91 protein-coding genes, 1 tRNA gene and 1 pseudogene (1 of these 93 only partly in view) are annotated in these 115343 nt (G+C 46.3%); 61 read left to right on the forward strand and 32 right to left on the reverse strand.

Annotation, left to right across the window (positions count from 1 at the left end; all coding sequences use genetic code 11):
* Window positions 1–105: 105 nt before the first annotated feature.
* Window positions 106–1164, forward strand: a complete 1059-nt coding sequence (locus tag ACFW2W_RS25310) for a zinc-dependent dehydrogenase (protein ID WP_378184532.1) — start codon at window positions 106–108, stop codon at window positions 1162–1164.
* A 127-nt stretch (window positions 1165–1291) separates the two neighbouring features.
* Window positions 1292–1660, forward strand: coding sequence for a DUF2294 domain-containing protein (locus ACFW2W_RS25315; protein ID WP_378184533.1), 369 nt, complete (start codon window positions 1292–1294; stop codon window positions 1658–1660).
* A gap of 151 nt (window positions 1661–1811) precedes the next feature.
* Here the strand turns inward: ACFW2W_RS25315 and ACFW2W_RS25320 are convergent, their stop codons facing one another.
* Window positions 1812–2276, reverse strand: coding sequence for a response regulator (locus ACFW2W_RS25320; protein WP_378184534.1), 465 nt, complete (start codon window positions 2274–2276; stop codon window positions 1812–1814).
* A gap of 683 nt (window positions 2277–2959) precedes the next feature.
* Between ACFW2W_RS25320 and ACFW2W_RS25325 the strand changes: the two genes are divergently transcribed.
* Window positions 2960–3385 carry a DUF2294 domain-containing protein gene (locus ACFW2W_RS25325; protein WP_378184535.1) on the forward strand — a complete coding sequence of 142 codons (426 nt, stop codon included), beginning with the start codon at window positions 2960–2962 and terminating at the stop codon, window positions 3383–3385.
* Here the strand turns inward: ACFW2W_RS25325 and ACFW2W_RS25330 are convergent.
* A complete protein-coding gene (locus tag ACFW2W_RS25330) occupies window positions 3315–3800 on the reverse strand; it encodes a response regulator (RefSeq protein WP_378184536.1) in 486 nt (161 codons plus the stop codon). The two genes, ACFW2W_RS25325 and ACFW2W_RS25330, sit on opposite strands and share 71 nt — an antisense overlap.
* Before the next feature lie 563 nt (window positions 3801–4363).
* Between ACFW2W_RS25330 and ACFW2W_RS25335 the strand changes: the two genes are divergently transcribed.
* From ACFW2W_RS25335 to ACFW2W_RS25355, 5 genes are all read left to right on the forward strand, one after another.
* Window positions 4364–5731 carry an NAD-dependent succinate-semialdehyde dehydrogenase gene (locus ACFW2W_RS25335; protein WP_378184537.1) on the forward strand — a complete coding sequence of 456 codons (1368 nt, stop codon included), beginning with the start codon at window positions 4364–4366 and terminating at the stop codon, window positions 5729–5731.
* An 18-nt stretch (window positions 5732–5749) separates the two neighbouring features.
* Window positions 5750–5899, forward strand: a complete 150-nt coding sequence (locus ACFW2W_RS25340) for a hypothetical protein (RefSeq protein ID WP_378184538.1) — start codon at window positions 5750–5752, stop codon at window positions 5897–5899.
* Window positions 5896–7539, forward strand: a complete 1644-nt coding sequence (locus ACFW2W_RS25345) for an acetolactate synthase large subunit (protein WP_378184540.1) — start codon at window positions 5896–5898, stop codon at window positions 7537–7539. The genes ACFW2W_RS25340 and ACFW2W_RS25345 overlap by 4 nt, the downstream gene beginning before the upstream one ends.
* Window positions 7540–7633: 94 nt before the next feature.
* Window positions 7634–8413 carry an exodeoxyribonuclease III gene (gene xth, locus ACFW2W_RS25350; RefSeq protein WP_378184541.1) on the forward strand — a complete coding sequence of 260 codons (780 nt, stop codon included), beginning with the start codon at window positions 7634–7636 and terminating at the stop codon, window positions 8411–8413.
* Window positions 8414–8462: 49 nt separating this feature from the next.
* A complete protein-coding gene (locus tag ACFW2W_RS25355; protein WP_378184542.1) occupies window positions 8463–9338 on the forward strand; it encodes an SDR family oxidoreductase in 876 nt (291 codons plus the stop codon).
* A 52-nt stretch (window positions 9339–9390) separates the two neighbouring features.
* Here ACFW2W_RS25355 and ACFW2W_RS25360 read toward each other — a convergent pair whose 3' ends face one another.
* Window positions 9391–9975: a hypothetical protein gene (locus ACFW2W_RS25360; protein ID WP_378184544.1), complete on the reverse strand. Its 585-nt coding sequence runs from the start codon at window positions 9973–9975 to the stop codon at window positions 9391–9393.
* Window positions 9976–10441: 466 nt separating this feature from the next.
* Entirely contained in the window at window positions 10442–12442 is a 2001-nt protein-coding gene (locus ACFW2W_RS25365) for a hypothetical protein (protein ID WP_378184545.1), read from the reverse strand.
* Window positions 12443–12535: 93 nt separating this feature from the next.
* Between ACFW2W_RS25365 and ACFW2W_RS25370 the strand changes: the two genes are divergently transcribed.
* From ACFW2W_RS25370 to ACFW2W_RS25400, 7 genes are all read left to right on the forward strand, one after another.
* On the forward strand, window positions 12536–14035 hold the full coding sequence (locus ACFW2W_RS25370) for an HlyD family efflux transporter periplasmic adaptor subunit (RefSeq protein ID WP_378184546.1): 1500 nt from the start codon (window positions 12536–12538) through the stop codon (window positions 14033–14035).
* 250 nt (window positions 14036–14285) lie between these two features.
* On the forward strand, window positions 14286–15050 hold the full coding sequence (locus ACFW2W_RS25375) for a Uma2 family endonuclease (protein ID WP_378184547.1): 765 nt from the start codon (window positions 14286–14288) through the stop codon (window positions 15048–15050).
* 159 nt (window positions 15051–15209) lie between these two features.
* Window positions 15210–17837, forward strand: a complete 2628-nt coding sequence (gene clpB / locus ACFW2W_RS25380) for an ATP-dependent chaperone ClpB (protein WP_378184548.1) — start codon at window positions 15210–15212, stop codon at window positions 17835–17837.
* Window positions 17838–18082: 245 nt separating this feature from the next.
* Entirely contained in the window at window positions 18083–21439 is a 3357-nt protein-coding gene (locus ACFW2W_RS25385) for an ATP-binding protein (RefSeq protein ID WP_378184549.1), read from the forward strand.
* Between the two features lie 113 nt (window positions 21440–21552).
* Window positions 21553–21915: a hypothetical protein gene (locus ACFW2W_RS25390; protein WP_378184550.1), complete on the forward strand. Its 363-nt coding sequence runs from the start codon at window positions 21553–21555 to the stop codon at window positions 21913–21915.
* Window positions 21912–22334, forward strand: a complete 423-nt coding sequence (locus ACFW2W_RS25395; RefSeq protein WP_378184551.1) for an HNH endonuclease — start codon at window positions 21912–21914, stop codon at window positions 22332–22334. Before ACFW2W_RS25390 ends, ACFW2W_RS25395 begins: the two co-directional genes overlap by 4 nt.
* Before the next feature lie 158 nt (window positions 22335–22492).
* Window positions 22493–23080, forward strand: coding sequence for a Uma2 family endonuclease (locus ACFW2W_RS25400; RefSeq protein ID WP_378184552.1), 588 nt, complete (start codon window positions 22493–22495; stop codon window positions 23078–23080).
* An 85-nt stretch (window positions 23081–23165) separates the two neighbouring features.
* Here the strand turns inward: ACFW2W_RS25400 and ACFW2W_RS25405 are convergent, their stop codons facing one another.
* Window positions 23166–23999: a rhodanese-related sulfurtransferase gene (locus ACFW2W_RS25405; protein WP_378184553.1), complete on the reverse strand. Its 834-nt coding sequence runs from the start codon at window positions 23997–23999 to the stop codon at window positions 23166–23168.
* 171 nt (window positions 24000–24170) lie between these two features.
* Here ACFW2W_RS25405 and ACFW2W_RS25410 point away from each other — a divergent pair.
* Window positions 24171–24243, forward strand: a tRNA-Ala gene (locus ACFW2W_RS25410).
* 16 nt (window positions 24244–24259) lie between these two features.
* Here the strand turns inward: ACFW2W_RS25410 and ACFW2W_RS25415 are convergent.
* Entirely contained in the window at window positions 24260–24427 is a 168-nt protein-coding gene (locus ACFW2W_RS25415) for a hypothetical protein (RefSeq protein WP_378184554.1), read from the reverse strand.
* 383 nt (window positions 24428–24810) lie between these two features.
* Here ACFW2W_RS25415 and ACFW2W_RS25420 point away from each other — a divergent pair, with 383 nt between their 5' ends.
* The gene (locus tag ACFW2W_RS25420) at window positions 24811–25221 is read left to right on the forward strand and encodes a hypothetical protein (RefSeq protein ID WP_378184555.1); all 411 of its coding nucleotides are present in this window, start codon (window positions 24811–24813) and stop codon (window positions 25219–25221) included.
* A gap of 23 nt (window positions 25222–25244) precedes the next feature.
* Here the strand turns inward: ACFW2W_RS25420 and ACFW2W_RS25425 are convergent, their stop codons facing one another.
* The gene (locus ACFW2W_RS25425; protein WP_378184556.1) at window positions 25245–25388 is read right to left on the reverse strand and encodes a hypothetical protein; all 144 of its coding nucleotides are present in this window, start codon (window positions 25386–25388) and stop codon (window positions 25245–25247) included.
* 101 nt (window positions 25389–25489) lie between these two features.
* Between ACFW2W_RS25425 and ACFW2W_RS25430 the strand changes: the two genes are divergently transcribed.
* Both ACFW2W_RS25430 and ACFW2W_RS25435 read left to right on the forward strand, forming a co-directional pair.
* Window positions 25490–26248, forward strand: a complete 759-nt coding sequence (locus ACFW2W_RS25430) for an EcsC family protein (protein ID WP_378184557.1) — start codon at window positions 25490–25492, stop codon at window positions 26246–26248.
* A gap of 412 nt (window positions 26249–26660) precedes the next feature.
* Window positions 26661–27395 (forward strand): glutathione peroxidase, encoded by a 735-nt coding sequence (locus ACFW2W_RS25435; RefSeq protein ID WP_378184559.1) that lies wholly within the window; start codon window positions 26661–26663, stop codon window positions 27393–27395.
* On the opposite strand, the gene ACFW2W_RS25440 is transcribed toward ACFW2W_RS25435, so the two are convergent.
* Window positions 27377–27505 (reverse strand): hypothetical protein, encoded by a 129-nt coding sequence (locus ACFW2W_RS25440; RefSeq protein WP_378184560.1) that lies wholly within the window; start codon window positions 27503–27505, stop codon window positions 27377–27379. The genes ACFW2W_RS25435 and ACFW2W_RS25440 overlap by 19 nt on opposite strands.
* A 71-nt stretch (window positions 27506–27576) precedes the next feature.
* On the opposite strand from ACFW2W_RS25440, the gene ACFW2W_RS25445 reads away from it, so the two are divergent.
* The 3 genes from ACFW2W_RS25445 to ACFW2W_RS25455 all read left to right on the forward strand — a co-directional run bounded on the left by ACFW2W_RS25445 (window position 27577) and on the right by ACFW2W_RS25455 (window position 29641).
* Window positions 27577–28719: a class I SAM-dependent methyltransferase gene (locus ACFW2W_RS25445; protein ID WP_378184561.1), complete on the forward strand. Its 1143-nt coding sequence runs from the start codon at window positions 27577–27579 to the stop codon at window positions 28717–28719.
* 224 nt (window positions 28720–28943) lie between these two features.
* Window positions 28944–29228, forward strand: a complete 285-nt coding sequence (locus ACFW2W_RS25450; RefSeq protein WP_378184562.1) for a hypothetical protein — start codon at window positions 28944–28946, stop codon at window positions 29226–29228.
* Window positions 29229–29299: 71 nt separating this feature from the next.
* Entirely contained in the window at window positions 29300–29641 is a 342-nt protein-coding gene (locus ACFW2W_RS25455) for a hypothetical protein (RefSeq protein ID WP_378184673.1), read from the forward strand.
* Window positions 29642–29839: 198 nt separating this feature from the next.
* Here ACFW2W_RS25455 and ACFW2W_RS25460 read toward each other — a convergent pair whose 3' ends face one another.
* Window positions 29840–30466: a D-Ala-D-Ala carboxypeptidase family metallohydrolase gene (locus ACFW2W_RS25460; protein ID WP_378184563.1), complete on the reverse strand. Its 627-nt coding sequence runs from the start codon at window positions 30464–30466 to the stop codon at window positions 29840–29842.
* 112 nt (window positions 30467–30578) lie between these two features.
* Complete coding sequence (locus ACFW2W_RS25465) at window positions 30579–32018, reverse strand: B12-binding domain-containing radical SAM protein (RefSeq protein ID WP_378184564.1); 1440 nt, start codon at window positions 32016–32018, stop codon at window positions 30579–30581.
* Between the two features lie 110 nt (window positions 32019–32128).
* On the opposite strand from ACFW2W_RS25465, the gene ACFW2W_RS25470 reads away from it, so the two are divergent.
* From ACFW2W_RS25470 to ACFW2W_RS25515, 10 genes are all read left to right on the forward strand, one after another.
* Window positions 32129–32599, forward strand: a complete 471-nt coding sequence (locus ACFW2W_RS25470; protein ID WP_378184565.1) for an ABA4-like family protein — start codon at window positions 32129–32131, stop codon at window positions 32597–32599.
* Window positions 32600–32733: 134 nt separating this feature from the next.
* A complete protein-coding gene (locus tag ACFW2W_RS25475; RefSeq protein ID WP_378184566.1) occupies window positions 32734–33420 on the forward strand; it encodes an ROK family protein in 687 nt (228 codons plus the stop codon).
* Window positions 33421–33498: 78 nt separating this feature from the next.
* Window positions 33499–35007: a TldD/PmbA family protein gene (locus ACFW2W_RS25480; RefSeq protein WP_378184567.1), complete on the forward strand. Its 1509-nt coding sequence runs from the start codon at window positions 33499–33501 to the stop codon at window positions 35005–35007.
* 123 nt (window positions 35008–35130) lie between these two features.
* Window positions 35131–35862: a Uma2 family endonuclease gene (locus ACFW2W_RS25485; RefSeq protein ID WP_378184568.1), complete on the forward strand. Its 732-nt coding sequence runs from the start codon at window positions 35131–35133 to the stop codon at window positions 35860–35862.
* A 77-nt stretch (window positions 35863–35939) separates the two neighbouring features.
* Window positions 35940–37286: a TldD/PmbA family protein gene (locus ACFW2W_RS25490; RefSeq protein ID WP_378184569.1), complete on the forward strand. Its 1347-nt coding sequence runs from the start codon at window positions 35940–35942 to the stop codon at window positions 37284–37286.
* Window positions 37287–37491: 205 nt separating this feature from the next.
* The gene (locus ACFW2W_RS25495) at window positions 37492–39141 is read left to right on the forward strand and encodes an alkaline phosphatase D family protein (protein WP_378184570.1); all 1650 of its coding nucleotides are present in this window, start codon (window positions 37492–37494) and stop codon (window positions 39139–39141) included.
* Between the two features lie 576 nt (window positions 39142–39717).
* Complete coding sequence (locus ACFW2W_RS25500; RefSeq protein ID WP_378184675.1) at window positions 39718–40713, forward strand: L-lactate dehydrogenase; 996 nt, start codon at window positions 39718–39720, stop codon at window positions 40711–40713.
* Between the two features lie 228 nt (window positions 40714–40941).
* Window positions 40942–41139, forward strand: a complete 198-nt coding sequence (locus tag ACFW2W_RS25505; RefSeq protein ID WP_378184571.1) for a hypothetical protein — start codon at window positions 40942–40944, stop codon at window positions 41137–41139.
* Window positions 41140–41414: 275 nt separating this feature from the next.
* On the forward strand, window positions 41415–41609 hold the full coding sequence (locus ACFW2W_RS25510; RefSeq protein ID WP_190412666.1) for an NblA/ycf18 family protein: 195 nt from the start codon (window positions 41415–41417) through the stop codon (window positions 41607–41609).
* A 296-nt stretch (window positions 41610–41905) separates the two neighbouring features.
* Window positions 41906–42232 carry a hypothetical protein gene (locus ACFW2W_RS25515; RefSeq protein ID WP_378184572.1) on the forward strand — a complete coding sequence of 109 codons (327 nt, stop codon included), beginning with the start codon at window positions 41906–41908 and terminating at the stop codon, window positions 42230–42232.
* Here the strand turns inward: ACFW2W_RS25515 and ACFW2W_RS25520 are convergent.
* The 8 genes from ACFW2W_RS25520 to patD form a co-directional block, all read right to left on the reverse strand.
* Window positions 42229–43767 (reverse strand): serine/threonine protein kinase, encoded by a 1539-nt coding sequence (locus tag ACFW2W_RS25520; RefSeq protein WP_378184573.1) that lies wholly within the window; start codon window positions 43765–43767, stop codon window positions 42229–42231. The genes ACFW2W_RS25515 and ACFW2W_RS25520 overlap by 4 nt on opposite strands.
* 253 nt (window positions 43768–44020) lie before the next feature.
* Window positions 44021–44476: a hypothetical protein gene (locus tag ACFW2W_RS25525; RefSeq protein WP_378184575.1), complete on the reverse strand. Its 456-nt coding sequence runs from the start codon at window positions 44474–44476 to the stop codon at window positions 44021–44023.
* 315 nt (window positions 44477–44791) lie between these two features.
* The gene (locus ACFW2W_RS25530) at window positions 44792–45223 is read right to left on the reverse strand and encodes a hypothetical protein (RefSeq protein WP_378184576.1); all 432 of its coding nucleotides are present in this window, start codon (window positions 45221–45223) and stop codon (window positions 44792–44794) included.
* A 373-nt stretch (window positions 45224–45596) separates the two neighbouring features.
* On the reverse strand, window positions 45597–45779 hold the full coding sequence (rpsU, locus tag ACFW2W_RS25535) for a 30S ribosomal protein S21 (protein WP_190412664.1): 183 nt from the start codon (window positions 45777–45779) through the stop codon (window positions 45597–45599).
* 33 nt (window positions 45780–45812) lie between these two features.
* Window positions 45813–46169, reverse strand: coding sequence for an RNA recognition motif domain-containing protein (locus ACFW2W_RS25540; protein ID WP_378184577.1), 357 nt, complete (start codon window positions 46167–46169; stop codon window positions 45813–45815).
* A gap of 176 nt (window positions 46170–46345) precedes the next feature.
* A complete protein-coding gene (locus ACFW2W_RS25545; protein ID WP_378184578.1) occupies window positions 46346–48013 on the reverse strand; it encodes a dipeptide ABC transporter ATP-binding protein in 1668 nt (555 codons plus the stop codon).
* A 69-nt stretch (window positions 48014–48082) separates the two neighbouring features.
* Window positions 48083–48652, reverse strand: coding sequence for a zf-TFIIB domain-containing protein (locus tag ACFW2W_RS25550; RefSeq protein ID WP_378184579.1), 570 nt, complete (start codon window positions 48650–48652; stop codon window positions 48083–48085).
* A 175-nt stretch (window positions 48653–48827) separates the two neighbouring features.
* The gene (gene patD, locus ACFW2W_RS25555) at window positions 48828–49217 is read right to left on the reverse strand and encodes a heterocyst frequency control protein PatD (RefSeq protein WP_378184580.1); all 390 of its coding nucleotides are present in this window, start codon (window positions 49215–49217) and stop codon (window positions 48828–48830) included.
* Between the two features lie 374 nt (window positions 49218–49591).
* On the opposite strand from patD, the gene ACFW2W_RS25560 reads away from it, so the two are divergent.
* The 16 genes and pseudogenes from ACFW2W_RS25560 to ACFW2W_RS25635 all read left to right on the forward strand — a co-directional run bounded on the left by ACFW2W_RS25560 (window position 49592) and on the right by ACFW2W_RS25635 (window position 73925).
* A complete protein-coding gene (locus ACFW2W_RS25560) occupies window positions 49592–51901 on the forward strand; it encodes a RelA/SpoT family protein (protein ID WP_378184581.1) in 2310 nt (769 codons plus the stop codon).
* A 108-nt stretch (window positions 51902–52009) separates the two neighbouring features.
* Entirely contained in the window at window positions 52010–52993 is a 984-nt protein-coding gene (locus ACFW2W_RS25565) for a YegS/Rv2252/BmrU family lipid kinase (RefSeq protein WP_378184677.1), read from the forward strand.
* Between the two features lie 282 nt (window positions 52994–53275).
* Window positions 53276–57583, forward strand: a complete 4308-nt coding sequence (locus tag ACFW2W_RS25570; protein ID WP_378184582.1) for a response regulator — start codon at window positions 53276–53278, stop codon at window positions 57581–57583.
* Window positions 57584–57810: 227 nt separating this feature from the next.
* The gene (locus tag ACFW2W_RS25575) at window positions 57811–58266 is read left to right on the forward strand and encodes a FecR domain-containing protein (RefSeq protein WP_378184583.1); all 456 of its coding nucleotides are present in this window, start codon (window positions 57811–57813) and stop codon (window positions 58264–58266) included.
* Window positions 58267–58341: 75 nt separating this feature from the next.
* Entirely contained in the window at window positions 58342–58623 is a 282-nt protein-coding gene (locus ACFW2W_RS25580; RefSeq protein WP_378184584.1) for a hypothetical protein, read from the forward strand.
* A gap of 215 nt (window positions 58624–58838) precedes the next feature.
* Window positions 58839–59351 (forward strand): hypothetical protein, encoded by a 513-nt coding sequence (locus ACFW2W_RS25585; protein ID WP_378184585.1) that lies wholly within the window; start codon window positions 58839–58841, stop codon window positions 59349–59351.
* Window positions 59348–61183: a diguanylate cyclase domain-containing protein gene (locus ACFW2W_RS25590; RefSeq protein ID WP_378184586.1), complete on the forward strand. Its 1836-nt coding sequence runs from the start codon at window positions 59348–59350 to the stop codon at window positions 61181–61183. The genes ACFW2W_RS25585 and ACFW2W_RS25590 overlap by 4 nt, the downstream gene beginning before the upstream one ends.
* Before the next feature lie 595 nt (window positions 61184–61778).
* A pseudogene (locus ACFW2W_RS25595) lies at window positions 61779–62267 on the forward strand (PAS domain-containing protein); the annotation flags it as partial.
* Between the two features lie 33 nt (window positions 62268–62300).
* A complete protein-coding gene (locus ACFW2W_RS25600; protein ID WP_378184679.1) occupies window positions 62301–64439 on the forward strand; it encodes a PAS domain S-box protein in 2139 nt (712 codons plus the stop codon).
* A 20-nt stretch (window positions 64440–64459) separates the two neighbouring features.
* Window positions 64460–66673, forward strand: coding sequence for a diguanylate cyclase domain-containing protein (locus tag ACFW2W_RS25605; RefSeq protein ID WP_378184587.1), 2214 nt, complete (start codon window positions 64460–64462; stop codon window positions 66671–66673).
* Window positions 66674–67217: 544 nt separating this feature from the next.
* A complete protein-coding gene (locus ACFW2W_RS25610; RefSeq protein WP_378184589.1) occupies window positions 67218–67748 on the forward strand; it encodes a hypothetical protein in 531 nt (176 codons plus the stop codon).
* Between the two features lie 451 nt (window positions 67749–68199).
* The gene (gene sir, locus ACFW2W_RS25615; protein ID WP_378184590.1) at window positions 68200–70182 is read left to right on the forward strand and encodes a sulfite reductase, ferredoxin dependent; all 1983 of its coding nucleotides are present in this window, start codon (window positions 68200–68202) and stop codon (window positions 70180–70182) included.
* A gap of 979 nt (window positions 70183–71161) precedes the next feature.
* Window positions 71162–71341, forward strand: a complete 180-nt coding sequence (locus ACFW2W_RS25620; RefSeq protein WP_378184591.1) for a hypothetical protein — start codon at window positions 71162–71164, stop codon at window positions 71339–71341.
* A 162-nt stretch (window positions 71342–71503) separates the two neighbouring features.
* Window positions 71504–72538, forward strand: coding sequence for a zinc-binding dehydrogenase (locus ACFW2W_RS25625; RefSeq protein WP_378184592.1), 1035 nt, complete (start codon window positions 71504–71506; stop codon window positions 72536–72538).
* A 63-nt stretch (window positions 72539–72601) separates the two neighbouring features.
* The gene (locus ACFW2W_RS25630) at window positions 72602–73195 is read left to right on the forward strand and encodes a hypothetical protein (protein ID WP_378184593.1); all 594 of its coding nucleotides are present in this window, start codon (window positions 72602–72604) and stop codon (window positions 73193–73195) included.
* 250 nt (window positions 73196–73445) lie between these two features.
* Complete coding sequence (locus tag ACFW2W_RS25635) at window positions 73446–73925, forward strand: hypothetical protein (protein WP_378184594.1); 480 nt, start codon at window positions 73446–73448, stop codon at window positions 73923–73925.
* A 12-nt stretch (window positions 73926–73937) separates the two neighbouring features.
* Here ACFW2W_RS25635 and ACFW2W_RS25640 read toward each other — a convergent pair whose 3' ends face one another.
* From ACFW2W_RS25640 to ACFW2W_RS25655, 4 genes are all read right to left on the reverse strand, one after another.
* Window positions 73938–74273 carry a DUF5615 family PIN-like protein gene (locus tag ACFW2W_RS25640; RefSeq protein WP_378184595.1) on the reverse strand — a complete coding sequence of 112 codons (336 nt, stop codon included), beginning with the start codon at window positions 74271–74273 and terminating at the stop codon, window positions 73938–73940.
* Window positions 74240–75303 (reverse strand): ISKra4 family transposase gene (locus ACFW2W_RS25645; protein WP_378184596.1). Its coding sequence is split into 2 segments (ribosomal slippage): window positions 74240–75147 and window positions 75147–75303, totalling 1065 coding nucleotides; the frame shifts between segments, so codons are not numbered across the junction. The genes ACFW2W_RS25640 and ACFW2W_RS25645 overlap by 34 nt, the downstream gene beginning before the upstream one ends.
* A 28-nt stretch (window positions 75304–75331) precedes the next feature.
* Window positions 75332–75460 (reverse strand): hypothetical protein, encoded by a 129-nt coding sequence (locus ACFW2W_RS25650; RefSeq protein ID WP_378184597.1) that lies wholly within the window; start codon window positions 75458–75460, stop codon window positions 75332–75334.
* A complete protein-coding gene (locus tag ACFW2W_RS25655) occupies window positions 75460–75792 on the reverse strand; it encodes a DUF433 domain-containing protein (RefSeq protein ID WP_378184598.1) in 333 nt (110 codons plus the stop codon). The genes ACFW2W_RS25650 and ACFW2W_RS25655 overlap by 1 nt, the downstream gene beginning before the upstream one ends.
* Before the next feature lie 397 nt (window positions 75793–76189).
* Between ACFW2W_RS25655 and ACFW2W_RS25660 the strand changes: the two genes are divergently transcribed.
* On the forward strand, window positions 76190–76657 hold the full coding sequence (locus tag ACFW2W_RS25660) for an excisionase family DNA-binding protein (protein WP_378184599.1): 468 nt from the start codon (window positions 76190–76192) through the stop codon (window positions 76655–76657).
* A 3-nt stretch (window positions 76658–76660) separates the two neighbouring features.
* On the forward strand, window positions 76661–77230 hold the full coding sequence (locus ACFW2W_RS25665) for a PIN domain-containing protein (protein ID WP_378184600.1): 570 nt from the start codon (window positions 76661–76663) through the stop codon (window positions 77228–77230).
* A 44-nt stretch (window positions 77231–77274) separates the two neighbouring features.
* Here ACFW2W_RS25665 and bchH read toward each other — a convergent pair whose 3' ends face one another.
* On the reverse strand, window positions 77275–81066 hold the full coding sequence (bchH, locus tag ACFW2W_RS25670; protein WP_378184601.1) for a magnesium chelatase subunit H: 3792 nt from the start codon (window positions 81064–81066) through the stop codon (window positions 77275–77277).
* A gap of 90 nt (window positions 81067–81156) precedes the next feature.
* Window positions 81157–82794, reverse strand: coding sequence for a hypothetical protein (locus ACFW2W_RS25675; RefSeq protein ID WP_378184602.1), 1638 nt, complete (start codon window positions 82792–82794; stop codon window positions 81157–81159).
* A gap of 574 nt (window positions 82795–83368) precedes the next feature.
* Here ACFW2W_RS25675 and ACFW2W_RS25680 point away from each other — a divergent pair.
* Window positions 83369–84442, forward strand: coding sequence for a peptidoglycan-binding protein (locus ACFW2W_RS25680; RefSeq protein ID WP_378184603.1), 1074 nt, complete (start codon window positions 83369–83371; stop codon window positions 84440–84442).
* 403 nt (window positions 84443–84845) lie between these two features.
* Window positions 84846–85292, forward strand: a complete 447-nt coding sequence (locus ACFW2W_RS25685; RefSeq protein WP_378184604.1) for a hypothetical protein — start codon at window positions 84846–84848, stop codon at window positions 85290–85292.
* A 160-nt stretch (window positions 85293–85452) separates the two neighbouring features.
* Here the strand turns inward: ACFW2W_RS25685 and ACFW2W_RS25690 are convergent, their stop codons facing one another.
* Complete coding sequence (locus tag ACFW2W_RS25690; protein WP_378184605.1) at window positions 85453–86448, reverse strand: S-layer homology domain-containing protein; 996 nt, start codon at window positions 86446–86448, stop codon at window positions 85453–85455.
* A 96-nt stretch (window positions 86449–86544) separates the two neighbouring features.
* Between ACFW2W_RS25690 and topA the strand changes: the two genes are divergently transcribed.
* The 5 genes from topA (at window position 86545) to ACFW2W_RS25715 (ending at window position 105804) form a co-directional block, all read left to right on the forward strand.
* Window positions 86545–88731 carry a type I DNA topoisomerase gene (gene topA / locus ACFW2W_RS25695; protein WP_378184606.1) on the forward strand — a complete coding sequence of 729 codons (2187 nt, stop codon included), beginning with the start codon at window positions 86545–86547 and terminating at the stop codon, window positions 88729–88731.
* Between the two features lie 1010 nt (window positions 88732–89741).
* Window positions 89742–93956, forward strand: a complete 4215-nt coding sequence (locus ACFW2W_RS25700) for a beta-ketoacyl synthase N-terminal-like domain-containing protein (protein ID WP_378184607.1) — start codon at window positions 89742–89744, stop codon at window positions 93954–93956.
* A gap of 80 nt (window positions 93957–94036) precedes the next feature.
* Window positions 94037–96451 carry an SDR family NAD(P)-dependent oxidoreductase gene (locus ACFW2W_RS25705; RefSeq protein ID WP_378184608.1) on the forward strand — a complete coding sequence of 805 codons (2415 nt, stop codon included), beginning with the start codon at window positions 94037–94039 and terminating at the stop codon, window positions 96449–96451.
* Window positions 96452–96986: 535 nt separating this feature from the next.
* Window positions 96987–103883 carry a PfaB family protein gene (locus ACFW2W_RS25710; protein WP_378184609.1) on the forward strand — a complete coding sequence of 2299 codons (6897 nt, stop codon included), beginning with the start codon at window positions 96987–96989 and terminating at the stop codon, window positions 103881–103883.
* Between the two features lie 265 nt (window positions 103884–104148).
* Window positions 104149–105804, forward strand: a complete 1656-nt coding sequence (locus tag ACFW2W_RS25715; protein ID WP_378184610.1) for a PfaD family polyunsaturated fatty acid/polyketide biosynthesis protein — start codon at window positions 104149–104151, stop codon at window positions 105802–105804.
* Between the two features lie 123 nt (window positions 105805–105927).
* Here the strand turns inward: ACFW2W_RS25715 and ACFW2W_RS25720 are convergent, their stop codons facing one another.
* The 3 genes from ACFW2W_RS25720 to ACFW2W_RS25730 form a co-directional block, all read right to left on the reverse strand.
* Window positions 105928–106155: a LysR substrate-binding domain-containing protein gene (locus tag ACFW2W_RS25720; RefSeq protein WP_378184611.1), complete on the reverse strand. Its 228-nt coding sequence runs from the start codon at window positions 106153–106155 to the stop codon at window positions 105928–105930.
* A gap of 40 nt (window positions 106156–106195) precedes the next feature.
* Window positions 106196–106801 carry a thioredoxin family protein gene (locus ACFW2W_RS25725; protein ID WP_378184612.1) on the reverse strand — a complete coding sequence of 202 codons (606 nt, stop codon included), beginning with the start codon at window positions 106799–106801 and terminating at the stop codon, window positions 106196–106198.
* A 238-nt stretch (window positions 106802–107039) separates the two neighbouring features.
* Window positions 107040–107186, reverse strand: coding sequence for a hypothetical protein (locus ACFW2W_RS25730; protein ID WP_378184613.1), 147 nt, complete (start codon window positions 107184–107186; stop codon window positions 107040–107042).
* A 150-nt stretch (window positions 107187–107336) separates the two neighbouring features.
* Between ACFW2W_RS25730 and ACFW2W_RS25735 the strand changes: the two genes are divergently transcribed.
* Window positions 107337–107741, forward strand: coding sequence for an NIL domain-containing protein (locus ACFW2W_RS25735; protein WP_378184614.1), 405 nt, complete (start codon window positions 107337–107339; stop codon window positions 107739–107741).
* Between the two features lie 50 nt (window positions 107742–107791).
* Here the strand turns inward: ACFW2W_RS25735 and ACFW2W_RS25740 are convergent, their stop codons facing one another.
* A complete protein-coding gene (locus ACFW2W_RS25740; protein WP_378184615.1) occupies window positions 107792–109945 on the reverse strand; it encodes a HEAT repeat domain-containing protein in 2154 nt (717 codons plus the stop codon).
* Window positions 109946–110022: 77 nt separating this feature from the next.
* Here ACFW2W_RS25740 and surE point away from each other — a divergent pair, with 77 nt between their 5' ends.
* From surE to ACFW2W_RS25755, 3 genes are all read left to right on the forward strand, one after another.
* The gene (gene surE / locus ACFW2W_RS25745; protein WP_378184616.1) at window positions 110023–110700 is read left to right on the forward strand and encodes a 5'/3'-nucleotidase SurE; all 678 of its coding nucleotides are present in this window, start codon (window positions 110023–110025) and stop codon (window positions 110698–110700) included.
* A 215-nt stretch (window positions 110701–110915) separates the two neighbouring features.
* Complete coding sequence (locus ACFW2W_RS25750; protein WP_378184617.1) at window positions 110916–111203, forward strand: hypothetical protein; 288 nt, start codon at window positions 110916–110918, stop codon at window positions 111201–111203.
* A gap of 34 nt (window positions 111204–111237) precedes the next feature.
* The gene (locus ACFW2W_RS25755) at window positions 111238–112173 is read left to right on the forward strand and encodes an NAD-dependent epimerase/dehydratase family protein (protein WP_378184618.1); all 936 of its coding nucleotides are present in this window, start codon (window positions 111238–111240) and stop codon (window positions 112171–112173) included.
* Between the two features lie 70 nt (window positions 112174–112243).
* On the opposite strand, the gene pgsA is transcribed toward ACFW2W_RS25755, so the two are convergent.
* The 3 genes from pgsA to ACFW2W_RS25770 form a co-directional block, all read right to left on the reverse strand.
* Window positions 112244–112771 carry a CDP-diacylglycerol--glycerol-3-phosphate 3-phosphatidyltransferase gene (pgsA, locus tag ACFW2W_RS25760; RefSeq protein WP_378184619.1) on the reverse strand — a complete coding sequence of 176 codons (528 nt, stop codon included), beginning with the start codon at window positions 112769–112771 and terminating at the stop codon, window positions 112244–112246.
* Window positions 112772–112885: 114 nt separating this feature from the next.
* Entirely contained in the window at window positions 112886–113587 is a 702-nt protein-coding gene (locus ACFW2W_RS25765; protein ID WP_378184620.1) for a sugar transferase, read from the reverse strand.
* Window positions 113588–113816: 229 nt separating this feature from the next.
* On the reverse strand, window positions 113817–115343 hold the 3' portion of the coding sequence (locus ACFW2W_RS25770; RefSeq protein ID WP_378184621.1) for a hypothetical protein. It continues 390 nt past the right edge of the window; the window shows 1527 of its 1917 coding nt (coding positions 391–1917); its start codon lies beyond the right edge, outside the window — the gene reads right to left on this strand; it ends in the stop codon at window positions 113817–113819.

The raw sequence follows: 115343 nt of genomic DNA on the forward strand, positions 1-115343 counted from the left end.
TGCGTACTAAACAGGCACCTAACAACAGACAAAAATCTGAAACTTGATAGCTAAATGCTCACTGCTAATGTTACATATAGTAACGTTGAGCAGTGAGAAATCAGCATGAAAGCACAAGTATTCAGAGGCGTCAATCAGCTCAGTTACGAAGAAGTGCCGACGCCGGAAATTGCACCCGATGAAGTACTGGTACAAGTAAAGGTTGTGGGATTGTGTCAGTCTGACATCAAGAAAATTCGCTATCCTCTCTACCAGCCACCGCGCATCTTTGGTCATGAAACTGCTGGGGTGATTACTTCTATCGGAAGTGAAGTGACTGGCTGGCAAATTGGGCAGCGAGTTGTGGTCATGCACCATATTCCTTGTATGCGCTGCGATTATTGCCTTAACGACAACTTCTCGATGTGCGATGTTTACAAAAACATCACTACCACGGCTGGATTTACTCCCAGCGGCGGCGGTTTTGCAGATTATGTGAAAGTGCCCGGTCACATTGTCCGCAGCGGCGGATTGATTCCGATTCCCGATAATGTGAGTTTTGAGCAAGCGAGTTTTGTGGAGCCGACTAACTGCTGTCTAAAAGCAGTTAAAAAAGCCCAGGTTGCTCCCGGTCAAACGGTTTTGATTACGGGTGCTGGTCCAATTGGGCTAATGTTTATCATGCTAGTGAAGTATTTCGGTGCTAGAGCGATCGCAACTGACTTGATTCCTTCTCGGATAGAGAAAGCTTTGAGTGTGGGGGCAGAAGCTGCATTCGATCCCCGCGACCCTGATTTATCAACTAAAATTAAAGCTCTTACCAGCGGCTTGGGAGTGGATACGACTTTGCTTGCAGTTCCCAGTGACAAAGCTTTTTTCCAAGCGCTCGATTGTACTCGCCGGGGCGGTAAAATTTTGTTTTTTGCTGAGTTTCCCGATGAAGTGGAAATCCCGATTAATCCAAATATTCTCTATCGACGAGAAATTGATTTAATGGGTAGCTATAGTTCTTCTTACCGAATACAAAATCTGGCAGCAGATATTGTATTCAACCAGCGAATTGATGTGGAAACATTAATTAGCGATCGCTATCCCTTGCAACATTTAGCCGCTGCGGTGGAACAAGCGATCGCTCCCACCCCCGAAACTTACAAAATTCTCATCTATCCCCAAACAGCCGAGTGATTTTAGTAACAGTCTGTCTTCATTTAACTCTCTTTTAGGGAGTCTTTTTTTAAATATTTTGACATGGCAACCGGATAGATTTATCATCTATCTGATGATATAATTTTTTTTTAAAAATCTTTAAACTATGAACACCTCCTCTCCTACGCGCGGGCAACTAGAAAGAACTCTATCGCAACGCATCCAAGCTTTATACCGGGATCAACTGGGGCATCAACCAAGTCAAATTACCTGTCAAATTTTTGATGAAAAAATCGCCATTATTCTAGAAAATGCCATCACGCCACCAGAGCAACTTTTAGCAAATAGCGGTCAAGAAGAGTTGGCTGAGCAAGTAAGAACAGATTTAGAAAAAGCGCTTGAGCCACAACTGAGAGCGCTAATTGAGGAAGTGGTTGGCGTATCTGTGATTGACCTGCTCAGCGATGCCAAACTAGAAACAGGTCGTACTGGTAAGATTGCTGTCTTAGCAAACGCACCTAAAGTTCGCAATTAATCCCCCATTCTCGGCTAGACATCTAACACAGCATATATTTATATTTATGGTTTGCACTCAGCAGCTTTTTGTCGGTTTTTAGGGTGTATCTGACCCTTGTGCGATCGCGGCATCCCGTCTCTATAACAAGTGACAAACAACAATTGATGACTCAATCTGTAAATCTAGAATTATCAATTTTAAATTGATTGAGATAGCGGTCGATGAGGGCTTCCAACTCATCAATGAGATAAGGCTTGCTAATGTAGTCATTGCAGCCTGCAAACAGAAGACCTTCCCTGTCTTCTGCTCTTGCCAAAGCCGTCACAGCAACGATGGGGATCGTCATCGTTTGAGGGTTCTGTTTGAGGCAACGCACAACTTCTACGCCGTGGATGTCAGGCAGGAGGATATCCAACAATATCAGCTTTGGCTGGTAATGTTGCGCCATAAATAAAGCTGCCCGACCCTCCTTAGTCGTGATGAATGAGCAGTCAAGAGCGAGTAGCACTTCGCTCATAAGCAGCAAGTTGTCTTCATTGTCTTCTACAACCAAAATGAGAGGCGATTCGACATCTGCCTCAGAGGCAGGGTTTGAGAAAGAGTGCAAATTTAGGCTTTGTTCGGGGGAACTCATCAAAATACGAAGCTATCCTCTCCAGAAATGGACAACCGAAGGGTTGCCCAAGTTATACCCATTCACTTAATTGACGCTACACTGGTGATTCCCTCGTTGCCCGTTGTTTTAAGGGGGTTAGGGGATCGGCTGCGGGCAAAGTGAAACGGTATTACGAGGCATTCCCCAAGCGGCATTTTTTGGCACTTGGAATCGATTGGCTCGTAGTTGCCCCACTAGGTTGATATTCCTAAGTTCACCTTTGCAAGAGAACAAAACAAGCTAGTGGTGGTATTGCTTGTCCCCTGATTTTATATAAAGTTAGTTAAAAAATTGCACAATTTAAACATTAACATTCATTGTGCCTTTTAGCACTAGATATCTTTACACTCATGTGATACAAGACACTGAAACACCAAATGTTTGTATACGTTTGGTGTTTCAGTGTAAGTTGCAAAGAGTCATAAATAAATCGAAAACTGCTTCGGATAGTTGAGAGGCTCGAACGCTATTCCCCTAAGCAGACTTGGCATCCACCCTACTATAGGATTTAGCTCCTAAAGACTAACCTTGTCAAGATACTAACTATTAAAATTTTAGGATGTTGGGGATATCTATCTTTGGGAGATGTCCGGGAAATTGTTCGCGCTGTTACAGTCAAATTAAAAAGGTGAGAAAATTTACCTTTCCTGAGAGCGATCGCTATGCAGGACACAATCCAACCCACTCGTGGTGAATTAGAAGGAACCCTATCACAGGAAATTCGGTCTTTTTACCACACTCAGCTAGGGCACCAGCCCAGTCAAGTGACTTGCCAATTTATGGGGGACAAAATTGCGATTATTATCGAAAATTCCATTACTCAACCCGAACAACTTCTGGCACAGAGGGGTCAGCAAAAGCTGGCTGAGCAAGTTCGATCGAATATAAACCACGCCCTACAACTGCAACTGAAACAGCTGATTGAGGAAGTGGTGAAAGTCCCTGTCATCGATCTGATGATCGACTCCACGCTGAAAACCAGTCGTACCAGTACCGTTGCGGTTTTAGCCGCAACCCCTAATACGCGCAATCCATCCTCAATTTCGCCGCAACCAGAGACGGATTCCACCTCAGGTTGCGCCGGATAACAGCTTCTATATCTTCCAGCAAGTAAGGCTTGCTAATGTAATCATTGCAGCCTGCTGTGAGGATACGCTCTCTGTCTTCGGGTCTGGCGAGTGCGGTGACGGCGATAACTGGAATTGTACTCGTCTGGGGATTTTGCCTGAGTTGACGGACAACGTGAAGACCATCTAAGTCAGGTAACATAATATCCAGCAAAATTAGATTTGGCTGTTCAGTTTGTGCCTTCTCAAAAGCAGTATGACCGTCAACCGCAGTGATGATTAAGCAATTTAGCGGCTCTAAAACGTAAGCGAGCAACAGTAAGTTGTCTTCATCATCATCGACTGCCAAAATCACGGGAGAATCAGCAATAAAGCACTGGTTACTGCTGCTCAAAAAATCATCACTGCAACGGTGGGAAAGTTCCAAATCATCCATCCTCTATTTCCAGCTAATTCCTAGACTGGCAGTCACCCTCACCAGAAGAGTAGACGAGGCACTCCTTAAGCGGCTGCAAAGCGCTTGCAATGGACTGGCTCGCGTGTAACCTACTAAGTTGGAGAGCCGATGCTCGATCTGGAGGAAAAGACGAGCCAAGTTAGTAGGAGCCTTTATATCCTTGACATTGTTATTGTACACATTGTTATTGTACATAAAATTTACAAAAGCCTAAAAATTTTGTTAAGAAAATACAATTGTAAGTACGCTTAGCACTTACTAAACTTAGACCGGGGGGCAACCTAGAATAGAAATCTTCGGGAGTAGCAAGATAGCAGACTGGTAGTGGTACTACACCATCCGGAGTTAGCCCGCCATTAACCGAGCCATAAAGAGGCGCTGGATTGCGTCTGGAAACTAACTTTAAGACAGGTGCGATCGCTCAAGCAGATGCGGCTAGTGGTTCGCGTTTGAGACAAGCGCGGGTTGATGAATGGGGTTAATCAGCCGAGTTCACGATTTGAGGGCTACCCCGATCTAATTAGGCATTGGAGGTTGAAGCAATGGGTATAGCCACGATTAACCCAACAACTGGGGAAACGCTTCAAACGTTTGAGGCACTGACAGATACAGAGATTGAAACGAAGCTAGCGCTAGCGCAATCAAGTTTTAAACAGTATCGACAGACGCCAATCCAAAAAAGGGCAGAATGGCTCAATGCCGCTGCTGAGATTTTAGAGAGCGATCGCCAACGCTTGGGCAAAATCATCACCCTAGAAATGGGGAAAACTTTAATTTCAGCGATCGCAGAAGTGGAAAAATGCGCCGCCGTCTGTCGCTTCTACGCCGAACGCGCCGCCGAATTCCTCGCGGATGTGCCAGCACAAACAGATGCCAGTCAAAGCTTTGTGCGCTACCAGCCTTTAGGTGTCATCTTGGCAGTCATGCCTTGGAATTTCCCCTTCTGGCAAGTGTTTCGGTTTGCTGCACCGGCGCTGATGGCGGGAAATGTCGGTTTACTCAAGCACGCCTCCAACGTGCCTCAGTGTGCTTTGGCACTGGAGGAGATTTTCCACAAAGCGGGATTCCCAGAGGGTGTCTTTCAAAGCTTACTGGTGGGGGCAGATAAAGTAGCGGCAATTTTAGCAGACGATCGAGTGAAAGCGGCAACCTTGACGGGAAGCGAACCCGCCGGGATGAGCTTCGCCGCCGCCGCCGGGAAACAAATTAAGAAAACCGTTCTGGAATTGGGGGGAAGCGACCCGTATATTGTCCTAGAAAGTGCCGATTTGGATGCAGCCATTGCGACAGCGGTGAGTGCCAGAATGCTGAATAACGGTCAATCATGCATTGCTGCGAAACGGTTCATTGTCGTGGATGCGATCGCAGACCCATTTGAAAAACGTCTGATCGAGAAATTTGAGGCACTCAAAATCGGCGATCCGATGCATCCGGAAACCGACTTAGGACCACTGGCAACCCCATCTCTTCTCAAAGATTTGGATTGGCAAGTTCAAGAAAGCGTCAAACTGGGAGCAAAAGTTCTCACGGGTGGACAGCCATTATCTGACCGGACTGGTAACTTTTATCTGCCCACAATTTTGACAGATATCCCAGCGGGTAGTCCAGCAGAAGCGGAGGAATTTTTTGGTCCCGTGGCGCTGCTATTCCGGGTGCCAGATATCAACGCCGCGATCGCGCTTGCCAATGCCACGCCCTTTGGACTAGGTGCTAGTGCTTGGACTCAAGTAGATCAAGAACGCGATCGCTTGATTGACGAACTCGAAGCCGGTGCCGTGTTTATTAACGGCATGGTTAAATCCGATCCGCGACTCCCCTTTGGCGGCATCAAGCGTTCCGGATATGGACGCGAGTTAAGCAAAGAGGGAATTCACGAGTTTGTCAACATCAAAACCGTGTGGGTGAAATAAGCGGCGGTGCATTCAAAGATGAATGAAGTTCCATACCACTTGCGGGATGGGGATGAACTCAGTACGGGCGTACAGCTAGCTGTGCTACCGTACAGGGCATCAGCCCCCTACACCAAAAACGAACCACTACAGATGCCAAGAGCATACAGAGGGGAAGAGGAAAAATGAATACCGCTGAACTATTAGTTAAATGTCTAGAAAATGAAGGAGTCGAATACATTTTTGGGCTTCCTGGCGAAGAAAATCTAGACATATTGGAAGCCCTAAAAACCTCTTCAATTAAATTTATTACCACCCGCCACGAACAAGGTGCTGCCTTCATGGCGGATCTCTACGGACGCCTTACCGGAAAAGCTGGAGTATGCCTCTCCACGCTGGGGCCAGGTGCCACCAACTTGATGACCGGCGTTGCCGATGCTAACCTTGATGGTGCGCCGCTGGTGGCAATTACCGGACAGGTAGGTACAGACCGGATGCACATCGAATCCCACCAATACCTAGATTTGGTGGCGATGTTTGAGCCAGTCACCAAATGGAATACTCAGATTGTTCGTCCCAGCAACACACCGGAAATTGTCCGCAAAGCGTTTAAAATTGCTCAGAGCGAAAAACCAGGGGCAGTTCACATCGATTTGCCGGAAAACATTGCCGAAATGACAGCCGCTGGCAAGCCCCTGCACAAGAATGATGGGGAAAAAACTTTTGCTGCCTTCCACAGCCTTGAACAGGCAGCTAAAGCCATTTCCCAAGCGCAAAATCCCCTGATCATGGTGGGAAATGGGGCGATTCGTGCAGACGCTAGCGTTGCAGTAACTGAATTTGCCACGAAGCTAAATATTCCAGTGGCGAATACGTTCATGGGCAAAGGAGTCATTCCCTACACCCATCCCCTCGCCTTGTGGTCGGTAGGATTGCAACAGCGAGACCACATCAGCTGTGCTTTTGACCAAACGGATCTGGTGATTGCAATTGGTTATGACTTGATTGAATATTCCCCCAAAAAGTGGAATCCCCTCGGTGAGATTCCGATTATCCACATTGGGGATACGTCAGCAGAAATTGATAGCAGCTATATTCCCGTAGTAGAAGTTGTGGGGGATATTTCTGACTCGCTACGGGAAATCTTAGACCGAGCTGACCGGCAAGGCAAACCCGATCCTTATGCCTTGCAATTACGGGCAGATATCCGGGCGGATTATGAAGAGTATGCCAATGATGATGGGTTTCCGATTAAGCCGCAGAAAATAATTTATGACTTGCGGCAAGTTATGGGGCCAGAAGATATTGTGATTTCAGATGTGGGGGCGCACAAAATGTGGATCGCGCGTCACTATCACTGCGATCGCCCAAATACCTGCATCATCTCTAATGGCTTTGCGGCAATGGGTATCGCTATTCCAGGTGCCTTAGCCGCCAAGTTAGTTTATCCCCAAAGAAAAGTCATCGCCGTGACTGGCGATGGCGGCTTTATGATGAATTGTCAGGAATTAGAAACTGCGCTTCGCGTCGGCACTGCCTTTGTCACCTTAATCTTTAATGATGGGGGCTATGGCTTGATTGAGTGGAAGCAACACAATCACTTTGGCGAATCTGCGTTTGTCCATTTTAGCAATCCCGATTTTGTCAAATTTGCAGAAAGCATGGGACTTAAAGGCTACCGGGTTGAATCCGCCGTGGATCTGATTCCGACCTTGAAAACTGCCCTGGAACAGGAAGTTCCCTCGGTGATTGATTGTGCAGTAGATTACCGCGAAAACTTCCGCCTCACGCAAAAGGCTGGCGATTTGAGTTGCAAGATTTGGCAATAGTCATGAGTCATGAGTGATTAGTCATTAGTCATCAGTCGGTTGTCAATGACCGATGACTAATGAACAATGACCAATGACCAATCATGAATAACCCATGAAGATTGCTACTTGGAACGTCAATTCGATTCGCACTCGCTTAGAGCAGGTGGTGCAGTGGTTGCAGGATAATCCTGTAGATGTCCTGTGTCTGCAAGAAACTAAAGTGGTAGATAAGGATTTTCCGCGATCGCCCTTTGAGGCACTAGGGCTTCACCTCTACATTTCTGGTCAAAAATCTTATAACGGTGTTGCCATTTTCAGCCGTTCGCCCCTTGAGGATGTCAGCACCGGATTTACCCCAATTTTGGGTAGAGAGGATTTTGACGAACAGAAGCGGGTAATTACTGGCATTATCGAGGGTGTCCGCATCATTAATCTCTACGTGCCCAATGGCTCAGCCGTCGGTAGCGAGAAATACGCATACAAACTGCTTTGGCTTAAAGCCCTGCGCGAGTATCTGCAAGCACTGCTAGAAAAACAGCCCAGTTCCCTCTGTGTCTGCGGCGATTTCAATATTGCTCCCGAAGACCGAGATATTCACGATCCACTAAGTTATAAAGGTCGGATTATGGCATCCGATCTAGAGCGTCAAGCCTTGAGCAGCGTTTTAGAGTTGGGTTTGGCAGATGCCTTTAGAAAATTCACAATAGAAACAGGACACTTCAGCTGGTGGGACTATCGAACCGGAGCGTTTCGACGCAACTGGGGTTGGCGGATTGACCATCACTACTTGACGCCAGACCTTTACGAACGTTCATCCAGCTGCACCATCGATCGCTCCCCTAGAAAATTGCCCAAACCCAGCGACCATACCCCCGTGATTGTAGAATTTTAGATTTTCCAGCATCAATCCAACACCCAAAATTGATTAGGAACTTAAGATCATGTTTTTAGTAACTGGAGCCACAGGAGGACTCGGACGCCGAATTGTGCGGCTGATGCGGGAGAGGGAAATGCTGGTGCGAGCATTTGTCCGCCTGACATCCCGTTACAGCGAGCTGGAACACCGAGGAGCGGAAATCTTTATTGGTGATTTGCAGCGCGATAAAGATATCGAAAAAGCTTGCCAAGGCGTTCAGTACATTATCAGCGCTCACGGGGGTGAGGGCGATGCCCAAGCGTTAGGCTACCGAGCCAATATTGAACTGATTGACCGGGCAAAAGAAGTTGGCGTCCAGCACTTTGTTTTCATTTCGGTACTGGGAGCAGATCGCGGGTACGAAGACGCACCATCCTTTAAGGCGAAGCGGGAAGTAGAAAAGTATCTGCAAGCCAGCGGACTCAATTACACTATCCTGCGCCCTTCAGGTTTTGCCTCCAACCTTTTACCCCTAGCAGAACGGTTTCGAGATACTGGGATTTATCTGCTCATCGGCGATCCCAAAAGTCGGACTTCGATTGTGAGTACCGATGACTTAGCGAGGATTGCCGTAGACTCCGTAAATGTTGAAGGTGCCCGGAATCAAATTTTACCTGTGGGAGGTCCAGATATCCTCCAGCGCCAAGATATTCCTCGTATTTTCAGTCGCATCTTCAACCAGGAACCGATCGTGATTAACCCACCGCTATTGGTGTTTGATGGGGTACGCGGGGCGCTGGGATTGTTGAATCCTCAAGCGTCTAAAGCCTTGGGTACTCTCCGCACGTTACTGGACAATGAATTTTTCTGCACATCCCAGGAAGTTGAGCATTTAGAGTCGATTTTTGGGATGAAGATGGAATCCCTAGAAGCTTTTTTGCGCCGTTACCTGGGTACTTGATTTTGTACCGCCAGACGCAGCTGTTACCGTGCTTCAGATTTGTCTGATGATTTTAAGGAATCATAAAGGCAACTGCTTGAGAATCTGACTGAGCAACGGTTTGGGGTTGACCATTTAGCTGATAGTGAATGCGAGCGATCGCTTTCTCACCCCGCCGATAAATTTTCGATTTGCATTTGAGGCGATACTCTAATACTTGGCTTTCTCCTGGTAGCACTACTTTCGCGGGACGTTCCAATTCTTGGGGAGTTGCACTCATGAGAACTTGCTCGGAATTCGCTGGCACAATTTCTATCTGGCTAATTTCAATCAACTGATTTTTTTTAGATGTATTGGTAAAAGCCAGGGAAATATCAGCATAGCTAATTGCTGTCCCCGCTAAAATTTCGTAGGGAAGTAACTTGATTGTCATCGTCATATTCGCTCTTTGAGAATTGATCCCAATTTGCTTTCCCCTGTTTAAGCTTTGTTGAGGGGAAGAGAGTAGGTTGGTTTGAGCGATCGCGAAACCCAACTCAAAAGGATTTTTGGGTTTCGTTACCTCAACCCAATCTACTATGTCTGATTTTGCGATCTCAGGAAGTAACTGGGGATGAGTTCCTAGCGTTATGCAAGTCACGCAGGTTATAAAATCCATAAAAGACTTCCTCCCAGGATTTTGGAACATAGCAAATTTGACTCAAAAGCTCCTCAGAGGTTTCTAACTCTTAAAGGGAATGGCACTTAAGTTTTGCCCTGCGCTCAAGTCTGAACTAAAGCACCCTTCGGGAACGCTAGCGCGAACGGGCTGAAAGTTCAAGTTTGTTAAAATTGACATCTTGCCCCAGTCGCATTACCCGCAAGGGGTTTAAACCCAACGGCTAACAGAATCAAGTCTTATAAGAGAAGACTGAGTAGAGCAGGACTTACGCAACAGCACCACATTTGGGGGCAACCACAGGGGGATTGCCCCTACAAAATGCTATATGTATAAGCTTTGCGTAATTCCTGTAGAGTAAGCATTTCAGTCCATTTCAATGGACTTGAGCTATGAGCCTTGAACTTAAGTTCAAGGCGGAATTTGGGCAAACTTGAGAATGGTGCAATATCTGAGTTAAAACAAACTAAAAGGATTGCTGTATATGCTCGGCTAAGCTCGAAGATGCTAAGTGAGCGCCACAGCCACAGCGTAAAGGAAAAGATGAATTAATCAGCGAAGCATTAGCATTTAATGAGTTTGAAGCAGTATTGAATCCAGGTAGAGTGTAAGATTCAGCTCCCCCATAGTTCACATTCCACCCAATATCTTTTAAAGAAGCAATTGTTAATTGACTCAATAACTCAGAGTTTTTTTCAGCAATAGGTGACATTAATTCATTGTCAAAGACATCTTCATCCCAATGACCAAACAGACTTTTTTCAACGGGAACAGCAGTTTGTAAAAATGTACCTTTTAATTCTCCATAAGCCCAACCTGCATAGGTGTTAGCACTATACGTCGCCTCGGAAAAATTAATTAGATCGCGTCCAAAACCTGACCAAAGCGTTCCAATTCCTAGAACGTGACCAAACTCATGCACCATCGTTTCTTGTAAGAAAGTTGGATTGTTGTTGTATGTATTTGCCAAGCTCGTGTTAATCGTTGAAGCTCCTGATATCGTCATTTGATTACCAGAAGCATCAAGGGCTAAAGTTTTTGGTCCCGCAAAAGCCAGAAATTCATCTTCCCCAAAAGTATCCCCCGTAACATCAATTGTGAGAATTTGGGAATTACTAAAGGTGCTGTAGGGAATAATTTTTTCCCAAACTTTCGCAGCTTCTGTAATGGCATTGAGAGCCTCTGTATTCAAACTACCCAAGCCTTGACCAAAATTGACTTTGATTGAAAAACTGAGAGGATCGCTGGTAGCAGTAGTGAAAGTAGTCGCCACAGAATAGTTAGCGGTTTGGTTGTTGTAGCTCATTACTTGCAAAAAGTAATTGCCAGCACTGAGGAAACGACGTATTGATTCGTTGCCAGTCCCGCGCTCCCATTGCCAACCTAAAACTTCGCTTTGATCGATGACGCCGTTGTTGTTGCTGTCTTGAATTAGTCGGACATCGGCATCACCACTCAATGCAGATAAATTAGCGGTAAAGATACCAGATTGAGCAACATTAAAGCTGTAAAAGTCATCGCGATCGCTTGCGTTAACTTGTTGATTGCGCGAGAAAACTTCTGAAGTTTGAGCTTCAGCAGTTCCCAAAGTATTACCGGGATCTAAAGGGTCTGGAATGCTCGCAATTTTAGTCGTCAGGGTGTAGCCGCCAGTCCCACCCTTTTCAAAAGTTGTAGCTTGCAGAATATAATCAATGCCCTCAGCTACCGTGAAAGTTAGCTGGGAGTTTGTACCGCTGAAATCATTATTTTCTGCAACAACTGCTCCGGTTCCAGCATTCACCACTTGCAGGTAAGCATTAAAGCTAGGCGAATCAAGGTTTACCTGCACCTGCTGACCGGCAACTAAATTGCTTAACACATAGCCATCGTAAAAACTGCCCTCACGAATGGGGTTGCTTGCGTCGCTACTCGCGATCGCGCCGCTGAAGCTTTGGTTTCCACTGATGGGAGACGCTGGTTTTAGGACTCCCAAATTGCTACTGAGGGTATAGTTGCCAGTAGCATCCGGCTCATAAGTCGTGGCTCGAACAATGTAATCAATGCCCTGAGCGGCTGTAAAAGTCAGTTGAGAGTTCAGACCCTCAAAATCATCGTTGAAGGCAACAACCGCTCCCGTGGAGGCATTCACTACTTGCAAGTAGGCGTCAAATTCTGTGGAGTCTAGTTTCACCTCCACCTGCTCTGCGGCGCTAATCCCAGTCAACAGATAGTCATCCCGGAGGCTGCCTCCACGGATGGGGTTTTTCAGGTCGGTGCTGTCAATTGTACCGCCGATCTCACTGACGGTAGAAGCCGCAGCGATCGCGCTACTTTTAAATAGACTTCTTTGCTGTAGCGGATCGCTCAGCCCTCTAAATCCTGACCAGATTCCGGCTATTTTTGAATCGAATTCTAGCGGTGCAGAATTGGGGAAATCTGCACTTAAAAGCTGGCGCTCATTTGAGAATTTAAATCCATTTAACATTAGCTTGTCCCACAATATGAATCATCAAGTACGCCGACAAAGCTGAAGCTCCAAGGCAGATGTGACAACCCTATATTTTAGTACCGAAATTATATGCGATCGCCCCTAACTTCAACACCTGCTCAAGCTCGTCAAACAAGACAGCAACTAGCGAATCCAGAAGATTCCCTCTCCTACGAATTAGGTAAAGCAGTGCAAGAACTGCCACCACTGTACACGCGATTATTGGCAGCAAGCATCAGCTTACTGGTATTTGGAGCGATCGCATGGGCATACGGGAGCCAGGTCGATGAAGTAGCGGTGGCGAATGGCGAACTGATTGCCTCAACCCAAGTGCGACCCGTGCGATCGCTAGGAGGAGGCGTCATCAAAGCCGTAAAAGTCAAAGAAGGCGATCGCGTTAAAAAAGGCGATATCCTCATCGAACGCGACCCCGACCTGCCACAAGCCGAAGTTGACCGTCTCGCCAAATCTACCCAGCTAATTCGGGAAGATTTAGGACGTCTCGAAGCTGAACGCACTGGCTCTACAACGAAGGGAACCTCTTTGCAAGACCAGCTTTTAACCGCGCGTCTACAAGATTTTTCAGCCAAAAGAGCGGCGGCGATCGCCGAAGCAAATCGCCAAATTGCAGTCATCAATGAAGCCAAAGTTCGCCTCACCCGTCTGCAAGAAAACCTCGCCAACGCCAAAATTAACAAAGCCAACGCCGAAACCAACCTCGCCAATAGCAAAAGCCTTCTCAAGGAAGCCAACAACAGCCTCGCCTTAGCTGAAACCAGACAAAAGGCGCTCACCACTCTCCTAATTCCCGGTGCTGTCCCTCGACTCGATTACGTGGACGCACAAGAGAGAGTCGTCAGAGCGCAAGCCGAAGTCACCACAGCACAAGATAATATTACGAATGTTCAAAATAAAGTTACGGAAGTTCACGACAAAATCACCTCCCTAGAAAAAGATATCGCTGCTCAAGCGCAAGCGATTCGCCAAGCTGAACAAGCGTATCAATCGGCTCGCAATCAGGCAGAGCGTTTGAAGTCCGAGCGTCAGAGTGATATTCTCACTGAGTTGAATAAGCGCCAAGAAGAACTGACAACCGTTGCCGGTCAGTTGGAGTCGGCGAAAAAGCAGCGACAAGTAGAAACCATCACCGCTCCGGTTACGGGGACAGTCTACAGTATTAAAGCAACCAAAGGGCCAGTACAGGCGGGAGAGGAGTTGTTATCGATACTTCCCGAATCCGAAGAATTGTTGGTAGAAGTCAAAGTCCTCAACCGCGATATTGGCTTTATCCGTAAGGGAATGAAGGCAAAAGTCAAAATGGCTACTTTCCCGTTTCAGGAATTTGGCACGGTTGAGGGTGAGGTGGTGCAAGTGAGTCCGAATGCGATCGCTGACCAAGACTTAGGCTTAGTTTTCCCTACCCGAATTAAACTTAAAAAACATTCAATTCAGGTGCAAAATCAAGAAGTTACATTTACTCCAGGTATAGCGGCAACTGGAGAAATTATTACCCGCAGGAAATCAGTTCTCACTTTCTTAATTGAACCCGTTACTCGCCGCTTTGGCGAGGCATTTTCGGTGAGGTCTTAGCTCGGCTGTATCCATTTGCACCAACAAAAGGCAGTGATTAATAAAAAGTTGGCATTAAGAGCTAAAAAAATATATCGTCAAGAGAGCAACTCTAGAACTTCTTGCTGCTGTAGTGACGCCGCTTTGCCCGAACTAACCGAAATGGTAAAAGTTCTCCAGTCTTAACGGGAATTTTTAACCAATAATCTGCTTGGCGCTGCTTGAATGGATAAAGTTGAGCTTAAATGTAGTAGATTTTTGAGATAATCTTATGACTTCTGCTGTTCCCAAGTCAGACTTAGGCTTAAGTTTACCCGACCACACCCAGCTGCCAGACTCTGATGGCACATTTGTGAAAAATTTCCAAGAACACCCTCAAAGTATTCTGCTGACTGACTCTCTGTTGCCCGTTTTGCAGCAACTTCATTCGGATGGACAATACTGCATTGGACAAGATGCCGGGATTTACTGGCGGCTTGCCGAACCACCAGAGCGAGGTGCGGAAGCACCAGATTGGTTTTATGTACCCAATGTTCCGCCAACGCTCAATGGTGAACTTCGGCGTTCTTATGTCTTGTGGCAAGAGTTCATTCCTCCGTCGATTGTATTAGAATTTGTTTCTGCCGATGGAACGGAAGAACGAGACACTACACCGATAACTGGCAAATTTTGGGTTTATGAAACGGTAATTCGTCCGGCATTTTACGGCATTTATGAAGTGAAAAAAGCCAGTGTTGAGGTGTATCATTTGATAGAAAATCGCTATGAACTCCTCAGTGCTAACGAGCGGGGACACTATCCAATTTCACTGCTAGGAGTAGAGTTGGGAATTTGGCAGGGTGAATATCAAAATGCTACGCTGCCTTGGTTGCGCTGGTGGGATCGAGAAGGAAATCTTTTGTTGACGGGTTACGAACGCGCCGAGCAAGAAAGCCAACGCGCCGAGCAAGAGCGCCAACGCGCCGAGCAAGAAAGCCAACGCGCCGAGCGATTAGCAGCACAGTTACGGGCGCTAGGAGTTGAACCGGAAGCCTAAAAAGGGACGGAGATACCTATCACAAAAGCCGTGAACACCGATCCCAGGAGTGTAGCCAGTCTACCTACAATGACTCATAGGGACAGCCATAAAAGAGATGAACTGCTAATTTCTGTATGTTATGGGTGTCTCTAGGGTTCATTAATTGAGTAACTCCTCATGCAACCAACTAACCCCAACCAATTTACAGAAAAAGCCTGGGAAGCCATCACTCGCACCCCAGATATTGTTAAATCTGCCCAGCAGCAACAAATTGAAAGCGAACACTTGATGAAATCACTGCTGGAGCAAGAAGGACTCGTCAGCAGTATTCTTAACAAAGCGGGTGTGAATGTGCCGCGAGTCAGAGAACGCACGGAAGATTTCATCAAGCGTCAGCCAAAAACTTCCGGTAGTAGCACCTCAGTTTATGTCGGACGCAGTTTGGATTCTCTGCTGGATCGGGCTGAAGCGTTTCGCAAAGAGTATGGAGACGACTTCATCTCCATCGAACACATGATGCTGGCTTATCCCAAAGATGAGCGCTTTGGGAAAGCGTTATTCCAAGAATTTAGACTGGATGAAGCCAAACTTAAAGATATCATCGCCCAAATTCGTGGGAGCCAAAAAGTGACTGACCAAAATCCAGAAGGCAAGTACGAATCGTTAGAAAAATACGGGCGCGACTTGACAGAATTCGCCCGTCAAGGGAAGTTAGATCCGGTAATTGGGCGCGATGATGAGATTCGCCGCACGATTCAGATTCTTTCGCGTCGCACCAAGAATAACCCCGTCCTGATTGGGGAACCGGGGGTGGGTAAAACGGCGATCGCTGAAGGTTTGGCACAGCGAATTGTCAGTGGGGATGTGCCGGAGTCGTTGCGCGATCGCAAACTCATCGCCTTAGATATGGGTGCGCTAATTGCTGGTGCCAAATATCGGGGTGAATTTGAAGAACGCTTGAAAGCTGTTCTCAAGGAAGTCACCGATTCTCAGGGCAGCATTATCATGTTCATTGATGAGATCCACACCGTTGTTGGTGCGGGTGCGACTCAAGGCGCGATGGATGCGGGTAACTTGCTCAAACCGATGTTGGCGCGGGGTGAATTGCGCTGTATCGGTGCGACAACCCTGGATGAATATCGCAAATACATCGAAAAAGATGCCGCGCTAGAACGTCGTTTCCAACAAGTTTATATCGATCAACCCAGCGTAGAAGATACGATTTCGATTCTGCGGGGATTGAAAGATCGCTACGAAACGCACCATAACGTGAAAATTTCTGACAGTGCGTTAGTGGCGGCAGCGACGCTATCTACTCGATATATTAGCGATCGCTTCCTCCCAGATAAAGCGATTGATTTAGTAGATGAAGCGGCGGCACGATTGAAGATGGAAAGTACCTCCAAACCAGAGGAACTCGACGAAATCGACCGCAAGATCCTCCAGTTGGAAATGGAACGGCTATCGCTGCAAAAAGAAAGCGATCCTGCTTCTAGAGAACGGTTACAAAGACTAGAAAAAGAACTTGCCGATCTCAAAGAAGAACAACGGACGCTCAATGCACAGTGGCAAGCTGAAAAAGATGTTCTCGAACGCCGCAAAACCCTGAAAGAAGAAATCGACCGGGTGAATGTGGAAATTCAACAAGCGGAACGAGAATACGATCTTAACCGAGCTGCTGAGCTAAAATTTGGCACGTTGACCGCGTTGCAACATCAGCTAGAACAGACAGAAGCCCAACTCGTTCAAACTCAAAAAAGTGGTAAGTCGCTTTTACGGGAAGAAGTCACCGAATCCGATATCGCTGAAATCATTTCCAAGTGGACTGGTATCCCCATCAGCAAACTCGTTGAATCGGAGAAAGAAAAACTTCTGCAATTGGAAGATGAACTGCACAAGCGCGTGATTGGGCAAGACGAAGCGGTGACAGCAGTTGCCGATGCCATCCAGCGGGCGCGTGCTGGTTTAGCCGATCCGAATCGCCCGACGGCTAGTTTTATTTTCCTCGGTCCCACGGGCGTCGGTAAGACAGAATTGGCAAAAGCCTTGGCGGCTTACCTGTTCGATACAGAAAACTCCTTGGTACGGATCGATATGTCCGAGTATATGGAGAAGCACAGCGTCTCTCGCTTGATTGGTGCGCCTCCCGGCTATGTCGGTTATGACGAAGGCGGACAGCTGACGGAATCCATCCGGCGTCGTCCCTACGCGGTGTTGCTGTTCGACGAAATCGAAAAAGCACACCCGGATGTGTTCAACATTATGCTGCAAATTCTTGATGATGGTCGCGTTACCGATTCTCACGGTCACACCGTAGACTTCAAGAACACGATCATTATCATGACTAGCAATATCGGATCGCAGTACATCCTAGATATTGCCAGCGATGAATCCCGCTACGAAGAAATGCGGAGTCGGGTGATGGATGCGATGCGGACGAGTTTCCGTCCGGAGTTCCTGAACCGGATCGACGAGATTATTATCTTCCACGGCTTGAACAAGCAGGAATTGCGGCAGATTGTCCAGTTGCAAGTCAAGCGACTCGAATCACGGTTGAGCGATCGCAAGATGTCTCTCAAACTTTCCGATGCTTCCCTTTACTTTTTAGCAGAAGTAGGATACGACCCCGTTTATGGAGCGCGTCCCTTGAAGCGTGCTATTCAGCGGGAATTGGAAACGCAAATCGCTAAAGGGATATTGCGAGGCGAATTCAACGACGGCGACACCATCTTTGTCGATGTGGAAAATGAGCGCCTTGCCTTCAAGCGCTTGCCAGTTGAGTTGCTAACCGCTCAATCTACCTAATTCCTCACCTCTGGGCAAATAAGTTTTAAGATTCCCCAGCTAAATCCTGAATTTAGCTGGGGAATCTTGTTTTTTTATTAAGGTTAACTGCTTGCTGCATTTAAAATAGGCAGAATCTATCCAAGGACAGATGAGCGGGTAGCTCTCGCAATTGCCGAAATTTTCTGGTTGTGAGGGTAAGAGATTTTGCTCACTCAACAATATCAATAGGTGCGTCGGTCATAAATTAATTAGCGATCGCCATTATGTTACCTAAATCTCTGACCCGTTCCGTTTCTAAAATTTCCGGTAAAGTCCCCCTCCGCCTGGTTCTTGTCGTCCCCTTCATCATCCAAATCTCAGCAACAGTGGGGCTTGTCGGCTATCTCTCATTTAGAAACGGACAAAAGGCAGTAAATGACTTAGCTTGGCAGTTGCGAAGCGAAATCAGCCAGCATATTCAGGAGAACGTGCGTACATATCTAGCTATTCCTCATCAAGTTAATCGGAGCAACGCTGCTGCTATTAGTCTTGGTCAATTGAACGTGCAAGATTATGCTGGATTAAAACGTCATTTCTGGCAACAAATCCAAATATTCGATAGCCTAACATTCGCTGGAATTGGCTTAGAGCAAAAGGACATTCTGGGAGTAGAACGGCTCGATAATGGCTTGCTAACAATTAGAACCTCGACTAAAGCGAATGGCTACGATTTTCGCACCTATTCTACAAATCAATTTGGCAAGAAACTAAAACTACTCAACAACAAAACTAACTTCGATCCCCGCACTCGTCCTTGGTATAAAGCTGCTGTAGCGGCTGGTAAACCAACTTGGAGTGACATTTATCCCAATACAGCAGGACTAACTTTATATCTGGGTGCATCTATGCCTTTCTATAATAAACAAGGCAAATTGCAGGGAGTATTGCTTACCAATATCAACCTATCAAAAATCGGCAGTTTTCTGCAAAGTCTAAAGATTGGTAAAACCGGACAAACTTTTATTATCGAACGATCGGGAATATTAGTGGCAACTTCAACCGGAGAACAGCCTTTTCAACGTATTCAAAAAGACTATGGAGCCGAACGAATTAAAGCTACAGATAGCCGTAATAATTTAACTAGAGCTACAGCACAGTATTTAGCCGCAAACTTTCAGGACAAAAACCTGATTCAACATTCACTGTCACTTGAATTTAAAATAGCAGGCAAGCGGGAATTTATAGAACTGCTGCCACTAGAAGATGATAAAGGTTTGGACTGGTTAATTGTAGTAGTAATTCCAGAGTCAGATTTTATTGAGCAAATCAACGCTAACACTCGCAGCACTGTTTTACTATGTCTAACCGCCTTAGCGATCGCCACCGGAGTAGGCATTCTCACATCCCGTTGGATTACTCAGCCCATTCTACGGCTGAAGGATGCGGCTACTGCTCTATCAGAAGGACAGTTTGACCAAAGTATCAACCTGGAAAGAGCCGATGAACTCGGTGTTTTAGCTAAAGCTTTTAACAGCATGGCTCTTCAATTGCAAGAGTACTTTAGTACTTTAGAATCAAAAAATGCCGAATTGCAGCGATTAGATAAACTTAAAGACGAATTTTTAGCCAATACTTCCCACGAACTCCGCACTCCACTAAATGGCATTATCGGCATAGCTGAATCTTTAATTGATGGTGTTACGGGAAAATTACCAGAAAAAACTATTACTAATCTTGTCACAATTGCAGCCAGCGGTAGAAGACTATCTCATTTAGTCAATGATATTCTCGATTTTTCTCAGTTAAAACACAAAAATATTCAACTGCAAATCAAACCTGTAGGTATGAAAGAAGTTACTGATGTAGTTATCACTCTTTCTCGATCTATAGTTGGTAAAAAACTATTGCAGTTGATTAACGGAATCGGTTCTGATGTTCCCCTAGTAGATGCTGATGAAAATCGGGTGCAACAAATTCTTTATAACTTAATTGGTAATGCCATTAAATTTACAGATGCTGGTGTTGTAGAAGTATCAGCCAAAACTGTTAATTATCAACAAATAGAATACTTAGCAATTACTGTTGCCGATACTGGTATTGGTATTCCAGAAGATAAGTTAGATAGAATTTTTGAATCTTTTGAACAAGTAGATGGTTCTACTGCTAGGGTTTATGGCGGTACAGGTTTGGGTTTAGCCGTTACGAAACAATTGGTAGAATTACACGGCGGTAATATTTATGTCACTTCTATAGTTGGAGAAGGTTCTCAGGTTACTTTTACTTTGCCCATATCTCAGAACCAAATTGCTAGCAGTGAAGTATCGTCCATCAAAGCATATATTCAACCACAAGAGTTAGCCGATGAAACTATTATTGCCGAAGCGCTAGTAGCTAATGGTGGAGATTTCAAAATCTTAATTGTTGATGATGAGCAAATTAATATTCAGGTACTTCTTAACAATCTTTATTTGCAAAATTTTTCTGTTACTCAAGCTACCAATGGCGCAGAAGCTTTGGCAATTATAGAGAATGGTTTCCAGCCCGATATAATTTTACTCGATGTGATGATGCCCCGGATGACGGGATATGAAGTATGTCAAAAGATTCGTCAAAAATTTTTAGCTAGTGAATTACCTATAGTAATGCTAACAGCAAAAAATCAAATTTCCGACTTAGTAGAAGGATTTACTTCAGGTGCCAATGATTATTTAACTAAACCCTTTTCTAAACATGAGTTGTTGGCACGAATTAAGACGCATATTCGCTTAGCAAAGATTAATGTTGCTAATGGTAGATTTGTGCCTCATGAGTTTCTGCGCTTTCTGGGACACGAGAGTATTGTTGATGTTAAATTGGGCGACCAAGTTCAGAAAAATATGACAATTCTTTTTTCTGATATTCGCTCTTTCACAACTTTATCAGAAGCAATGTCTCCCCATGAAAACTTCAATTTTATCAACGATTACTTGAGTAGAGTCAGTCCAGCAATCCGTGCCAACAATGGTTTTATTGATAAATATATTGGAGATGCAGTCATGGCACTATTTCCTCAATCAGCAGATGATGCTGTAAAAAGTGCTATTGAAATGCAAAAACAAGTTAATTTATATAACGAGTATCGACAACAGAAAGGTGATATTCCTATTGCTATTGGCATTGGTTTACATACTGGTAGTTTAATGCTGGGAACTGTTGGCGAACCAGAGAGAATGCAAGGTACAGTAATTTCTGATGCAGTTAATTTAGCCTCCCGCTTGGAAGGATTAACAAAGCTTTATGGTGCGGATATTGTAATTAGCGAACAAACTCTATCTAGTTTGAATCATGAAGAACAGTACAGCTATAGATTTTTGGATAGAGTTATGGTGCAGGGAAAAAAAATAGCAGTGGCAGTATTTGAAGTGTATGATGGAACAGAGCTACTTCAACAGTTAAAGACACAAACTAGAACTAGCTTTGAAGAAGCTGTCAAGCTTTATTATCAGCAACAATTCGCTCAAGCACAATACATATTTCAGGAAGTTCTACAAATAAATGCTGGAGATAAAGCAGCTAGGCTTTATATCTCGCGCTGCGAACTATATCAAAAATCTGGAGTGCCAGAGGGATGGTCAGGGGCGGAAGCAATTAACGACAAGTAATACTCTGCTTTATACCTACTTCATAAAAACTACGATCGCTGTTTATCTATCTCTCCACTGTATGGGAGTACTCACGGTTGTTATAGTTATTTCAAAACCTCAAAGAGGTCATAATGCAGATTACGCTCGATCTCCCCGAAGAATTGGTATTGCAACTGAGTTCGCTAGGAGACAAACTACCACAAATCTTGGAATTGGGACTGCGTGAGTTGAACGCAAGTTCTCAAACGGGTTTTGCAGGTGTAGCCGAAATATTGGAGTTTTTAGCAACGCTCCCCACACCCGAAGAAATTATTGCCCTGCGTCCCTCCGAAGCACTGCAAGCTCAGATTAGTAGTCTGCTAGAGAAGAACCGCACCCAAAGTCTAACGCTTGCTGAAGCAAAGAGTTGGGAACAGTATCAGTACCTTGAACACCTAATCCGGATGGCGAAGGCGAAAGCATACCTAAAACTCAAGAAATTGAGTCAAGGATGAGCAGCACGTACATCCCATCCACACTACGACGCCTCGTTTACGATCGTGCTAAAGGATGCTGCGAATATTGCTGGATTTCGGATGCTACTGCATTCGCTCCTCACGAAATAGACCATATCATTGCCGAAAAGCATGGCGGATTAACCGAAGCTGATAACTTGGCGCTCTCATGTGTGCTTTGCAACAAGCATAAGGGGAGCGATATAGCATCGATCGATTTAGAGACGGGCGAAGTCGTTCCACTTTACAATCCTCGTCGAGATAGCTGGCATGAGCATTTTCGACTAAGTGATGCTGAGTTTATCCCCCTAACACCCAAAGGTCGCGTGACGGTTCGCCTAGTACAACTCAACCGCTCTGACAGAATTGAAGAGCGTAAGCTTCTCATAGAAGCTGAGATGTTCAACTTGCCTGACTAGAGCAGGTATTCGGTTGTAGTGAGCATCAGCGATCGCATCTTCCCTCTGCAACGATAAGCGCGATCGCTGTTTATCTATCTCTTCTCAGTGTATGGGAGCGATCGCTTCCATACAGACTAGGATAGGGTTAACAGACTTAGCACTCCAGGGATAGCAGCATGACGACGGCGGCATCCAAAGCGATCGGTTTAGAGGAATTCCTGAAACTTCCCGAAACTGAGCCAGCAAGCGAATTCATTGGCGGAGAGATTATCCAAAAGCCGATGCCGAAAGGAAGACACAGCCGCTTGCAGGGTAAGCTTTGCGCTACGATCAATGAGGTTACAGAGGAACAGAAGATTGCTTATGCTTTTCCTGAGTTGCGGTGTACCTTTGGAGGTCGATCAACTGTTCCTGATGTAGCGGTGTTTCAGTGGCAGCGTATCCCCTTTACTGTGGATGGGGAAGTGCCTGATAATTTTGAACGGCATCCAGATTGGACGATTGAGATTCTCTCTCCTGAGCAGAAGCCCAATCAGGTAATTGGCAACATCCTTCACTGTTTGCGCCACGGATGTCAATTGGGATGGTTCATCGATCCCGACGATCACAGCATACTGGTATTCCTCCCAAACCAGCCGCCAGAACTCTTGCAAGGAAGCGTTAGCGAAGCGCTTCTGAAGGAAGTTCGCTTGCCACTGTTAGAAGGAATTGAATTAGCGCTAACAGTGGCTCAGGTCTTTGCATGGCTCAAGATGGAAAGCTAGCTTTTAATATTGGCTAAGGAAATGCGATCGCATATCCCTAGAATCTGCCCAAATTAATTTATCACCACTTCGCTTACTGTCCTACTTATTTATCCTCAGTAAAGCGATCGCTACAATAGGGACAGAAAATGCCTTCCTGATAATCAGGCGAAGTTTTATCCGCTTCGGAGATAGGATGACCGCAACTGGGACACATTTCATGAGTTCCTATCTCCAAACCCTCGCGTACAGCAACACGTTGATCGAAGACAAAGCATTCTCCTTGCCAGAGACTGTCTTCTGGGGGAACTTCCTCTAAATACTTGAGAATGCCGCCTTTGAGGTGATAAACCTCTTGGAACCCTTGAGCCATCATAAATGATGTCGCTTTTTCACAGCGAATGCCGCCAGTGCAGAATAAAGCAACCTTTTTATGTTTGCTGGGATCGAGGTTGTTGTGAACATAGTCGGGAAACTGTCGGAACGAGGCAGTTTGGGGATTTTGCGCTCGTTTAAAGGTGCCAATCGTCACCTCATAATCGTTGCGGGTGTCAATAATCGTCACTTCTGGATCGGAAATCAGCTGATTCCACTCCTGCGGACTGACATAAGTGCCGACGCGATCGCTCGGATCGATTTCGGGCAATCCTAAGGTAACAATTTCTTTCTTCAACCGCACCTTCATCCGGTCAAATGGTGGAGAATCGGCAGAAGATTCTTTATACTCTAAGTCTACTAGACGCGGGTCGGAGCGCAAAAACGATAAAACTGAGTCGATTGCTTGACGAGAACCCGCGATCGTCCCGTTAATGCCTTCTGCTGCCAAGAGAATTGTCCCTCTAATACCCTGTGCTTTGCAGTGCGACAATAACGGGTTTTGTTTCTGGGCAAAATCTGGCAACTTGACAAATTTATAGAAAGCTACAACAACTTGGGTCATTTCCCCACTCAACTGCAAGGAGTAAAAATGTTTTACTCTGGTTCATCACCTAACCTAACAGAGTAAGCTTCTGTGATGATATGCGTCTAAATATTTCTTCCTCTACCCCTTTTCTAATGGAACCATATGAGTTAATATAATAAAAGTGACTGAAGTTCCGACTTCAAGTCTGGGGGTTTAGCTCAGTTGGTAGAGCGCCTGCTTTGCAAGCAGGATGTCAGCGGTTCGAGTCCGCTAACCTCCATTTTTGATTCAGTAATTTAAGGCTTCTCAGTAACCTCGGAGAGAGAAAGCTGAGATGAATGCTTATCTAACACCTGCTTCCAATAGTTGCTGTAACTGTGAAAAGTAACGCCAGAAGCAAGAGCGATCGCCCTCATCAACCAAACGTTTCTGACATGGAAGACGCGATCGCCCTTGTTTCCCATCCAAATATGCTTGCTGCTATTCTATAATTTTAGGCGTGGAAGGGCGCGATCGCCCATTTCTATGAATGTTTGAAAACTTGTGGGCAAAAGCTCACCATGCCAAAAAACTGGCTATTTCTTCCAGGGGAGTTTAGTACCCATTTCAGTCAGCGCCGAGAAGATGAGATAGAAGACGAGTACGCCAACACCGACAAGAAAAAGAACGATATCGTTATCCATTCTGATAGCAGGGTAAATAGTAAGCACCGAATCAATAATCGCAAAAAAGGTAACTTTAAACATAACTGCTTTAAACTTTTCTTTTCACAGCTAACGTGTCCTGGTGTCACATTCATTCGGTTAACCCCATAGACTAAGAATAGCCATGCACAGCTATACCAGTCATGCCAGAAGTTCAACTGCCGAATATCGATCTCACGCAAGAAAAAGTTTGGAAACAGCTTGTCCTCAACCCACCTGTACTCTCAAGTAACACTTCTGCGTGGTCAGGTATTCACTTCGCTTATCATCGACAGTCCGCTCACGAACTTCCTGAATGTTGCTTTGCCCAGCATATTATCACCATCTGTGTCGGACAATTTGAAATAAGACTAAAAAGAGATGGACACTGGCAGAGTGAGTGCTATACAGATGGTGATGTTGGCATTTTTCCTGCCAATCAATCAGATTTAATCGCTCAATGCGATCGCAAAGCTGAGTTTATTAATCTTTATCTTGAACCCACAGTTACACTCTGGCTGGGAATTGGTGCTACTTTACCGATTGACAAATTTCTGACTTTGGGTTTGTTTTAAAGTAGCCGAAGAGTGGCATTTATTTAGAAGCGATCGCATCCTGCACCAAAAGTTTCTGGCAGGGAAATAGCGATCGCATATTGATCTAAACTTCCAAAGACTGGTGTCTGTAAAAAAAGCTGATCGATGAGACTGGGTGCTGAACCTAAGACTTTTAGAAGATTCAATCACTATCAGAGGATAGAGGCTACTGAGTCTTTGCTTTTTGTAAAGTAGGTTTCAGTTCAATCTAAAGTTTAAGTTTAAAGTTTAAAAGTCCCTAAAATCTATGGCAGCACCAGGCAAAGAAGGTTCAGGCACCGACCCAATGAGTGAAGCGATCGCTACAGCAATTCAGTTTGCTAAATTGGCTTCCGATGCATTGCAGTCTGCTGCTGAAAACGTTACCAGCACTACCACTGCCGTAGGAGAAACTGTTGGAGCTGCGGCTGTGCGATTCGTGGAGCAGGGAACGGAAAATGTGGGCAAAATCGTGGCCCCAATCGCTGAAAATCCAGTCGTCAAATTTGCTGCCAAGGTTCCAGGCATTAACTGGCTAACGACTGCATTGGGTCAAGTTGATGCCCAAAAAGCTCAGAATGAGGTAAACAAGCTACAACAGGAATACCCTCTAGAAAGCTCTGAGCAGCTTGCTCACCGAATTATTGTGGACACCTCCCTCAAAGGCGGAGGAATTGGATTACTCACTAACTTCGTGCCTCCTTTAGCGCTAACTCTGTTTGCGGTCGATGTGGCAGCAGTGACAGCGCTTCAAGCAGAGATGATCTATCGCATCGCTGCTGCATACGGATTTTCGTTAAAAGATCCCACTCGACGAGGCGAAGTCCTGGCAATTTTCGGTTTGTCTGTAGGCGGTTCTGGAGTCCTGAAAGTTGGACTAGGCTTTATAGAACTCTTGCCTATAATCGGTGCTGTCGTTGGAGCGTCGAATAACGCTGCATTGCTTTACTCGCTGGGATCTGTCGCCTGTCGATTCTATGAAGCTAAAAGAAAGTTCAATGCTCAAGCTGAGGGGAATGGCTTCTAAAAGAGCATCTCATTTTACCATAAGAATCTGAAAATCACACTCAGCAGTGACTGTCGCTGGCGCAATTCCATCACACCCAATAAGCCGGGAGCTGCAAAGATTTCCCCTGGTGGTAAGGTACGGAGAATGGTTTCCTTGCCTGTTATTGCCGTTTTAACGGTTTTAGGACTTACACACTGAAAGCTTGAACCCTAGATCCCCCCTAACCCCCCTTAAAAAGGGGGAATGCAAGGGGGATCTCTGCCTAAGTCCTAGACTTGTAAGGAGCCGCTAACCCCGCGATGAGAGCGATCGCTAACGCTAGAAAAAAAGCGAGTTAAAGGGAGTCTTTGCCTTGACAAAATGTAGTCATAATGAGTACGGTTAATTTAACTTCACCGTTAAGATCATTTGTAGCCAAGGAGCTAAATTCATGTTTCCCAATCGAGAAGGACAAAAAGTTCCCAACGTCACCTTCCGTACTCGCCATGACAACCAGTGGGTGAATGTGACGACTAACGACTTGTTTGCTGGGAAGACAGTGGTTGTTTTCTCTCTACCGGGTGCTTTTACTCCGACGTGTTCATCAACTCATCTCCCTGGCTACAACGAGTTGGGTAAGGTCTTTCATGCAAATGGCGTAGATGACATTATCTGTATTTCCGTCAATGATGCCTTTGTGATGAATGAATGGGCTAAATCCCAAGAAGCAGAGAATCTAACTCTGATTCCCGATGGGAATGGTGAATTTAGCGAAGGTATGGGAATGCTGGTTGATAAAGCTGATTTAGGGTTTGGGAAGCGGTCATGGCGTTATTCCATGCTGGTGAAGGATGGCACCATTGAAAAGATGTTCATTGAGGCAGTCGTAGAAGGAGACCCCTTTGAGGTGTCTGATGCCCAGACAATGCTCAACTATATCAATCCTCAGGCAGCAAAGCCTCAAATCGTTTCCCTGTTTACGAAAGTAGGTTGTCCCTTCTGCGCTCGTGCGAAGGTGATGCTGAAGGAGCATGGGTTGGATTACGAAGAAATTGTCTTGGGCAAAGAGATTACCACTCGCTCTTTACGGGCTGTCACAGGCGCAACAACGGTTCCCCAAGTATTTATTGATGGCAACTTGATTGGGGGTTCTGAGACGCTAGAAGCTTACCTCAGTGCTAGATAGAAGGATGCAAAAAACAGCCAGTCACCTCCAGCGATCGCTCTGGTGAGAGTAACCTGATGTGAAAGCGATCGCTCCGGTGAGAGTAACCTGATGTGAAAGCGATCGCTCACCTACACTGAAAACCCCTGAAAGCTAACGATAACTTGTTAAAGTAAACAATAATGGGTTAGGAAATTAGGATATGGATAAACAATTCCAACACCGGATGCTGCCTCAAGCTACCCATGATGAGTTAGCACGCCAAAACTTTGTCAATAGCTTAAAAGGCTACCTGACCAGTCAGATCACCCCAGGAAATAAAGCAATTTACGAGAAGCGGCTTAAACCGCAGTTTGAGCAGGAGCATCAGCGATCGCCTCAAGATCGGCATGAAGTTCGCCGTCTGATGCAGGACGAACCCTATTACCGAATGTGGGGTGCATTGCGGCGTAACGCTCAAGAGATGATGTGGGATTCAGTCAACACGAGCGTCGATCGGCAACTTACCGATTTGATTGAGCAGGCGCGAGACAAGGATAGCCCTTTGGGTTCTTTAACCTTGAATGCAGATTTGAAAATACCCGCCTACCACACCGCAGTCGATATTCACTGTATGCCGGGTGGATACCACAGTGAATATACCGAAGATGATATCGCGGCGGGTGCCCTCTACGATCGCGGTGTTTACGTTTATGTAATGGGTCGTCTGGGGCCAATGAACGACGATATGGGTCAGTCTGTGGTTCACAATTACCTACAGCCGCAGCATCCCAACTTGCGCCCTCAGAAAATTCTCGACATCGGATGTTCGGTTGGTCACAGCACGCTTCCTTACGTGGATGCTTACCCTGAAGCAGAAGTTTATGCCATTGATGTAGCGGCACCGATGCTGCGGTACGCTCATGCCAGAGCAGAAGCTTTGGGTAAGCGGGTACACTTCTCGCAGCAGAATGGTGAGTGTACAGATTTCCCAGATGCGTCGTTCGATCTGATCGTCTCACATATTTTGTTGCACGAAGCGTCACCACCAGCGATCGCTAATATTCTGCGCGAATGCTATCGACTGTTAGCACCGGGTGGGTTAATGGTTCATCTGGAAGCTCCCCTTTATCAAAACATGGACTCCTACAGCGCATTCATGTTTGATTGGGAAACGCAAAACAACAACGAACCTTGGTGGAGTGCCATGCGCGATCTAGACTTGGTGGCGCTGACCAGCCAAGCTGGTTTTGAAGCAAATAAAATTACCCCAACTGTTGCTGCTATAGGTGGCTGGAAAGGCACATCCCAAGGAGGCGGTTTTGGCAGTCGGGGTAATTGGTTTCTCTTGGTTGCCAGTAAATAAGTCACGGGTCATTATTGATTAATCAGTAACGACCTACTAAAGACTCATCATTAGACCTTTGGTAAAAATTTCCAACTTTCCGATTTGATTGGGTAAGGGGGAAGGAAAAAATAATTACCTTTAACCTTTACCCGACCTCTGCAAAAAGTCTATTGCTGACATCTTTTACCCATTTCTAAATAACGACAAAATCAAAATAAAGTCATTCAAGATAATTTGTAGTAATGGCAAAAAAAGCTAAGGGAAAACGACCTATTTACTTTGAGAATCCCGAAAGCGACAAATTACTGGCAATGGTGCTGGCGCTAACCGGCGAAATCTCTGTCCTGCACGAACGTCTCGATACAGTTGAACGCTTGGCTCAAACAAAAGGTCTGATTTCTATTGAAGAAATTGAAAATTACCACCCAAATGAGCAGGTGGAACAAGAGAGAGAACAGTGGCGGCAAGCCTATCTCGATCGAATTCTACGGGTTGTTAAAGAGGAACTGGATACATTAACAGAATAATCAGAATATAAAAGTCACAAGTCCTGACTTTTATATTGAGCAGATTTTAACTTGTCCCTGGTATTTTGATGATGAAACGTTGGTTGAACTGGGTTGTATTTGGCACCAGCCTACTGGTAACGCTGCCGCTAGGAGCGATCGCTTCTGCTCAAAGTGTCATCAACAAAGCCACTTGCACCTACAATGGCAAGCCACTTTACGGCAAAGTAAAAATTGTCGAAAGCTTGCCAGATATCAAGGTAAAGATTGTCTCATCCTCCCCCGATTTAATCGTAGAACCCGTCACCGCTTTTCCCCAACGCTGCGGTCAATGGCAATTTGTCGAATCCTTCCCCGATCTTAAGGTGCAGATTGTCGATAAGTTTCCTGATATTCAGATCCAGTTTGTCAATAGCTTTCCCGGCGTTCGGTAAGGAACTAACGCAGTGTGCAACTTTTTGGATTTCTGCCTCCAATTCATCGAGGTATCTGACAAAATTGGCTTTACATTTTATCCCCCCAACCCCCCTTCACAAGGGGGGCTAAGAAAAAGTTGCACATGGCGTAAACTAGGAATTAAGATGCAAAATTAAAAATGAAGAATCCTCCATTTTTAATTTTTTAATTGTTCCCTAGCCCGGATATTGCGCTTGCCAGCGTCGCTGGGGACCCATATCTAGATGAAGCATATAGGGCACATACATATAGGTCGCTAAACCGCCTTCCCACCAATCCAGCATCTTTGCTAGCTGTCGCCCGGTATAGCCCTCCACCCTGAAATCAATAGCACCGCCCGTCATCGGCTGATTTTTAGACGCTCCATGAACCTTAGCCCCAAAAGGTTTGTGATGATACCAACTGGTGATCAGGAAAGGCTTGCCAATCTGGTCTCTGGCAACTTGTAGCTGCTTGGCGAGGGAGATAATATTCTCCACGACTTCTGGATTTTCGGGGAGATGGCGATCGCCATTAGGAATCGCTTCTGCCCACGTCAAGTCACCACCTGCGACGATCGGATCGCTCAGATGAATTTCTGCTGAATAGGTTGCCAGAGCCAACGGTTGGCTACTTTTGAGTGTCAGTTTCTCCATCGCCTCCGAGTGAATATCGGGGCTGGGGCCATTTAATAAAGCTTGGTGAAACTGCTCTAAATGCTCTGGGTGATTATCTTTGAACCATTGCTCAAGCTCATCAATCGCTTGATTTTGATGCTCTAAATTCTGATAAAACTTAAAGGCATTTCTTAGTTTGAACTCCATATCGGTCGATCCCTCCAGCGGGCAATTCCCTAAATACCAGCCTACCGCGCGATCGCACCAGTATTTCGAGTAGGGGCGGGGAAACCCCACCCTAGAAGATTACTAGAGACTTTTATGAAACTGGCATCTGCTCTTTTAGAACTGCTGCCTCCTCCTTAAGGGGTAACTTTTCTCGTGGTTGAAAGGATGGATGAGCGCCAAAACTGGTCAAAACACTTTCCAAAGTTGGCAGGCATTGAGTCACCTTTTTCGCCCGAATAATCGCGTCCCAAACTGGCTCCAACTTCTTCCACGCCCCAGCATAGACCAAATGCCGCATCCGGTCAGACCAACGATCCTTAGCCCAAGCACCTTGGAAAATATTACTCCAACGATAAAAATCTCGATACGCTTGCCAGTAGCCAGCCTCCAGCACCTCCGGCGTCATCTTTGTTGGCTTGTAGACAACGTGACGAGTATCGTATAAATCCCAATTAGAATCAGTAATCCGTCCCTGCGCTGCCATCCGTTTGTACAAAGCAGTATCCGGATAAGGCGTCAAAATGTGAAACGTGGCAGTTTCCAGTCCCTGCTGCACCGCCCATTCAACCGTGCGCTCAAACACGGTTTCATCATCGTCATCCATGCCAAAAACGAAGCTAGCATTTACCATCACGCCCAAATCCCGCAGACGGCGAATGGCAGCATTGTAATCTCGATTCAGATTTTGATATTTATGCTGTTCTCTGAGATTTGTCGGGTTGAGGGTTTCAAAGCCAACAAACAAACTGCGTAAGCCACATTCGACGGCTTTTTCCAACAATCCCGGCTGCAAGATAGATTGTACCGTTGTCGCTGCTTGCCACACGCGCCCCATTCCCTTCATCCCTTCAAACAACGCGGCGGCAAATTCAGAGTTGCCAAAGAGATGATCGTCGAGAAAATAAAGATGATGCCCCGGTAGTCGCTCAATTTCAGCCAATGCGTCATCTACAGGTTGCGTGTAGAAAGATTTGCCGCCTTTAAAGAAAGCTTCTTTGTAGCAAAAATCGCAGGTGTGAGGACAACCCCGCGAAACGACAATGGAGTTAGGAATTAGGTAGAGATCGCGCTTAATTAAGTCGCGGCGAATGGGAGGAACGCCGAGGAGCGATCGCAGCTTCGACTGATACACTTTACCAGGATTCCCCGCCCGAAAATCCTGAAGAAATTCAGGCCATGTATCTTCACCAGGGCCAAGGAAAATTGTATCCGCATGAGTCGCAGCTTCTTCTGGAAGTGAGGTAACGTGCAATCCACCCAGACAAATGTATGCACCCTTTTTACGGTAATGGTCGGCTAGTTCGTAAGCTCGGTAAGCTGAGGTGATATAAACCTGAATCACCACCAAATCTGGCTCATCATCTAAATCCAGCCGCTCAACGTGTTCGTCTTGCAGGATAATTTCATCATCTTCGCTGAAAAAACTGGCAATCGTCGCTAATCCCAGCGGCGGAAACAGCGAATATTTAATCGGTCGCCAGTGGGGGCTGAGCGCTTCAGTCAAAGCCGGTAAAATCATTTTAACTTTCATTCAGAAAGCTCCTGCAAGAATTGGGCAAGTTCTCTGGGCATCGATTCTAACCGGCAATCTGCTTTACAGTCGCTTACGATGACGATAGTCTGGTTAATTCTTCATAATCTATGACAATTGCTCAACTATTCAATGGCGCTAATCTGTTTGTTCTGCCTTTCTGGGCGCTAATGATTTTGCTACCCAACTGGGGCGTGACGAAGCGGGTGATGGAATCTTATCTCCCCTTTGTGGCTTTAGCAGGTTTATACGTGTATTGGTTTTTTACATCAATTACACCGGAATCTGCTCAAGCGATGTCCAATCCTCAGCTAGCTGATATTGCTCGATTCTTTGCAGACGAAAAAGCAGCTGCTATCGGGTGGGTTCATTTTCTGGTAATGGATTTGTTCGTAGGTCGCTATATTTACTGGGAAGGGCAGCGTACTGGTGTCTGGACAATCCACTCGCTGGTGCTGTGCTTATTTGCAGGGCCAATGGGACTGTTGTCTCATATTTTGACGACCTGGGTGACAAATAAATTTTTCTCCCCAACTGGAACCAATTCTGCAACTGCCTCGACTCCAACTTCACAGGCGTAAGAGAATTTTGGATTTTCGATTTTGGATGAGCGTCTAGCGATAAAAAAACCCTAGTTTCAACCTTGTCACAAATCGAAAATCGTCTATCTAAAATTCACAATCGAGTCACCATCAAGCTTGAGAGATATAGATGTATGCGTACCCTAGCTGTTGACATTGGCGGCAGTGGCATCAAGGTGATAGTCTTAGACGAAGCTGGAGAACCACTGACCGAACGCAGCCGAGTAGAAACCCCAGCCCCTGCCAAACCGGAGCCAGTGATTGATGCGATCGCGAATCTTGCTGCCGGACAAGGCGAATTTGACCGCTTATCCGTTGGTTTTCCGGGTGTAGTGCGCGATGGTGTGACGAAAACGGCGGTAAATCTAACTCCAGAGTGGATTGGATTCGCTCTGGCAACAGAGCTTCGCGATCGCTTGGGCAAGCCGGTGCGGGTGGCAAATGATGCCGATATTCAGGGGATGGGGGCGATTTCCGGGAAGGGTGTTGAGTTGGTAATTACCCTGGGCACCGGCTTTGGTTCCGCCTTGTTTGTAGACGGGACACTGGTACCCAATCTGGAATTGGGTCATCATCAGTTTCGCAAAGGGGAAACCTATGAAGAGCAGATGGGGCGTGCTGCTTTGGATAAAGTCGGTAAGGAAAAATGGAATAATCGTCTAGAAAAAGCGATCGCGTCTCTTCAAAGTTTGTTTAATTACGATTCTCTTTATATCGGCGGCGGCGAAGCGAAAAAGATAACGTTTGAGTTACCGCCAAATACTAAAATTGTGTCCAATGTGACAGGTTTATTGGGTGGGATTGCTTTATGGCGGGATTAGAATGAATTAAAATGTAAAATTAAAAAACAGTCTTTTTGCAATTAATTTTACGTTTTTAATTGTTAAGTGGAGATCCCTATGGTACAAGCTCCTGCACCCATTTCTGAGGTTAAAAACCCAGGCTATACGACTGAATTGAGCGAACTAGCTATCGACCTGATTCGGAAAGCCGGGTGCGAGTACGGAGATGTCCGATTCTGCACCTACCGAACTCAGAATCTGTATGCACGCGATCGCTCCCTCAGCAATTTGTCAGACAATGTAAGTTCTGGTTTTGGGGTGCGGGTGCTGCTAGATGGCGCTTGGGGTTTCGCTGCCAGCCACAATAAAAGCCCCGCAGAAGTTGCCAGAATCGTTGCCTTAGCGGTAGATATCGCCAAAGCTAGTCGCCTGTCCCAACAAACGCGGGTGCAGTTAGTTCCCGTTGCAGCGCACCGCGATACTTACATCACTCCGATCCAGATTGACCCGTTCAACGTGCCTATCGCTGAAAAGGCAGAACTGCTGCTGAATTTGAACGAACAGTTGTTGAGTTATAGCGATCGCGGCATTAAAAAAGCCTATTCTTATCTCAGCTTCAGCCGTGAAGACAAAACCTTCGCTTCCACAGAAGGTTCTCTCATCCAGCAGACAATTTATCGCAGCTATCCGGGATTTGGCTGCACAGCGATTGCCAATGGCGATGCTCAAAGCCGCAGCTACGAACGCCCACCCTTGAACATCGGTTACGAGCATATCGATAAATCAGATATCCTCAGCCAAATCGATCGGGTTGCCGAAGAAGCGATTGAGAAAGTTCACGCGCCTGTTGGTCCTTCGGGGATTCGTTCCACTTTAATTCTCAAGCCGACTAACTTGTTTTTGACAATTCACGAATCAGTCGGACATCCTACAGAATTAGATCGCGTGTACGGCTACGAATCCAACTTTGCAGGCACCAGCTTTGCCACGACTGATAAATTGGGCAAACTGCAATATGCCGCGCCTTGGGTAAATTTTAAATGTGATCGCACTCAACCGGGAGGACGCAGTACCGCAGGCTACGACGATGAAGGAGTTGCTTCACAAGATTGGTATGTTGTTAAGGATGGCATTTTAGTAGACTATCTCACAGACCGGGAAACTGCCCATCGACTCGGACGCCCCAGCAGTAACGGTTGCGCCTATGCTGATAGCTGGTCAAGCGTGCCGATGGTTCGCATTCCTAATTTAGGGCTAGAACCAGGGCAAGAGGGAGGCAGCCACACCGCCACTTTAGCCGAGATGATTGCTGACACCGAAGACGGGATTTTAATCGACGGAATTGGCAGTTTCTCCATCGATCAACAGCGTCGCAATTTCCAATTTGGCGGCGATGCTTTCTGGAAAGTAGAGAAAGGCAAAGTGGTAGGAATGCTCAAAAATGTCACCTATCAATCCATGACAACTGACTTCTGGAATAGCGTGGATGCAGTTGGCTCAGCCTCAGAATGGATGCAGTGCGGTGCTAACAACTGCGGCAAAGGTGAGCCTATCCAAATTGCCCAAATGACCCACGCCTGCGTACCCGTGCGAGTGCGAAATATTCAGATTGGCAGCTCCTCGTGATTTGTATCGTTTTCCCGATTATCTGCAACAGATCCCTCAACAGTAGAGACTTTTCATGCAACGTCTCTACGATCCGCTAGAGGGAAATCGAATATTTAGCATCAAATAATTGGTGTAACTATCATGTCTCTGACTCAAGACTTAGAAATCTTAGAAGATTCACAGGAAGAAGATGTTATATTTCCTCCTGGTGATTTATACAGTGACGAACCCCCTTTGGAAACCGAACTGCACCTGCGGCAAATAATGCTGCTGATTCAATGTCTAGAATTGTGGTGGCAAAACCGTCAGGATTTTTATGCCTGCGGTAATCTTACTGTCTACTACAGCCCACGTCAGCGCAAATCTGAACTGTTCCGAGGACCTGATTTCTTTGTGGTATTGGGAACTGAACGCAAACCGCGCAGAAGTTGGGTAGTTTGGCAAGAAGACGGCAAGTATCCCAATGTAATTGTGGAGATTCTGTCTCGCAAAACAGCCAAAACTGACCGAGGTTTGAAAAAGCAAATTTACCAGGATACCTTCCGCACTCCCGACTATTTTTGGTTTGACCCGGAAAGCCTGGAATTTAAGGGATTTCATTTATTAGATGGTTGCTACCAGGAACTTCAACCCAATTCTGATGGCTGGTTATGGAGCCAGCAACTAGAGCTATATTTGGGTGTTCGCGAATCAAAGCTGCGTTTCTTTACACTTGAGAGCCAGTTAATCCCAACCCCGGAGGAACTAGCACAGCAGGAGCGACAGCAGAAGGAACAAGCTGAGCAACAGCGCCAACAAGCTGAGCAACAAGTGGCAGAAATGGAGTTGTTGTTGGCTCGTTATCGGGAACGCTTTGGAGAATTGTCAGAGTAAACCAATGAGAGCGTAGTTTCAAGCATGGCGATCGCATCCATCCTATACTCAACTGTTCCACAAATCTCAGGATTATCGTGACCCTAGCAACAGCACCCAGTTTAATCAGTAAAGATCGGGCGATATCTCTGTTAGAAGAAGTTATTAAACAATCGGAAGCAGAGGATGTTTTTGTCAGTCTCAGCACTGGCGAAGCATCCCTCAGTCGTTTCTCAGAAAATCAGATTAGCCAAAATATTAGTAGCACTCAGTTTAAGCTCACCATCACCAGTTACTTCGGACGCAAGAGTGCCTCTAGTTCTACGACAGATTTAGATTCAGATGCGATCGCATCTGCCATCAAACGCTCGGAAGAACTCGCCCGCTTTGCCCCAGAAGATCCGGAGTGGGTGCCGTTGCTAGAACCTCAAGTTTACGAAGAGCGCACCCCAGCCTTTGATGAGGCAACGGCAACCCTTTCACCGCTAGCACGGGGCGAAATTATCCAGCGAGTCTGCGCGATGAGTGCGAAGGCGGGAGTGGATGGTTCGGGAACGCTGAGTACAGAGACGAACTTATATGCGATCGCTTCCTCACGGGGACTACGCGCCTGCAATCAAACTACAGAGGCAGATTTCAGCTTTACAGCTCGAATTGGGGATGGTTCCTCGTGGTGTAATCGCTCCGCTTGGGCGCTTGAACAGTTGCCAATTGAGGAATTAACCCAGCAGTTAATTGAGCGGGCAATCAAGTCGCGCCAACCCCGCGAGGTCAATCCTGGCACGTATCCAGTTGTCTTTGATGGAGCCGCTTTCGCCGCTTTGCTCCCTTGGCTCATCTGGAATCTGGATGCACGCGCGGCAGATGAAGGGCGATCGTTTATGTCTCGCACCGATGAGTCAGGCAAACCCGCTGGCAACCGCTTGGGTGAAGCCATGTTTAGCCCCATCGTGCAAGTGCAGCGAAATGCCGCTGATCCTTTGTTGCAGTTGGGCACTTTCTTTGGCGATGGGTTGAGCAATAACTACAAAGAAGTAATTCAGGACGGCATCCCCCAAACCCTTTCCTGCAGCCGCTACTGGGCGGCACAGCAGGGCAAAGAGCCGACGGGTGCAATGTATCCAATTGTGATGACTGGCTCAGATCAAAGTTTAGCTGACCTAATCGCCCAGACAGAGCGAGGAATTCTGGTGAGTCGGGCTTGGTACGTGCGCTATGTGAATCCTCGGTCATTAGTAGTAACGGGAATGAGTCGTGATGGCACGTTCTGGATTGAGAATGGTCAAATTGCTTACCCGATTAAAAACTTGCGCTTTAACCAGAGTTTGCCTGAAATGCTGCGGGATGTGGATGCTCTGAGTACAGTCCAACGCTATGGCAGCAGTGTTGTGCCTGGGGTGCGAGTGGGGGCGTTTAATTTTAGCAGCGTGACTGACAGCGTTTGATTCATGGGGGTTCTGGGCAGCAATTTAGAAGCCAGAACAAGGAGCGATAGGAATAACTCGAATCACAGGCGCGATCGCGCATTATATCGCGCCGATGATTCGGTTTCTTGTGTTTGTCGGCTAAATGTCGGCTAAACCATCAATAGCAACCGTTTCTAGTTAATATTGAAATTCGCAGACATTCTATCAAAGCCGAGTTTTCAATTTGACCTTATCACATCTAAATTTTTATGATCCCGAACAGCGTCCCTGGCCCAATCCCCGTCTCGATTGTGCCAGCATCATTGGGCATACTACCCCCACTAGCGTCCGTCTTTGGTTCCGGGCGTCTTCCCCTGGAGATTACTGGCTAGTATTTTCTCGCCATCAAATTCCTACCAACGGCACCCCGCAGATAATCAACGATGAAAAAGGACATTGGTTGCGATTAAGTTCTCCAAGTCTCTCCCAAGAAATTTACAGCGTTACTCTTGTCCCACTCCAACTCAATCAAGAGCATGACTTAACAGGTGTAGTAGACCTAAACAATCTCCAACCCGATACTCGCTATTATTACGCCCTATTTCACTTAAATCGAGAAAACCCCTGGGAACTGGGCAATGAACAAAAACTGTCATTTCAAACCTTTCCAGAACATCCCACAGAGGTAAATTTTGGGATGTACAGTTGCCATATGCCCTACGACGAGCATCAGCTCATCAATTTGGAAATGTGGGAAAAATTTAAGCAAGAATTATCTGATACAAATGCCCGTTTTCTGATAGGTGCTGGCGATCAAGTATATGTGGATGGAGAAGGAAATAAGGAATTAAATATCTGGAGCTGGTTAAAGAAAATTAAACATCAAAAACCTTCTAAAAACGACATGATTTCCTGGTATCGAGACATCTACCGGGGTTATTGGGGCATTCCCCAGGTGCAACAACTTTTTCAAAGTTTTCCCAGCTACATGATATGGGATGACCATGAAATTATGGATGGTTGGGGTTCTTATACACCGGATGAATTAGCAGCACAGCTAGATACTTCATGGCAGTTGCGAAATACTCAAGAACATTTGCGGCTGGCAAATCAAATGTTTCAAGCTGCTAAGCAAGTTTATCAAGAATACGAACATTCTCATAATCCTCCTACAGACGCTAGTATTGACCAATTTGACTATCATTTCAATTGTGGATTTTGTGGTTTTTATGTATTAGATATGAGGGGACATCATGATTACAATCGACAAGAGTTGCGTCTTTTAGGTGCCAAGCAGTGGAAACGCTTTGACAGTTGGCTCAATTCACAATATGATTCTGAATCCCGCATTTTATTTATTGTATCGCCAGTTCCAGTCGTTCACTTTAAGAGCTTTGCTGTCAATAATTTAGACATTCCCTATTGGAAGTACACCGATGATTTAAGAGACCATTGGGATCATAAATCTAATTGGGCAGAACGAGATCAACTATTAAAGAAGGTTTTTGAGTTTTCACAAAAAACCAAGAAGCCTGTAGTATTTTTGAGCGGAGATGTACACATGGGAGCTGCTTTCAAGTTATCCCACGAGCAATCTCCATCGGCTAAAGTGTTTCAGCTTACTTCTAGCGGTATCGCCTATGCATCTTTAAGCAAATTTGCTATGCGGACATTACAAAAATTAGTTATTAATGAAGATTTTATTGGAAATAATGAAAAGAAAATTCCCTACAAAATTCAAAATTTATATATATGTATTCAAAATAATTTTAGTCTAATTCATGTAAAACAACTAGCTGATGGTGAGTTATCTATTATTTTTGATTTGTTTAGTAGCGATCGGGAAAAGAAAACTTTTGATAGAAAACGCATTGAGTTGAATAAAGTTCTGTAGAATAGCGATTTGCTAAGAGTAACACCGTGATATAGCAATTCAAAATTATTTAGGAAAACCAAAAGAGTCAGGACTTACGCAAAGGTTATACATATAGCGTTTTTTCGGGTTCAATCCCCCTGTGGTTGCCCCTAGATGTGGTAATGTTACGTAAGTCCTGAGAGTGTTATTGAACCACAAAGACAAAAAGAACACAAAGGAAGAAAAAAAGGGGAACTGATTCGTGAAAAACCAACCCCAGAGAACATAAGGAGAATTTTACAACTCCTGCAAGGATTGCTATAGCATTTGTATTGGGTGCAAAAGTTCCCGACACCGACTGTAGAAGCGATAGATACTAAGAAATTTGTGGAATTATGTCGCCGTGCTGGCTAAGATTACCAGAGAATTCCGAAAGGTGTGCGGGTAATCCCACCTCAAAGTAATGGAAGATGGAGTTCCTTCCCTTGCAGGGGAGAGGCTATAAACTCCCCCATTCCAAGTCTGAAAGGGTGGAAGATAGGTTAGGTTGATTTTATCCGAGAAGTATTGCTTTTCGATATCATTTACATCAACGACATTTTGCATCACATAGATATGTTTGAAGAATTATTTACAACCCCTACCGAGACTAATCTTGACTTAGCGATCGCTCGCCGTCCCCGGAAGGGAGTCATTATTGGTGCCGGTCAGGTAGGAATGGCTTGCGCTTACTCAATACTGATTCAAAACACCTTGGATGAAATGGTGATTGTTGATGTTAATCGAGAAAAATTAGAAGGCGAAGTCATGGATTTAGTTCACGGGCTACCCTTTGTCGAACCCAGCGTAGTGCGAGCGGGAACCCTAGCAGATGGGGAAAATGCCGATATTGTAATTGTCACAGCAGGAGCAAAACAAAAGCCAGGAGAAAATCGGTTAAGTTTGGTGCAGCGCAACATAGAAATCTTTAAAAACTTGATTCCAGAAATAGTAAGATGTTCCCCCGGAGCCATTCTCCTGATTGTCTCGAATCCAGTTGATATCATGACCTATGTTTCCAGGAAACTTTCTGGGTTGCCTAGTTCTAGCGTTATTGGTTCGGGCACGGTGTTAGATACCGCTCGTTTCCGCTATCTGTTAGCCCAAAAGTTACAAGTTGACCCACGTAGTTTGCACGCCTACATTATTGGGGAACATGGAGACAGTGAAGTTCCCGTTTGGAGCAAAGTCAATATTGCCGGAATGAATTTATTAGATGGTCATGACAATAATGATTTAAAGGAAACTGCACAATTTGACGCGATTTTTCAACAAGTCAAGAATGCCGCCTATGAGATTATCCAACGCAAAGGAGCAACTTGCTACGCGATTGGTTTAGGGGTTACTCAGATTGTGCAAGCAATTTTACGCAATCAAAACCGAGTTTTGACTGTTAGTAGTTTGATGAATGGTCTTCACGGAATTAATGATGTTTGTCTGAGTCTACCTGCGGTGGTAAATCGTCAGGGTGTCACCAGGGTTCTGAATTTCTCTTTGACCCCTACGGAGTTAGAACAATTGCAACGATCTAGCCAAATTCTGCGCCAAACGATTGAGCAACTCAATCTTTAATCTCTCGGCTATCAGTTTAAGAGAATGTTTGAAAAGTAGTATAGCAATCCTAAATCATTCGTGAAATCTTTCGTCTCTCTTCTTTCTCTTCCTAAGCGCTAGCTCTTTGGGAGCCGCTACGCCAACGCGCAGGCTGAGCGCATCCGCGCCGCTACGCTTACGCCAACGCGATTAATTCTTACAACCCATTTAGGATTGCTAGATGAGCCTCTCGTAGGGGCTATTCATGTGGTAAACAAGCTGTCGCCAACCATTAGCTGTCGCCCGGATGTCGAAAAGCGGTACAGGATCGATGGTGTCATAGCCGACTTCTCAGACTCCTCTGGGTGGGTTGAGTCGATGGGGAAAGCAAATGTGTTGGATGCAATGTTTTTAGGAAACCGTATTGCGTCTCTACTCGCTGAAGATTGGCACTGCTATGGCTGATTAAGTATATTTACTTAGCTATTTGGTTCGTGATGAGCAATTTTCCCTCCAACAACTTGATAAAACTACCGCAACCCTAGATGAAACTTTCTGGGTGCATATTCCATCTTTGGGATTAACTGAAGTAAGTACAAAGAGAGATGGTTATTTTGTCAAATTATTGTTATCTTTCGTAATAACAGGGAGATGGTTAGCCGGTTCACCGATGTTCAGCCCTTACCCTGTGAGTGCTTCAGTTATCGATCAACCTATACTTTCTAAAGTCGGAGTTAACCATGAACCAACCTATCGAACTGTCTCTAGAACAACAATTCAGCATCCGTTCCTTTGAAAGCCAAGTGGAGAATATGAGCCGCGAACAAGCTCAGCACTTCTTGGTCAAGCTCTATGAACAAATGGTGATGCGCGAAGCCACATACAAGCATCTTCTGAAGCACCAATGGGGCTTAGAGCCAAATCCTCAGGAATAGAGCATCCCGTGTCGCAGTGGGCGACCTCCGTCTCTTGCTTTGTTCCTCAGGGGAAAGAAGCTGGGGGTGCTGGGGCGTCAACTTCAGTTTCAGTGCGTGCAAATAAGAATTTGAGTTTCAAGAACGTTGAGTTTTAGGAATTGCTTACGGTTGGAAGCGTTGTCTATTTAAATATCTGAAGAAAAAGATAGTATCTTTTCGCGAGATAGCGTGTTTAAGTAGATGAGCGTAGGTAAAAATTTATCGGTTTGCGTGTCAGGGTTACTGAATTGGTACTGATTTTTCAGAATTTTGACATGAAGTTGTACAATTTATGCCGAGTCTGGCAGTACTGGCATAAGCAAGATTGGTTTTTTGAGTTGATATTTTCGTACTACAAAATATTTTCGTACTACAAAAGTAAATGCTATAGCTTTATAGCTGTGCAGACATCGGCGGAAGCGAGAACCGCTGGCGAATTGACGCTTTGCAAGCAGTCCTCCGGGCATACGCTACGCGAGGAGCGCGAGTACGCGCATAGGCTTTTCGATCGCACAAAGTGCAAACTAGAAACAATCAAGCGCGAGTCCTTAGATTCTCAACAAACTCCTGACTCTCGTTCCCTGACTCAGCAGCCAGACTAGCCTGAGATATCCGAAGAATAATCTCCGGTCTGAATAGATTCCAGCTTCATCAAAATCTTGGGCTTTAGCTTCTCAAACTCCTGCTTGAGCAGACTTTTACTCATTTGGGGCTGAGCCACAGAGGATAGCGTCTGGCTTGTATTTGCCCACTCTTGCAGCATTTGGCGTTGGACAGGGGCAATCGTGGAGGTCATCACATTCGCGCACCGATGCGGTTCCTCCAAAGCAAAGAACAGAATCCGATAAATCCCGCTTTCTCCCAGCTGTCGCACAATTTCCTGACCCATAGAAGTTTTTAGATCCAGGTAGCAAGTGAGCCAGCGAGGGCCATGTTCGCGGTTGTGCAGGGCGGTAATCCACAGCAGCATGGGATGGGGAGACATCAAAAACAGAAACTGATTGTAGCGGGTGCTGATCAGGCGATTCTGAATTTCCGGTTTGTGGAGCATGACCCACAGAGTTGGCAACACTTCGCGGCTAGTGCGAAGCAGATGGGGAAATACAATCTCTGCAATCGGTTTGTTTTTAGGCCAGGAAGTTAAGCGGCAGACTTCATCCGCTGTCGGGGCGTTTTTGGGTGTGGGGTCAGCCACGACGGGCAGTTTGGATAAAACTTCTCCAATCCGCTGACCTAATTGCCGACCTTGACCAAAACGTTGCTCCAATGGCTCTAATGCTTGTAACACTTGAGCCGCATTTTGGGGGCGATCGCTGGGTACTTTTGCCAAACAGCTCATCACTAAGCTTTCTAGAGATTTCGGCAATTTTAGATCGGCGTTAACCGCCTCAAAAGTTCTAGGAGGTATAAAATGATGAGCTTTATACCAGCCCCCAAACGAGTGAGTCTCTGCCATTAAAGGCATCTCACCAGTCAGCATCTCAAACATCATCACGCCTAGACTATAAATGTCAGAGCGTTTATCCAGTTCTCTGCCCTCCATTTGTTCTGGAGAACAATAGGCTAAAGTGCCCATAAACGAGTTAGTCTGAGCGATGTCGGACTGGAGCAGCTTGGCGATGCCAAAATCCAGAATCTTGACTAACTCACCTAAAGTAGTATCTTGAACGACTGTAATATTGCTAGGCTTAATATCCCGATGAATAATCGGGCAGACTTCACCATCTATGAGGATGCCCTGGTGAGCGCATTGTAGCCCTAAACAAATTTGGCGAGTGGTATTCAAAAACCGGGGTAAGGACAGGGGACGCTCCTTGAGAACCTCGCTAAGGCTCTCTCCTTGTAGAAATTCCATGACGTAGAACGGGATTTCGTTCTCGTCCACGCCATAATCCCTGACTCGGACAATGTGAATACTTTTTTCTCCCAAAACAGCGCAGATGGTCGCTTCTCGCTCAAAGCGATCGCGCATTTTTTGGTTCAACAGTGTCTGAGAGAGGAACTTAACGGCTACGGTAACGCCTCCCAGTAACATATCCCTGGCTTGATACACTCGACCCATTGCGCCTTTGCCTACCAACTCCAAGAGTTGATAGCGATTGGCGAGTAAGCGATCGGTGTTGGGGTCTGTCATCATAATTCGGCTCCTAAAATCCGGAGCATTTGTAAAATTTACCGATAGGGAGCTATTAACTTTATCTCAAAGGATGAAGTCTTAAGCCTGAAGGCTTAAACAGATATTAAGTTCCAGGCAAGAAACCAGAAAGACGAGAGGCCGCTCTTTCCTACTTCATACCTCTTACTTTATATTTCCCAAATTCCACTTCATATTTCACACTTTATATCTTCTTACTGACCACCTAGAGCCTGAAGCTGAAATTCCAGAGCGCTCAAGAATATGATTGTGGCTGACGCTCCACGGTTGCTTCCATCGTGCTAGTCAAATAATGACCCGCCATGATGCCACTAGAAAGGTAGTAGGTATTTTCATTGAGGCGGTGCAAGGTATCAAAACCAGTGCGCCGTTGGCGATCGCCTAATACCCAGTAACGCTGCACGATCGAATCTGGCGTAACCCAGCCCTCGCCCTCAACACGACCTAAAAGATTGTGCTGTAGCACAAAGGTATATTGGCGTTCCCCAGCATCAAATCGCCCACGATATTGTAAAGAAATTTCCTCGCGAGCGCTGCCGGGAAAGCTCAGCTTTGTCACCATTGTGAACCAGTTTTCTCGACCCCAGGCCACTAATGTTCTGCCACTCAAGGTGATTGGCATCTCGTGACGCTCCAGCCAATTTCCTTGGAGCGTCCATCGTCCTGCCTCCATTAAAAAGGTGTGACCCACGGTTGTCACCTTGCTGCCTGCTTGAAACCCTCAGTCCTCAGTCCTCAGTCCTCAGCCCTCAGGTGACCCACGGTTGTCACCTTGCTGCCTGCTTGAAACGCCGCCTTTAAACGATTCTTCCCTTGCAGGATGAAGATTCAAGGCGACAAGTAAGTTTAGTATAACCGGAGTCTTGGGACGTAAAGTGCAATACACTTGTGCGGCTTCATCCCAAAATCAAACTAAGGAATCTTTTATAATTCTACTCCCCCGATCCCCAGGACAGTTTATCAATGTTATCTGTGACATTGAAAGATTTTGGCGTGAAATCCGCCTCTATATTCCGGCTCTTCTACTCCTAGACACCTCTGCGCCTCGGTTCTTCGGCTCCGGAAGCATCGCCGGAACGAAAGATTCAGACTTTGAAGAGTCTGCAATCTTCATAGCAGAATGAGTCCAAGCATCATTGGACAACAGCCCTTGAGACACTTTAAAGTCAAATGGATGAGGGGGTTCTTGTACAAGCGACAGGGAACCTCGATCGTGCGCTTTCACCAAGCTGACGACCCAAGGTAGAAAGTCTAAGATTTCCTCTGGCAGTACGGTTAACTCAAAGTACCAACCCTGATTAAGTCCTCGACATTCTCTTCCCCATTGTGCCGTTGTGACTCTACCAGCGCTCTTATTAATCGCCACTCGCAGCAGAAACGGGCGTTGAGGGATTAACTTGTCCGGTGCAGTGTATGCATAAATACTTATATAGTTCACTTGGCTCCGATTGTCTATCCAAGATGCAATCGGAAAATTACTACTATAGGAACTTCCAGTAACTCTCACTGGCACATTCATAGCAGTAGCAAAGAGAGAATAAAACTCACGCCTTAGGTCAGCGATAATACGTATTGCTTCTGGGGTCATGCTTGCTAAAATTTGTAGAGAAAATACAAGAAATGGCTCTATTTCAAAACTTGTGATGGTGAGACCTTCAAATTTTGCTTTAAAGCCTCACCAGCTTTTGAAATAGAGCCTAAGCAAAGATCGCTTGATAGCAAGCTGTAAAACGCTCTTGAGGCTGCGTTGTGCTGAAGAATGTTACAGATGTTATTAATCTGTCTTAAACTCGATTTTCGGACAGTAAGACTTAATAGCGGAAACGCTTCTTACGCCTTCTAGCGATCGCTTTGCGCTTGCGTTTTTCCAAAGGAGTCTCAAAGTGACGTTGCCGTCTTATATCTGGAAAAATCCCTGCTTTAGAGACTTGACGCTTAAATCGGCGCAGGGCTGACTCAATGCCTTCATTTTCGCCTACAACTACTTGGGTCATCCGGTATCCTCCTAAACTATTGGATTAATTGCATTAATAGCGTCGATAGCCGCCAGCACCGCCGCCGCCACCGCCGCCGCCGCCGCCGCCTCTATCTCTATCTTTACCGCCCCAGCTACCACCAGGACGACCTCCACCTCCTTTATCCTCACGAGGCTTGGCTTTGTTCACTTTTAGCTCTCGCCCCATCCACTCAGCTCCGTTAAGAGCTTCAATGGCGGCAGTTTCTTCAGTTTCTGTATCCATTTCCACAAAAGCAAAGCCCCGCATCCGACCCGTCTCGCGATCGGTTGGTAACTGAACCCGCTTAACGGTTCCATACTCAGCGAAGACATTGCTGAGATCCTCTTGCGTAACTTCGTAGGATAGGTTGCCTACATAGATCGACATGGAATGTCTCCAGAATCAAAAATGTGGTGTAGAGAGTTAGATCCGGAGAAACGCCTGTCAGTAGAAATAACAAACACTACAGCCGAATTTAAGTCTATGTTTAAGGATTTTAACACACGATTTAGTCCCTGAATCTGAAGCCTGTCATAGAGCCATGTTGTGCTGACCATTCAAAACTATCTATCTATCGAAGGCTGCTGTGACACCAGTAAGGGGGCGGCTTGTAGTAACGTCTTGGTGTAGTAGTGCTGGGGATTGGTAAAAATCTCGTGGGTTGAGCCGAGTTCGACAATGCGACCGGCATTCATTACTGCAATGCGATCGCACAAAAATCTCGCCACACAGAGATCGTGAGTAATAAACAAATACGTTAAATCGAAGTCTCGCTTTAACTCTAACATTAACTCTAGTACCTGCGTCTGGACGCTGGCATCGAGCATACTCACCGGCTCATCGCAGATTAGCAGTTTGGGGCGGGTAATCAAGGCACGAGCGATCGCCACCCGTTGCTGCTGTCCCCCCGACAAATCCGATGGATACCGCTCATAATACTCGGCTGTAGGAGTTAAGCCCACTCGCTCTAGCATCTGCATTACCTGCACTTTCGCCTCATCAGAGCTAGCCAGTTTGTGGATAAACAGGGGATCGGCAATACTTTCACCCACCGTCATCAGCGGATTCAGGCAAGCATGGGGATCTTGAAACACCATTTGCATTTGCCGCCGCGATGCCCGCACGCTTTTAGTAGACATCTTCGTTAAATCCTGTCCCAGAAACTCAACGCTTCCCTTGGTTGGGCGAATTAACTGCAAGATCGTCCGGGACAAGGTACTCTTACCGCATCCGGATTCTCCTACTAAACCTAAAATTTCCCCCGAATAAAGTTCCAAGTTGATGTCATCCACCGCTTTAATGACTGGGACATCCTTGGAAAAAAACTGTCCGATGAAACTGCTCTCTAAAGTGTAGTACTGCTGCAAATTTTTGATTCGCAGTAGGGGGGTTGGTAATGGATCGTTGCTTGTCGGCTCCTCGGCTCCCGTGTCATATTTCCTGATGTGAAAAGCCGCTTCCAAAAGCGATCGCGTATATTCGTGCTGCGGTTGCCGAAAAATAGACTGGGGCGAGCCAGTTTCTACCATTTTCCCGGCATACATCACCGCAATGCGATCGCAATACTCTCCCACCATTGCCAAATCGTGAGAAATCAGCAACAGTGCCATCTCTCGTTCCCGGCACAGTCGCGTCAATTCTTGTAAAATCTGCGCTGCTACGGTCACGTCTAAACTGGTCGTAGGTTCATCTGCGACAATTAGCTTTGGGTTGAGAAGTAAAGCCAGCGCGATCGCTACCCGTTGCCGCATTCCTCCACTAAACTCATGAGGATACTGCGACCATCGACTTGCCGGGATCTTCACTGCATCCAGCGTTTCCAGTACCTTTTCCTTCGTCTGTTGCCGTGATAGATGGGGTTGATGGCTGTGGAGAGTTTCCAGACAGTGCTTCCCAATTGTCATCAGGGGATCGAGGCGCGTCATCGGATCTTGAAACACCAGCGCCACTGCTTCCCCCCGAAACCGCCGTAACTGTGCTGGAGTCAGATCGAAAACCGACTTACCCGCAAACGTCACTCGCCCCTCAATGCGAGATGAGGCTGGTAACAAGCGCATCGCTGCCCTTCCCAGGGTTGATTTACCGCAGCCCGATTCTCCCACTAATCCCAGTTTCTCTCCGGGTTGTAAAGTGAAAGAGACATCATCCACTGCCCAGGAAGGTATGGCAGTAGAACGACGGCTGGGATAAGCAACCCGCAGATTTTCTACACAAAACAGGCTCTCAGTCATTCGGTAACGGGTAATAAGTAATGGGTTGGGTGATGAAGAATTAGCAATCCAACAAGATAGCAAGTTCCGCTATTTTGTGACTCCTACTCGCCGCATCAGATAGGCGACACCAAAATCTCCACTCGGATGTTTTGCTAACTGTTCCGCCAGCTCAAACACCCGCGCTGCCAGTTCGGGACCGAGTTTTTCCATTGTGGCTTCACGTTCTTTCTCTGATTGTTGCTGTTTTTCCACCTTTGTCTGCCATTCACTGGAAAACAGCTGCTCGATAGTCGTGTGCAGCCCTAATTGAGATAGCACATCCCACTCGCCGCGATCGCACCAAATCCCACTACAATTTAGGCAACGTTCTACATAAAACGGCGTTTTCAGCCTTACCTTGGCGCGAGATAGATAACGACCGCACCCCGGACACAGCGCCGCTTTGGTATCAAAGGGAGACTGCACAAAATCCACATTCAGGATTTGAGCGATAGATTCCGGATCTACAGGCTTTAGTTCCGGTTGCTGTGCTTGCCACGCCTCGTATTCCGCAGAGGGAATCCAGGTTCCCTTGCACTCGGTGCAGTGTTTTACAGCTAAATTTCCCGCCAAGGTGCCATCGAGTAGCGATACACTCTTACATTTTGGACAGTTCACCAGTTTTTCTTCCTCTCCCAGGTTAATTTTTTATTAATTTACTCTGTTTTTTCGGACATCTTGCACTTGCTTTAGGGCTGCGACTCCGGCGATATGAATGCCTCCACGGGCGGGTTTATCCAGGTTATCTGTGAGATGCCTCCAGAGATGCCAGAGAAAGCGGTGAAATCTGCCCCTATATTTCTCCCTTGCTTTCCCGATCTCCGTCTGCTTGCAGGAGGGCTTGACAGTAGCCAATCAGGGTTGATAAGCGATCGCTGATTGCAGCTTGTCGGGGATTGGCGGTTGCGGAACGGCGAGACGCTTGCAAAAATGTCATATCCATCTCTAAAAGTCGCAGCGCCCGATAGATTTCCGTCTGGAAAGACCGCCACCGAGGCTCAATCTCTGGAGCTAATTCATCACCAGTCAAACTGGTAATTTGCTGTGCAAAAACTTGTTTGACGTGTTGGAATTTTTCACCGATCCCTTCTCGTTCTTGATTGGCGGCTGTCATTGTATGCAGCAGCTGTTCTAGGGCTGTCAAAAGTTCCTGATAACGTTGTTGGTAAGACTGAGGCAACATTGGCACGTTGTTCCGCTAGAATCAATGTAAAGAATTTTGTCTATTCAACAAGGCAACTGCTAAGCACCAGCTAACTGGTGTAGGCTTGCAAACTTCAAGCAAGCTTTAGGTCAGGGCAAGAGCGATCCGTCGCACCAGAAGCGCGACGCGCAGTAAGCGTAGGCATTAGCCAAGCGGTATCTTGGTGCATCGCTCTATTTCTGACAATATTCTTACCATCGACCCTTGACAATTGAAAATCCAAAATTCAGTAAACCTAGGGACTCTTTAATGCAGACCCTAGCAGATGTCCCTTTAGCCTCTAGACAAAATCACTTTCCCCGTCAGACAGCTCCTCGCTATTTTTACTCTTTATGCTCGACATACTCAACACTATGAACGCACAAGCTCCAACTTCTACAATTAGTTGTGTTATTCCTGACTGGCTACAGGAATGTTTGAAGGCACGCCATGAGGACAATCAAACAACCAAACAGCCCACAACGTCCGAAGGTGCAAGTGCCAAATCTTTCCCAACCGCTGCGGAAGCTGATTTAATCGGTCGCGCCTTTGAATTTGCTTACCAGTTACACGAAGGTCAGACTCGTAAATCAGGGGAAGCTTACATCTGTCACCCGGTCGCCGTTGCTGGTCTTTTGCGAGATTTGGGTGGTGGCGCTGCCATGATTGCAGCTGGCTTTCTGCACGATGTAGTAGAAGATACGCCCGTCACCCTAGAAGAAATCGAACAGCGCTTCGGCTCAGAAGTGCGGCTGCTGGTAGACGGCGTCACCAAACTTTCTAAATTTTCAGAAACCTTTTCCAGCAAGACCGAACGCCAAGCCGAGAACTTCCGCCGAATGTTTCTGGCAATGGCTCAAGATATCCGGGTGATTGTGGTGAAGCTAGCCGACCGGCTGCACAATATGCGAACGCTAGAACACCTGCCTGATGCCAAACGGCGGCGGATTGCCCAGGAAACGCGAGAAATCTTCGCACCGCTGGCAAATCGGTTGGGGATCGGACGATTTAAGTGGGAACTGGAAGATTTGACGTTTAAGTATCTCGAACCCGAAGCTTATCGGCAAATCCAAGAGTTGGTGGCAGAAAAACGGGCAGACAGAGAGATTCGATTGGCAAACGTCAAAGAAATTTTGCGCCAAGGACTCACCTCATCTAGCATTACCTGCCTTGACATCAGCGGACGTCCCAAGCATTTGTATGGGATTTACCAGAAGATGCAGCGACAGCAGAAGGAATTTCACGAAATCTACGACTTGGCAGCAATTCGGATGATTGTCCAGACGAATGAAGAATGCTACCGCGCGTTAGCTGTCGTTCACGATGCCTTTCGACCGATCCCCGGTCGGTTTAAAGACTACATTGGTTTACCTAAGCCCAACCGCTATCAGTCGCTGCATACGGTAGTTCTGGGAATTACGGGTCGTCCCTTAGAGGTGCAAATTCGGACTTTGGAAATGCATCACATTGCTGAATATGGGATTGCGGCGCATTGGAAATATAAGGAAACGGGGAGTTCCAGCCGTACCCAAATGACAGCAACTGATGAGAAGTTTACCTGGCTGCGGCAGCTGTTGGAATGGCAAAGCGATTTGAAGGATGCTCAGGAATACCTGGAAAACGTCAAAGACAACTTATTTGACGATGATGTTTATGTGTTTACGCCCCAAGGGGATGTGGTACCTCTAACTGGGGGTAGCACTCCCGTCGATTTCGCTTACCGGATTCATACAGAAGTGGGAAATCGCTGTGCGGGGGCGCGGGTCAATGGACGGATGGTGACGCTGGACACGCTGCTGAGAAATGGAGACATTGTGGAAATTCTCACGCAGAAAAATAGTCGTCCCAGTTTGGATTGGCTGAATTTTGTGGTGACAACAGGGGCAAAGAACCGGATTCGCCAATGGTACAAGCGATCGCACCGCGAAGAAAATATCGCTCGCGGTCGAGAACTGCTAGAAAAAGAATTGGGCAAAAGTGGCTTTGAATCGCTGCTGAAGTCAACCCCCATGCATTCGGTTGCCGAACGATGTAATTACCACAGCGTCGATGATTTACTTGCCGCCCTGGGTTACGGGGAAGTGACTCTAAACCTGGTAGTCAATCGCATCCGAGAAGCCGTGAAAGCAACTCAAACGATTGCCACTGCCCCCGACCCGATCAAAGATTTGGCAGCGGCTGTCGCACTCCCAACCTCGAAAAGCCCGATCCCAACTCCCAGCACCAGTAAATCTCCCATCGCGGGTGTGGAAGGGTTACTGTATCATCGCGCTGGATGTTGCGGGCCGCTCCCCGGTGAAGCGATTATTGGTGTAGTCACACGCGATCGCGGAATTTCCATTCATCGCCAAGGGTGCAATAATGTGGCGAGTGTCGCCGGCGATCGCTTAGTCCCCGTTAGCTGGAACCCCACCGACTCAAGCGGACGTCCCCAAACCTACCAAGTTAGCATTCAAATTGAAGTGCTTGACCGCGTCGGAGTCTTTAACGATATCCTGTCCCGTTTAAGCGATGACAATATTAATGTGCGGGGTGCGGGCGTGAAAACATCCGATGGACGACCGGCAATCATCGACCTATGTATTGATATCCGCGATCTCCAACAACTGGAGCGCTGTTTCACCCAAATTCGCCAAATCAGCGACGTTCTCAATTTACGTCGCTTCGGTCAAGGATGTGAATAGAGATCCTGCGATCATTCGTCATTCGCCACTGACCATAGACTCATACTATGGACGAATGACCGCGACTCACGGCTGATGACAATGGACTAATGACTAATGACTAATGATATAAAACGCTCTGCCTGTCTCATCTTTAATCCAGTTGCCGGTCAAAGCGATCCCGATCAAGATTTGGCAAAAATCCGGGCACTTTTAGAGCCGGAAATTGACCTAGATATTTATCTGACGACGCCAGAAGTTGACGCCGCTCAATTGGCAAGAGAAGCAGTTGCACGAGGTGCCAGTACCATTATTGCCTCTGGTGGTGACGGTACCCTCTCAGCCGCCGCCGATGCCCTAGTGGGGACGAACATTCCCATGGGCGTGATTTCCAGAGGAACCGCAAATGCCCTCGCGTCTGCTTTAGGGCTACCGGATACGATAGACGCCGCTTGCGAGACAATTTTGGCAGGTGTAACGCGGGTGGTGGATGCCGCCTACTGCAACGGCAAACCGATGGTATTACTCGCTGGGATTGGTTTTGAGGCGGAAGCCGTTGAACGGGCGGACAGGGAGACGAAGAATCGCTTGGGGATGCTGGCATACATCCTGGCAGGAATTCAACAGTTGCGGCAGTTCAACACGTTTGAGGTTGAGATTGAGACGGAAGACAAAATCGTGAAACTAACCGCTGCTGCCGTAACCATTGCCAATGCTGCACCACCCACATCCATTTTGGCTCAAGGTCCAGCGGGCATCCTTTTTGATGATGGGTTGCTAGATTTAACCGTCGTGGCACCGAGCAATGTCGCCGGAGCGATCGCTGCCTCCTATCATTTACTTCAAACTGCCTTAAGTGGCAGTGCGACAGAACGAGACGACATCGGCTATCTGCGAGCTAGACGGATTCAGGTACGAACCAATCCGCTGCAAAAAGTCGTCGTAGATGGGGAACTTATCGGCACCACTCCGATTGATGTCGAGTGCATTCCTGGCGGCTTAACGCTCTTGGTGCCCCTGATCGAAGAACCCTCGCCGACAGAAAAACTTGAAGGTTTACCTAGTGTAATCATTGAATCCAAGCAGGACTCAATTCCGCCTGAAGACGTTTGATTTGTAAGTCATTAATCATTAAGTAGGAGAACTCCATTAAACCCTGTCATCTTGTCGGTTGGGGAGCTACCCCCGTGCAGATGTCTTAAAAGCGTTGAGGGGCGTGGCGTTTGAGGTACAAAATTCACCATTGGCAAGGGTTTGAGTGGGAGTTTTCTGCCCAGACTAACCTGGAAGCCGAACAACTGTTCGCAAAAGCCAGACAGACGTTCAAGGGATGAAAGCCCACAAACATCAAAGGAAGAGTTTCCGGTGCTGTGTCGGCTCTAGTTCAAATTGATTATGAAAATCCTCCGTCCTATCCTGCGATCGCTATCCAGATACCTTAGCAAGCCGTCTCTCCGGGATTTGCTGTTTCAGCAACCTAAAAAAAGCCGAAGTCTTATGGCTCAAGACGAGAGCCTTGATTCTTCTTTGGAGCCGCAACACCCCTTGCCCACGAACAGCGACGCAGCTAGCCTTGACAATGAGGCGGATAGGCTCAAGGCACTTCATCGCTATCAAATTCTCGATACGCCTCCAGAACAGGCATTTGACGATTTGACTGCTCTGGCTTCCCATATTTGCAATACTCCGATTGCCCTCATCAGCCTCATTGATGGCAATCGGCAGTGGTTTAAGTCAAAAATTGGTCTAGAAGCCACAGAAACACCAAAATATTTAGCGTTTTGCGCCCATACGATTTTCAAACCGGATGAGCCGCTAATTGTACTTGATGCGTTAGTAGATGAGCGCTTTGCCACAAATTCTTTAGTGACATCTGACCCTTATATCCGGTTTTATGCAGGAGTTCCCTTGGTAACGCCCGATGGCTTTGTTTTGGGCACCTTATGCGCGATCGATCGAATTCCTCGAAAGCTCACGAACCAGCAGATTCAAGCGCTCAAAGCATTGGGGCGGCAAGCGATCGCTCAGATGGAACTCCGAATTCATCTGAATCCATCAGAACACACAGTAAATGACATTAGCGATCGCAAGCAAACTGAAGAGGCACTCCAAAAGACAACCAGCTTACAGCGGGCAATTTTGGATAGTGCCAACTACACGATCGTTTCTACCACACCAGACGGCACAATTTGCACCTTTAATGCCGCCGCCGAGAGATATTTAGGATATGCTGCTGCTGAGGTCGTGGGCAAAACAACACTCCGCCGATTCCACGATCCACACGAAGTATTCCGGCGTGCCCAAGAATTGTCGCAGGAGTTGGGAATTATCATTGAGCCAGGGTTTGAGGTTTTTGTTGCCAAGGCGCGTCGTGGGGAGGTGGACGAGCGTGAATGGACTTTCATCCGCAAAGATGGTAGTCGTTTTCCAGTGCTGGTGTCGATGACAGCGTTACGGGATACTGAGGGCAACATTACCGGGTTTCTCGGAATTGGCAGCAACATCACCCAGCGCCAGCAGGCGGAACAAGAACTGCGAGAGAGCGAGGCAGGGTTACGGGCGCTGTATGAAGTGACGGCGGCTCAAGGCGACCAAGCAACGCCGCTACACTTTGACCAACGCATCCAGCGAATGCTGAAGATGGGATGCTGGCGGTTTGGCTTAGAAATCGGGACACTGGTGAAGATTGAAGGAGATAAATATCACCTGATTGCTGCCCAGGTGCCCGAAAACTCACCTGTTCAACTTGTCAAAGGAAATATTTTCGATGTCAAGCAGACTTATTGCGGCGAGGCACTGCGCGGCGACGAACCGATTTGCTTTGAGTCAGTTGAGATATCGCAATGGTACCAGTATCCGGCGAATACCCCTTTCAAAATAGAGGCATATATTGGCACTAGGGTAGTGGCAGGCGGTATTGTTTACGGCACCCTTAGCTTCTCCAGTTTAAAGGTGCGATCGCAAAAGTTCACGGCAGTAGACAAAGAGCTGGTGAAGCTCATGGCACAGTGGGTGGGGGGTGAAGTTGAGCGTGCAAAAGCCCAAGATGCCCTGCAACAGCAAGTTATCAGGACTTTGCTGCTCAAACGGATTACCCAAGAGATTCGCGCCAAGTTAGAAACCCAAGAAATTTTTCAAACGACTTGTAATTTATTGGGCGAAACATTCGGTGTGAATCGCTGTTTAATTCACTCATACATTGCCACCCCTACACCACAAATTCTCCTAGTGGCGGAGTATTTGGAGCCTGGGTATGATTCGATGCTGGATTTACAAGTCCCCATTGTTGGCAATCCCCATGCCGAACAAACAATTTCTCAAGATCGAGCGATCGCTTCCTCAAATGTATATGCCGATCCGCTCCTAAAAGCAACTGTTTCTCTGTGTCAGCAAATTCAACTCAAATCGATGCTAGCGATTCGCACTTCCTATCAGGGAGAACCAAACGGTGCGATTGGCTTACATCAATGCAACACCTTCCGTCAGTGGACAAAAGAGGAAATCGAGTTACTCGAAGCCGTGGCGGATCAAGTCGGCATTGCTCTGGCTCAGGCTTGCTTATTAGAGCAAGAAACCCGCCAACGCGAACAATTAGCTCAGCAAAATTTTGCCTTGGAAAAAGCAAAACAAGAGGCAGAAGCGGCTAACCGTGCCAAGAGTGAATTTTTAGCAACGATGAGCCACGAAATCCGCACTCCCATGAATGCGGTAATTGGCATGACTGGGTTGCTACTGGATACCGAACTCAAGCCCCAGCAGCGAGACTTCGTAGAAACGATTCGCAACAGTGGCGATGGCTTACTTACTATCATTAATGACATCCTTGACTTTTCTAAAATCGAGTCCGGCAAGTTGGAGCTGGAACAGCAACCCTTCAATCTGCGAGATTGTATAGAAGAATCGCTTGATTTGCTGGCTCACAAGGCGGCAGAAAAAAACTTGGAATTAGCTTATCTGATAGACCCTTCTGTGCCAAAGATGATTGTGGGGGATGTGACGCGACTACGCCAAATTCTGGTGAATCTGATTGCGAATGCAGTTAAATTTACACCCCAAGGGGAAGTTGTGATTTCGGTAAAAGCTCGTCAATTGGGACGAGGGAGAGGGGCAGGGGAGCCGGGGAGCCGGGGAGCGAATTTGAGACAGGAATCTGCCGATCTTATAGATGGCACGAGACAACCTATTTGTGTGGGAAAACCAGAAGAAAAAGCTGCAATCCCAAATCAAAAATCCAAAATTAAAAATCTCAAATATGCGATTCGTTTTGCTGTTAAAGATACCGGGATTGGGATTCCTTCCGACCGCATAGACCGTCTGTTTAAACCCTTCAGCCAGGTTGATTCTTCTACCAGCCGCCACTATGGCGGTACGGGGTTGGGATTAGCGATTAGCCGACAATTAACGGAAATGATGGGCGGTAGAATTTGGGTGGAAAGTGAAGGGGGTCAGGGTTCCACATTTTATTTCGCCGTTGTAGCAACCTCCGTTCCCACTTCAACGCTTGCTGAGAGCAGCCACTCCCAACAACTACTAGCTGGAAAACGGTTGTTGATTGTGGATGATAACGCGACCAATCGGCAAATTTTGACTTTGCAGGCGATCGCTTGGGGTATGATCTCCCGGACTGCGACCTCTGGGGAAGAGGCATTGAGCTGGCTGAGCCATCAGGAAACCTTTGACATTGCCATTCTGGATATGCAAATGCCGCAGATGGATAGTTTAAATTTAGCGGCAGAAATTCGCAAACTACCCAATGCTCGGACATTGCCATTGGTGATGTTAACTTCTCTGGGCAAGTCGGAGATAGAGCTACAAGCACAGCAAGCAAATTTTGCCGCTTTCGTGAATAAACCGATTAAACAATCTCAGCTCTACAATGTCTTGAGCGGTCTCCTTGGCGAACCCGCTGCGCTGCCAAGTCCGCGTTCCCAACCCGCACACATTGATCCGCATCTAGCGCAACGGCTACCGCTACGAATTCTGTTAGCGGAAGACAATGTCGTTAACCAAAAGGTGGCGCTGCATCTGTTGGGGCGTCTGGGGTATCGAGCGGATATCGCCAGCAACGGTTGGGAAGTGCTGCAAGCGCTGCAACGCCAGCCCTATGATGTCGTTCTGATGGACGTGCAAATGCCAGAAATGGACGGATTGAGCGCCACGCGCCGGATCTGCGAGGAATGGCTCTACGAACAACGTCCCTGGATTATTGCCATGACGGCGAATGCGATGCAGAGCGATCGCGAGGAGTGTTTGAGCGCGGGCATGGATAATTATGTCAGTAAGCCGCTCCAGATGGAGGCGCTGGTGAAGGCGCTAGCCGCTTTGCAGCCGCTTCCCCGTCTCCCCATCTCCACCGCTGCCGTCGATCCCCAGGCAATCCAAGCGCTTTGCGATCTGTTCGGGGAGAATGCTTCATCCGTTCTGGTGGAAGTTATTGATAGCTTTTTGGAAGATACACCCCACATATTGCAAGTGATTCGGAATTCAGTGGATGCTAGAGATGCAGTGGCGCTGCGACAGGCGACTCATACGCTCAAGTCAACCAGTGCGACACTAGGTGCGATGACACTATCCAATCTGTGTAAGCAACTCGAAGCGATCGCCAAAGACGATACTCTAGCAGGGTCGCCGGAAATCGCATCGCAGCTGGAGGCGGAGTATGAGCGCGTGCGCTGTGCGTTGCAAGATTTCTATCCCGGATAGGGATTTAGATCGCCGTCTAGCCTCAATTCTTGGCCCATTTACGGACAAGTCTAATCAAGATGCTTTCCCTTCCCCAAGAACCATGCTCATCCTGCGGAAGGGGAGGCACTTAGAACAAGCCGATACAAAGTGCGATCGCTCCATCAAGTTAATATTCACAAGTCAGCCGGAAAAATTAAAACGGCAAAATCAAATTAGTAATTTTTAATTTCCACAAGAGGTGAGCGGTGAAAAGTCGTAGAGCATTCGTGTCTCTCCTGCTGTTGGTGGCTCTCTTGAGCATCAGTATAGACTCAGTGGCAAAACCTTTGCCGGTTCGACTCAACCGACGGTTGGAAGTCGTCTCCTATGCGGGTAAAGTCACCTATAAACTGAGAGAAGCCGCCGGGTCGGTTTGGGTCGGCTTGCGCCTTGAGAACGTGGGCGATACTCTCAAAACGGGCGACCAGTCTAGTGCCGTCCTAGCCGTCGATACCGGCGTTGGCTTTGTTAATGTCTCAGAAAATACCACCCTGCAAGTACAACAATTGCAGACAACGCCTGACGGCGGACGAATTACGCGGCTTCAAGTAACGGGGGGACAAGCTCGCCTGGAGGTGCGACCGTTTACAAATCCTAATTCGCGCTTTGAGATTGAAACACCTGCGGGTTTGAGTGGCGTTCGCGGGACGCAATTTGGTTAGGACTCGCCGCACATCACCACATAGTAAGGGCAACCACAGGGGGATTGCCCCTACAAAAGGCTATATGTATAAGCTTTGCGTAAGTCTGTTGGTGTCAGCGTCAAACCTAATGGTAGGACGGGCGTTGCTACCCTGGAAGGGAGTGTGGTCGAGGAAGCTCAGGGGCAAGCCGTAGCAGTCAATGCTGGGTTCCGGACTTTAGTCATTCCTGGCGAACCCCCTTCACAGCCAATTCCTTTAAAAGAAGAGGCTGAGTTAGAGATGCGAGTCCTTGCGGCTATTGAGGGCGATCGCGCACGCATTCGCGGTCTAATCGCTCCGTTCAATCTGTTGATCGTTGCTCGTGAGACTCGGTAAGCGCATTTTATCTGCAACCCCATCTCCGTAAAATCGCCTCACTTTTGTTTTAGCAAAAGCGAATTGCGCGATCGCTCAAGCCTTTCGACAATAATAGAATCTAGAACCTTGGGGCATCTAAATCTACTTTCTTCTGTGACCGTAGAGTGTCGTTTTGATTTAAATCCCTGTGGATTGACACTCTTTAAAACACCCCTCTTAAAAAACAAACTCAAATGCGCTTTGATTGCCCAGCTTCCTGGCAGGATAGTTTCCAGGATGAAGCCTCCGTGCTTACGTTCCAGCAACCCCACTCGCATCTAGAACGTCGCCAACTAGAGAAAGCGCTGCGTCAAGAGATCGGGAAATTGAAACGATATCAATACGATTCGGTTAGAGCGAAAAACACCAAAGTTCGCGTAGTTCGCATTGGTTGGGTTGAGAAACGCAACCCAACAAAACATAAGCATTTGTTGGGTTTCGTTCCTCAACCCAACCTACAATTATTTTTAACCGAACCGGATTGGAAGCGATATTATAGCACCCTCTCCAAAAAGCCTGCCTCGATCTACTTCACAAGCGTGCCGGTGAGTACAAATCAACCGCGAGTTGGGAATGCAGGCACACTAGCAGTCGGAGGCAGGAAAAATCAAGCATTCCTCACTGATGCCAACAAAGCCTGCAGACTGCATTGGGACAACTTTTTAAAGGTTTTTGCCTATCCATTTACGGGCATGATTACTTTATGAAGGACATGACTCCTGCCCACCAAGCAGAGGAACGCTATGTCCTAGCCGTTAATGCCGGTCAGGTAGGACTCTGGGACTGGGATCTCCAAACTGGTGAAATGTATCTCACCGCTAGCTGGAAAGCCATGCTGGGCTATAGCGAAGGCGAAATTGACAACCACATAGATGCTTGGCTCCATCTCGTACATCCGGATGAGCGGGAATGGGTGATGACCGCTGCAAGTATTCATCAGGAAGGGTTGACACCCCAGTATGAAATCGAACATCGGATGATACACAAGAATGGCAATATCCGGTGGTTTCTCTGTCGTGGCATGGCATTTCGAGACGCGCAAGGCAAACCTTATCGCATGGCAGGCTCAATAACTGATATCACCGAGCGCAAGCGAACTGAGGAAGCCCTTCAGGAAAGCGAGTATCGGTATTACACCTTAGCTAAAATGTCCCCGGTAGGCATTTTCCATACGGATATGGAAGGGAACTGCTTATATGTCAACGAGCGCTGGCGCGAACTGGCAGGATTGACCCTGGCGGAAGCACTAGGAGAAGGCTGGATGAAAGCTCTGCATCCCGATGACCGCGATCGCGTCATCAGCGAATGGCAGCAGGCGATGATGGAAAACCGGCGATTTGCCTGTGAGTATCGGTTGGGGCGTGCCGATGGAGTCATTACCTGGGTATTCGGTCAGGCGGTGGCGGAAAAAGGAATAGCTGGTGGGACTGTTGGCTTTATTGGCACGCTCACCGATATCACCGAACGCAAGCAGGCGGAGGAGGCACTGCGACTGCAAGTTCTCAGGGAGCGACTGATGGGGGCGATGCTAGAGCGCATCCGTCAGTCTCTCAATCTCAGCGAGATTCTCAACACTACGGTGGCAGAAGTGCGGCAATTTCTCGCCTGCGACCGGGTGATTATTTATCGTTTCGAGGCAGGCTGGAGCGGGGTTGTGGCTGTGGAGTCTGTAGACCCCAATTGGACTTCGATGCTGGGAACTCCCGTTTACGATCCCTGCTTTAAGGAAAAGTACGCCCAGCTGTATCAGCAGGGTCGGGTTCAAGCAGTCGCGGATATTTACACATCAGGACTGGGTCAGTGCCACATCGATTTGCTAGAGCGGTTTCAGGTTAAAGCGAATTTAGTCGTTCCGATTCTGCAAGGGGAACAGTTGTGGGGATTGCTGATTGCTCATCATTGTTTGCAACCACGGCAGTGGCAACCGTGGGAAATCGATCTGCTCTTTTCTTTGGCGATGCAGGTGGGAATTGCGATTCAACAAGGGCAACTCTATCAACAATTGGAGGCAGCTAACCAAAAGTTGCAGCGCCTTGCGACTTTGGATGGTTTGACTGGTCTGCCGAACCGACGCAGGTTTGACGAGTATCTGGAGCAGGAGTGGCGGCGTCTGAAACGAGAACAAGTCCCGCTGTCTCTGATCTTGTGCGATATTGACTTTTTCAAACTCTACAATGACACCTATGGTCATCAAGCGGGGGATACTTGTTTAATTACCGTCGCCAGCGCGATCGCTCAAGCTGTAAAACGACCGGCGGATTTAGTCGCTCGATACGGGGGCGAAGAATTTACCGTAATTTTGCCCAATACTGCACAAAAGGGTGCATTGCAAGTGGCAGAAGAAATTCGAGTGGCAGTGCAAGACTTAAAGATTGTCCATACCCATTCCTTAGTTAGTCAGTATGTGACGCTGAGTTTGGGCGTTGCGACTACGGTTCCCGACGGCGATACTTCACCGGAAACATTGCTCAAGGCAGCTGATGAGGCGCTTTATCAAGCAAAAGCTCTGGGGCGCGATCGCGTTAGCCGATGCTGTTAGACGCAGCTCATCGCCTTAGCCGATGCTGCGTCTAGCATTTGCTCCCGTCGCGTCAGCGCGGCGTTGCAGAGAAATTCGGCTCCCTCCCAGAAAAGCGGGGAGGCGTGCTTCCCAGTTTCCTATACCAATGCTCTAAATGCGACCAGTCGCGCGATTCTGAAAAAATGCCTTCACAGCTTTGACAAGCTGCGTTTCCACTTATCTAATGGCTAAACGCTAATCCTACTCTTTAAATAAGTAAAAAATCTGTAGTTTAAATTACATTATTCTTAACAATTCGCTACTTCCCAGTTGAATATGCCATCCTAAAGGAATAAGAACTATTAACTAAGGCATTAATAACTGTAGAAAAATTACCTTGTCCCAACTTTATATTCTCTTTAAGAAACTAGGCGCAATTATACACAACTTGTTGCCTGGGGTATTAGGTATTGGAGATTGAGCCAGTATTGAAAAGTCTTCTATCGTAAGGGTTTTTCTGTGTCGTGCCCGTAATCCCCAGTCTCCGAAAATATACCAGTTTTTCTTCACCAGTCTGCTTAATTTTCCAAATCTGAATAATCAATAATGGTACTTATGGAGCGGGAGTTTAGAAATGGGCTGTAATTACTCATCGAGTGGGTACAATGCTTCCCCTGACGAAACTCCCAACCGACAGGTTGGGCAGGCTTTCGTTGATGTAGAACGTCACAAACTCGAAGAAGAACTATGCAGAACGAAGGCTGAACTAGAGCGATATCGTACTCTGTACGAACATACTCCGTGTATCTACTTAACGGTAGATTTAGCGGGAGTGTTTCTTTCAATCAATCAGTTTGGAGTAGCTTATCTAAATTACACAGTTGATGAATTAATCGAAAGACCGCTTTTGTGCATTGTTCATCCTGAAGATCGGGAAAGCTTGCAAGCAGAATTCACTGCTTTTAGACAACATCTTACTCAGATTAGAAGTTGGAAATTTCGTTTATTCAGCAAGGATGGCAGCATCTTCTGGATAAAAGCGAGAGCGAAAGCTGTTTCAGAACCGATGAGCGATCGCCTTATACAAACATCTAACACAAATACCATTATTCTCCTCGTTTGCGAAGACATCGCCGAGTTTGTAGGGGAAGCTCTTGTGACTGCCCAAGCAGAAGAGGTACTGATGGCAACAAGAGAGCGATTGCAACATTTACTCACCTCTAGTCCATCTGTCATTTATAGTTGCAAGCCTTCCGAGGATTTTCATATCACCTTCATCAGCGAGAACATCACCTCCCAACTTGGCTACGAAGTAAAGGATTTTATCGAGGATTCTAGCTTCTGGGCTAACCATATTCACCCGGATGATGCGCCGCACATCTTGGCTGGAGTGTCACGCCTGTTTGAGGAGGGACGGCATACTCACGAATACCGTTTCCTACACAAAGATGGCACCTATCGCTGGATGCACGATGAGCTGAAGCTAATCAAAGACGCTCGCGGACAGGCAATAGAGATTATCGGTTCTTGGCTGGATATTACCAGTCGCAAGCAAGCGGAGGAAGAAAAGCAAAAGTTTGTTTCGCTTGTTGAGAATAGCAATGACTTTGTTGCCATTTCTTCGCTGGAAGGGAAAGTAATTTTCGTCAATGAAGCAGGGCGAAAACTCGTTGGTTTAGACAGCCTCGAAGAAGCACTTTCTAAAGATATTTCCGACTATCTTTCAGAGCAAGGCTGGTTACAGTTCTATGAAATCGTTCTGCCAAAGATGATTGCGGAGGGTTGGTGCGAAAAAGAGAGTCAACTTCGACATTTTAAGACCGGCAAACTGATTGATGTGCAGACAAGCTGTTCTGTTGTGAAACACCCGCAAAGCGGCGAATCTATGTGTTTTGCTACTATTCAACGCGACATTACCGAACGCAAAGCTGTTGAGGCAACGCTCAGAAAGCTTTCAAGCGCCGTTGAGCAAACAGCGGATAATGTAATTATTACCAATAAAGATGGCATTATTGAATATGTCAATTCAGCTTTTGAGCAACTGACAGGCTACACAAGGAAAGAAGTAATTGGCAAAACTCCCCGAATACTCAAGTCGGGTAATCATGACCAAATATTTTATCAACAACTATGGGAAATAATTCTTTCCGGCAAAGTTTTTCGTTCTGTGTTTATTAACTCGAAGAAAAATAAGGAGCTGTTTTATGAGGAAAAAACGATTACACCTATTAGAGATGCCCAAGGAAACATCACGCACTTTGTCTCTACGGGTAAAGATATCACCGAGCGCAAGCAAGTAGAAGAAAAACTTATCCGCATCGGCAAAGCGGTTGAAAGTGCCAGCGATGCAATTGGTATGGCAGATTTAGTTTGCTTTTCTATTTATCACAATCAGGCTTTTCTCGATCTATTTGAATATACGACAGATGAACTGAATGCAGCGGGGGGACCACGAGTTCTCTATACAGATTCAAATGTGGCACGGGAAGTGTTTGAAACGATTGGTAGCGGCAATTCTTGGAGCGGTGAAGTAGAGATGCGATCGCGTAAAGGTAACACCATGTTGGTTTTGCTGCGTGCTGATGCTATCAAGGATGATAAAAACCAGCTTGTAGCTCTGATTGGTGTTCATACTGATATCACCGAGCGCAAGCTAGCAGAACAGCAACTCAAGGCATCGCTCAAAGAAAAAGAGGTACTTCTAAAGGAGGTTCACCATCGGGTTAAAAACAATTTGCAGGTAATTTCTAGTTTGCTGAACATTCAGTCGAGATATATAGAAGATAAGCAAACTATCAGTATTTTTAAAGAAAGCCAAAACCGAATTCAATCAATGGCGCTTATTCATGAAAAATTATATCAATCCAAGGATTTGATCAAAGTTGATTTTGCTCAATATATTCGTAATTTAGCAATGAACTTATTCCATTGTTACAATGTTAGCTCAGATTTGATTAGTTTAAACATCAACGTTAATCATGTTTCTCTTAGCATTAATACGGCAATCCCTTGTGGATTAATTACTAATGAACTTGTTTCCAACGCCTTGAAGTATGCTTTTCAAGAAGATGTGCAGGGAATAATATATATTGAGCTTTCCTCAAATAAAGATAATATCTTTACACTTTTGGTTGGTGATAATGGTATTGGTTTACCTGAAGAAATAGATATGGAAAATCCAAAATCTCTAGGACTTCGTTTAGTTAGTACTTTGGTTAATCAGCTCAAGGGAAATCTCGAAGTTGATACAAGTAATGGGACAATATTTAAAATTACCTTTAAAGAGTTAAATTAAACTGGAGTTCGACGACCGCTATGAATCCAGTTAAAATTCTAATTGTTGAAAATGAGAATATTGTTGCCTGGGATATACAAAATATTTTAGAAGGGTTGGGATATACAGTTACGGCGATCGCTTCTTCGGGAGCAGAAGCCATTCAACAAGTAGCGGCAACCAATCCGGATCTCGTGTTGATGGATATTAGGTTGCAGGGCGAGATGGACGGTGTAGAAGCATCTGAAGAAATTCATACTCGCTTCAACATTCCTGTCGTCTATCTTACTGCTCATGCAGATGAAACCACATTAAAGAGAGCTAAAACAACCGAGCCATTTGGTTATCTTATCAAACCGTTTCAAGAAAAAGAATTAAATGCCACCATTGAAATAGCTCTTTCTAAATACAAACAACAAAATAGTTTAAAAAAAGAAAAACAGTGGTTTGCCACAATACTCGAAAGTATAGGGGATTCAGTAATTGTCACAAATAATCGAGGATTGGTGACATTTATGAATCCTCTTGCTGAAGCTTTAACAGGCTGGAAAAAGGAAGATGCTTTTGGCAAAGATGTGAATCAAGTTCTCCAGCTTGTACATACAGAAAGTCGTGAAGTTATCGAACACCCAATAACCAATGCGATTGAAAACGGTGCGATCGTCAGGTTAGCCGATCGTTGGTTACTCCGTACTAAAAACGGAACAGAAAAATTTATCGGTGACAGTGCGGCACCGATTCGAGATGAGGAAGGAAATATTATGGGTGTTGTGGCAGTCTTTCAAGACATCAGCGATCGCAAAGCTGCTGAATTAGCACTACAAGAAAGTGAAGCGCGACTCAGGTTAGCTTTAGAAGCTGCTCACATGGGTACGTGGCACTGGGACATCCTGACCAACAGCATCATGTATTCTGACCAACTGGGGCCAGTATTCGGTCTTCCCCCAGGAAGCTATCATCCAACCTATGAGGCTTTTCTTGATGCTGTCCATCCGGAAGATCGCGAGTATGTTGCTCAAGCCGTGGCGAGGACGATTGGAGAAGGTGCGGATTATGGGATTGAATTTCGAGTTATCTGGCCCGATGGCACCCTGCACTGGGTAGGAAACAAAGGTCAGGTCTACCGTGACGAAACTGGCTGTTCCGTGCGTCTGGTGGGTGTAGCGATGGATATTACCGAACGCAAGCAGGTGGAGGAAACACTGCGGATGCAAGTTCTGAGGGAGCGGTTAATGGGAGCGATCGCGCAACGCATCCGTCAGTCTCTGCATCTAGAGGAAATTCTCAATACGACAGTGGCTCAAGTGCGAGAATTTCTCCAAACCGATCGGGTGTTAATCTACCGCTTCGAGCCAGACTGGAGTGGGGTTGTGGTCGTAGAATCTGTAGACGACCGATGGATCTCTATGTTAGGTAGAAGACTTCTCGATCCGGACTTTGCAACCACCTTTGTTTCGCTTTACCAGCATGGTCGCATCCAAACCACCGACGATATTTATGCAGCCGGTTTAACTCCATGTCACATTGATTTACTGGCCCAGTTTCAGGTCAGAGCTAACTTGGTAGTACCCATCTTGCAAGGGGAACAGTTGTGGGGACTGCTGATTGCCCATCATTGTAGTGGACCACGACAGTGGCAGCAGTTTAACGTTGATTTACTACAGCAACTGGCAACCCAAGTCGCGATCGCAATTCAGCAATCAGAACTCTATCAACAGCTGGAGGCAGCTAACCAACAGTTGCAGCGCTTGGCTTCTGTAGATGGCTTAACTCAAATAGCGAATCGTCGCTGTTTTGATGAGTCCTTCGACAAAGAGTGGCGGCGGATGGCACGGGAGGAAATCCCGTTATCGTTAATTATGTCTGACATTGACTTTTTTAAAAACTATAACGATACCTATGGTCATCAAGCAGGGGACGAGTGTCTGCGGCAGGTTGCCAGCGCGATTAATCGTGTCTTGAAGCGTCCTGCCGATCTCGTGGCTCGTTATGGAGGAGAAGAGTTTGCCATCATTCTGCCAAACACTACTGCTGAGGGGGCGTTTCAAGTCGCTGAAACAATCCGTTTAGAGGTCAAAGCGTTGAAGATTCGCCACATTAATTCTCCCATCAGTGAGTATGTCACTCTCAGTTTGGGCATTGCTACCGCTCAGCCTTGGCAGGACGGCTCTTCAGAAACGCTAATTGCTGCTGCTGACCAAGCGCTTTATCAGGCAAAAGCAGAGGGACGCGATCGCGTTCTTTGCCGCGGCTAGACGCGGCTATAACCATCGTGAACTTTCCCTATGACCTGTGACGCTTGAAGTTCAGTATCTTTCCAAAATTATCGTTAATATTATAACTTTTTAAAGCTTTTTTTCCAATTAAGCTAGCTTTTCGATTTTTAGTTTCACAGGGCAAATTTATAGATTCAGGAGACTTTACAATTATTTTTTTGAAGACAAACTCTCCTTGTATTCAGACTTCCGTACCGACAAAATTGTTCCTTGAATCATTCATAAAATTGTGCCACTTCCCAAACAGTCCACTATCAAATAGCCTCTATTTGAGGAAATGCTACTTCAACCCATCGCTAGATGTAGCAAAATTACTCATCAACCAAAATATTTGGTGGTATTTTTCGGAGTTGAGTACGTTAAAGCTATTACGTGTAGAGGGTTGTCGAGATTTAAAAATTTAAGCAATCCTTGATTTAACCGAGCCGAAATTTTTTTGGCAAGTTTCTGGAACCTTTTGCTTTGGCTAACGACTTTGAATGTAACAAAGCAACTGAAAACCAGAGAATTGAAGGAATCAATTATGAATCGCGCTCTCAAATCTGTAGCTAAGATTTCCGTACTATCTGCACTAGCGATCGCTCCTGTTTTAATGTCTAGTTTGGATGCCTCTGCAAAACCCACTGGAACACGAGCAAATTATGTCGGAGTTGGTGGTTCTGCTAGCGTTACAAATGGCGGACAAGATGGCGATGCTGCCGCAGTCGGCGGTGTGATTCAAGGTCGCTATGCGGTTCCCAAGACGCCAGTTTCTATTAGAGGTTCCGTGCAGTTCACCAACGAAACCAGCACTATCATTCCGATGATTACTTATGATGTGCCTGTTACCAATAAAGCTAACTTCTACGTTGGTGGTGGCTACGGTTTGCATGAATCGGAAGGCAAGCCATCTACCTTCGGCAACCGCAATGCGCCTGTAGTGACGGCTGGCGTCGAAGCAGAAGTTGCCAAGAACGTTGTGGTCTTCAGCGATGCCAAACTGGGAATCAAGCCTTACCAAAACAGCCCTGCTTCTTCTGTTAGCGTCAATGTGGGAATCGGCTACGGCTTCTAGGATTAACGCTCTTTATATCGTTCTTGGTGGTGTTTGGTTCGAGATATTTTGAATTAACTGGCTTCTAACAAAGTGGGACAGGCTGATAAAGCCTGTCCTTTCTGTTTTTATAGCGGTTCTGACTTGGGTTCAATACACTGCACAGTAGGGGGTAGCTGTGCTACCTACCGATGGATCTCATTCAATTGAAAGCGGCTATAGACTGCTACGCTCAGAAAATTGGTGTAGGGGCACAAAGCATGACAGCCCTTACTGGCATCACTGCGTCAATGGTGTGGCGAACCGAAGGTCGGACTCTTGGGATATCGCTTTCTGCAAGAATTGTTAAAATATTGGGAAATTCTTGCCTATCGCTAAAGATAAGAAGGGTGATAGTACCATGAATGTATACGCCGTAATCCCGATAGATTTTCCGGTGATCCAGTTAAACCGTTCAGCCCCTTAGTTTCCGATGGTTAAATCTCCGATTTCCCCAGTCCAAAAGCTTTCTAAAGTAGAAGGACTCAAAGAACGCAGCAACTTTTTACGCGAACCTGTGGCAACTGAGCTACTGGAAGACACCAACTGCTTCACAGAAGATGCCACCCAGATTCTCAAGTTTCACGGATCGTACCAGCAGGATAACCGGGATAACCGGGTTAAGGGTCAGGAGAAAGATTACCAGTTCATGCTGCGTACCCGGAATCCGGGGGGCTTCATTCCACCGCAACTGTATCTTACCTTAGACCGGCTGGCTGAGGAATATGGCAATGGAACGCTACGCGCTACGACTCGCCAGGGTTTTCAGCTGCATGGAATTTTAAAGAAAAATCTCAAAGCGGCGATCGCTGCCATCATTAAAAGCATGGGGTCAACCCTGGGAGCCTGCGGCGACCTCAACCGCAATGTGATGACGCCCCCGGCACCTTACAAAAATCGCCGGGAATACGAATATACCTGGGAGTATGCCAACAATATTGCTGACCTGCTGACGCCGCAAACAGGTGCATATTATGAGATTTGGCTGGATGGCGAAAAGTTCATCAGCGGGGAAGAAACAAGAGAGGTAAAGGCGGCGCGGCAAAGCAACGGCAACGGCACCCTCGTCCACGGGAAAGAAGAACCGCTATATGGCGATCGCTATATGCCCCGAAAGTTTAAGTGTGCCGTAACGGTACCGGGGGATAATTCGGTTGACCTCTATTCCCAAGATGTCAGCTTGGTGGTGATTACCAACGCCAAGGGAGAACTACAGGGATTTAATGTCTTTGCGGGTGGTGGTTTGGGACGCACTCACAACAAAGAAGAGACGTTTCCCCGGATGGCAGATCCCATCGGATATGTAGACGCGCAAGATATCTACGATCTCATCAAAGCGATTGTCGCCACTCAAAGAGATTATGGCGATCGCGCCAACCGCCGTCATGCGCGGATGAAATACCTAATCGAAGATTGGGGCGTCGAGAAGTTCCGCGCCAAAGTCGAAGAATACTTTGGCAAACCACTGACAGCTTTTAAAGAGTTACCGCCGTTTAAATACAAAGATTTCTTGGGATGGAACGAACAAGGCGACGGCAAGCTGTTTCTGGGTATTCCCATTGAAAATGGTCGAGTGAAGGACGAAGGTAACTTTAAGCTAAGAACTGCACTGCGGGAAATTGTGCAGAAGTTCTCGCTACCGATTCGCCTGACACCCAACCAAAACTTGCTGTTTTACGAAATTGACACAGCGCAAAAAACCGAAATTCAGCAGATTCTTGACCGCTGTGGCGTTCAGGTAGACCCCAATCAAATTGACCCGTTGGTGCGCTATTCAATGGCTTGCCCCGCAATGCCGACTTGCGGTTTGGCAATTACCGAATCGGAACGGATCATGCCGGATCTCTTAGATCGGGTTCGGGCGCTGCTGAAAAAAGTGGGATTAGAAAACGAACACTTTATCGTGCGGATGACGGGTTGCCCGAATGGCTGCGCTCGTCCCTATCTGGCAGAATTAGGATTTGTCGGGAGTGCTACTGAATCTTATCAGGTTTGGCTGGGGGCTTCACCCGACCAAACGCGACTCTCCAGAGCTTATATGGATCGGCTGCACATCAACGAGCTAGAAGCCGAATTAGAGCCGATTTTCGTTTACTTCAAGCAGTCGCGGCAACCCCAAGAAAGTTTTGGGGATTTCTGCGATCGCGTCGGTTTTGATGCGATTCGTCAATTTACAGTTGACTATGAGTCGGAAGCGGTATCTCCTCAGTCAGATACCGGGTTAATTAATGAGGTGGTGCTGCCAGAAGCATCGGAAATTGAAATGGCGGCTAAAATCCGCCGTCGGATCAATGTCCGCGATGATGTTTACAGCCGCTTGAAAGCAGAAGCAGCCCGTCAGGGTAAGCCAATGACTCAATTGGCAACTGAAGTAATAGAAGCTTTCTTGCAGGCGAATCAAAGCAAGAGCGAGTGATGCGGCTAGCTACCCAGTAATATCAAGTCTGGTTGATTACCCCTAATTTCCCAGAACCCCCAACCCCTCCCCGCTTGCGGGGAGGGGTGCTTTTATTATGGGCAATTAGATGGATTTGATATGAGTCAGGACTCGCCGCACATCACCACATAGTAAGGGCAACCACAGGGGGATTGAACCCGAAAAAACGCTGTCTGGATGGGCTTTGCGTAAGTCCTGTGAGTCTGCAATTATTCAACTCAGCCCTAACAAAACACCCGCACCCTCCTCGCCCTCTGAGTTACATCTATGGCACTAAGCGTGAGAACCGAAGCGAGATTTTCTTTTCTTTGAACAGGGGTGGCAGCGGACCAGAGGATATAGCAATTCCAGGGTTGGGTGCAATACATCAGTAGGGGCATGGCAATCAAAAAGCGCCTACTGAACGTTAGAACCGCAATATATTCCACCCAACTGAGAACCGCTATATATGCCGATAAGGTTTGTTGCCACAGGTTTTCTAGTAACGCTGGTGTATCAAGTGCTGGTTCAAAGAAGGGGGAGAAAGAGCCAAATCTTTTTCGATTTCTGTTTTGATTTAGGCGCTGGTTCGGACTCTTTAAAGCCTCTTTTGTCGGCTGGCGATCGTAGGTGTCTTAGAAACCTCTTGCCACGAGCTTAATCTAGTTTTCCCAGGTCGAACACCGGCTGAAATTCTACGATCCCCGAAGTCCGGATACCCCACCAGGAGATGATCCCCAGGATAGATGAACAAAACCTATGTTCAGTTTTATCTTTATTTATCAGAGCGGTCAACTCGCTTATATTCGGTCTTAGGGCATCAGGATCTCGCAACCAAAGGGTTTCGTTAACTACATCTTTGTTTAAGGTTCGGGAAGCTAAAGGTTAATTTATTTCTTCAGATTGTGTCCGCATATACATTCGATCGAGTTAGCAATGACTCAGGGGTGTACATTTGGTGAATAAGGAGTTTAATAAAATGCGAATGAATACTTGTCATTGTTGCGGCAGTCCTCTTCTGCGTCATGCGCGGCAGAATGGGGTTTATTGGTTTTGTACTTCATGCCGACAAGAGATGCTGCCCCTAGCGCTGGATCAAACACCTCGCCAGGAGGTTCTGGGAGGGCGATCGCTCTCTATGAAGCTGGTGAAACCTTAAAAAAGTTCCCAGTGCCTCTTTGGGAAGGAAAAATTACATAATCTTTTTGCCTGGTGCTGCCGTTCCCAGGCTCAAACTGGGAACATATTCCCTGTCATGTCAGGAGTAAGAATTCATCTGCCCTGATAAAATCAGCTTGGACACGGTTAGGGGCAGTGTATCATGCTGGCAGCGGTACTTTACGGACAAACGGATCTACGCCTGGAACAGGTCGCTGACCCTACTCCCTCTGCTGGTGAGGTGGTGATTCAAGTGGCAGCGGCAACGACTTGCGGCACCGACCTGAAGGTTTGGCGGCGTGGCGGTCATGCAAAGATGCTCAAGCCTCCCACTTTGTTTGGTCACGAGGCAGCGGGGCGGATTGTGGCGGTGGGAAGCGGAGTCCAAGGTTGGCAATTGGGCGATCGCGTAGTTGCCAATAATTCTGCTCCATGCATGAATTGTTTTTTTTGTCAACGTCAAGAATATTCTCTTTGCCCTAACTTGACATGGAATAACGGCACGTTTGCCGAGTATCTAAAAATTCCCGCCCCGATTGTGCAACACAACCTGTTGCCCATCGCAGATGACTTGCCCGATGCCTTGGCGGCGATGACCGAACCGTTAGCCTGTGTGCTGCATGGGGTAGCACGTTCTAATGTGAAGTCGGGCGATGTCGTAGTGGTGCTGGGAGATGGGGCAATTGGGCTGATGTTTGTGGCGGTACTGGCGCATCAATCGGCATCGGTGTTGCTATTTGGGGGAAATGACCAACGGCTGGAAATTGGGAAACAGCTAGGCGCAGTGGAAACGTTTAATTATCATCATCTGACGGATATACCGAGTGTGGTGAAACGAACCAACCCCTGGGGTGCAGATGTGGTCATAGAAGCTACGGGTGTACCCGCAGTTTGGGAGAGTGCGATCGCTTGTGCCCGTCCTGGTGCTACCGTCAACTTATTCGGGGGTTGTCCGCGAGATACCACCATTACCGTCAATACCGAACAACTCCACTACAGCGAACTCACCCTGAAAGGCGTTTTTCACAACACCCCAAAATATGTACGAGATGCCTTATCTGTGTTGGCGAGTCGCGCCATCCCCTTAGAATTGCTCATCAGCGAACATCAGCCTTTAAAGCATTTAGAGCAAGTGTTCCAAGATATGAAGAATCGTAAGGTAATTAAGGTTGCTATCGACCCCAGCATGGCATCTTAAGAATAGCGATAGCTGAGAACAGGGTGCTGATTGGTGAAGTATGTTTGCAGGTTTAAGGTTTAAATGAAAAGCGTTAAATTTTGGTCAATTCTGTCACTGGGAATTTTACTAGCACTCTCGACCGCTAAAAGCGCCGACGCCCTACCCGGACAGAAAACAGAAGAAGTTACTGCCTGGATTAATTCTAATCCTACCCTTCGACCTTCTACAGGCGATGGGCTATTAGTGCAAAAGACCAATACAGCCGCCCAGCGATTTACTTTTCTCGCAACTGTCCTTCCTCCCGGCAGAGTCACTTTTACTAAAGATCGAGGCACGATTCGCAGCGAACGCTTTTCTTTTTTTGACATGATTAATGGCGTTACTCCACAACGTCTAAAGGAATCGCTGCGGGTAATTTATGGCCCAGATATCTATCAAGACTACGATCGATCCCGAATTGTCTACGAATATCCCACGGCACAAACTGTAGACTTAGCTCGTCGGCAGCGGCTTCCGCTTTTGGCAGCACAACAGGGAGAACTGCGCTTAGGAGAGCGATTTGCTTACTGGATGGAAATTGTCCAAACCAAGACAGGGAAGGCGTATAACGGTCACATGGTCGTTTTCTTGAGAGAGGATTTAGACAAGTTGGAAACGGAACTGCGCGATCGCTAAATAATAGAAATGGCTAATTGCTAATTGTTTAATTTACTTAGCGATTAGCGATTAGCAATCTATTGAGTGGTAACTACTTATTCCAACCCTTACCCTTATTCTTGTTCTTTCCTTTTTCTGTTTCCGCAGATGCTGTATTGCCAGCGTCTGCGGGAGCCGATAACTGTTGGCAAGGATAAAGCGACAAGGCTAGAAATCACTAACCAACGAGAAAACCTCATATTTTTGGGTTCTGATAGAAGGTGTATTCATGATCGGCAAACAAGACTACACTGCACAAATACTTGACGGGTGGATTTATCAGATCGTACCGGGACGTTATGGGCATCATCTGGAGATTTGGAACCCCCAAGGCAACCCATATCGCAGCCTAAAAGCTTTTGTGCAATACGAGGATGCTATAACATTTGCCGAATCCCTGATTGCCTTGAGTAATAACGAAAGCAATTGGGTTTTTTACAACGAGGACAGTATTAGCTTTGACCGAATGATGCAACAGCTAGTTGGCGTCGAATGCGACGACTTGATCTATAAAGAGTGGCACGTTAAATCCTATGAAGATTCTGATAACAACTGGAATCTTTATGCGATTAATCCAGTCATCGGGAAAACCGAGATTTTACTGAAACGACAGGCAGATTTACAGGAAGCGATCGCTCTGGTCAAGGCTAAGATTGATGCAATTGAGTCTACACGTTATCTCAGTTATTTGCTCAATAATGATTCTTAAGTGTAGAATTTTTCACAACGGCAGGTAACGTATTTGCCCTTCCCATTCGCCTTCAAGAGTGCATTCTGCTAATAACAAAATATCTTCAATGACACGACCAATTGAAACGTCAAGGCTAACTTCAAAGACTCCAGGCATAGACAGCCCTGCCGCAACTCGTTCGTAGGCAAACTGTGTGATAGTTGCTACGTCATGTGTAAGCAATATGCGTCCTTCTTGTGCTGCCCACTCTAGCACAGTTGGGTCATCTACTCCAGATAGACCAACATCTTGAACTCTGACAATATCGGGAGCATCCCACTCTGGCAAATATATTAGATAGCGAGTGTGCCATTGAGATAAGCACAACGCACCGAAAGTACCTGATTAACATTCTCGGTTTTCCATTGTGCCCCAGAAATTTTTACCCTTAAACCAATCTGCTTGATTGCCGACTCTACAGCTCCTGAGCCAATGGAACACAGTTGCTCAGCTTGATAATAGCTGTAGTTGACAATCCGGTGATGATGTTGCTGGAGATAAGCGCAGAAGTTTCTTGCCTGCTTTTTTCGGCAATCAGCAAACAAAGCGACGGCGGCTTCCACCTGCCCTTGCCAGAGGAAAGCCTCAGCCTGTTTGAGTCGCTTCCATGACCCACCAACTTTATAAAGATTTTCTTTCAGGTGATACCAGTCCAGAATTTCGCGCCTTGTCTCAGGTGTAGCCAATTCCTTGACCAAATTCCAAACGCCATCATGACCATCACCTAAACAGACCAATGGAGCAGTCAAGGGCTGGGAGTTGACATAATCAATTAAGCATTGGTTGTTGTCAAAAAAAGCTCCGTAGTATATGCCTTGTAGTCGCACAGCTTTATAATCTCGCCAGTGGCATCCTTGTTTTGGTTGGCCTCGCCGGCGCACTTTGCCTCCATCAACACTCACTTCTGACACAGCTTGCAGTGCTTCTGGCAGGAGCAAGTCTTGTCGCTGCACCAGTCGTTGCTGTGTTGTATGACCTACTTTTACTCCCGTCAATGCCTCGATTTCAACTTCTGCACTTTGATAAGACTCATTGGAAGACACTCGCAGGCAACACTTCTCAAGTAAAGGACTGAGCTGACTCCTTGGTTTCAACCCTAATTTTTCTGCCTGCCTCGCTTTCAGCTTGATTACCCCCACACAGCTTTTCACTTTTCGGGTTTTACCTGTATTGATTCCCGTTGCTGCTTCAATAAAAAAAGGGCGATTTCGGGGCTGACGTGTTTTAACATCTGCTGCCGCACTGTTTTTTCAATGCTTTCTAAGTCCGTCAGTTCACTCTCTTGTGTCTCTTCATACAGTAGTCCTGCTAGTTCTTGCAAACAGGCTTGTAGACGCTCTTGTTTCTCAGGATTCATTATTTAGGCAGGGAGCTTTAGTTTTTTCTTACATTCTCTCAGCACAGGTATATTTGCCAAAGTGGGATGCTCCCACAATATCTAAATCTGGTTGGCGACGTAACAAACCCCGCACAATATTATTGTTAAAGTTCTCGTCAGCTACAAATCGCAGCATTATTGATTATTCGTCCGGCGAGACAGCAGGCGATCGCGCACCCCATTGGGGTCAAACTTAGCTTCATTTTGCTTGCGTATCTCACTTGCGCGTTTTTGCCGTTGCTGCAAATACACTTCAACTTCTTGCCGATGCCGTAAATAGTAGCTGATTACAGCATATACATCAGCTAGCTGCAATGATGGGTATTGAAACACAATCTCCTCAGCAGTCGCCCCAGAATTGAAAGCAGCTACAACTGTATCTAATGTTACCCGTGTTCCGCCCACACGCACCAAACCCTCAGCGTTTACTTCCAAGGGAATGGGTTCAGATGTAATTGAAAGTGCCATAGCGCATTCACCTTCTTTATTGTTTTGATTGTAGGTATATTTTATAACTTTTGCAAAAGTTATATTTATAGGAGGAGCGATCTCATCTCTCCAAATCTTCCTTATGATTTGCTATTGCGTCCGACGAGACAGCAAGCGATCGCGCTAACGCGCCGCTTCGCTAACACACACGCCTAGAGGGTCGAATTTAGCTTCATTTTGCTTGCGTATTTCACTTGCGCGTTTTTGCCGCTGCAAATACACCTCTACTTCTTGCCGTTGGCGTAAATAAGACTGACACTAAGGATAGTGCTTAGCACTGATAACAATGCAGAACGCAAGATTTACTTTGGTCGTTTTATCGAATTATTACCATAAAATATATCAAAGACTATGGGATCCCTAATCTAAAATTGATATGACAATCCCTGCCTCTCAAAACTTCCGACCAATTCTGCCTACAGAAGAAGACGCTACTCAGGCTCAAGCTAGTAGCCAAATTTTGGCATCTTTGCAAAACAATCAGCCATATCGCACTATCAAAGTTATGCAAGATGAAACCAAGGGTGAGACTGTTACCATACCAGAGGCAGTATTTGATTTACTCGTTGAAATTTTGGCACAGATGGCTCAAGGTAATACTGTAAAGCTTACTCCAATTACCAAGGAACTCGAAGTCTATCAGGCAGCTGAAATACTGGGTGTCTCACGCGAGTATTTGTGGGGTTTACTCGATTCTGGAAAAATTCCATACACAATAGTAGGAAACACCCGTCAGATGCGCTTTCAAGATGTCATGGATTACAAAAATAGAGCTTACGAAGAAAGTATGAAAGCCCTTGATGAACTTGCAGCACAAGCACAAGAACTCAAGATGGGATCATGAGTGGTGACAAGTTTTACAGTCGTTTATGATGCTTGTGTATTATATCCAGCCGCACTACGCGATCTATTAGTGGAGTTGGCACTTACTGACCTATTTAATGCACGTTGGACAGAAGAAATTCATAACGAGTGGATGCGAAATGTTCTTCAAAACCGTCCTGATATAAAACTTGAACAGCTTACCAGAACCAAAAATCTGATGAATATCAGTATTAAAAATTGTCTGGTTACGCGCTACGAGGCAATGATCCCGCAGTTGCAACTTCCCGATCAAAACGATCGCCATGTCCTCGCAGCAGCAATCCAGTGTAATGCTAGTTTAATTATCACTTTCAACCTCAGAGATTTTCCTACTGAGGCTCTTGCACCTTATAGCATTCAGTCTCAGCATCCTGACGATTTTATCCTAAGCTTAATTAACCTTAACCGGGCAGTAGTTTGTCAAGCCGCAGAAAGGCAAAGAAGCAGGCTGAAAAATCCACCTAAAACACTTGATGAATACCTGGACACACTTCTAAAACAAGGACTTCCGCAGTCAACTGCGACGCTGAGGGAGTTGTGTTATGAGATATAGCGTTGTTGGCGGTGCAGGTGCATAAGCGAAGTCTTCTAGATTTTTTAAACAGTTACACCTTCGATTTCTGCCTCCGATAACTCGTACAATTCGCGTAGTTTCTGCAACTTCTCCTCATCGGGTTGCCAGAAACCACGACCATTTGCTTCTATCATTCTGGCGACAATATTGCGGAAAGCTTCGGGATTTGCCTCGCGCAATTTATTTGCCATTTCTGCATCTAAAGCATAGGTATCTGCTGCTTGGTCGTATACCCAATCATCGGTAAAATCAACAGTACCTCCCCAACCAATTAATGCTGTCATGCGTTGGGAGATTTCATAAGCACCACCTGAACCTTGATTCGCCATTGCTTCCGCCCATTTCGGGTTAAGCAACTTGGTGCGATACTCCATCCTCAGCAAGTCGTCTAAGTTGCGGGGGGTGGTGTCTTTAGAGAAGCTTTCGACGAAGCTGGCGCTAACTTTTTTCCCGCGTTGTTTTTCTGCGGCTTTTTTCAAGCCGCCAGTGTTGGCGTAATATTCTTGAATATCGGTGAGACCGTATTCTACAGAGTCGATTTCTTGGACAATGCGATCGCTTGTTTGCAACAACTGCGTCAGAATTTCTGGTCTAGCTTGTCCTTTGTCTTTTCTACCGTAGCTGAAGACATTGCGATCGCGCCAAGTATCGCCCAATTCATCGCCAGATTCCCAGTTACCATCGGTTACGCGATCGTTTACCAGCGAACCAAAATCACCAGCGGGGTTAGAAAATAATCGCGCTGAGGGATTTTCTACACCTTGAGATTTCAAAGCTAAAGCGTGTTTGCGGATAAAGTTTTGGTCTTCCGGTTCATCAGCATCAGCGGCGCGTTGGAATAAGTCATCCAACAATTCAATAATGTTGATAAAGGTATCGCGGAAAATGCCAGAAAGATTCGCCAGCACATCAATACGCGGATGACCGACTTCTGCTAAAGGTTTCAACTCATAACGAACAATTCTACCAGTACCTTCCTTAATAGGTTCAGCACCCACTAATTCCAGCAAAATTCCCAGAGATTCGCCCTTCGTTTTAATCGCATCTAATCCCCACAACATTACCGCCACAGTTTCAGGATAAGAACCATTTTCCTTCAGATGCTGGGCGATAATTTTTCTAGCAATTTCTCGACCCCTTTCATAAGCTGCTGGTGAAGGCATCCGATAGGGATCTAAAGCATGAATATTCCTACCCGTTGGCAACACACCAGCACCATCCCGCAACAAATCGCCACCCGGTGCAGGCGGAATATATTCACCATTAAGTCCCCGCAACAGATTAGTGAGTTCATCACTGTTTTGTAGCAATAAATCACGGATTTTTATAGCTTCATCTATCAACTCTGGAAGGTTAGGATTGATGCGAAATATGACATTCGGATATGTTTCGTGTAGGTATTCCCAGTATGCTGACAATGCTGCCGGTTTGTCTGCACCCTTAGCAACTGCCTCAACAATTTCTTTCGACAATTCAAAACAAGCATCCAAATAGCTAATTAATCCTTCTGGAGTTGGAGGTTCTCCCAGCGTGTGCAAACCAGATGAAAACAAGCGATTTTCCAGAACTTGCAGATATTCGTACAACTTCACCAAATAACGGTTAAAAGCATCTGCACTAAACATTCTGGCATTCTCAGCAGTGAAGTCAATCCCTAAGCGTTTGGCATCCTCCAATGGACAATCTGCATCGATTCCCGTATCTACAATCTTTTTGCAAATCGCTTCCTTGAGTGCATAATTCTTCTCTTGGTCTTCCCGATACTCCGAGATTAAATCGCGCAGCGACACCAGTTCTTTGTACAATCCAGCCCGACCATAAGGCGGCACATTATGGGAAATTAGCACCCCGTAGCCGCGCCGCTTTGCCAACATTGATTCAGAGGGATTGTTCGCCGCATAGATATATAGATTGGGTATATTTCCTAGCAGAATATCCGACCAAGAATAGCCCGTATTACCCAGCGGAGATCCCGGCAACCATTCAACCGTTCCGTGCATTCCAAAGTGAACGACAGCATCAGTTTGAAAATCGTTTTGCAACCACTTGTAGAAAGCGGCGTACTGAGGATGAGGTGTCAAATCGCGCTCAAACATTAGCCGCATCGGGTCGCCGGAAATGCCCAATGGTGGCTGTACGCCTATCCAAATATTTCCTAGTTGTATCCCACCAATTTGAAATTCATCTCCATAAGTTTTGATGCCAGTTCCGGTGAGGGATTTCCACTGTTTTTCGATGCGGGTGGTGAGGAGGTATCCCAGCCATTTTTCTAGGGTTTTGACATTGACGGTGTTTACCCCTTCTAAATCTCTTCTTGCCCCTCCGTTGACGGGGAGGGTTGGGGTGGGGTTCTCATCCGCTTCTTTCACCCAGCGGATTAATTCTTCCCCATCTTCCGGTATATTCCCAACATTGTAGCCTTGGTCTTTGAGGGCGTGGAGGAATTTAATTAGACTTCGCGGTACATTCAATAAAGCCGCTGTCCCCGTCGCCCCATATCCAGGCGGAAATCCATACAGAATTACAGCGATTTTGCGTTCAGCAGTTGGCTTTTGTCGCAGGGAAATCCATTTTTTCAACCTTCCTGTTAAACGCTGAACTCGTTCTGGAATCAAATAGATATCTTCTCCCACCAAACCACCGAGGGGAACTGCATCGATTGCCCCATCCAGTTCTGGCAAAGCATATAAAACGACACTTTGTAACCCGCCAATACCCTGCCGCGTCCAAGAATGGATATCCTGAATTAGCAGCGGTGCAGCGACGATATAGGGTACATTCTTGGCAGTTAGAATGCGTTTGGCTACTTCCACCTGTCGCCCTGCTTCCATCGACCCCGCAGGGCCACCGACGAGGGGAAAGCCAATCGTAGAGACAATTGCATCCACTGGCACCGCATCTTCAGACAGCGAGGAAGTTTCAATATTACCCTGCTGTCGCTGTTGCATTTCGTAGTTTGTGGTCATCCAATCTCGCACCGCCACATGACCTTCGACGCCATTGATAAAAATTGGCAAAGGTATCAACCCAGCTTTCTCAAAGTGGCGAATTAGTTGGGGAATGTAAGGCTGTTTAGTGATAACGTGCTTGCGATAAAGCAGAATTCCCACAGTTGAGTAGGGAGACGGCACTGCTGTATCCCTACTTTGATACCAATCTAAATATGCCCTTGGTGATTCAAAAAAGCCTTGATAATCGGGATGCAGTAATCCCATATTTGGAGTTTCAACTGGCGGCGGAATTTCTCCCACTTTTAATCCCAAATATTTCTCTGCCAGCGTCCAGAACATTGACGCGACATTTTCGGTTCCACCAGCGTTCCAATAACCATAAATAATCAGCCAGTTGCGTAAGTCTTGCACTTTTTGCACTGGCACAAATTTTAATAACTTTGGCCCAACTTTCAAAAAGCTAATATAACCAGCAAGTTTGTCTTCTTCTCGCCCGTTGCTAAATTTGTCGAGAATGAATTTAACAGGTTTGGGCATTCCCTTGGGCTTATCGCCAATTTTGAACGCGCCTATCTGAGTAAGACTCATCAATTCCAAGGCTGACTCAAAGACGAGGCGAATGGGGATATTTTGCACCCTTTGGCGCAACCACATCACTTGGTCGTAATCAAATAGCAGACTGCCGAAAAAGACATCTGCCCCTTGGAGTGCGGCTTCTACGGCTGCGGGTTCTGTTGTGAGGGCGCGATCGCTAAACACCCGAATATCCAACTCTGGACAGCTAGCCTGAGCCAAATGCGCTGCCTTACGATACAGGTCAGCGTTGAAAGATTCAAATCCAGCAATTAGAACAATGCGTTTCATGCCCAGAGATCCTAAAGGTTCCTACTTTCGATCTTAAGCAGGAACCTTAGCGATGGGACGCCCAATCCCACCCCAACCCTCCGATTGCTTTTAGTAACTACCTGTGAGCATCCGGCTGAAGATATTAAAGTTCTTATCAATCAAACCGATTAAACTCTGAGCATTGGAGAGCGATCGCGGTGGGTTAGAAATCAGCGTATCCAGGGCAATCAAGCGATTAAAATCAACTTTGATGTCACCAGTCCGCTCAGTTTTCCCATCGCTTTCATAAAACTTGACACCCACATTCTTGTGCATAATCTCGATCAACTCCTGCGCCATGATGCCATAGCCAATAGTGGTGGGATGAATGCCATCCAGAGAGAATAAGCCGCCTTGGGTGCGACCCGTTGCATCAGATTTAAAAAAGCGGGAGTCTGGTACGGGTGAAAGCGCTTGAAGCTCAGGTGGCAACTCGTACTGACCACCCACTTCATCCCACCAAGTCGGTCTGGCGTCGGGGTCTTGAATATAGCGCCTGGATGCCAAGCGATCCAGTAATCCAGCCATTTCAAACAGATACCAATCTCTGCCTTCTTGTCGAGCCTCGCGCACCGCATCGGTTATAGAGTCGTTGTACTGGTCAATGGCACTATCGATGGCTCGTGCCTCATCCTCTGTCAGGTACGGGTGCTTATTGGGATCGAATTCTTCTTCGGTAAGCCAAGGCAACGAGTAGTAAGGGAAGTATCGAGATCCTGGCTTCGCTTTTTCCCCCTCTTTATTTTTATTGATACCACGGGCAAAAGGAACGATGGTGACGTGAGGAATCGTTGCCATAATTACATGGCGAGCGCGGATTTGCTTAACTTCCTCAACTAACTTGTCCAGTTCAGCCTTAAAGTGAATTGGACGCCAGACAGTATAGCGATCGTTGACCGCCATATCGTCATAACCTTCAGCGCTCCAAGCCGCCTTGAATGTCAGAATACTACCCAGCGCATTATTGCCACCGATGACAACAACCAGCGTTTCAATGCCGTCTCCATCGCCAGTTTCTTGCATCCCCTCAGCACCCAGTGCTGCTGCCGCTTGCAGTGGTGTCAGCGCGTTGCCTTGTGCATCTCGTGCCGAATTCAAAACTCGGATGGCAGCGCGTTCGTTATGATACTCGACAACCTGCCGGAGATAATCGTCTTTAGGCGGATTTTTCCGAATGATGTCTAGGCAAATGTCCGCAGTGCGCGACAGGGTATTCCGCAAATCCCACCCATAGACTGCCAGGTTGTGATTAATCCCTCGTTGAATTGGGAAGCGGGAGCCTGCGTCACGTTCCCAATAATCTTCTACATCGTCCATGTAGCGGCGGATAAACAACAGCGCCGGGGCGAAATCCAACCAGTTGATGTCGCCAAACTCCCGATCGAGTTGTCGAGCCAGATTTTCTAGGTTGAGCGGAAACCCATCTCTTGGCCCTTCGTAGGTGGGATAACGCATCTGGTGAGACCAGCCCATTTCCTTGGCAATCATCATGGGATAGGAGAGGCTAGTATTAAAGATTGCCCCACTTTGAAAGCCGTGTGAGAGAGAGTCCCCAATCGTGACCAGCCGATGCTGGGGAGTGCCTTGTCTATTCACTTCAACGGAAATGCCCAGGCTGGGGTCTGTAATGGGTTCTCGCGCCTGTGCCTGAATTATTACATCGTCTGGCGTGCGATCGCGCATCCGAGATTTTCCAGAGTCTGCCATAAAGTCTCCTGATTAAAAAAGCGAACATCAGTTACCGGATGATCCACAACCGATGAGATAAAATCCGGAATTCATATTAGTTCTCTTTCGATTTTTTCCTGATAAATCAGCAACGGTTTCAAATTAGCCGGTAGAATCTCTAAGATGATAAGATTCAATTAAATATTGTAGCAATTTGTAACAATATTTTATTTGAAAACTGGACAGTAGATTAGGTAGAGGTTTTACTAGAAAAGCTGCCTCAAATTTGAGAAAATTTACTTTGACAGAAAAGCCAGCTCCTGAACTAACCACTAATTATCATGAAGTATGGAATTGATATCGGACATAATGTGCCTCCTGATACTGGAGCCAAAGGATTACACAGGAAGATGGAAGTAAGAACTAAAGTTATATCATTGAAATCTCTTGGGCATCAAGTTATAGAATGTAAGCTGTATCGCGCCAGTAGTGTAACTCTCAGTAACTGCGTTTTCTGTTAGCGTTAAAACAGCCCAAAAGCTAGACTTGATCAATGGCTTTCTCTAGGCTAATTAACGAAGAAACTTAGCAATATTCAATTTAGGTGAAATCTATGGCTTTTAATATCACTGCGCTGAAATTGCCCACACTCAAAATCGGCTCTAATGGAGCGGCAGTTAGTGCTTGGCAACGCTTTTTAAAAGAAGCTGATTATCCGATAGGAACTGTTGATGGAGACTTTGGCAAGATCAGCGATATAGCTACCCGCAGTTATCAGCAAAGAAATAACTTGCCGGTCAATGGAGTTGTGGATAATACCACCTACACCAAAGCTTTGAGCGACGGTTTTATTTATAAAGTTCCGAATCTTACGGCGGCACTTTTGCTCGCTTATCTGCGCTTTGGTGAGGCAGAGGTTAAAGATTTACAAAAGAGCTTGAATACAATATTGGTTCCAGACTTAACAGTAGATGGAGACTTTGGAGCTAGAAGTAACCAAGGGTTAGCCCAAGCTTATTTGCAAAGGGATGTGCGCTTGCGTGGTGAATTGGAGGATCTACTTTCTGCAACTACTAAGCAGAAATTAGGCGCAGATTTTATTCCAGCAATAGATATCCTGAACGCCTATGCCAAAAGAATTAGATTTCGCCTGAGTGGCCCGCATTGGTATGAAAGCTTTCCGACTAGCCGCTCGATTTCTGATTTAGCTTCACCTTTCCGAGAAAAAGTCACAGCTTTTCAAAAAGCTTTAATTGATGCGGGGGCCCAAACCGTTATCGCCGCTACCTATCGACCTCCGCAACGAGCCTACATGATGCACTATTCGGCTAGAATTAGTCGAGGAGAAATTAGAGCAGAAAATGTGCCAAACATGGCGGGAGTTGACATTGAATGGGTACATTATACGAACGCTGTATCCGTGCAAGCCGCACAACTGATGGTGGATGAATTCGGGATTGGTGGTAATCCGGTTGCTCTAAAATCTCGCCATACTGAAAGGCTAGCCATCGATTGGAACATTACCTGGGAAGGAATTATGAAAATTAAAAAGAGAGATGGCACTATTGTTAATATTGGCGCTCCCACGAATGGTGCCAACAATACGGCTCTCTATAGTGTGGGTGCATCTTATGGTGTATTTAAGCTAGCAAATGACCCGCCTCACTGGTCAGTTGATGGTCGCTAAGGCTTACTATAGCAATCCTCAATGAAGGCGAGATCCTAAGGCAACTTTTACGAAGTCGGGGATCTGAACCGCTGGTATCTCGCAAATCAAATAGGATTGCTATACCTATTTGATTTGCGAACCCCTGTAGAGACGCGATTAATCGTAGAGACGCGATTAATCGTAGAGACGCGATTAATCGTAGAGACGCGATTAATCGCGTCTCTACACTAAGGCGAATACTCGCGCACAACTCAAATAGGATTGCTATATCATTTTTGAGTTTAGATTGTAGAGACGCGATTTATTGTGTCTCTATTTATAGGTAGTTGCAGAAATTTAAATCGGGCAATGGTAAAGCAAAATGGTATGAAAACAAAAGGTAAACTTTGCTGATTGCCAAACATCTACCCAACTGATAGCTATGCAACTTCAAAGATTTGACCTCAGCGCGGTCATTATCCGCACTACAGCGATCGCTCTACTGACATTAATGGCTGGCTGTTCATCCGATCCGCTTGCAGAATCAGCACTCCAGCCAACCCAATCCTCCAATCGCGCGATCGCTACTACGGCAGAAGTGGGTTTAGCACGCCACTTGAAACGCATCAAAGCCAAATTTTACGGCGCATATTGGTGCCCTTACTGCACAAAACAGAAAGAAATGTTTCCAAAAGAGGCACTTAGCTATATAAACTACATTGAGTGCGATGCTAATGGTAAAAATCCGCGTCCAGACCTGTGCAGCAAGGCAAAAGTCAAAGGCTTTCCCACCTGGGAAATTAAGGGTCGGCGTTACTCAGGTCTGCTTTCTTTAGAAGAACTCGCCGAGCTATCCGAGTATAAAGGCGATCGCAACTTCCAAAACTGAATTTGCAGGACTTACGCAACATCACCACATTTGGGGGCAACCACAGGGGGATTGCCCCTACAAAACACTATATTTATAAGCTTTGCGTAAGTCCTGATTTGATGACACGCACCAAACGCTTCGCTCAAATGAACAATGCCATACCCCTACAATGGTTTCTTCATTGTGGCTGCACAACGGCTGGAGAGGGAATCGGTTCTGCTTGTCCGGCTTGTACTAGAGCTTGATAAATTGCAGCAGCTACCTCAGCACGAGTCGCAGCCTGATTCGGTTTGAGCAAGTTTTGATTCGGATAGTTAATCACAAGACCGGCTGCCGTAGACGCTGCTACACCTTTTGTCGCATACTGAGGAATCTGATTGGTATCTTGATAAGTCTGTAAAACTTTAGCAGGATCGGACGGCGGTTTAAGCCCTAAGCCGCTGGCAAGGGCAACCAAAACTTGCGCTCTAGGAATTTCTTGGTTTGGTAGAAACTGATTTCCCGGATATCCTTTTAAAAAACCCGTTGCCACAGCTTGCTTGATTCCTGGTTCAGCCCAGTACCCAGAGGGGACATCTTTAAAGTTCAAAGCATTCTGAGCCGGTTTTTGACCAAAAGCTTTCCGCAACGGAGCCGTAAATTCCGCCCTCGTGATCGGTTGATCGGGGCGAAAAGTGCCATCGGTGAAACCCGCGAGGATGTTGCGCTCAACCAGCGCTTGAATGTAAGGACGCGCCCAGTAATTATCGGGAATATCGGAAAAGTTGATCGCTTTAGCTGGCGCAGAAGGCGCGGCTACTGTGGCGGGGGCGACTGACGGCGCTGGGGCGGAAGGCGCGGGTACTGGTACGGGAATAATCGGGATGCCTCTCGATACCGTGTTTGGCTCGTCCGGTATGAGTAGCGTTCGGTTTGGGTCGTTCGTTGAAGCAGGTGTCGGAACCGTTTGTTGGGTGGGCGATTCTCCTGGTATCACCGTTGGTAGCGGCGCTGCTGGCGTTGGACTCGCTGTGGCGTCAGGAGTCGGAAATCCGGTCAAATTCAACCCTGGCTCCCTTCTACCTATCGACCAGAAGAAAATCGTGCCAATCACGCTGAAGGCAACAACAATGCCAATCAAATCATCAAAGCCAAGCCGAGAGGAACGTGGATCGGGGGGAGGTGAATTTGTCATTTACCTGAGTTCATGCAGCAAGTAGCTTATACCCTAAAATGCCTTGCTAAGTCATCCTTCTTAAAGCAAGAATTAAAAATTTTTGGAGGACAGAGTATGAAACTTGTTTTGATAGAAAGTCCTGGCAAACGGCAGAAATGGCAGAAAAGCCTTGGTTCTGGCTACCGAGTAATGGCAAGCGTGGGTCATGTTGTTGAGCTGGCTAAAGACGGGGAAGATGCACTGGGATTTGACCTATCAGGCGATCGCGTTACTTGTCGATTTGTCCCTCGTGGCGACCGAGGCAAAAAGGTTCTCACAGAACTGAAACAAGCCGTCAAATCAGCAACCGAAGTGATATTTGCAACAGACCCAGACCGGGAAGGCGAGGTAATTTCTTGGCATCTAGCACGAGAACTCAAAGTTAAGAATCCCCGGCGAGTGGTGACGAGCGAGATTACAGAAACTGCGATTAAAAAAGCTATTAACAAACCCCGTCCCCTTGACCAGAATCTAGTAGATGCAGCTCTTTTGAGGACGTGTCTCGACAAGCTCGTTGGCTTCAGAGGCTCCCCTCTAGTTTGGTCGCTCAAAAACGGAGCCAAGTCAGTCGGTCGGGTTCAAAGCGCTACCTTGCACCTGCTATGCGATCGCGAGAGAGCGATTACAGCCTTCGTCCCTGAAGATTACTGGTCTGTTTACGTTGACTACGCCGAGGGTTTCCGAGCCTTTTATGCAGGACAAGTCAATCGCTCCGATGAGCCTGAAGTAGAGGAAACCGATGATTCTGAGTCTCCTGACCGCAAAAAAGCCGCTGAAGGAACCAGAGTGACCACACAAACTCAGGCGGATCAACTGGTGGCGACAGCTAAGAGTCATCCTCATCAGGTAGTCAGCACACAAGGTAAAGTGAGTTTCAAAAAACCACCCGCCGCATTTACCACCAGTTCCCTTCAGCAAGCAGCAGGAGCGCGTCTAAAGCTGAATCCAGAGAAGACAATGCAAGTGGCGCAAAAGCTGTACGAGCAAGGATACATCACCTATATGCGTACAGATAGCCCAACTTTATCTGAGGAGTTTTGCGCTTCGGTGCGGAAGTATCTGGAGCAAAATGACCCAGAGAATGTCCCTGAAACGGCGACTGTTCGCAAAAGTGCAGCACTTTCCCAGGAAGCACACGAGGCAATTCGACCGACAGAGATTACCAGGCTACCATCCGTAATTAAAGCAGAGTTAACACCAGAAGAAGCTGGGTTGTATGACTTGATCTGGCGACGAGCGATCGCTTCTCTATGCCAAGCAGCACGACTCCTGAAGACGAGAATTGTCACGAAATCTGGTAGCGTCACTTGGCAAGCTTTGGGTCAGGTGCTACAGTTTGAAGGCTATCTGCGCTACTGGCGGGATATTGGTTCAGACCAAGTGTTGCCGACTCTGAAAGAGGGACAACCGCTTACCTGTACCCATGCGGGTGCCGATCGGAAGCAGACGATGCCACCATCCCGCTATTCTGAGTCTAAGTTGGTTCAGGTGATGGAGAAACAGGGGATAGGGCGTCCTAGCACCTATGCCCCGACTGTAAAGACTTTGAAAGAGCGGGAGTATGTGGTTCTGAACAAGGGGTTGCTCGTTCCTACCCAGCTAGGGATGGAAGTTGATGAGTTTTTGGGTCGGGTGTTACCTGAGCTGATTAGTGCAGATTTTACGGCAAAGATGGAGCGGGAATTGGATGCGATCGCTCACGGTAAGCTGGACTGGCAAAAGTATTTGACTAGCTGGAACCGCGACTATTTTGCCCCAGCGCTAAAGAAAGCCGGGGCAAAAATTCCCTCTTCTATGCCGACTGTAACGAATCAAAGTCGAGTTAACGTCACTCAACCTGTTAATGAACCCACTGATACTCGGTCTGAACTCACTAATATTCGGTGTCCGAAATGCAAACATCCGATGACGAGGGTTTACTCGAAGTCTAAAAAACTCCAAACAGACCATTTCTTGAGCTGTGATGAGCGTAATCATGGCTGTGGTGCTGTGATGTTTTTTAACGTGTCCACGCTAGAGTATGAATTGCCTGACTCTAAGCGCAAAAATCCGCCGCGTCCTAATACGCCTTCTCAGCATTCTTGTCCGATTTGTGGCTCTCCCTTAGAGCGTTACAAGTACAACAAAAATGGTCAAGATAAGGTGATGTTGCGCTGCTCTAACTCTAAAACCAGACAAAATAAATGTAAAGAAGTAGCATTTTTTGAGAGTAAGAAAGGTAATTGGTGGTCGCCAAAATTTGGCGAGATTGGAGCGGAGTAATCCAGTAATAATGTGTAGGCGTAACTATTGTTTGATTGCTTGATTCACAGACCGTCCTGATTGAAGGACGTTGTTTGCTTGATGGTTTAAGAGTCTTGATTGTACGCAATCATTAAACTCAAGTTTTCACTAAAAAATAAACGCCAAGCCAGTCCGCCAATTCCTCAGCGCGAATCGCATTTCTGCTGGAGAGACATTATAAACTACAGCACAAATATTCACAAGAAACGGGGGCATTGCAACACTTTTGTAATTGCCCTTACACATAGCTGGAGATGAAATAGCTAGGTGTAAGCACACTTTGATTGGCGTAAGAGTTAATAACACCACATTTTTTTTCAAGTTTCTACTCATATATGACAATAAATACAGCTATTAAAACGAAAATCAACCTTATTTTTGCTGTAACACTTACTAAGTCAAAAACTGCATTTTCTGGCTTTTCCCGTTTATTTATAAAAACGAAAATCGAAAAGCAATTTACCTAGATTTTGTAACTTTTGCAATCAGAAAATCTAAAAAACACACTTTTTTACGTTTTCAAATTTAAATTATAAAAAACTGAAACCTGTAGCTCTAGCGTACTTACGATTCTAAATTAGCAATTTTAAATACTCTAACTTTTGCTGTACCTCGGTTTTAACCCCTAAAAATTTTTTTAACTCGATCCCTTAGCTTTATACCCTGTAACCAAGGCTTGGTAAGGATTTTTGAAAAAATAAGGCTATTTTAGCATAAAAAAGGTATTGTAACAAAAATTGTTAGAATAATTAACTTGCTTCAAGGTACTGAAATTGCTATTATTTAAATTCCTGTTTTACCCATCTCTGTGCAGCCTACAAAGCTTTTGCCCATGCTGAGAATATGGAGCTGGGTGTACCCACCCATGTAAAAATAAACAACAAACTTCCACAGGTTTAACTTGAGTGGATATACAACTACACTAAAGCGGAATAACTTGGTATCATAACCCTTTGAACCAGGAACGTCACAAGAAGTCAGGTTGAGGAATGAAGTCTGATAAATCATTGATAAACAACAAAATTAAACGGCAGCTGCAACAAACACCTGTGGCGATTATCGGAATGGGTTGCATTTTTCCGCAAGCCAGGACTTTAGAAGAGTATTGGGAAAATATCGTTACTAAAATCGATTGTATCTCTGATGTTCCTCCCTCGCGCTGGCGGATTGATGACTACTATGACCCAGATCCCAAGGCACCAGATAAGACCTATTGCAAACGAGGCGGATTCATCCCGGATATTGATTTTGATCCGATGGAATTTGGGCTACCTCCCAATATTCTGGAGGTGACAGATGTCGCCCAAATGCTCTCGTTGGTGGTTGCCAAACAGGCAATGGAAGACGCTGGTTACGGTGAGTCCAGGGATTTTAATCGGGGACGCACGGGGGTCATTCTGGGTGTGGGTGGAGGGCAAAAACTGATTACACCCCTAACCACCCGTTTGCAATATCCCATTTGGGAGAAGGTTCTCAAAAGCAGTGGTGTATCTGACGAAGACACCCAAAAGATTATCGAGAAAATCAAACTCGCCTATATTGGCTGGGAAGAAAATTCTTTTCCAGGCATGCTGGGTAACGTGATTGCCGGACGAATTGCCAACCGGCTGGATTTAGGAGGAATTAACTGTGTTGTAGATGCAGCCTGTGCCGGTTCGTTAAGCGCCCTGCGGATGGCGCTGAGTGAATTGACCGAGTATCGTAGCGACATGATGATTGCGGGCGGTGTGGATGCCGACAATTCGATCTTCATGTATATGTGCTTTAGTAAAACGCCTGCCTTTTCTAAACAAGAGAATTCTAGTCCCTTCGATATAAATTCCGACGGGATGCTGTTGGGTGAAGGCATGGGGATGATCGTACTCAAGCGTCTTGAAGATGCCGAACGAGATGGCGATCGCATCTATGCCGTCATCAAGGGAATGGGCACCTCCAGCGATGGCAAATCTAAAAGCATTTATGCCCCCCGTTCGGAAGGGCAAGCTGTAGCGTTGCGTCGAGCTTATGAAGATGCTGGATTTGCACCCTCAACAGTCGGTCTGATTGAAGCTCATGGTACAGGAACCATCGCTGGCGATCCGACAGAGTTTGCAGGCTTAAATGAAGTTTTTAGCCAAAACAACCCCCAAAAACAATATATTGCCCTGGGGAGCGTTAAGTCTCAGATTGGACATACAAAAGCAACAGCAGGTGCAGCGAGCCTCATCAAAACGGCTTTGGCTTTGCACCACAAGATATTACCCCCCACGATTAATATCACCCAACCCAACCCTAAACTTAAAATAGAAGACTCACCCTTTTATTTGAATACCGAAACCCGACCCTGGATTGGCATTGATGATGAAACGCCAAGAAGAGCAGGAGTCAGTGCTTTTGGCTTTGGAGGCACGAATTATCATGTCGTCCTGGAAGAATATCAAAGCGAACATCAGCAGGCTTATCGTTTCCACAGTACGCCAGCGACAATTCTGCTGTGCGCTCCAACAGTAGGAGAATTATTAGCTAAGTGTGAAACCATAGAGTCGCAATTGGCAGGCGATGGCGGCACACAACATTACACAGAACTTGTCACCGCTGCTACTTTAAAAATTCCCGTTGCCTCAGCCAGAGTGGGATTTGTCGCCGCCTCAGCCACAGAGGCGCGTGAATTATTGCAGATTACGATTGACTTACTGAAAAACAAGGCAACAGCCCAATCGTGGGAGCATCCCAAAGGAATCTATTACCGCAAAACTAGCCTGAACCCCCAAGGGAAGGTAGTGGCGCTGTTTTCGGGGCAAGGTTCGCAGTATTTGGAGATGGGTAAGGAACTCGTCCTTAACTTCCCTCAACTTCGCCAAGCCTACAGCGATATGGACAAATACCTGGGCAAAAATGGGTTGCCAGCTATTTCCCAAGTCGTTTTCCCTTGTCCTGTTTTTGACAACGCCCAAAAGGATGCCCAAATTGCGGCATTGCAAAAAACCGAAAATGCCCAACCAGCAATTGGTGTCTTTAGTTTTGGTCTCTACAAGATTCTAGAACAGGCAGGGTTCAAGCCTGATTTTGTGGCAGGGCACAGCTTCGGGGAACTGACAGCGCTTTGGGCGGCGGGCGTTCTGAATGACGAGGATTACTTTTTCCTCGTCAAAGCCAGAGGTCAAGCGATGGCATTCCACGACGATCCCAAAGTCGATACAGGCATGATGCTGGCGGTGAAAGGGGATATCCATAAAGTCAAAGAAGTTGTCGAGAATTTCCCCAAAATCACCATTGCTAACTGGAACTCTAACAATCAGGTGGTGTTAGCGGGAGCAAAGTGGGAAATCGCCAAAGCCCAGCAGAAATTGGAGCATCTTGGGTATTCGGTGGTTTTACTACCCGTTTCGGCAGCTTTTCATTCACCGTTTGTCGCTCACGCTCAAAAACGGTTTGCTGAGGTGCTGGATCGAGTCACTTTCAATCAACCTAAAATCCCGGTATACTCCAATACAACCGGAAATCTTTATCCAGACAATTCCCATACCATCAGGCAAACCTTAGCTGCACATATTCTCAATCCTGTCCATTTTAAGCAGGAGGTTGAAAATATTTACGCAGCTGGGGGATATTTCTTTGTTGAATTTGGACCCAGGAATATCCTGACCAATCTGGTGAAGAATATCCTTGAAGATCGACCCCATTTGGCGATCGCTTTGAATGCCAGTAGCAAAGGAGATAGCCAGCGCCAGTTGTGCGAAGCCTTTGTTCAGTTGCGCGTGGCTGGCTTGCCTTTACATCACCTCGATCCTTACCTAGTTAAACCAAAAACATCCAATTCTCAGCAAAAGAAGAGATTGAATGTGCCTTTAAACGGCGCTAACTATGTCAGTGAAAAAACCAAAGCTGCTTTTGAACAAGCTTTGCAAAACGGACACCAAATCAAGGGAAATCCAGAAAGGGAAAACAGGAATGGGAAATCGACACCGGAGCCGAAGAAATCTTCAGTCCCGAAACAAACACCACACATAGTCCCAGCCCCTAGTCCTCAACCCGTAATTCCCTTAGTCAAAATGCCAAAGCCGATACCAGTTCCACCCGCAACCAAATCAGAGGCGCAACCAATGCCACAATCTTCTCTAAATAACCAGGGTCTTCTAGAAAGTTTAGAGCGCAACATGATGCGTTTTCACGAGCATCAAGCTGCAAGCCAGCAAGTCCACGAACAATACCTGAAAAATCAGCTGGAATATTCCCAAAGATTTTTCCAGCTCATGCAGCAACATTATTCCCTTTTGGGCGCTAGCAATGCTGCGAATGGGTCAGTTGTGAATGGTCAGGCGTCAATAGCGCCGGTTCGGAACTTTGAACAAGGGCAGAACGGACAAGGGACTGATAAACCACAGTATTCGGTTGTTGCCCCCACTGCTACGACTGTCGTGCCGACGCCGGATAATCTGGTGGTTTCTGGGCTAGCCGCCCCAGAGACCGTCCCTACATCGGTGCCAGTAATTTCCCAACCCGTTTCCAGCAACGGTTCGCAGCCAGCCCAGGTTCGCCAAGTAGAGACAAACAGCCTGCAAAATCAAATCGCTCAAGTAGAGCAGGCAGAAGTTGCGCCATCTTTCATCGAAAAGAACCCTAGTGCGTCCGTAACAGCGCCGGTGGATTTGACCCCCCTGATCCAATCCTTGTTAGAAGTGGTCAGTGAGAAGACTGGCTACCCCACGGAAATGCTAGAGCTTTCGATGGACATGGAAGCGGATTTGGGGATTGACTCGATCAAGCGGGTGGAAATTTTGGGAGCAATGCAGGAGTTATTCCCAGATTTGCCGCCGGTGAATCCAGAACAGTTAGCCGAACTCCGCACCCTCGCTCAAATTGTTGAATATATGGGCAACAAAGCTCCATCAATAGAGGTGGAGGTTTCCTATCCAACGTCGGCATCAGCGAAGGCAGAAAACGGATTTGTCTCCCAGGAGAAGGCGAATGCTCTGATCCAATCCCTGTTAGAAGTGGTCAGTGAGAAGACTGGCTACCCCACGGAAATGCTAGAGCTTTCAATGGACATGGAAGCGGATTTGGGGATTGACTCGATCAAGCGGGTGGAAATTTTGGGAGCAATGCAGGAGTTATTCCCAGATTTGCCGCCAGTGAATCCAGAACAGTTAGCTGAACTTCGCACCCTCGCTCAAATTGTTGAATATATGAGCCAGGAATCGCGGGTGGCTGAAAAAAAAACTTAACCCCAGAATGGCAGCAAGCTGAAAATCACAAGATTCAACGCGGTCGGGCGAGGCTCCAACCTCTGAGTGAGGCAGATTATTTGGATTTTACCTTGCCCGATCATCACATTTGTTTGCTGACTGATGACGGTAGCCCTGCCAGTATCAGATTGGTCAAGTCTCTTTCAGACCGAGGGTGGAAAGTGGTTGTATTAAGCTTTCCCGAATCTGTTATTGCCCAACGGCTACCGTTACCTGGAGGAATTAGCCGGGTGGTGCTGGCAGATTTGAGCGAGGAGCATTTGAAACAACAGCTGATGGCGATCGCTACCAGTTATGGTCCCATCGGCGCGTTCATCCATCTGCATCCGGCAATTGGGCATTTTTCAGATAATTTGCTTAACATCCAATCAGAAAAAGCCATCCTCAAGCAGATTTTTCTGATTGCCAAACACCTGAAAAAATCCCTGAATGAAGCAGCACGCAAGGGACGCAGTTGTTTCCTTACCGTAACCCACCTGGATGGGGAATTTGGTGTGGGACAAAAAACCGATAGCGTTATTAGTGGAGGTTTGTTTGGCTTAACTAAAACCCTAAACCTGGAATGGGAACGGGTGTTTTGTCGTGCTATAGATTTAAGTCCAGAACTGGATGCAGAATCTGTCGCCCAAACGATTATCGCCGAACTTCACGACCCCAATCGATTGCTAGTAGAAGTTGGGTATAGTTCGCTTGGTCGAAACACCATTGTCGGCGATATGTGTGCCGTTTCTCGGAAAGTTAACGGTGCAAATAAAATAACTCCATCTTCAGTGTTTCTCGTCAGCGGTGGCGGACGCGGAATCACAGCACAATGTGTTATAAAACTAGCGCAACGCTACCGTTGTAAGTTTATCCTCCTCGGTCGCTCAGCCATCAACCCGGAACCATCATGGGCAAAAGATTGTGTTGATGAATTTGAGCTGAAAAAGCGCATCATGACAGATATTGCTGCACGAGGAGAGAAACCCACCCCAGTCAAAGTCCAAAAGGTACTTAAGGCGATTTCAGCGCAACGAGACATCGCCGGAACGCTGCAAGCGATCGCGATCGCTGGTGGTCAAGCAGAATACCTCAGCGCAGACATTACCGACGCGATCGCTTTACAGGAAAAACTAACCCATGCAGTCCAGCGTTTCGGAACCATTACAGGAATCATTCATGGCGCTGGTAATTTGGCAGATAAATTGATTGAGAATAAAACGGAACAAGATTTTGAAGCCGTTTACTCTGCCAAAATTAAAGGCTTGGAAAATCTCCTAAGTTGTGTCGATGCGAATCAACTTGAGCATTTGGTGTTATTCTCTTCAGCCGCAGGATTTTACGGGAATACTGGTCAAGCAGATTATGCGATCGCTAACGAGATTCTCAATAAATTTGCCCATCACTTCCAGCGCCAACATCCCTCTTGTCATGTAGTTTCCTTCAATTGGGGACCGTGGGATGGCGGGATGGTTACGCCTGAGTTGAAACAGATTTTTGCCGAACGCAACGTTGAGGTGATTCCCGTTGAAGTGGGAACTCAGATGCTAGTTGACGAACTAGATTTTGGCGAACGGAAAACGGTACAAGTCTTGGTGGGTAGTCCTTTGGTCGCGGCGTCTGGAGAGTTAGATTCAGAACTGCGTACTTACCAAATCCGTCGAAAATTAAACCTGAAAGCGAATCCCTTTTTACAAGATCACGTAATTGGCAATCAAGCAGTATTGCCAACCGTTTGTGCTTCTGTATGGCTTGCTAATGTTAGCGCCCAGCTATATCCTGGTCACAAGTTTTTTAGCTGTGAAAACTACAAAGTCTTAAAGGGAATTGTCTTCGATGAAACCTTGGCAAGCGAGTACGTTTTGGAATTGAAAGAAATAGAGAAAAGCCAAGAAAACGGAATTGAATTGTTGGCTATTATACGCAGTGAAGTAGCAGGAAAACCCCGCTATCATTACAGCGGTCAAATTAAGCTTCTGAAGAAAATTCCAGAAGCTCCAACTTATGAATTTGACCAAACTCAAAATCAAGAGTTTTTGTTGCTGTCACCTTATCAGGATGGCACCTTGTTTCATGGGCCAAGTTTTAAAGGGGTAAAACAAGTCTTAAATATCACCCCAGAAACACTGACGATGGAATGCGTTCTACCCAAACTTGATGAAAAGCAGCGGGGACAGTTTCCCGCAGAAACATTCGATTTTGTAGCCGCTGACGTGCAATTTCAATGTATGTTGATTTGGGTAAGGCATTTCTATCAAGCAGCTAGTTTGCCTTTACGGTGTCAGCATGGTGAGCATTTCCAATTTATCCCAGCAGGCGAGAAATTTTACGTTTCTATGGAAGTCGTTTCCAGCAACGAGGCTAAGTTGGTAGCAAATATTACTTCCCACGATATTCAAGGCAAAGTCTACTCGCGAGTATTTGGGGCGGAAGTTACGATTAGCAAACAATTAAATCGCCTGTTTGCTAACTCAGAAAAGATAGGAGTTAAGTGAAGTAAAGCCCAAAGACAAGTTCCGGGTGCTGTAGAAGCGATCGCGCATCAGTTATATCTACGAACGGGATTGATAATGAAGCTCTATCAATCCCCCACCCCGATGTTGCCGCCTCCCTTGAGCAAGTCCTGCCGCCCCCAGAATGCGAGTTAAAGCAGATGGAGGTAACTTTTATCCTGAGTGGGATTTACTGGGGTATGCTCGGCAGTTCCGCTCAGATCGAATTTCAAGAGCTTGGAGTGAGGCTGACTCGCCCATCAAAAAAGCATCGCCCGTTTTCCGGCTGCAATGCAGGCTTTTAGAGAGCAGATACCGCAGATATAGCAATCCTACGTGAAATCATCGGTTCCTGGGCTACCAGTTTAAAGCATGACACACACAAGAAGCTGTCTCCCTGGCTACTGTCCCGTTTTAGGTTGGTAGCCAGTCTCTTTTTCACTCTTCCTTTGTGTTCTTGCTGTCTTTGTGGTTCAATAACAATTTATAGGTAAATTGCCCAAATCATTTCGGGATTGCTATATTTCAGGGATATAGAATGCAAAAAATTGCAATTATTGGTTTATCTTGTCTATTTCCAGGTGCAGAAAACCCAGAGGAATATTGGCAAAATCTAATAGCTAAAAAAGATTTAAAAACTTTAGCGACTGAAGAGCAGATGGGGGTAAATGCCCAATGTTTTTACGATCCTGCCAAAGGAAAACTAGATAAATACTATTGTATGAAAGGAGGTTATATCCGAGACTTTCAGTTTGATGCCAGCGGGTATCAGATTGAGCCGGAATTACTAAAAAACTTAGACAAGCTTTATCAATGGCCTCTCTATGTTTCAAAACAAGCTTTACAAGATAGCGGTTATTTAAACAATATATCAGTATTGCAAAAATGCGGTGTAATTCTGGGCAACCTGTCCTTTCCTACCCGCTTTTCTCACCGTTTATTCGCACCGATTTATCATAAAGTTCTCGATTCAGCACTTCAGCAACTTTTACAAAAAGAATCTTTCCGGTTAGAGAAATCATCAGGCGATACATCAGCCTTGAATGGCATGATGTCCGGATATCCAGCAGCAGTTATTGCCCAAGCTTTGTCTCTATCCGGTATAAATTTATCCCTGGATGCAGCTTGTGCGTCATCGCTTTATGCGATCAAACTAGCTTGTAATTATCTATTATCCGGCAAAGCCGATTTAATGTTAGCGGGTGCTGTGAGTTGCGCCGATCCGTTTTTCATTAATATGGGATTTTCCATCTTCCAAGCTTATCCAGAAGATGGGATATCGCATCCTTTTGATAAGTCATCAGGAGGACTGGTTGCTGGAGAAGGCGCAGGAATAGTTGTCCTGAAACGATATAGCGATGCGGTGCGAGATGGCGATCGCATATACGCCACAATCTGCGGTATTGGCTTATCCAATGACGGAAAAGGCAAATTCGTCCTCAGTCCCAATCCTAAAGGACAAATCTTAGCATTTGAACGGGCATATACCGAAGCTGGAATTACTCCCAACAGTATCGATTATGTTGAGTGTCATGCCACTGGTACTCCTGTTGGAGATATCACCGAACTCAACTCGATGGAAGCCTTCTTCGGTCAGTATCAAACTGCACCTCTGATTGGTTCTGTTAAGTCCAATTTTGGTCACTTGCTGACTGCTGCGGGTGTTGCTGGTTTAATCAAAGTAATTTTGAGCATGACCGAAGAGGTAATCCCGGCGACAATCGACGTAACCGATCCTCTCAGTTCGGATAAAGGCGCGATCGCTGCTAAGCAGATGGTCACTTCCGCTACACCTTGGCCTCACCAACTACCTACAAAACGCGCCGCCGTTAGTGCTTTTGGCTTTGGTGGTACCAATGCCCATTTAATTTTAGAATCTTCAGAGGCAACGGTAGCAGAGACGGAGTATTCCCAATCCCCAATCCAAAACTCATTAGCGATCGTCGGCATGGATGCCTTCTTTGGCTCCTGTAACGGCTTAGATGCCTTCGAGCGCACTATTTATGACGGAACGCAGCATTTCATCCCCGTTCCGCCTCAGCGTTGGCAAGGCATCGAAGAGCATCCCCAATTACTTCAAGAATACGGCTTAGCAAACGGCGAAGCACCTTTGGGAGCATATATCCAAGATTTTGAACTCGATTTTCTCAATTTCAAAATACCGCCCCGCGACGAAGATCAACTGATTCCTCAACAGCTATTAATGCTAAAAGTGGCTGACAACGCCATCAAAGATGCAAAACTTGCTCCTGGGGGAAATGTCGCCGTAATTGTGGCAATGGGTACAGAACTTACCTTACATCAATATCGCGGTCGCTGTGATTTATCTTGGCAAATCAAAGAAAGCCTCGAACAAGCGAATATTTCTTTGCCTCCTGAAAGGATTGCCGAACTGGAAACTCTTGCCAAAGATAGCTTGCATCCTCCAGCGCAAGTCAACAGATACACCAGTTTCATCGGCAATGTGATGGCTAGCCGGATTTCCGCACAATGGGATTTTTCTGGCCCTTCATTCACCATTTCTGCCGAAGAAAATTCAGTTTTTAAAGCTTTAGAAGTCGCCCAATTACTTCTTTCTAATGAGGAAGTAGATGCTGTAGTCGTCGGTGCTGTCGATTTATCCGGTGGATTGGAAAACGTATTATTCCGCCATCAATTAGCCCCCATCAATACAGGAATTAATACCCTCAGTTATGATGAAAACGCTAATGGTTGGATGGTGGGTGAAGGCGCAGGTGCTGTAGTTTTAAAGCGGCACGAAACAGCCAAAAAAGAGCAAGATAGAATTTATGCCGTTATTGATGCTATCAGCTTAATTCAGGATAATGCTAATAATAAATCGACGAGCGATCGCGTAGTCGCACAAGCTGTAGAGCAAGCTTTCAATTTAGCAGGAATTAAACCAACAGACATCGGGTATCTGGAAGTTTTTGGCAGTGGCGTAGCGCCGGAAGATGAAGCCGAAATCACAGGTTTGCTCTCTACCTATCAGACTTCCCAACCCAACTTAAGTTGTTGCTTAGGTAGTGTCAAAGCTAACATTGGTCATACCTATGCCGCTTCCGGGATGGCAAGTTTAATTAAAACTGCCCTCTGCCTATATCATCGATACATTCCCGCTACTCCCCAATGGTCTAGTCCGAAAATGCCGCAGCTTTGGCAAGGCAGTCCTTTTTATGTTGCTACGGAATCGAGAACTTGGTTTTTAGAACCCGAAGCATCTAAGAGAGTCGCTGCAATCAACGGTTTAGGAATAGATGGCACCTATTCTCACTTAATTCTATCGGAAGATTTGAGTCAAACAGAGCGCCACAGTAAGTATCTGGAACAAACGCCGTTCTATCTATTTCCCCTCACAGCTAATCATCAATCTGCTTTACTTGAACAGCTTAATTCGCTACAGAATATTATTGAAACTGGTAACGATCTATCAGTTGCAGCCACACAGACCTTTACTGCTTTTGGACAATCTCCCCAGGCGACTTATACGCTAGCGATTGTCGGTTCTAATAAACAGGAAATCCTGCGGGAAATTCGCTTAGCGATCGCAGGTATCAACAAAACTTTTGAAACAGGCGGAGAATGGAAAACACCGCTTGGCAGCTATTTTACAGCGAAACCTTTAGGAAAACAGGGTAAAATTGCCTTTGTTTACCCCGGTATGGGGAGTTCCGATCTTGGACTGGGACGGAACATCTTCCAGATGTTTCCTAAAGTTTACGATATCTTCTCAACCCTGACTCCCGTTCCAGGTCAGGTAATGCACGAAAAAATACATTATCCCAGGAGTTTAGAGAAACTTTCAACTCAAGCACAAGCAGAGAAACAGGCAGAATTTTTCGGTGATGGAGTCACCATGTGTCAAACCGGAATCAGTTTGGCAGTGCTATATACTCTGATTCTCAGAGAGTATTTCCAAGTCCAACCCCAAGTCGCATTTGGATATAGTTTGGGTGAAGCTAGCGGTATGCTGTTTGCCTTGGGAGTATGGAGTGATAATTATGGGAATTTAAGTGAAGTATTCACTTCCTCTCCTCTATTTAAAACCCACGTATGTGGTCCCTGTTTAGCAGCACGTAGGTTTTGGGGGTTATCAGAAAGCGATCGCTCGGAGAAATTCTGGATTTCCTATGTTCTCAAAGCACCAGTATCGGCAGTAAAGTCAGTTCTAGCGCGTGAAGAACGTGTCTATCTGTCGTTTATCAATACTCCAGAAGAAGTAGTAATTGGTGGAGATCCGAAAGCTTGTTTAAGAGTTATTGAAACTCTCAAATGCAGATATTTTCCCATCAATTTTGATAGCGTATTGCACTGCGAACCAACAAATGCTGAGTATGATGGACTGGTTGAACTGCACTCAATTCCCATTCAAAATGTACCCAATATTCAGTTCTATTCTGGAGTAGATTACGCTCCTCTTAAGCTGGATACTAATTATCTTGCCCATAACGCCGCCAAAATTTGCTGTCAAACGGTCGATTTCCCTACACTTATTAACAGTGTCTACAAAGATGGTGCCAGAATCTTCGTCGAACTAGGTGCTGGTAACAACTGTTCCCGATGGATAGGTGAAACTCTCAAACAAAAAGAGCATATCGCCATGTCCATAAATACCAAAGGCGTTGATGACCAGATTGGCGTAGTCAGGGTTTTAGCAAAACTTCTGAGTCACGGTGTCTCTGTGGATTTGTCCCCACTTTATTCCCTAGCACCAGAAAAATCCATCCAACGTCAATCAATTGTTAAAAAAGTCACTTTGGGTGGAAGCCGAATTTATTCTAAAATATTGACCGCTGAAAATTGTGAAATTTTCCAAAAAGAGATAGCAAACAGGAGTGATAAGTCAAAAGTCATGACAATAGCCAAAGACCAACAACAGACAAATAACAATCAAAAACAAATGATGAAAATATTTCAGCTACAAATAGCTGTAGCCGAACAATTATTGAATCAAAATATATCCGTTAAGAACAATGGTCAGCTAGCCCCTGCAACTTCAAATTCTCAGCCGAATCATTACACAAAGCCTTCTAATATTGTTTGGGATGAAGCAGATTTGCTGGAATTTGCTGAAGGGAAAATTTCCCGTGTCTTCGGTCAAGACTATGAAATTATCGATTCCTATTCGCGGCGAGTGCGGCTGCCAGTTCCTCCCTATCTCTTGGTGAGCAGGGTTACTAAACTTGATGGGGAAAAAAATAGCTTCAAACCCTCTTCAATCACAACCGAATACGATATTCCTCAGAATGCTTGGTACGCGGTTGATGGTCAAGTTCCTTGGGCAATCAGCGTAGAATCAGGTCAATGCGATTTATTATTAATCAGCTATCTAGGAATCGATTTTGAAAATAAAGGCGATCTGGTTTATCGCTTGCTTGATTGCACCCTGACGTTTCTAGATGATTTACCTAAAGAAGGACAAACCCTGCGTTATGACATCCGCATAAATTCTTTTGTACGAAGCGGAGATAACCTACTATTTTTCTTTAGCTACGAGTGTTTCGTCGGGGAGAAAATGATCCTCAAAATGGACGGAGGCTGTGCTGGATTCTTCTCCGACGAACAACTCGAAAATGGAAAGGGAATTATTGTTTCCGATAAAGAACTTGAAGAGCGCAGCAGGATTCGAAAGCAAAAGTTTGAGCCTCTGCTAATCTGTCAAAAATCAAGCCTTGATGAGTCAGATATGTTACACCTCACCGAGGGTAATATTGCTGCCTGCTTAGGAGACCATTATTGGCAAAACGGCTTAAATCCCTCCCTGCGCTTGCCCCCAAAGGCAATGCTCATGATCGATCTCGTTACATCAGTAGAACCCACAGGAGGGGCTTGGGGTTTAGGTCTAATTATCGGTGAAAAAACTCTCGACCCGGATCATTGGTATTTCCCCTGCCACTTCAAAGACGATCAGGTGATGGCTGGTTCCCTGATGGCAGAAGGTTGCGGTCAATTGTTGCAATTCTATCTCCTCTATTTAGGATTGCAAACCTACACTGTCGATGCCAGATTTCAACCGATTCCAGGTTTGCCACAGGTGGTACGTTGTCGGGGACAAGTTACTCCGATTTCTGCAAAATTAATTTATCGGATGGAAATCACTGAAATTGGCATTACACCAAAACCTTATGCAAAATGTAACGTTGAAATCATCCTGAACGGCAAAATTGTTGTTCACTTCAAAGACCTGGGCTTGCAGTTATCTGAAAAGAATCCCAATCAATCAATTCCTGTTGAACAAGCGATAAAACAATCTCTACAGCAGACTGAATTGCCCCGGAAACCAGCCTTATTAAATGAAGAGCAAGTCACCGAATTTTGTCTAGGTTCTGTTGCTAAGTGTTTTGGGCCAGAATTCGAGATTTATGACAACGGTAGCGTCAAAGCTTCGCGGATGCCTAATACTCATCTCAATTTAGTGCATCGCGTTTTGGAAGTGAATGGTAAACGCCATCAACTAACAAAAAATTCCAGTATCGTCACCGAATATGACGTTCCCCCGGAGCCTTGGTATTATCGCCAAAACTCATCTCCGACGATACCGTACTCAATTTTAATGGAGATAGCTCTACAACCATGTGGTTTTCTTTCTGCTTATTTAGGAACCACTTTGCTGTATCCGAATCAAGACTTGTACTTCCGCAATCTTGATGGACAGGGTCGCATTCTCAAGGATATAGATATCCGAGGAAAGACGATTACTAATACAGCGCGATTGCTTTCTTCATCGAATATTCAAGGAGTAATCATTCAAAGTTTTGATTTTCAAATGGTTTGCGATGGCGAACCCTTTTATGAAGGAAATGCCGCATTTGGTCATTTCAGTCCCCAATCTTTGGCAAATCAGGTAGGACTGGATCGCGGTAAGGATGTTCCACCCTGGTACGAAACTGAAAATACCACTGGACTACCTAAAGCAAAAATAGACTTAAGGAGTCAAGAAAGTAGAGCCAAGTTTTATCGTATTAATCAGGCTCGACCACATTATCGTCTCGCTCACTATCAGTTAGACCTCCTCAATGAAGTACGAATTATTGAGGGAGGTGGAAACTATCAGCAAGGCTACATCTATGCCAGAAAAGAGGTAAAGCCGAATGACTGGTATTTCAAATGTCATTTTTACCTTGACCCTGTCATGCCAGGTTCATTAGGAATCGAGGCAATTTTGCAAGCGATGCAAGTTTATGCTTTGCAATTTGATTTAGGAAAACAATTCAAATCTCCCCGTTTCGTTCAACTCATCGACCATCAAATAATTTGGAAATATCGCGGACAGATTCCTCATGGTCATACCGAGATGTATTTAGAGGTTCATATTTCCAAAGTTGATATTACCCCAAACAAAGTCACCCTAATCGGTGATGCCAGTTTGTGGAAACCCAATCTGAGAATATATGAAGTCAAAGACATCGCTCTTTGTTTAGTTGAGTCTGATTAAAATCTACCAAACTCACACTACGGTTCAGTTAGGGTTAGAAAATCCTCTCCCTGTGTAGGTTGGGTTGAGGTACGAAACCCAACTACAATCTGCTATAGCAATGTCACATTACGGTTCAGTTAGGGTTAGAAAATCCTCTCCCTGTGTAGGTTGGGTTGAGGTACGAAACCCAACAAGAGTAAGCATTTGTTGGGTTTCGTACCTCAACCCAACCTACAATCTACAATCTAAAATCTGTTGTTGACTTGAATTGGAAAAAGAAACTATGTTGGCAATACCTTTGACGCAAAACAAAAATGGTCTTCGATTCTCAGGAAATCCGAACAATCAAAATCCAGTATGGCAGGGTTCTTTAAGTTCTGTAGCTTTTGATGAAGAAGGTATCAAGGCTAAACTGCTGAATTTAGATAAACCCTGTTACATCGTTAGCAAGCAAGGTCAAATTGGCATCACTAACGAAGGTTATTTAGGCGATGCTAATAACGGCAAAACTGAATCAGTAGAAACTTTGACGGCTGTACCGCCGCTGCTTACACAACAGTTGGGAGATCCAAATTTTCTCACTTTTCATGGCGTAAAATATGCCTATAGTACTGGGTCAATGGCTAATGGCATTGCCTCAGAAGAAATGGTGATTGCCCTTGGCAAAGAGAAAATTCTCAGTGCCTTTGGTGCCGCTGGCTTAGTTCCTTCCAGAATTGAAACTGCTATTCACCGCATTCAGCAAGCACTGCCCCAAGGACCTTACGCATTTAATTTGATCCACAGTCCTAGTGAAGCTGCAATTGAGCGAGGTGCGATCGCTCTATATCTCCAACATGGCGTAACTACGGTAGAAGCTTCCGCATTTCTGGATTTGACGCCCAACATTGTCTATTATCGGGCAGCCGGACTCAGTGTCAATTCAGCGAATCAAATCGAGATCAAAAACAAAATAATTGCCAAAATTTCTAGGACAGAAGTTGCCACTAAATTTTTGCAACCAGCACCAACCAAAATGCTCAAGCAATTGGTCGCTCAAGGCTTAATTACTGAGTTGCAAGCTACTTTAGCTGAAAAAGTTCCTATGGCTGACGATATCACTGTAGAAGCCGATTCTGGCGGTCATACAGATAATCGTCCGCTGGTTTGTCTCCTGCCTTCGATTCTGGCTCTCAGGGATGAAATTCAAGAAAAATATGGTTATGAACAACCTGTTAGAGTTGGAGCTGCTGGAGGAATTGGTACACCGCAGTCAGCATTAGGGGCATTTATGATGGGAGCCGCTTATGTGGTGACTGGCTCCATTAACCAATCTTGTCTTGAAGCTGGAGCTTCTACTCATACCAAAAACTTGCTAGCTCAAGCGGGGATGGCTGATGTCAGTATGGCACCAGCGGCGGATATGTTTGAAATGGGGGTGAAATTACAAGTCCTTAAACGTGGCACTCTCTTCGCAATGCGGGCGCAAAAACTCTTTGATTTCTACAAGAACTATGACTCAATTGAAGAAATTCCTCTTGTGGAAAGAGAGAAATTAGAAAAAGAAATATTCAGGAAGAGTCTAGAGTCAGTTTGGGAAGATACCGTTGCTTATTTTTCTCAACGCGACCCGGATCAAATAACCAGAGCAGATAACAATCCCAAACGTAAAATGGCTCTGATTTTTCGCTCGTATTTGGGGTTATCCTCCCGCTGGTCTAATGCTGGTGAGAAAGGTCGTGAAATGGATTATCAAATCTGGTGTGGTCCCGCGATGGGATCGTTCAATGAATGGGTGAAGGGTTCTTATCTGGCTCAAGCGAATAATCGTCGCGTAGTTGATGTTGCAGATCACATAACGATTGGTGCTGCCTTTTTGTACCGGCTGCAAAATTTGAAACTACAGGGGTTATGGATGCCTGCACAATACTGGAATTACTGTCCAAAACCTCTTTTTTAGAGATAGTATAAACATCCTTGCTACCAGGGGCTTGCATTGTAAAGAACTTTGCCGAAAAAAGCCTCTGGGCTATCTCTATTGGTGTCGCTCAAATGGAGGCAAGCGATCGCGTATGAGCGTTTATTATGAAGAGGCTTTTGAGTGAGTTTGCGCGATCGCTTTTGTCACTTCCCAGAACTCGCGCCAAGTAGCTGAGGCATCGTCTCGTCGCCATACAGCCGCCATTGCGACAGTTGGTGTGTATTCAGCGATGTTTTTGTAGAAGACATCCTTGCGTTGAAGATTTTGGACATTAGCTGGTAGCAAGGCAACTCCAACCCCGCCAGCGACTAAGCCGAGTATCGTCAGCATCAGCCCAAAAATCTTCTAACAGCCAAGTGAAAAGTAATTTTTAATCGCTTTTTACTTGGCTACCGTGACTGCGAGGGTCATCCTGACTGGCTTTGGCTGGTGTAACGGGTGATTGGAAGGCAGAAACCTGTCCCCCAGCTTGGGCGTAAGGCAGAGGTACAGAGGCAACGAGGGCGTCAATGTTTGCCTGCATAACGGGACGAGGAACCTCACCAATAGTTTGAGCGATCGCTTCTCCGTTGTTGCCGAAATATACAAAATGGGGAATCCCATCGATGCGGTAGCGCAGCATTTCTGGCAACCACTTGTTGTTATCCACATTCAGCATCACAAAATTCATCGAATCAGCATACTGCTCTTTCAATTCGCCCAGATCCTTTGCCATCGCCTGACAGCTGGTACACCAGTTCGCATAAAATTCCATCAGCGTCGGCTTGCCATTACTCAAAGCCGCTTCTAAGGGTGTAGATTGCTCAGCTTGGGTGTCCAGGGAAACTGAACTTGTCTCAGTTTGCAGTCCCAAGAATAGGGCAACGCTGAGGATGATCGCTACTAGGGCAATCAAGAAATTTCTGATGCGTCTCCCCATTGTCGATTCAGATTTCTCTGGGGATGCCACTGGCGAGTTAGGTAAATTCGCAGCCATAACCGATTTATTACAAGTTATCAATTCCTACTTTGAGTTTAACTCTAGTTAATTTTTTAAATCCTTATCGCCTACAGCAGTCAGTTAATTCTAAGTATTTATGCTTATCAAGCTCTGGATCGAGGAGAACGGCTAGCAAACAGTTTTAGAAACAAAAAACCCGGCGTCAGAACGCTGACGCCGGGAAGAAAATGGCACTAAGTACACTAGCGCCCAATTAAATAACCAAAGCCAATTTTCAACAGTTTGAACAGGGGGTTGTGCAATCAGGCATCCCGCAGTCGCCACAACTACCGGCGAGGGCTGGAGCGACTGTCAGCGCTAGCAGAGCTAGGGCAGCCACAACTCCCCCGATTACCGCTTTATTGGGCTTAGTTTTGTTCATTTTTAATCCTTCACTGTTCTAGTGGTTAGTTTGTTCTTGAACTAACTCATTATAAACTCTCCATTTAAATGGAGAGTCAAGCCCGACTCAAGAAATTTTTGAGGGAATTTTTAAGTTAAAACAGATATCAGGGGATTAAAACTTAAAGCTGTGAAAAAACGAGTAACGCTGACTTTTCCCAAACGAGCCATTCAAATGCCGGTGACTTACCGGCTGGCGAAGGATTTTAATGTGGCGGCAAATATTATCCGCGCCCAAGTGGCACCCAATCAAATTGGGAAGCTAGTGGTGGAACTTTTGGGCGATATTGATGCGCTGGATGCGGCAATAGAGTGGATGCGATCGCAAGACATCAGCGTTTCTTTTGCCAGCCGAGAGATAGTGATTGATGAAGACAGTTGCGTTCACTGCGGGTTATGCACTGGCGTTTGCCCCACAGAAGCTTTGACTCTAGAACCGCAGACATTTCGCCTAAATTTTACGCGATCGCGCTGTATTGTCTGCGAACAGTGCATTCCCACCTGTCCCGTGGAGGCAATTTCCACCAATTTTTGAATTGAAAATGCCTGTTTTTTTACATAGCGCGATCGCTAATTTAGTACAGACTAGGCGATCGCGTAGTTGTAGTAACCGCAGCGCTCTTGAATGGCAGCGATCGCATCAAGTATCGTGCTAAGAGCAACGCTATTCTCCGGTTTGAATAGCATCTGGCGCAGATGAGGCAATGCTCCAGCGCTGCCGATTTTCCCCAGACTGTAGGCAGCCTTCTCACGAACGCTAACGTCTTCGTGGTTGACAGCTTGCCTGAGCGCCCCTACTGCCGACGGGCTACTGATTTGACCTAATGCCCAGGCAACACTCCCCCGAACGCTAGCGTCTGGGTGGTTGAGAGCTTGTCGCAATGCCGCTACCGCCGCTGGAGTGCCGATTTGACCTAACGCCCAAGCAGCGCTTCCACCCACAGTCGCGTCTTCATCGTTCAACGCCTCCAACAGCCCCACCACCGCAGCCGGAGAGCCGATTTCGCCTAAAGCCTCCGCAGCCTTCTCGCGCACTCGATAGTCTGCATCGTCCAAAGCCTCCAGCAGCCCTGTCACGGCAATCGGGCAGCTAATTCTGCCTAAAGCAGAGGCAGCATTTTCGCGCACCCGATAGTCTCGATCGTGCAAAGCCTCCAGAAGTCCCGCCACAGCAGCCGGGGAGCCAATTTTTTCTAACGCAGCGGCAGCACTTTGACGAACCCCAAAGTCTTCATCATTTAACGCTTGTCGCAGCCCCACGACGCTCACTTCACTGCCGATTTTCCCTAAAGCCTCAGCAGCTTTCTCTCGAACATCAAAGTTTGGATGGTTTAAAGCTTGCAGCAGCGCCGCTACACCTTCCTCTTTGCCCATACAACCCAGGGCATAGGCAGCCATCCAACCAACCCACGAATCGTCATCTTCCAAAGCTTCCAACAGCCCAGCTACCGCCGCTTGGGCAGGTGCAGGAGCGATGCCTCTTCTGCCGATTTTCCTTAAAGCATAGGCAGCACCCCTACGAACATAAAAGTCTTGATCCTTCAAAGCTTCCAGCAGCCCCGACATTCCCGATGCGCTGCCGATTAAACCTAACCCAAAGGCAGCACAACTGCGAACCTCATAATCTTCATCTTTCAAAGCCTCCAGCAGCCCCGACACTGCCAACGGGCTGCCGGTAACGCCTAAGCCGAATGCAGCCCTCTCGCGCACCCGATAGTCTCGATCCTGCAAAACTTCCAGCAGTGTCGCCACCGCCTCCTCGCTGCCAATTTTCCCTAAAGCATAAGCAGCTCTTCGGCGAACATCAAAGTCGTCATCGTTCAACGCTTGCCGTAGCGCCATCACCGTCTCTTGGGTGCCAATAGAACCTAACGCTTCGGCTGCTTTTTGACGCACCCGATAGCTTTCATCATTTAACGCTTGCAGTAGCGCCGATACTGCTTGCTCGGTGGGAATTTGACCTAAGGCATCGGCAGCATTGTAACGCACCCGAAAATCTGCATCGTTCAAAGCTTCCAGCAGCGCCGACACTGCTTGCTCGGTGGGGATTTGACCTAAAGCATAGGCAGCTCTCCCACGCACATCAAAGTCCTCATCGTTCAAGGCTTGCCGCAGCACCCCTACGGCTGCCTGGGTGCCAATAGTACCAAGGGCATAAGCTGCACTCTCGCGCACCTGAAAGTCTTCATCGTTCAAGGCTTGTCGCAGTCCCAGCACTGCCGCATTGGTGCCGATAGAACCTAATCCATAGGCTGCACTCAAGCGAACACCAGAGTCCTCATCGTTCAATACTTCCAGCAGCGCTGTCACTACTGCATCGGTGCCGATGGAACCTAACCCATAAGCTGCACTTTCACGCACCTTAGCGTCTGAGTGGTGAAGCGCTGGGAGTAGGCTGGGAATTGCACTATTAGAGCCAGTGATACCTAAAAGTTGAAACTTCAACTCTTGAGGAACTTCTAAAGAAGCAACTAAATCGACGGTTGCGGCTTGAAACTCCGGTTTAACGGCTCCTGCTAGCTGTGCGCCTAACCTCAAATCCACTTCTAAGGCTAATTTCACTACTCGCACTACCTGAGCTTTTTCCTCCAAGCGCTGTAACATCTGCACTATGGAGTCTGTCCATTTCAGATAATTTAAATACTCCTGTTTGAGCTGGTCATCACTCAGCGGGAGTAGCTGTTGGAGGAGGTTTTCGGCGGTGTAAGATTCCTGAATCGGTTGGTGATGCAATTCCATCTAGTTGCCTTCTCACATTTGAATCAATGGGTGCTTGAGCAAATCGTCTAGGCTACGTCCGACTCAGCAAAAAATATATGACTTTGATTTTAACGAACGACGACGGAATAGACGCTCCTGGAATCCGAGCGCTGCAAAAGGCGATGAATGGCAAGGGGGTGATTGTGGCTCCTAAAGACCATTTATCGGGATGCGGTCATCAGGTGACGACGACTCAAGCGATTCATGTCCGGCGTCGCTCGGATTTTGAATATGCGATCGCTGGCACTCCCGCTGATTGCGTTCGCATTGCACTAACACATATTTGCTCTACTGTCAAATTCGTCCTTTCTGGCATCAACGCCGGTGGCAACTTGGGAGCCGATGTTTACATTTCAGGCACTGTCGCCGCCGTGCGCGAAGCAGCCTTTCATGGGGTTCCGGGGATTGCCGTTTCTCACTATCGTAAAGGCAAACAAAATGTTGATTGGGATGTGGCGGCGGGGTGGACGGCTGGAATCTTAGCCGATCTACTCAACCGTACCATCGAACCGGGAACGTTTTGGAACGTGAATTTGCCGCATTTGTTACCAGGAGATCCCGATCCTGAAGTGGTGTTTTGCGAACCTTGTCGGCAACCCTTGCCAGTTAACTATCGCGTTGAAGGCGATAATTTTTATTATGTTGGAGAATATGCCAAACGCGATCGCACTCCTGGTAGCGATGTTGATGTCTGCTTTTCCGGCAAAATCGCCGTAACTCAACTGAGGCTGTAAGATCAGCTTTGGCGATTATGCAGACTAACAATTTGTGGAACCATCTGAAGAACAATACCTAATTCTCAACGCTCTGGAAACGTTAGACCTGCTGAGGAGAATCTCGATGATGAATACAGAATAATTTGGTACATTGAGACACCTAGCCCTATCTTGCCGATTTCTCGCCTTTTGCAAAGTGGCGATATTGTCCCTATTGAACCGGAGTCAGAATTATGACAGAGCCTACTGAACTGAGGAAACAAAAGTATCAAAGATTTAAAGAACTTTTTGCTTTATCGAGACAGCGATACTTAGATTCAGGGGGTGATTCTCGGCATTCATCAGGTAGTTTTCACGGTAATGACTACTTGACAGATGAGGAACGGAGAGAATTATGCGATTTAGGGGCAGAACTTAGTGGCGTTAAAATCATTGATGATTATGTCCACTGTCAAGGTCGCTCGTGGAAATTACCGGAAACCTCACCTTTCCTTAAGAATCAAGCTAAATCTGAAGTCTAATTGTCAAATTAACTGTTGTGAATAGAAGATAAAAATGCGAATTTTAATCATGGGCGGAACCCGTTTTATCGGGGTTTATCTAACAAAAATTTTGGCGGAACAAGGACATGAAGTGGTGCTATTCAATCGGGGAAATAAACCAGCGCCCGTTGAAGGTATCAAACAAATTCAGGGCGATCGCACGGATGCTTCGCAACTAAAAGAAAAGTTATCTCCAGAAAAATTTGATGCCATTTTCGATAATAATGGTCGGGAATTGAGCGACACCCAACCTTTAGTAGAAATTTTTAAAGATCGGGTGCAGCATTTTATTTACATGAGTTCTGCTGGTGTGTATCAAAAGTCAGATCAGATGCCTCATGTAGAAGGGGATGCCGTCGATCCCAAAAGTCGTCATAAGGGCAAGCATGAAACGGAAGCTTACCTGGCACAGCAAAAAGTGCCTTTTACAGCGATTCGTCCTACGTATATTTACGGCCCTCAAAATTATAACGATCTGGAAGCTTGGTTTTTCGACCGGATTGTGCGCGATCGCCCAATTCTCATGCCCGGACATGGCTTGCATATCACCCAACTCGGTCATGTAAAAGACTTAGCGGTGGCAATGGCAGCAGTTTTGAGCAATTCTCAGGCAGTGGGACAGATTTATAATGTATCGGGCGATCGCTATGTTACTTTTGATGGTCTAGCGCGTGCTTGTGCTGTTGCTGTCGGGAAGTCCGCTGAGAATCTGCAAATTCTCCACTACGACCCCAAAAAGTTTGACTTTGGCAAACGCAAGGCTTTTCCGATGAGAACTCAGCACTTCTTCGCTTCAGTGAATAAAGCTAAGACTGAACTAGGATGGCATCCAGAATATGACTTAATTTCTGGACTAAAAAACTCGTTCCAGAAAGATTATCTTGCCTCTGGTCGTAACAAAGCCGAGATAGATTTCTCAGTTGATAACGAAATTCTAGAAGCAGGCTAAATCAGCCACAAAGACACGAAGACACAAAAGAGCTATCAGTAATGTAGAGATACGATGAATCGTGTCTCTACTAGCTAACCGCTGAGGGTTGCTCGCTTTTTTGGGGTAGAAGGTAAATAACCCCAGAAATCAAGGTGAAGGCAACGGAAATCCAGAAAGCAACAATGGCGGGAATTTGCCATGAGACAGGCAGGGGTGCGATTAAAAGCGCTAGAGCGATGATTTGACTGACTGTCTTTAACTTGCCCCAAATATTAGCACCAGTAATTGTAGTTTTGTTAACGCGCCAACCAGCGATCGCTAACTCTCTTGCCAAAATTAGAAATACGCCCCATGCTGGTACTTGACCGAGTTGAATGAGCGGCAGTAGCGGAGCCAACACCAGTAATTTATCAACTAGCGGGTCAAGAAATTTACCCAAATCTGTAACTTGATTCAATTTACGAGCCAAGTAGCCATCCAACCAATCCGTAGCAGCTGCAACCAGAAAAATTACCAAACCCACAGTGCGAGTTTCAGTCGTTGGGTTGTCCAGACAATAAAGCAGAACTGGCAACGCCAGTAAACGAGATAAAGTAATCCAATTGGGCAGCGTCATAGCAAGCAATCTCGATCTTATGAGTTAAAAAGACTGTAGACTCCGAACGGTTTCGCGTCCAGAGTCTACAGTCAGAAATTCTAAGTTTACGATTAGCGATTCGCCATTCGCTTTTTAACAAGCGCCTTTCTTATTCACAACTGCCATCACAGTCTTGAGAATCAAGCTGAGGTCGTAAGTAACAGACCACTTGTGCTGGTAGTTGATATCCATGCGGACGATATCTTCAAAGTCTTGGACGCTGGAACGACCATTGGCTTGCCACTCGCCAGTAATTCCAGGCTTAACATTCAATCGTTCCCAGTGACGATCGTCGTAGCGCATGACTTCATCAACGGTGGGGGGACGGGTTCCCACTAAGCTCATATCCCCCATCAGAACGTTCCAGAACTGCGGGAATTCATCCAAGCTGGTGCGACGTAAGAACTTACCGACGCGGGTGATCCGGGGGTCATTTTCGTTTTTAAAAATATGCCCTTTCGCTTGGTTGTTGACCAGATGCTTGAGCTTGTCTGCACCAACCACCATTGAGCGGAATTTCCAGATGCGGAACTTGCGTCCATTCAAACCGCAGCGAATCTGGCGGTAAAAGACAGGTCCTGGGTTATCCAGTTGCATAGCGATCGCTACTGGAATTGTAATTGTTGCTGCGATCGCTAACCCCACGACGGCTCCCAAAATATCAATTAGGCGCTTCTGTTTGCTGGTGACAGATGGATGACAGGCTGGGTGTTTTGCAACATCAACCCGATAGAGTTTATCAAACGCCGACGAAGCAACGTCGCGGGATTCGGGGAGGTGGGAAGTAGTAATCACAGTTTTTAAGTTAGCTACTATAATCAGGCTGCTCTTCTGTCAATATAGGCAACACTCCGTACAGATGAATCGTTGAAAGCCCTTACTTTACCGAATCTTTAAGGGAATCGGTAGTTTTTTAAGTTTTGTTAGAAGTACGGTTGACAAACAACAGATTTTAAGGATTTAATCCTCTGCCTGTGGGGTGATTGAGAATGTGACTTAATCCCAGCAGTCTGGTATCTAATCGCTAAACCGTTGCCGGTACTAACAAGTTAAAAACTAATGGTTCCTCTAGTTTTTGGTAAGTACTCGTCAGGATGGTGTTTAAATAGCGAAGATAGCGATCGCCCTGCTGAGCATTCAGTCGATACATCTGCGTCGCTTCTTTGTCGAAAAGTGGAGCCTCTGCGATCGCTTGATAGTCAGGATTTTGCTCGGAGGCGGAACTCAGCAGTCCAAACTCGACTTCCGACGGCACGATACCAGCAGGCAGTTTTCCTTCCAAAAGCGCCATGACGCGAGAATAACAAACTCGCGTATTAATGCCGCGATACTCTAATAACTGCATAATTTCATGAAGCGGCAGCGGTGCTTCCGGTAAAGCCCGTAAAAGTTCCAAAAGCAGAAAATAATCGCTGTACTGCTGTGTTTGTTGCTCCAACAATTGAGGATACAACGGTAACGTAGCCAAACCGTAAGCAACTGGACTACAGTTTAGGGTTGAGTCGTTTGAGCCAGTGTCCCGAATCAGGACTGCTTTTGGGAGTTTTTGTCGCAGCCATTGAGTTATTTCCCCGATGGCTGCGGTTCCGCCAGTACAGATAATTTGATTAATTCCCGATGCGGGTATCCCGGCTTGGGTTAGCAGTGCATTCAATTCTTGATTCAGTTTTTCAATAAACGGTTTGAACACGCGGTTTTCTAAGTCTCGGCGTGTCACCAAACAGGACTTTCCGCCCAATTCCACGGTATAGCTGTCTTGCTGTTGCAAAATTCGTTTGAGAGAATTGGCAGCTTCTAGAAGCGCTTGTCCTAGGGGAGAACTTTGCAATAACGATGCCAAGCGATCGCGCGTGGGTAAATCGGGTTCCCCGGCTTTGGGAAGGATCAAGGATGAAGAATGCAGGATGAAGGATGACTCGAATTCATTTTTCATCTTGCCTTCTTCATCGTTCAACAGTAATTGACCGATGATATCTTGATCGATCGCGTTGCCTGCATAGGCAAGACTCCGACAAGCAAACTGAGAATAAGTTAAGTCTTTAAGATTTTCGGGCAAATTCACCAAAGCCAGTTCGATGGTAGTGGCACCCGCGTTGATCGCCAGAGTCCCGCCTTGCCAGGTTACTCCCGGTAGGGTTGCACCTTCAATCCCTGCTAACAAAGTAGCGATCGCATCCTCAAGAAAGAATATTTCCTCCGGATTTTCCACTAGATGGGCACCGAGTACGGCTTCGCGGATGTTAAAGCGGTAGGTATCTCCCCATTGGGCAGGACAACCCACAATCACACCACTCAAGCAACCCATCGCTGCATTCAGCGTAGAGGGCTTTAAACCAGCAGCACCCACCAAATCACTTCTTCCATGTTCTGCTGGCGATCGCGGGTTTCCCTGACCTCCTAGGGGTCTGAGAGTGGCAAATAATGCTTGCAAGGATCGCCCCAGCCAGTAAAGCGAAATTGGCTGGTCGAGAGACCACTGCAATACCGGCTCCCATTTTTTGGCAGATGAATAGTAAGGAATTCCTACCTTTAAGTACGGTTTAAAGTCTTG

Source organism: Coleofasciculus sp. H7-2, assembly GCF_042747725.1.
In the GTDB taxonomy this organism is placed as follows: Bacteria; Cyanobacteriota; Cyanobacteriia; order Cyanobacteriales; family FACHB-T130; genus FACHB-T130.

Coding starts and splice junctions, on each gene's coding strand:
- ACFW2W_RS25310 (WP_378184532.1), top strand. CDS start 106: ATGAAAGCACAAGTATTCAGAGGCGTCAATCAGCTCAGTTACGAAGAA.
- ACFW2W_RS25315 (WP_378184533.1), top strand. CDS start 1,292: ATGAACACCTCCTCTCCTACGCGCGGGCAACTAGAAAGAACTCTATCG.
- ACFW2W_RS25320 (WP_378184534.1), bottom strand. CDS start 2,276: ATGAGTTCCCCCGAACAAAGCCTAAATTTGCACTCTTTCTCAAACCCT.
- ACFW2W_RS25325 (WP_378184535.1), top strand. CDS start 2,960: ATGCAGGACACAATCCAACCCACTCGTGGTGAATTAGAAGGAACCCTA.
- ACFW2W_RS25330 (WP_378184536.1), bottom strand. CDS start 3,800: ATGGATGATTTGGAACTTTCCCACCGTTGCAGTGATGATTTTTTGAGC.
- ACFW2W_RS25335 (WP_378184537.1), top strand. CDS start 4,364: ATGGGTATAGCCACGATTAACCCAACAACTGGGGAAACGCTTCAAACG.
- ACFW2W_RS25340 (WP_378184538.1), top strand. CDS start 5,750: ATGAATGAAGTTCCATACCACTTGCGGGATGGGGATGAACTCAGTACG.
- ACFW2W_RS25345 (WP_378184540.1), top strand. CDS start 5,896: ATGAATACCGCTGAACTATTAGTTAAATGTCTAGAAAATGAAGGAGTC.
- xth (WP_378184541.1), top strand. CDS start 7,634: ATGAAGATTGCTACTTGGAACGTCAATTCGATTCGCACTCGCTTAGAG.
- ACFW2W_RS25355 (WP_378184542.1), top strand. CDS start 8,463: ATGTTTTTAGTAACTGGAGCCACAGGAGGACTCGGACGCCGAATTGTG.
- ACFW2W_RS25360 (WP_378184544.1), bottom strand. CDS start 9,975: ATGGATTTTATAACCTGCGTGACTTGCATAACGCTAGGAACTCATCCC.
- ACFW2W_RS25365 (WP_378184545.1), bottom strand. CDS start 12,442: ATGTTAAATGGATTTAAATTCTCAAATGAGCGCCAGCTTTTAAGTGCA.
- ACFW2W_RS25370 (WP_378184546.1), top strand. CDS start 12,536: ATGCGATCGCCCCTAACTTCAACACCTGCTCAAGCTCGTCAAACAAGA.
- ACFW2W_RS25375 (WP_378184547.1), top strand. CDS start 14,286: ATGACTTCTGCTGTTCCCAAGTCAGACTTAGGCTTAAGTTTACCCGAC.
- clpB (WP_378184548.1), top strand. CDS start 15,210: ATGCAACCAACTAACCCCAACCAATTTACAGAAAAAGCCTGGGAAGCC.
- ACFW2W_RS25385 (WP_378184549.1), top strand. CDS start 18,083: ATGTTACCTAAATCTCTGACCCGTTCCGTTTCTAAAATTTCCGGTAAA.
- ACFW2W_RS25390 (WP_378184550.1), top strand. CDS start 21,553: ATGCAGATTACGCTCGATCTCCCCGAAGAATTGGTATTGCAACTGAGT.
- ACFW2W_RS25395 (WP_378184551.1), top strand. CDS start 21,912: ATGAGCAGCACGTACATCCCATCCACACTACGACGCCTCGTTTACGAT.
- ACFW2W_RS25400 (WP_378184552.1), top strand. CDS start 22,493: ATGACGACGGCGGCATCCAAAGCGATCGGTTTAGAGGAATTCCTGAAA.
- ACFW2W_RS25405 (WP_378184553.1), bottom strand. CDS start 23,999: ATGACCCAAGTTGTTGTAGCTTTCTATAAATTTGTCAAGTTGCCAGAT.
- ACFW2W_RS25415 (WP_378184554.1), bottom strand. CDS start 24,427: ATGGGAAACAAGGGCGATCGCGTCTTCCATGTCAGAAACGTTTGGTTG.
- ACFW2W_RS25420 (WP_378184555.1), top strand. CDS start 24,811: ATGCCAGAAGTTCAACTGCCGAATATCGATCTCACGCAAGAAAAAGTT.
- ACFW2W_RS25430 (WP_378184557.1), top strand. CDS start 25,490: ATGGCAGCACCAGGCAAAGAAGGTTCAGGCACCGACCCAATGAGTGAA.
- ACFW2W_RS25435 (WP_378184559.1), top strand. CDS start 26,661: ATGTTTCCCAATCGAGAAGGACAAAAAGTTCCCAACGTCACCTTCCGT.
- ACFW2W_RS25445 (WP_378184561.1), top strand. CDS start 27,577: ATGGATAAACAATTCCAACACCGGATGCTGCCTCAAGCTACCCATGAT.
- ACFW2W_RS25450 (WP_378184562.1), top strand. CDS start 28,944: ATGGCAAAAAAAGCTAAGGGAAAACGACCTATTTACTTTGAGAATCCC.
- ACFW2W_RS25455 (WP_378184673.1), top strand. CDS start 29,300: ATGAAACGTTGGTTGAACTGGGTTGTATTTGGCACCAGCCTACTGGTA.
- ACFW2W_RS25460 (WP_378184563.1), bottom strand. CDS start 30,466: ATGGAGTTCAAACTAAGAAATGCCTTTAAGTTTTATCAGAATTTAGAG.
- ACFW2W_RS25465 (WP_378184564.1), bottom strand. CDS start 32,018: ATGAAAGTTAAAATGATTTTACCGGCTTTGACTGAAGCGCTCAGCCCC.
- ACFW2W_RS25470 (WP_378184565.1), top strand. CDS start 32,129: ATGACAATTGCTCAACTATTCAATGGCGCTAATCTGTTTGTTCTGCCT.
- ACFW2W_RS25475 (WP_378184566.1), top strand. CDS start 32,734: ATGCGTACCCTAGCTGTTGACATTGGCGGCAGTGGCATCAAGGTGATA.
- ACFW2W_RS25480 (WP_378184567.1), top strand. CDS start 33,499: ATGGTACAAGCTCCTGCACCCATTTCTGAGGTTAAAAACCCAGGCTAT.
- ACFW2W_RS25485 (WP_378184568.1), top strand. CDS start 35,131: ATGTCTCTGACTCAAGACTTAGAAATCTTAGAAGATTCACAGGAAGAA.
- ACFW2W_RS25500 (WP_378184675.1), top strand. CDS start 39,718: ATGTTTGAAGAATTATTTACAACCCCTACCGAGACTAATCTTGACTTA.
- ACFW2W_RS25510 (WP_190412666.1), top strand. CDS start 41,415: ATGAACCAACCTATCGAACTGTCTCTAGAACAACAATTCAGCATCCGT.
- ACFW2W_RS25515 (WP_378184572.1), top strand. CDS start 41,906: ATGAAGTTGTACAATTTATGCCGAGTCTGGCAGTACTGGCATAAGCAA.
- ACFW2W_RS25520 (WP_378184573.1), bottom strand. CDS start 43,767: ATGATGACAGACCCCAACACCGATCGCTTACTCGCCAATCGCTATCAA.
- rpsU (WP_190412664.1), bottom strand. CDS start 45,779: ATGACCCAAGTAGTTGTAGGCGAAAATGAAGGCATTGAGTCAGCCCTG.
- ACFW2W_RS25540 (WP_378184577.1), bottom strand. CDS start 46,169: ATGTCGATCTATGTAGGCAACCTATCCTACGAAGTTACGCAAGAGGAT.
- ACFW2W_RS25545 (WP_378184578.1), bottom strand. CDS start 48,013: ATGACTGAGAGCCTGTTTTGTGTAGAAAATCTGCGGGTTGCTTATCCC.
- patD (WP_378184580.1), bottom strand. CDS start 49,217: ATGTTGCCTCAGTCTTACCAACAACGTTATCAGGAACTTTTGACAGCC.
- ACFW2W_RS25560 (WP_378184581.1), top strand. CDS start 49,592: ATGAACGCACAAGCTCCAACTTCTACAATTAGTTGTGTTATTCCTGAC.
- ACFW2W_RS25570 (WP_378184582.1), top strand. CDS start 53,276: ATGAAAATCCTCCGTCCTATCCTGCGATCGCTATCCAGATACCTTAGC.
- ACFW2W_RS25585 (WP_378184585.1), top strand. CDS start 58,839: ATGCGCTTTGATTGCCCAGCTTCCTGGCAGGATAGTTTCCAGGATGAA.
- ACFW2W_RS25590 (WP_378184586.1), top strand. CDS start 59,348: ATGAAGGACATGACTCCTGCCCACCAAGCAGAGGAACGCTATGTCCTA.
- ACFW2W_RS25605 (WP_378184587.1), top strand. CDS start 64,460: ATGAATCCAGTTAAAATTCTAATTGTTGAAAATGAGAATATTGTTGCC.
- ACFW2W_RS25610 (WP_378184589.1), top strand. CDS start 67,218: ATGAATCGCGCTCTCAAATCTGTAGCTAAGATTTCCGTACTATCTGCA.
- sir (WP_378184590.1), top strand. CDS start 68,200: ATGGTTAAATCTCCGATTTCCCCAGTCCAAAAGCTTTCTAAAGTAGAA.
- ACFW2W_RS25620 (WP_378184591.1), top strand. CDS start 71,162: ATGCGAATGAATACTTGTCATTGTTGCGGCAGTCCTCTTCTGCGTCAT.
- ACFW2W_RS25625 (WP_378184592.1), top strand. CDS start 71,504: ATGCTGGCAGCGGTACTTTACGGACAAACGGATCTACGCCTGGAACAG.
- ACFW2W_RS25630 (WP_378184593.1), top strand. CDS start 72,602: ATGAAAAGCGTTAAATTTTGGTCAATTCTGTCACTGGGAATTTTACTA.
- ACFW2W_RS25635 (WP_378184594.1), top strand. CDS start 73,446: ATGATCGGCAAACAAGACTACACTGCACAAATACTTGACGGGTGGATT.
- ACFW2W_RS25650 (WP_378184597.1), bottom strand. CDS start 75,460: ATGCTGCGATTTGTAGCTGACGAGAACTTTAACAATAATATTGTGCGG.
- ACFW2W_RS25655 (WP_378184598.1), bottom strand. CDS start 75,792: ATGGCACTTTCAATTACATCTGAACCCATTCCCTTGGAAGTAAACGCT.
- ACFW2W_RS25660 (WP_378184599.1), top strand. CDS start 76,190: ATGACAATCCCTGCCTCTCAAAACTTCCGACCAATTCTGCCTACAGAA.
- bchH (WP_378184601.1), bottom strand. CDS start 81,066: ATGAAACGCATTGTTCTAATTGCTGGATTTGAATCTTTCAACGCTGAC.
- ACFW2W_RS25675 (WP_378184602.1), bottom strand. CDS start 82,794: ATGGCAGACTCTGGAAAATCTCGGATGCGCGATCGCACGCCAGACGAT.
- ACFW2W_RS25680 (WP_378184603.1), top strand. CDS start 83,369: ATGGCTTTTAATATCACTGCGCTGAAATTGCCCACACTCAAAATCGGC.
- ACFW2W_RS25685 (WP_378184604.1), top strand. CDS start 84,846: ATGCAACTTCAAAGATTTGACCTCAGCGCGGTCATTATCCGCACTACA.
- ACFW2W_RS25690 (WP_378184605.1), bottom strand. CDS start 86,448: ATGACAAATTCACCTCCCCCCGATCCACGTTCCTCTCGGCTTGGCTTT.
- topA (WP_378184606.1), top strand. CDS start 86,545: ATGAAACTTGTTTTGATAGAAAGTCCTGGCAAACGGCAGAAATGGCAG.
- ACFW2W_RS25700 (WP_378184607.1), top strand. CDS start 89,742: ATGAAGTCTGATAAATCATTGATAAACAACAAAATTAAACGGCAGCTG.
- ACFW2W_RS25710 (WP_378184609.1), top strand. CDS start 96,987: ATGCAAAAAATTGCAATTATTGGTTTATCTTGTCTATTTCCAGGTGCA.
- ACFW2W_RS25715 (WP_378184610.1), top strand. CDS start 104,149: ATGTTGGCAATACCTTTGACGCAAAACAAAAATGGTCTTCGATTCTCA.
- ACFW2W_RS25720 (WP_378184611.1), bottom strand. CDS start 106,155: ATGCTGACGATACTCGGCTTAGTCGCTGGCGGGGTTGGAGTTGCCTTG.
- ACFW2W_RS25725 (WP_378184612.1), bottom strand. CDS start 106,801: ATGGCTGCGAATTTACCTAACTCGCCAGTGGCATCCCCAGAGAAATCT.
- ACFW2W_RS25730 (WP_378184613.1), bottom strand. CDS start 107,186: ATGAACAAAACTAAGCCCAATAAAGCGGTAATCGGGGGAGTTGTGGCT.
- ACFW2W_RS25740 (WP_378184615.1), bottom strand. CDS start 109,945: ATGGAATTGCATCACCAACCGATTCAGGAATCTTACACCGCCGAAAAC.
- surE (WP_378184616.1), top strand. CDS start 110,023: ATGACTTTGATTTTAACGAACGACGACGGAATAGACGCTCCTGGAATC.
- ACFW2W_RS25750 (WP_378184617.1), top strand. CDS start 110,916: ATGACAGAGCCTACTGAACTGAGGAAACAAAAGTATCAAAGATTTAAA.
- ACFW2W_RS25755 (WP_378184618.1), top strand. CDS start 111,238: ATGCGAATTTTAATCATGGGCGGAACCCGTTTTATCGGGGTTTATCTA.
- pgsA (WP_378184619.1), bottom strand. CDS start 112,771: ATGACGCTGCCCAATTGGATTACTTTATCTCGTTTACTGGCGTTGCCA.